At 62.7% G+C, this 105,281-nt stretch carries 94 protein-coding genes and 1 pseudogene; 49 read left to right on the top strand and 46 right to left on the bottom strand.

Annotation, left to right across the window (positions count from 1 at the left end):
• Nucleotides 1-17: 17 nt before the first annotated feature.
• A complete protein-coding gene (locus D3242_RS15510; protein WP_081295868.1) occupies nt 18-263 on the top strand; it encodes a helix-turn-helix domain-containing protein in 246 nt (81 codons plus the stop codon).
• 316 nt (nt 264-579) lie between these two features.
• Here D3242_RS15510 and D3242_RS15515 read toward each other — a convergent pair whose 3' ends face one another.
• The 3 genes from D3242_RS15515 to traA all read right to left on the bottom strand — a co-directional run bounded on the left by D3242_RS15515 (nt 580) and on the right by traA (nt 6,202).
• Nucleotides 580-2,238, bottom strand: coding sequence for a bifunctional AfsR/SARP family transcriptional regulator/alpha/beta hydrolase (locus tag D3242_RS15515; protein ID WP_081295869.1), 1,659 nt, complete (start codon nt 2,236-2,238; stop codon nt 580-582).
• 572 nt (nt 2,239-2,810) lie between these two features.
• On the bottom strand, nt 2,811-3,026 hold the full coding sequence (locus D3242_RS15520) for a helix-turn-helix transcriptional regulator (protein WP_064980648.1): 216 nt from the start codon (nt 3,024-3,026) through the stop codon (nt 2,811-2,813).
• Nucleotides 3,027-3,154: 128 nt separating this feature from the next.
• Nucleotides 3,155-6,202 (bottom strand): Ti-type conjugative transfer relaxase TraA, encoded by a 3,048-nt coding sequence (gene traA, locus D3242_RS15525; protein ID WP_064980649.1) that lies wholly within the window; start codon nt 6,200-6,202, stop codon nt 3,155-3,157.
• Nucleotides 6,203-6,374: 172 nt separating this feature from the next.
• On the opposite strand from traA, the gene D3242_RS15530 reads away from it, so the two are divergent.
• The 4 genes from D3242_RS15530 (at nt 6,375) to D3242_RS15545 (ending at nt 8,711) form a co-directional block, all read left to right on the top strand.
• Nucleotides 6,375-6,701: a conjugal transfer protein TraD gene (locus tag D3242_RS15530; protein WP_171880356.1), complete on the top strand. Its 327-nt coding sequence runs from the start codon at nt 6,375-6,377 to the stop codon at nt 6,699-6,701.
• A 1-nt stretch (nt 6,702) separates the two neighbouring features.
• Nucleotides 6,703-6,984 (top strand): conjugal transfer protein TraD, encoded by a 282-nt coding sequence (locus D3242_RS15535; RefSeq protein ID WP_064980652.1) that lies wholly within the window; start codon nt 6,703-6,705, stop codon nt 6,982-6,984.
• Between the two features lie 267 nt (nt 6,985-7,251).
• Complete coding sequence (locus tag D3242_RS15540; protein WP_196774164.1) at nt 7,252-8,121, top strand: hypothetical protein; 870 nt, start codon at nt 7,252-7,254, stop codon at nt 8,119-8,121.
• 50 nt (nt 8,122-8,171) lie between these two features.
• Nucleotides 8,172-8,711, top strand: coding sequence for a sigma-70 family RNA polymerase sigma factor (locus tag D3242_RS15545; protein WP_064981650.1), 540 nt, complete (start codon nt 8,172-8,174; stop codon nt 8,709-8,711).
• 58 nt (nt 8,712-8,769) lie between these two features.
• Here the strand turns inward: D3242_RS15545 and D3242_RS15550 are convergent, their stop codons facing one another.
• A complete protein-coding gene (locus tag D3242_RS15550) occupies nt 8,770-9,483 on the bottom strand; it encodes a FadR/GntR family transcriptional regulator (protein ID WP_064980656.1) in 714 nt (237 codons plus the stop codon).
• 183 nt (nt 9,484-9,666) lie between these two features.
• Here D3242_RS15550 and D3242_RS15555 point away from each other — a divergent pair, with 183 nt between their 5' ends.
• From D3242_RS15555 to D3242_RS33525, 4 genes are all read left to right on the top strand, one after another.
• Nucleotides 9,667-10,458 carry a transporter substrate-binding domain-containing protein gene (locus D3242_RS15555; RefSeq protein WP_064980658.1) on the top strand — a complete coding sequence of 264 codons (792 nt, stop codon included), beginning with the start codon at nt 9,667-9,669 and terminating at the stop codon, nt 10,456-10,458.
• A gap of 66 nt (nt 10,459-10,524) precedes the next feature.
• Nucleotides 10,525-11,196, top strand: coding sequence for an amino acid ABC transporter permease (locus D3242_RS15560; protein ID WP_064980659.1), 672 nt, complete (start codon nt 10,525-10,527; stop codon nt 11,194-11,196).
• Nucleotides 11,197-11,219: 23 nt separating this feature from the next.
• Entirely contained in the window at nt 11,220-12,428 is a 1,209-nt protein-coding gene (locus D3242_RS15565) for a cysteine desulfurase-like protein (protein WP_064980660.1), read from the top strand.
• Nucleotides 12,429-12,633: 205 nt separating this feature from the next.
• Nucleotides 12,634-13,020, top strand: a complete 387-nt coding sequence (locus D3242_RS33525; protein ID WP_155772675.1) for a hypothetical protein — start codon at nt 12,634-12,636, stop codon at nt 13,018-13,020.
• 152 nt (nt 13,021-13,172) lie between these two features.
• Here the strand turns inward: D3242_RS33525 and D3242_RS15575 are convergent, their stop codons facing one another.
• The 4 genes from D3242_RS15575 to D3242_RS15590 form a co-directional block, all read right to left on the bottom strand.
• A complete protein-coding gene (locus D3242_RS15575) occupies nt 13,173-13,373 on the bottom strand; it encodes a DUF768 domain-containing protein (protein ID WP_010915370.1) in 201 nt (66 codons plus the stop codon).
• On the bottom strand, nt 13,370-14,227 hold the full coding sequence (locus tag D3242_RS15580; protein ID WP_064980662.1) for an ATP-dependent DNA ligase: 858 nt from the start codon (nt 14,225-14,227) through the stop codon (nt 13,370-13,372). The genes D3242_RS15575 and D3242_RS15580 overlap by 4 nt, the downstream gene beginning before the upstream one ends.
• Nucleotides 14,228-15,238: 1,011 nt before the next feature.
• A complete protein-coding gene (locus D3242_RS15585; RefSeq protein WP_064980663.1) occupies nt 15,239-16,078 on the bottom strand; it encodes a hypothetical protein in 840 nt (279 codons plus the stop codon).
• A 233-nt stretch (nt 16,079-16,311) separates the two neighbouring features.
• On the bottom strand, nt 16,312-16,614 hold the full coding sequence (locus D3242_RS15590) for a DUF1330 domain-containing protein (RefSeq protein WP_064980664.1): 303 nt from the start codon (nt 16,612-16,614) through the stop codon (nt 16,312-16,314).
• Nucleotides 16,615-16,871: 257 nt separating this feature from the next.
• On the opposite strand from D3242_RS15590, the gene D3242_RS15595 reads away from it, so the two are divergent.
• Complete coding sequence (locus D3242_RS15595; RefSeq protein WP_064980665.1) at nt 16,872-17,177, top strand: hypothetical protein; 306 nt, start codon at nt 16,872-16,874, stop codon at nt 17,175-17,177.
• A 328-nt stretch (nt 17,178-17,505) separates the two neighbouring features.
• Entirely contained in the window at nt 17,506-18,015 is a 510-nt protein-coding gene (locus tag D3242_RS15605) for a hypothetical protein (protein WP_064980667.1), read from the top strand.
• Between the two features lie 383 nt (nt 18,016-18,398).
• Here D3242_RS15605 and D3242_RS15615 read toward each other — a convergent pair whose 3' ends face one another.
• Nucleotides 18,399-18,674: a hypothetical protein gene (locus D3242_RS15615; protein ID WP_064980669.1), complete on the bottom strand. Its 276-nt coding sequence runs from the start codon at nt 18,672-18,674 to the stop codon at nt 18,399-18,401.
• 386 nt (nt 18,675-19,060) lie between these two features.
• Between D3242_RS15615 and D3242_RS33295 the strand changes: the two genes are divergently transcribed.
• Nucleotides 19,061-19,435, top strand: coding sequence for a hypothetical protein (locus D3242_RS33295; protein WP_147377463.1), 375 nt, complete (start codon nt 19,061-19,063; stop codon nt 19,433-19,435).
• 264 nt (nt 19,436-19,699) lie between these two features.
• Here D3242_RS33295 and D3242_RS33530 read toward each other — a convergent pair whose 3' ends face one another.
• The 4 genes from D3242_RS33530 to D3242_RS15635 form a co-directional block, all read right to left on the bottom strand.
• Nucleotides 19,700-19,873, bottom strand: a complete 174-nt coding sequence (locus tag D3242_RS33530; RefSeq protein WP_167470428.1) for a hypothetical protein — start codon at nt 19,871-19,873, stop codon at nt 19,700-19,702.
• 737 nt (nt 19,874-20,610) lie between these two features.
• Nucleotides 20,611-20,775 carry a hypothetical protein gene (locus D3242_RS33535; RefSeq protein ID WP_167470429.1) on the bottom strand — a complete coding sequence of 55 codons (165 nt, stop codon included), beginning with the start codon at nt 20,773-20,775 and terminating at the stop codon, nt 20,611-20,613.
• A gap of 560 nt (nt 20,776-21,335) precedes the next feature.
• Nucleotides 21,336-21,587, bottom strand: a complete 252-nt coding sequence (locus D3242_RS15630) for a hypothetical protein (protein ID WP_064980671.1) — start codon at nt 21,585-21,587, stop codon at nt 21,336-21,338.
• Between the two features lie 26 nt (nt 21,588-21,613).
• Nucleotides 21,614-21,835, bottom strand: a complete 222-nt coding sequence (locus D3242_RS15635; RefSeq protein WP_064980672.1) for a DUF768 domain-containing protein — start codon at nt 21,833-21,835, stop codon at nt 21,614-21,616.
• 564 nt (nt 21,836-22,399) lie between these two features.
• Here D3242_RS15635 and D3242_RS15640 point away from each other — a divergent pair.
• Complete coding sequence (locus tag D3242_RS15640; protein ID WP_064981652.1) at nt 22,400-22,915, top strand: lipocalin family protein; 516 nt, start codon at nt 22,400-22,402, stop codon at nt 22,913-22,915.
• Nucleotides 22,916-23,320: 405 nt separating this feature from the next.
• Here the strand turns inward: D3242_RS15640 and D3242_RS15645 are convergent, their stop codons facing one another.
• A complete protein-coding gene (locus tag D3242_RS15645; RefSeq protein ID WP_147377464.1) occupies nt 23,321-23,509 on the bottom strand; it encodes a hypothetical protein in 189 nt (62 codons plus the stop codon).
• 696 nt (nt 23,510-24,205) lie between these two features.
• Here D3242_RS15645 and D3242_RS15650 point away from each other — a divergent pair.
• The 5 genes from D3242_RS15650 to D3242_RS15675 all read left to right on the top strand — a co-directional run bounded on the left by D3242_RS15650 (nt 24,206) and on the right by D3242_RS15675 (nt 27,921).
• Entirely contained in the window at nt 24,206-24,625 is a 420-nt protein-coding gene (locus D3242_RS15650) for an Hsp20/alpha crystallin family protein (RefSeq protein ID WP_064981654.1), read from the top strand.
• On the top strand, nt 24,618-25,082 hold the full coding sequence (locus D3242_RS15655; RefSeq protein WP_064980674.1) for an Hsp20/alpha crystallin family protein: 465 nt from the start codon (nt 24,618-24,620) through the stop codon (nt 25,080-25,082). Before D3242_RS15650 ends, D3242_RS15655 begins: the two co-directional genes overlap by 8 nt.
• A 114-nt stretch (nt 25,083-25,196) precedes the next feature.
• Nucleotides 25,197-25,724 (top strand): flavodoxin domain-containing protein, encoded by a 528-nt coding sequence (locus D3242_RS15660; protein ID WP_081295873.1) that lies wholly within the window; start codon nt 25,197-25,199, stop codon nt 25,722-25,724.
• A 341-nt stretch (nt 25,725-26,065) separates the two neighbouring features.
• Nucleotides 26,066-26,218 carry a hypothetical protein gene (locus D3242_RS33540; RefSeq protein WP_167470426.1) on the top strand — a complete coding sequence of 51 codons (153 nt, stop codon included), beginning with the start codon at nt 26,066-26,068 and terminating at the stop codon, nt 26,216-26,218.
• A gap of 1,511 nt (nt 26,219-27,729) precedes the next feature.
• Entirely contained in the window at nt 27,730-27,921 is a 192-nt protein-coding gene (locus tag D3242_RS15675; protein ID WP_064981656.1) for a hypothetical protein, read from the top strand.
• 602 nt (nt 27,922-28,523) lie between these two features.
• On the opposite strand, the gene D3242_RS15680 is transcribed toward D3242_RS15675, so the two are convergent.
• The 8 genes from D3242_RS15680 to D3242_RS15715 form a co-directional block, all read right to left on the bottom strand.
• Nucleotides 28,524-29,072 (bottom strand): invasion associated locus B family protein, encoded by a 549-nt coding sequence (locus D3242_RS15680; RefSeq protein WP_064980677.1) that lies wholly within the window; start codon nt 29,070-29,072, stop codon nt 28,524-28,526.
• On the bottom strand, nt 29,057-29,518 hold the full coding sequence (locus D3242_RS15685; RefSeq protein ID WP_064980679.1) for a DUF4189 domain-containing protein: 462 nt from the start codon (nt 29,516-29,518) through the stop codon (nt 29,057-29,059). The genes D3242_RS15680 and D3242_RS15685 overlap by 16 nt, the downstream gene beginning before the upstream one ends.
• Before the next feature lie 36 nt (nt 29,519-29,554).
• The gene (locus D3242_RS15690; RefSeq protein ID WP_064980681.1) at nt 29,555-30,223 is read right to left on the bottom strand and encodes a hypothetical protein; all 669 of its coding nucleotides are present in this window, start codon (nt 30,221-30,223) and stop codon (nt 29,555-29,557) included.
• A gap of 13 nt (nt 30,224-30,236) precedes the next feature.
• Complete coding sequence (locus D3242_RS15695) at nt 30,237-30,797, bottom strand: invasion associated locus B family protein (RefSeq protein ID WP_019860888.1); 561 nt, start codon at nt 30,795-30,797, stop codon at nt 30,237-30,239.
• A 7-nt stretch (nt 30,798-30,804) separates the two neighbouring features.
• The gene (locus D3242_RS15700; RefSeq protein WP_064980682.1) at nt 30,805-35,679 is read right to left on the bottom strand and encodes a beta strand repeat-containing protein; all 4,875 of its coding nucleotides are present in this window, start codon (nt 35,677-35,679) and stop codon (nt 30,805-30,807) included.
• Nucleotides 35,680-35,876: 197 nt separating this feature from the next.
• Nucleotides 35,877-36,395 (bottom strand): helix-turn-helix domain-containing protein, encoded by a 519-nt coding sequence (locus tag D3242_RS15705; RefSeq protein WP_064980684.1) that lies wholly within the window; start codon nt 36,393-36,395, stop codon nt 35,877-35,879.
• A gap of 194 nt (nt 36,396-36,589) precedes the next feature.
• Nucleotides 36,590-37,525 carry a helix-turn-helix domain-containing protein gene (locus D3242_RS15710; RefSeq protein WP_064980686.1) on the bottom strand — a complete coding sequence of 312 codons (936 nt, stop codon included), beginning with the start codon at nt 37,523-37,525 and terminating at the stop codon, nt 36,590-36,592.
• Between the two features lie 316 nt (nt 37,526-37,841).
• Nucleotides 37,842-38,036 (bottom strand): hypothetical protein, encoded by a 195-nt coding sequence (locus D3242_RS15715; protein ID WP_064980687.1) that lies wholly within the window; start codon nt 38,034-38,036, stop codon nt 37,842-37,844.
• A gap of 304 nt (nt 38,037-38,340) precedes the next feature.
• Here D3242_RS15715 and D3242_RS15720 point away from each other — a divergent pair, with 304 nt between their 5' ends.
• From D3242_RS15720 to D3242_RS15795, 16 genes and pseudogenes are all read left to right on the top strand, one after another.
• Nucleotides 38,341-39,804: a phospholipase D-like domain-containing protein gene (locus D3242_RS15720; protein ID WP_064980689.1), complete on the top strand. Its 1,464-nt coding sequence runs from the start codon at nt 38,341-38,343 to the stop codon at nt 39,802-39,804.
• A gap of 119 nt (nt 39,805-39,923) precedes the next feature.
• Nucleotides 39,924-40,724: an endonuclease/exonuclease/phosphatase family protein gene (locus tag D3242_RS15725; protein WP_027047350.1), complete on the top strand. Its 801-nt coding sequence runs from the start codon at nt 39,924-39,926 to the stop codon at nt 40,722-40,724.
• Between the two features lie 101 nt (nt 40,725-40,825).
• Nucleotides 40,826-41,155, top strand: coding sequence for a hypothetical protein (locus D3242_RS15730; RefSeq protein WP_038649225.1), 330 nt, complete (start codon nt 40,826-40,828; stop codon nt 41,153-41,155).
• A 137-nt stretch (nt 41,156-41,292) separates the two neighbouring features.
• A complete protein-coding gene (locus D3242_RS15735) occupies nt 41,293-41,895 on the top strand; it encodes an ANTAR domain-containing response regulator (RefSeq protein WP_027047351.1) in 603 nt (200 codons plus the stop codon).
• Nucleotides 41,892-43,130 (top strand): CmpA/NrtA family ABC transporter substrate-binding protein, encoded by a 1,239-nt coding sequence (locus tag D3242_RS15740; protein ID WP_064980691.1) that lies wholly within the window; start codon nt 41,892-41,894, stop codon nt 43,128-43,130. Before D3242_RS15735 ends, D3242_RS15740 begins: the two co-directional genes overlap by 4 nt.
• Nucleotides 43,131-43,449: 319 nt before the next feature.
• Nucleotides 43,450-44,777: pseudogene (locus tag D3242_RS15745) on the top strand (CmpA/NrtA family ABC transporter substrate-binding protein).
• 66 nt (nt 44,778-44,843) lie between these two features.
• Nucleotides 44,844-45,740, top strand: a complete 897-nt coding sequence (gene ntrB / locus D3242_RS15750) for a nitrate ABC transporter permease (RefSeq protein WP_010911232.1) — start codon at nt 44,844-44,846, stop codon at nt 45,738-45,740.
• A 10-nt stretch (nt 45,741-45,750) separates the two neighbouring features.
• Nucleotides 45,751-46,548, top strand: a complete 798-nt coding sequence (locus D3242_RS15755) for an ABC transporter ATP-binding protein (protein ID WP_064980693.1) — start codon at nt 45,751-45,753, stop codon at nt 46,546-46,548.
• A gap of 4 nt (nt 46,549-46,552) precedes the next feature.
• Nucleotides 46,553-49,003 (top strand): nitrite reductase large subunit NirB, encoded by a 2,451-nt coding sequence (gene nirB / locus D3242_RS15760; protein WP_064980696.1) that lies wholly within the window; start codon nt 46,553-46,555, stop codon nt 49,001-49,003.
• Between the two features lie 5 nt (nt 49,004-49,008).
• On the top strand, nt 49,009-49,338 hold the full coding sequence (gene nirD, locus D3242_RS15765) for a nitrite reductase small subunit NirD (protein ID WP_019860900.1): 330 nt from the start codon (nt 49,009-49,011) through the stop codon (nt 49,336-49,338).
• A 2-nt stretch (nt 49,339-49,340) separates the two neighbouring features.
• Nucleotides 49,341-52,019, top strand: coding sequence for a nitrate reductase (locus D3242_RS15770; protein WP_064980698.1), 2,679 nt, complete (start codon nt 49,341-49,343; stop codon nt 52,017-52,019).
• A gap of 115 nt (nt 52,020-52,134) precedes the next feature.
• On the top strand, nt 52,135-53,511 hold the full coding sequence (locus D3242_RS15775; protein WP_064980700.1) for an MdtA/MuxA family multidrug efflux RND transporter periplasmic adaptor subunit: 1,377 nt from the start codon (nt 52,135-52,137) through the stop codon (nt 53,509-53,511).
• Nucleotides 53,508-56,024, top strand: coding sequence for an efflux RND transporter permease subunit (locus D3242_RS15780; protein ID WP_425374458.1), 2,517 nt, complete (start codon nt 53,508-53,510; stop codon nt 56,022-56,024). The genes D3242_RS15775 and D3242_RS15780 overlap by 4 nt, the downstream gene beginning before the upstream one ends.
• A gap of 87 nt (nt 56,025-56,111) precedes the next feature.
• Nucleotides 56,112-59,396 (top strand): efflux RND transporter permease subunit, encoded by a 3,285-nt coding sequence (locus tag D3242_RS15785; protein WP_064980702.1) that lies wholly within the window; start codon nt 56,112-56,114, stop codon nt 59,394-59,396.
• A 194-nt stretch (nt 59,397-59,590) separates the two neighbouring features.
• The gene (locus D3242_RS15790; RefSeq protein WP_147377465.1) at nt 59,591-59,872 is read left to right on the top strand and encodes a hypothetical protein; all 282 of its coding nucleotides are present in this window, start codon (nt 59,591-59,593) and stop codon (nt 59,870-59,872) included.
• Between the two features lie 581 nt (nt 59,873-60,453).
• Nucleotides 60,454-61,341, top strand: coding sequence for a hypothetical protein (locus D3242_RS15795; RefSeq protein WP_019860906.1), 888 nt, complete (start codon nt 60,454-60,456; stop codon nt 61,339-61,341).
• A gap of 379 nt (nt 61,342-61,720) precedes the next feature.
• Here D3242_RS15795 and amaB read toward each other — a convergent pair whose 3' ends face one another.
• From amaB to D3242_RS15840, 9 genes are all read right to left on the bottom strand, one after another.
• A complete protein-coding gene (amaB, locus tag D3242_RS15800) occupies nt 61,721-63,235 on the bottom strand; it encodes an L-piperidine-6-carboxylate dehydrogenase (protein ID WP_064981659.1) in 1,515 nt (504 codons plus the stop codon).
• Nucleotides 63,236-63,422: 187 nt separating this feature from the next.
• A complete protein-coding gene (locus D3242_RS15805; protein WP_064980704.1) occupies nt 63,423-64,697 on the bottom strand; it encodes an RNA polymerase sigma factor in 1,275 nt (424 codons plus the stop codon).
• The gene (locus tag D3242_RS15810; RefSeq protein WP_064980706.1) at nt 64,694-65,068 is read right to left on the bottom strand and encodes a YciI family protein; all 375 of its coding nucleotides are present in this window, start codon (nt 65,066-65,068) and stop codon (nt 64,694-64,696) included. Before D3242_RS15810 ends, D3242_RS15805 begins: the two co-directional genes overlap by 4 nt.
• A 99-nt stretch (nt 65,069-65,167) precedes the next feature.
• The gene (locus D3242_RS15815; RefSeq protein ID WP_064980707.1) at nt 65,168-66,259 is read right to left on the bottom strand and encodes a DNA topoisomerase IB; all 1,092 of its coding nucleotides are present in this window, start codon (nt 66,257-66,259) and stop codon (nt 65,168-65,170) included.
• Between the two features lie 104 nt (nt 66,260-66,363).
• Nucleotides 66,364-67,302, bottom strand: a complete 939-nt coding sequence (locus D3242_RS15820) for a glycosyltransferase family A protein (protein ID WP_019860912.1) — start codon at nt 67,300-67,302, stop codon at nt 66,364-66,366.
• A gap of 110 nt (nt 67,303-67,412) precedes the next feature.
• The gene (locus D3242_RS15825; RefSeq protein WP_019860913.1) at nt 67,413-68,297 is read right to left on the bottom strand and encodes a transglutaminase family protein; all 885 of its coding nucleotides are present in this window, start codon (nt 68,295-68,297) and stop codon (nt 67,413-67,415) included.
• Nucleotides 68,298-68,364: 67 nt separating this feature from the next.
• Nucleotides 68,365-70,776 carry a circularly permuted type 2 ATP-grasp protein gene (locus D3242_RS15830; RefSeq protein ID WP_019860914.1) on the bottom strand — a complete coding sequence of 804 codons (2,412 nt, stop codon included), beginning with the start codon at nt 70,774-70,776 and terminating at the stop codon, nt 68,365-68,367.
• A 6-nt stretch (nt 70,777-70,782) separates the two neighbouring features.
• Nucleotides 70,783-74,142: a transglutaminase family protein gene (locus D3242_RS15835; RefSeq protein ID WP_064980708.1), complete on the bottom strand. Its 3,360-nt coding sequence runs from the start codon at nt 74,140-74,142 to the stop codon at nt 70,783-70,785.
• A 124-nt stretch (nt 74,143-74,266) separates the two neighbouring features.
• The gene (locus D3242_RS15840; protein ID WP_019860916.1) at nt 74,267-75,463 is read right to left on the bottom strand and encodes an acyl-CoA dehydrogenase; all 1,197 of its coding nucleotides are present in this window, start codon (nt 75,461-75,463) and stop codon (nt 74,267-74,269) included.
• 102 nt (nt 75,464-75,565) lie between these two features.
• Between D3242_RS15840 and D3242_RS15845 the strand changes: the two genes are divergently transcribed.
• Entirely contained in the window at nt 75,566-76,477 is a 912-nt protein-coding gene (locus tag D3242_RS15845) for a LysR family transcriptional regulator (RefSeq protein WP_019860917.1), read from the top strand.
• Here D3242_RS15845 and D3242_RS15850 read toward each other — a convergent pair whose 3' ends face one another.
• From D3242_RS15850 to D3242_RS15885, 8 genes are all read right to left on the bottom strand, one after another.
• The gene (locus D3242_RS15850) at nt 76,478-78,802 is read right to left on the bottom strand and encodes a Tex family protein (RefSeq protein ID WP_064981661.1); all 2,325 of its coding nucleotides are present in this window, start codon (nt 78,800-78,802) and stop codon (nt 76,478-76,480) included.
• A gap of 128 nt (nt 78,803-78,930) precedes the next feature.
• On the bottom strand, nt 78,931-80,112 hold the full coding sequence (locus D3242_RS15855; RefSeq protein WP_064980709.1) for a serine hydrolase domain-containing protein: 1,182 nt from the start codon (nt 80,110-80,112) through the stop codon (nt 78,931-78,933).
• A 34-nt stretch (nt 80,113-80,146) separates the two neighbouring features.
• Nucleotides 80,147-81,343 carry a serine hydrolase domain-containing protein gene (locus tag D3242_RS15860; RefSeq protein WP_064980710.1) on the bottom strand — a complete coding sequence of 399 codons (1,197 nt, stop codon included), beginning with the start codon at nt 81,341-81,343 and terminating at the stop codon, nt 80,147-80,149.
• 64 nt (nt 81,344-81,407) lie between these two features.
• Entirely contained in the window at nt 81,408-82,442 is a 1,035-nt protein-coding gene (locus D3242_RS15865) for an ABC transporter substrate-binding protein (RefSeq protein WP_019860923.1), read from the bottom strand.
• Nucleotides 82,443-82,465: 23 nt separating this feature from the next.
• Nucleotides 82,466-83,266 carry an ABC transporter permease gene (locus D3242_RS15870; RefSeq protein WP_019860924.1) on the bottom strand — a complete coding sequence of 267 codons (801 nt, stop codon included), beginning with the start codon at nt 83,264-83,266 and terminating at the stop codon, nt 82,466-82,468.
• Complete coding sequence (locus D3242_RS15875) at nt 83,259-84,179, bottom strand: ABC transporter permease (protein WP_019860925.1); 921 nt, start codon at nt 84,177-84,179, stop codon at nt 83,259-83,261. Before D3242_RS15875 ends, D3242_RS15870 begins: the two co-directional genes overlap by 8 nt.
• Complete coding sequence (locus tag D3242_RS15880) at nt 84,179-85,273, bottom strand: ABC transporter ATP-binding protein (RefSeq protein ID WP_019860926.1); 1,095 nt, start codon at nt 85,271-85,273, stop codon at nt 84,179-84,181. Before D3242_RS15880 ends, D3242_RS15875 begins: the two co-directional genes overlap by 1 nt.
• 139 nt (nt 85,274-85,412) lie before the next feature.
• Complete coding sequence (locus tag D3242_RS15885) at nt 85,413-87,092, bottom strand: amidohydrolase (protein ID WP_019860927.1); 1,680 nt, start codon at nt 87,090-87,092, stop codon at nt 85,413-85,415.
• Between the two features lie 259 nt (nt 87,093-87,351).
• On the opposite strand from D3242_RS15885, the gene D3242_RS15890 reads away from it, so the two are divergent.
• Nucleotides 87,352-88,005, top strand: coding sequence for a TetR/AcrR family transcriptional regulator (locus tag D3242_RS15890; RefSeq protein ID WP_064980711.1), 654 nt, complete (start codon nt 87,352-87,354; stop codon nt 88,003-88,005).
• A 23-nt stretch (nt 88,006-88,028) separates the two neighbouring features.
• Entirely contained in the window at nt 88,029-89,060 is a 1,032-nt protein-coding gene (locus tag D3242_RS15895; RefSeq protein WP_064980712.1) for a histone deacetylase family protein, read from the top strand.
• Nucleotides 89,061-89,134: 74 nt separating this feature from the next.
• On the opposite strand, the gene D3242_RS15900 is transcribed toward D3242_RS15895, so the two are convergent.
• Nucleotides 89,135-90,328, bottom strand: a complete 1,194-nt coding sequence (locus tag D3242_RS15900) for a TMEM43 family protein (protein ID WP_223217861.1) — start codon at nt 90,326-90,328, stop codon at nt 89,135-89,137.
• Between the two features lie 505 nt (nt 90,329-90,833).
• Here D3242_RS15900 and D3242_RS15905 point away from each other — a divergent pair.
• Together D3242_RS15905 and D3242_RS15910 are read left to right on the top strand one after the other, a co-directional pair.
• Entirely contained in the window at nt 90,834-91,544 is a 711-nt protein-coding gene (locus tag D3242_RS15905) for a helix-turn-helix transcriptional regulator (protein WP_027047354.1), read from the top strand.
• Entirely contained in the window at nt 91,541-92,311 is a 771-nt protein-coding gene (locus D3242_RS15910; protein WP_019860934.1) for a helix-turn-helix transcriptional regulator, read from the top strand. Before D3242_RS15905 ends, D3242_RS15910 begins: the two co-directional genes overlap by 4 nt.
• 131 nt (nt 92,312-92,442) lie before the next feature.
• Here the strand turns inward: D3242_RS15910 and D3242_RS15915 are convergent, their stop codons facing one another.
• The 6 genes from D3242_RS15915 to motA are packed head-to-tail and all read right to left on the bottom strand — an operon-like array spanning nt 92,443 to nt 97,276.
• A complete protein-coding gene (locus D3242_RS15915) occupies nt 92,443-92,877 on the bottom strand; it encodes a hypothetical protein (RefSeq protein WP_064980716.1) in 435 nt (144 codons plus the stop codon).
• A complete protein-coding gene (gene flhB / locus D3242_RS15920; RefSeq protein ID WP_064980718.1) occupies nt 92,874-93,956 on the bottom strand; it encodes a flagellar biosynthesis protein FlhB in 1,083 nt (360 codons plus the stop codon). The genes D3242_RS15915 and flhB overlap by 4 nt, the downstream gene beginning before the upstream one ends.
• Before the next feature lie 3 nt (nt 93,957-93,959).
• Complete coding sequence (locus D3242_RS15925) at nt 93,960-94,970, bottom strand: flagellar motor switch protein FliG (protein WP_064980720.1); 1,011 nt, start codon at nt 94,968-94,970, stop codon at nt 93,960-93,962.
• Nucleotides 94,971-95,016: 46 nt separating this feature from the next.
• Nucleotides 95,017-95,403 carry a flagellar motor switch protein FliN gene (fliN, locus tag D3242_RS15930; protein ID WP_019860938.1) on the bottom strand — a complete coding sequence of 129 codons (387 nt, stop codon included), beginning with the start codon at nt 95,401-95,403 and terminating at the stop codon, nt 95,017-95,019.
• Between the two features lie 17 nt (nt 95,404-95,420).
• A complete protein-coding gene (locus tag D3242_RS15935) occupies nt 95,421-96,368 on the bottom strand; it encodes a FliM/FliN family flagellar motor switch protein (protein ID WP_020629030.1) in 948 nt (315 codons plus the stop codon).
• A 32-nt stretch (nt 96,369-96,400) separates the two neighbouring features.
• The gene (gene motA, locus D3242_RS15940; protein ID WP_019860941.1) at nt 96,401-97,276 is read right to left on the bottom strand and encodes a flagellar motor stator protein MotA; all 876 of its coding nucleotides are present in this window, start codon (nt 97,274-97,276) and stop codon (nt 96,401-96,403) included.
• 162 nt (nt 97,277-97,438) lie between these two features.
• Here motA and D3242_RS15945 point away from each other — a divergent pair, with 162 nt between their 5' ends.
• From D3242_RS15945 to D3242_RS15990, 10 genes are all read left to right on the top strand, one after another.
• On the top strand, nt 97,439-98,560 hold the full coding sequence (locus tag D3242_RS15945) for a DUF1217 domain-containing protein (RefSeq protein ID WP_038653309.1): 1,122 nt from the start codon (nt 97,439-97,441) through the stop codon (nt 98,558-98,560).
• A 2-nt stretch (nt 98,561-98,562) separates the two neighbouring features.
• A complete protein-coding gene (gene flgF, locus D3242_RS15950) occupies nt 98,563-99,288 on the top strand; it encodes a flagellar basal-body rod protein FlgF (protein ID WP_019860945.1) in 726 nt (241 codons plus the stop codon).
• A gap of 1 nt (nt 99,289) precedes the next feature.
• Nucleotides 99,290-100,690 (top strand): flagellar protein export ATPase FliI, encoded by a 1,401-nt coding sequence (fliI, locus tag D3242_RS15955; RefSeq protein WP_064980723.1) that lies wholly within the window; start codon nt 99,290-99,292, stop codon nt 100,688-100,690.
• Nucleotides 100,671-101,504 carry a hypothetical protein gene (locus D3242_RS15960; protein ID WP_064980725.1) on the top strand — a complete coding sequence of 278 codons (834 nt, stop codon included), beginning with the start codon at nt 100,671-100,673 and terminating at the stop codon, nt 101,502-101,504. The genes fliI and D3242_RS15960 overlap by 20 nt, the downstream gene beginning before the upstream one ends.
• A gap of 65 nt (nt 101,505-101,569) precedes the next feature.
• Entirely contained in the window at nt 101,570-101,950 is a 381-nt protein-coding gene (gene flgB, locus D3242_RS15965) for a flagellar basal body rod protein FlgB (protein WP_019860948.1), read from the top strand.
• 2 nt (nt 101,951-101,952) lie between these two features.
• Nucleotides 101,953-102,369 carry a flagellar basal body rod protein FlgC gene (gene flgC / locus D3242_RS15970; RefSeq protein ID WP_010911274.1) on the top strand — a complete coding sequence of 139 codons (417 nt, stop codon included), beginning with the start codon at nt 101,953-101,955 and terminating at the stop codon, nt 102,367-102,369.
• Nucleotides 102,366-102,689, top strand: coding sequence for a flagellar hook-basal body complex protein FliE (gene fliE, locus D3242_RS15975; protein WP_019860949.1), 324 nt, complete (start codon nt 102,366-102,368; stop codon nt 102,687-102,689). The genes flgC and fliE overlap by 4 nt, the downstream gene beginning before the upstream one ends.
• Before the next feature lie 10 nt (nt 102,690-102,699).
• Complete coding sequence (gene flgG, locus D3242_RS15980) at nt 102,700-103,488, top strand: flagellar basal-body rod protein FlgG (RefSeq protein ID WP_019860950.1); 789 nt, start codon at nt 102,700-102,702, stop codon at nt 103,486-103,488.
• Nucleotides 103,489-103,493: 5 nt separating this feature from the next.
• Nucleotides 103,494-104,018 carry a flagellar basal body P-ring formation chaperone FlgA gene (gene flgA / locus D3242_RS15985; protein ID WP_167470430.1) on the top strand — a complete coding sequence of 175 codons (525 nt, stop codon included), beginning with the start codon at nt 103,494-103,496 and terminating at the stop codon, nt 104,016-104,018.
• The gene (locus D3242_RS15990) at nt 104,015-105,256 is read left to right on the top strand and encodes a flagellar basal body P-ring protein FlgI (RefSeq protein ID WP_019860952.1); all 1,242 of its coding nucleotides are present in this window, start codon (nt 104,015-104,017) and stop codon (nt 105,254-105,256) included. The genes flgA and D3242_RS15990 overlap by 4 nt, the downstream gene beginning before the upstream one ends.
• Nucleotides 105,257-105,281 lie beyond the last annotated feature (25 nt).

Below are 105,281 nucleotides of genomic sequence, written 5' to 3' on the forward strand. Positions count from 1 at the left end.
AACAGGGCATTTGAACAATGAAGGTAAGTGCGGCCCAAGTTCGCGCGGCCCGTGGGCTTCTCGACATTTCTCAACAGGGACTGGCGGATTTATCCAAGGTAAGTTTGAGGACAATCGTGCAGTTCGAACGTGGTTCGAAACCAGCATCTGAATCAATCCTGCAAGCGCTGAAGCTATCGCTCGAAGCAGCCGGAATAGAATTCATTCCAGAGAATGGCGGCGGTCCTGGTGTCCGCTTGTCACGCGGTAGCGCGAACACTTAGACGAAGGCGGCATCTATAGGCGCCTTTAAGACTATCTGTTTCCCGATCAATGCCAGCAACGCGCCTAATGTCGGCCGTAGAGATCAGCTTCGCCGCTGCCTCAGTGCTGACGTGGTCAGCAAACAGGGTTGGCCATTCACGGCCCACGACCGGTCATTTTTCTACCGTGGTGCGAGTGTTTTCTAAAGGCGGCCTGCGGTCCGCAGCACATCACTCAGCGCATTTCTTCGCTAAGGTCTGAGTGGTTGGTCGATGATCCTCCCGAAACTGAGCGTGACGATCCGTTTCAATGAGCGGGACGAAGACAATCCAACTTTCAGCTCCATCGGGCCTCCGCCGGAAATGTGAGGGTGAGATAGTGTTGGATCGCGTCGACTAGGCGGTCCGAATCGGCGCCCCAAATCAGGTGGTCATCGCCCGGCAGCTCGACAAGCGTGGCGCCAGCGATGCGCTCGGACAAGTAAAGCGCTTCTTCGGGCTTGATCCATCGATCGCCCTTCCTTTGGAGGATCAGAGTGGGCACATGGATCGCGTGCAGGATATTGCGGACATCGACTTCCGCGCCCCAGCGCCACAGCGCGATCGCATCGGAAGGTGACGCCGAACTCCTCAGATAGGCTGCGAACCATTGTTGTTCGTGCGTATCGTTCACTAGGCTCGGCGCCCCGCGCCCCAAGTCCCAAGGCTCTCCCCAATTTCGCCCGATCGCCGCCAATTCTTCTTCCATTTCCTCTCGGGTCTTCGCCCAGGGATATTCCGGTGACCACAGTCCCAGGGCGTATGCACCATGAAGAATGAGAGCTTTGGTTCGCTCGGGGTAGGTCGCAGCAAAGAGCATGCAAAGGACGCCGCCTTCGGAACTGCCGAACACCACTGTTCGCCGCGATCCGATTGCATCTAGTACCGCCCGAACATCGTCCACCCGCTCCAGCAACGTCGGAAACCCTACATTGCGGTCGGAAAGACCGGTGCCTCGCTTGTCGATGCGGACCAGCCGACAAAATGACCCAAGCCGGCGCAGCACATGCGTCAGCCGCGGAGATTCCCAAGCATAGTCGAGATTGGAAACCCAGCCCTGCACGTAGACGAGGTCGAACGGTCCCTCACCGGTAACCTGATAGGCAATGCTAACACCTCCCGACTTCACATAGCGCGTTTCGGGGCGTACCGAAGCCGGCACTGGGCTAGCGCCTGGGACCGCCCCCTCGGCCCTTACGCTCGGTGCTGTATTCTGTCTGGTCGGTCCGAAACGGCTGGCACGGAGCTTGTCATACAACTCACGCGTCTCGTTGTCCGGTTCCAGTTGCAAGTGCTTGCGCAGTGCCTCGCGGCATTGCGCAAACTGCTTCAATGCCATGTTCGCTCGGCCCTGGCGGGCATAGATTTGCATGAGGCCGCGGTGAATATCTTCCCGGAGAGGATCGGATGCGAGCAAACGCGTTGCTGCCTGGACATAGGCGGCCAGATTGTCCTTCATCGCATGCTGGTGGAGGAGTTTTTCTAGAACCCCGATCCAGATCGTCCTCAGCCTCTCACGTTCCAGCCTTAGCCAGTCGTCGAACGGTTCTTCCCTCAGGACGAAGCCATCGAGCAGATCACCGGCATAGAGGAGCGCGGCCTGCTCAAGCTGCTCGGGCGCGCTTCCTGATACCAGGCGCTCGAACTGTGCCACATCGATCTCGAGGTCGTCGAGATTGAGGGTGACAGTATCGCCGTCCGCCAGGAGCCGCCGGTCGCCGGCCGATGGCAACGCTTTCCTTATCGCCGATAGGCCCTGTCTGAGGTTCATCCGCGCCTGCGGCTCTCCGGTATCACCCCATAGAAGCGCGGCGAGTTTCTCACGCGAATGGGGTCGTCCAGGATTGAGGGCAAGATAGGTCACCAGACCGCGCGCTTTGCGGCTCAGCACCGCGGCGGCAGGTCCGCTTCCCGCAAGAGTAAAGCCTCCGAACAGCAGAAGTTGAAGTTGCGCCATCGCTCCGTAAGCCAGGTTCGACGTTCAATTGTTCTCCGGACCTGGCGCGACTTCAACCACGATTTAGGGGGGGCCGCATTTTTCACGAACCAATCACGGTTCCTAGTACGCATATCTCACGGCCACAGGAGAGAGTTCGTGGATCCACACTCCGCGGGAGGATGATATGCTTAGTCCCAGCCTTTCTGATTGGCCCATTCAGCCCAGGATATTGTCAACCAAAGCACAGCCGCCCGGTGGCTTTCGGCCGACACGTCATGAACTTGCACTGGCATTCTATCTGGAACGGCAAGACGCCCATCGAGCTGCGATCATCGCTTCTCGGCAGGCTGCGCAGATCCGACCTCATCCGTTCCAGCGTCTGACCGATCTTGGCCGCTTCTTGAAAAGGAAAGTTCTCGCGGCGCAATAGGCCTGTCGCTCTTCAGACCGCCTTCGGGGCTGAACTGAACGACTGCTTTGTGCCGCTTACATCGCAAAACAGACAGTCCGGTTGCGGCCCCTTCCCAGTCGTGGAATTTACGTCAGAGAGGACTGTTCAACGTTGACAGCAACGTGCCACTCCACCGCCACTAGTCGCTGTTTCTTCGTGATGCGCTGGTGTGCCATGCATCAGGATCGGCGATCCACCGATTAACATCGGATTCCCGCCAGCCCGCCCCGTTCACACTGATCTTGATCTGAGCCGGGAACGTGCCTTCGGCGATTTTGCGATAGATGGTTGAACGGGACAGGCCGGTCCGGTCAAGGACGGTTTTGAGGCGTATGATGCGATCCGGCTCGGGCATGGCTTGCCTGCACCTCACTGGTTCTTGCTGATGTCTGCTGGGACAGACAGGACGAACCGATCCTAAGCGCAATCAGGTTTGTCGCCTCAACCGCCTGCGGAGTGGAAACGGCGGCAAATCGGCATTCCTTAGATCCCAATGCCCCGCCCCTTTCCGATGCCATGGCTGAGGGCCACTTCCGCGCCCAAGCGGCGACCCGAATCCACGTTGATGCCAAGCTGGCGTTTGCGGTTGGCGAGCAGGGATTCTAGCTGCGGATCGCGTGCAAGGCTCTTGGCCATGTCGGACATGGCCGAGCGTGTTGACTTGTAGCCGGACATGTCGCCGGCCTGGTATTGCCGCTGGCTCGAGCGATCGAGTTTTTGCCAGCGTTCCACGAACCGGTCGGCGCGGCGGCTCGGATCGTCGTCCGGCCCGGTGCGGATTTCCGTTTCGAGCTGAAGAGCCAGCACGACGCGATTGACCCGGCCGGCCCCCGCCTCACGGACAAGCTCGGGATTTTTCACATAAGCCGCTTCGGCATCGCGCCAGCCATACGGCCGCACCTTCTCGAAGGCGCTACGGGCATCCGTCAACTCGCGCATCTGCTCGGGACTGCCCTGCCCGTCCGCATTTGCATTGTGCGACATCGCGTCGAGAGCGCGCGCGTGACGCACAAGCGCCTTTGTTCGAGCGCTGCGCAAAGCCGCTTCCGCATCCAATGGCGCAGTCGTGTCGGGCGGCACTCCGGTGGCAAGATTTTCTCTGCCGGGCGGCGGGCCTGCATCTCCGATTTGCGCCCCAACATCTTCCCTTCCCGGTCCAGGTCCACGTTCCTGCATGGGCTCGGCGTCTGCAGGCGAGCGCAACCCGTCGACCAGCCCGCCGATCCTGTCGCGCAGCTTCTCTGGAATGATCCGGCGCACGATGTCGACCACACGCTCGCGGAAGGTGATACCGCGCCGCTCGGCATAGCTCTGCGCTGGGTCGATCTGCTCATAATCTGACGCCATGTCCTTGGCGCGGTCGCGCGACAGCGTGCGGACGAGCCGGTCGCGTGTCGCGAAGTCGTCTTTGCCGTAATGCAGGTCCATTCCGTCTCGATGGCGCGACAGAGCCACATAGCTGCCATGTGCATCCATGCCCGGCGTGGCGAGCACATGGGTCCGGTCAACCGTCATCCCCTGTGCCTTGTGAATGGTCGCGGCATAGCCGTGGTCGATGTGCGCGTAGTCTTTCAGGTCGAAGCGGACGGACATGCCATCGTCGACGCGAACGGTCATGCCTTGTTTGCTGACTTCCTCTACGATGCCGAGCGTGCCGTTCTTGACGCCAAGCCCGCGCTCGTTGCGCAGGAACATGATGCGGTCGCCACCGGCGAAGTTTCTTGTGCCGCGTTCGACATTCACCTGAACCTCGTCGCCGAGATCGCCGGCAGCGCGCATGCGCTCGCGCGCTGCCTGGTTGAGTACGCGCACTTCGTCGTTTGTGTGGGTGAGGATTATCCGGCTTGCCTCTGGATGCGCCTGCCTGTCGCGATCCCAGCGCGCGACGAGTTCACCTCGCGCTTCGTCGCGCGTTGCAGCCTGATGCACCATGCCTTGCGCGTCGTAGGCGCTGATCGCAGCATTGATCCTGCCGGTTGCCAGATCGCGCGTGGCGTCACGCTGCCAGTCCTCGCGCTGCCGGCGCACCTGACCGATTTCGACGCCGCCATGTCGCTCGTGGATCGAGCGGAATGCAGCGCCGGCCTCGATGGCCTGCAGCTGCTGCGGATCGCCGACCAGCACGACCTTTGCACCGACGTCCGCCGCATGGGAGAGCACGCGCTCCAACTGGCGCGTGCCGACCATGCCGGCCTCGTCGGTCACCAGGACATCGCGCGAAGTGAGCAGATCCCTGCCCTGTCCCCAGCTGTGCTCCATACTGGCGATGGTGCGTGACGAGATGCCTGAGCCGCCCTCCAGATTCTCGGCGGCAATGCCCGAAAGCGCCGCGCCGCGAACCTCGTAGCCCGCCGCCGCCCATGCCTGGCGCGCAACGCCCAGCATGGCGCTCTTCCCCGTTCCGGCAAAACCAACCACGACGCCAAGACCGCGGCCGTCGGTAATGCGATTCAGCGCATCCGCTTGCTCGCCTGACAGGACAAGACTGCCCTGTTTCGCCTTCTCCAACGCTGCCTCGCGATGTGCTCCACTAACTGCGTGACGCTCACCTCTGGCCATGCGTTCCGTCGCGCGATACAGGCGCTGTTCGGTCTCGATCATCTGCCGGGTGGTGAAGCGGTCTTCGCCGCGTCCGTCCTTGCCGAGTTCAATCAGGTCGGGTGCATTGCTGATGGCTGACATGACCGCGCTGAACTGATCCACCCCGTCGCTGTGCCGATGCGCGAATTTCGCGATGTCCTTTCGTGTAAAGGTCGATTGCTGATGGGTGATGGCATCGAGCGCTACGGATGGATCGGCAATGATGCGGGCACCATTGTTGCGCGCGATCTGGCGATGCAGTTCCGCGCGATCTGCTTCAATGTCGCAAGTAGCAAGGCCACTGCCCTCAATGCGTTGGGCCGGCGCACCAATCTGGGTTTGCGGCTCCAGGGCAATGCCCTGCGCCTCCAGGCTGCGATGATCGATACGGGCGTCGATGTCGAGTTCGGAAAGGCGTTCATTGGCCAGCTCCGCCCACCGCTCGCGCCAGCGCTCGACCAGTTCGGTGCGGTTCCAGTCGCGAACCTTGGCACCGAAACCGTTCTCGTCTACGGACCGCATGGTGAGCATGACATGGGCATGCGGTTTTGGACTGCCATCCTCCGCCCTGTCCCAGTGCACGTTGAGATCGGCGACCATGCCCCGGCTGACAAATTCAGCCTGGACAAAGTCGCGCGCTAACTCGATGCCTTGCGCCTGGCTGAGTTCACGCGGCAGCGCAAACTCCACCTCGCGGGCAAGTTGGGCATCCTTGCGCACCTCGAACGCCTCGACATCGTTCCATAGCCGTTCGCGGTCACTCCAGGCGTCCGGTGCATCCTTCGGCAGCATCACCTCGGAATGAACGACACCGCGCTTGGCGGAGAAGTCGTGGCTGCGGTCGATGCGTTCATCGCGTAGCCGCGAAGCCGAGCGGTAGGCGGCCGACGCGACTGCGCTTGAACCTGCCTTGCGGCCAATGACCTTGACGTGAAGATGATAGATCGCCATCGCGACCAGATCATTTGCACGTCAAAGCGCACGTCGGCACGACGTATAAGCGCGCCCTCCCTCGAAAAAATCTCGGGATGGACCAGCCCGTCCCGGGCTGTCTCGGCAACCCTGAAGCCTTCCGGCAGGCGCTCCCCTATCATTGCCGCATCGACAACCGATGGAGACAGCCATGCGCAAACCGCGGGACTTCGACACCGAACTGAAGGCGCTGGAAGAAAAGGCGCGCGAGCTCAAAACGCGAAAGGTGCAGCAACTTGGCGAGCTGGTGATCGCCACCGGCGCCGATCAACTCAGCAGCGACGAACTGGCCGGCGCGCTGGTCGCCATCGTTGAAACGAAGGATACCGGAAAGCGTGAGGCATGGGCTAAGCGTGGGGTGACGTTTTTCGAGAGCCGGTCCCGGCGAGCTGCTTCGACATCTCAGCGCAACCCTCGTAGCGCTCCAGCACAACCGGGCGGCCCACAATCGCCGGCAGGCGGCACGGGCTCGCAATGATATGCGCACCTGGCAGGTCGAGCGTCGCAAGCGTACCCGACATCTGATCGAACTCGGCGGGCTCGTCGTCAAGGCAGGCATCGTCGAACTGACCAACGATGATCGCGCTATCATCTACGGCGCGCTGCTTTGGATCGCCGCCAAGCTGCAAAGCAACGAAGGCGAGCGAGCACAACGATCATGGGCTGCGAAGGGTAGGCAGGCGTTCGATGTTGAACAGCGTGAAGAGCCGACGGGACGGCAACTTAGCCGACGAAGAACCCCAGTCGATCCCCGATTGTAGAACTGTACCCTGACTGCTGTGGGGCCGACAGCTGAACGTCACAATCAATCTCAGCCCAAGGACACGAAAGGCATGCAATAAGACCAGGCGGTCTTTTGGATCACTGATTTGATCGACTTCTGAATTCCAGATAACTTTTGTCCGATCAGCCTATAAGTTTTTAGCGTGAGGGGTGATCCAGTTCGCGCCGGCAGCCGTATTGCAACAAACATGGTCAGAACCCGTTCGGCGCACGCTGATCCAAGGTAAAACAGGAAAGAGGCTGACATGCCAAACATTGTCTTGATCGTCGGCAGTGGCCCGGATGCGGTTCGATGCAGGGAATGGCCTCGAACGACGTTTTCCTCGATTGTCGTCATCAACAATGCCTGGAGAGTGCGGCCCGACTGGGATTATTTGATTCACCCCGATGATTTTCCTGGTGAACGCCTGCCGAGCGACCAGCGTTCCCGAGCCGCGTCGATCGTAAAATCGGATGCTTTTGTCCCTGCCCAAAACGCATTCGGTGGTTTTGTCTATGCGGGCGGCACAATGGCCTTCACCGCTGGCTATTGGGTTATGAAGGCCCTTCGACCTGATGTCGTAGCGTTCCTGGGCTGCGATATGATTTATCCCACCAACGCGCCGACGCATTTCTATGGCTTTGGAACTGCTGACCCGCTACGCGACGATTTGACGTTGAGGGACCTGGAAGCGAAGTCTGGAAGGCTGTTCGCCAAAGCCCTGCGTTACGGAACAGTCTGCCTGAACCTTTCAAATCTTCCTGACAGTCGCCTTGCCATACCGCGTGTGAACCTGCGGTTTATCGAACGCCTTACTCCGCTTCGGATCAAGGCACTCAGAGCGATGCTTGAGGGCGCCATCGATCCGATTTCCATCGAGACGGCCGACACGCTCGAGGCTGAGCTCGGCTATTTTGTCGAACATGGGAGGTACTGGGAACACGCGTCGGCTTTCGATGAAGCCGCGCTGGAGAAAATAGATCAACGCTGGCGTTCATCGGTAGACCGGCTACCAGCGTCGGTTCCTCCGAGCGATGGTTGCTGGGGACGCGGTCGGGCGCGCAAGGCCGATATTGTTCGACATGAGCCTCGAGTCAGTCGCGACGTCTCCTCCCATCTCGCAGAAGGCACGTAGGTCGAAGTGGCAGGCGGACGTGAGCCGCTTGGGGGAAGTGCTGCGTCATGCTGACTCGAGACGGCATAACAAAGCTCATCTTGCGAACAAGCATGCATGATCGGGCGGCGTTCGATCTGCTTTACAAGCATACATGCGCGAAATTGTTCGGTGTATGCCTGCGTATTTTGGGCGACAGTGGGGAGGCCGAGGAGGCGATGCAAGACGTCTATGTAAAGATATGGACCAAGGCAGATCGATATGCGACCTCGCAACTCAGCCCGATCTCCTGGCTTGTGGCGATTGCGCGCAATCATTCGATCGATCTTATCAGAGCGCGCCGCCCTCCAGATGTCGACCTGGCGGCCGCGGGCGATGTAGCCGACACGACGCCGTGGGCCGAGGAATTGCTGATTGAAAACGACCAGCAGGCCAGTCTTGCCCGAAGCATAGACAGTCTGAGCAAGGACAAAGCCGCAGCGATTAGGGGCGCGTATCAGGAGGGCGTCTCCTACGCAGAGCTTGCAAAGCGTCACAACGTGCCGCTCAACACAATGCGAACCTGGCTTCGGCGCAGCCTGATCCAACTACGGGCGAGCGTCGAGCAATGACGTATGTAAGACGTCTCTGGGGATGAAGATCATTAACAGCGGTCTATCTCGTTTATATTCAATCCGAATTGGGGACGCTTGAAGCGATTGAGATACCGGCGCACCGCGCTGTGTTGCTGATGTGATTTTGCATCTCACTCGTTGCCTTTGCGACATCGCGACTTCGCAAGGCACGGATGATGCGCCTGTGCTCCGCGATCGACGCTCGCATGCGAGCAGGGTCTGTGATTGGGATTGGTCGGATTTGTGTCTCGGTCAGCTTGTTACGGAGGGACTGGTAGAGATCGACGATCATTCTGTTTGGGCAGGCAGATGCAATGATTGCGTGAAATTCGAGATCAGCCTCAACGTTGGCCAACAGGTCGCCGCTTTCCCAATTGCGCTCCATCGTATCCGTTTCAGCCTCGAGAGCCTGAAACTCGATCTCTGTCAGCGTCTGCGATGACAGACCGGCGATCCGCCCCTCCAGCATGATGCGCGTTTCGAAGACATCGGCGACCGGATAGCTGTCGGCATAGCGCCAGCGCGCCATATTGCGTGAAGCCGAGGGCGTTCCCTGCGAAACAAAAGTCCCTCGCCCCGGCTCTGTCTTCAGCAAGCCCAGGGTCTCGAGCGTCAGAAGGGCTTCGCGCAATGAGGCGCGGCTGACGCCGAGACTGAGCGCGAACTCGCGCTGGGACGGCACCTTCTCACCTGACCTCAGCTCTCCACTCAGGATCATGCCCTGGATTTTCCTCGCGGCGGCGTGGGGTACTGGAACACGCGAAAGCATCGAATTTCTTCCATTCTGGGACGACAGCGCCGATCAGGCTGAACCTCTGGTCGCTTCAGAGGTAGCCGATCCTGCTGGCGGACGGAATGCCTTGCATTTTTCAGGGGCACATGATTGGTTGGTCGGACTGGTCAGACCGGTCTAACCACTTCAATAAAAAAAGTCATCAAAAAGGGGAATTCAATGAGAGTGTTTAAAGCAATTCTGATCTCGGGAGCGCTTGCCTTGGGGTCCTTAACTGCCGCCATTTCGCACGCTGCGGAGATCAATGTCGGCGCCAACATCGGCAATGTTCCCTGGGAGTTCCAGGACGCCAACGGCAAGATGGTGGGCTTTGAAATCGACCTGATGACAGAGGTCGGCAAGCGGCTCGGCATGGACGTCAAGTTCACGAACATCCCGTTTGCCGGTCTGTTCGCCGCCGTTCAGTCCGGTCAGATCGACGCCGCGGTCTCATCGATCACGATCACCAAGAAGCGGCTTGAATCGGTCAGCTTCGCCCAGCCCTATTACGACAGCGACCAGTCGCTGACCGTCAAGAGCGACAGCGGCATCACGGGCCTCGCCGGCATGGCTGGCAAGACCGTCGGCGTCGATACAGGTTCGACCGGTGATATCTGGACCACCGCGCATCAGGCCGAGACGAAAATCGCCACCATCAACAAATATGAGGGCTTGCAGCCGGCGATGCTGGATCTGCAGGCGGGGCGCATCGACGGCTACATCTCGGACATTCCGGCATTGCTCTATTATTCGAAGGACAAACCGCAGTTCAAGGTCGTCGAACGCATCAAGACCACGGAGCAATACTCCGTGATGTTTGCCAAGGATGCGCCGCTGGCCGCCAAGGTCAACGACGTCATCACGGCTCTGAAGAAAGACGGCACGCTGGCAAAGATTCACGAAACCTGGTTTGGCACCAAGCCCGATGAAGGGCTTGCCACGGCGACTGTCCTGGATATGCCGAAGCTCTGATCCCGGTCATTGTGTGGAAGGAGATCGCGTTGCGGCCTCCTTCTCCCGTGACGCAGAGGCTGGGACATGTCCATTTTCGATACGTTTTTGAACTACCGCGTCTTCGTGGAGACGCTGCCGCTCATCCTGAGTGGCCTTGCCACCACGCTGACACTTGGCGTCGTCTGCATCCTGGTCGGGTTCTTTGTCGGCATTGGTCTGGCGATGCTGCGACTTTATGGGCCCTCGCCTGTGCGGTTTGTGACAGTCGCCTACATCGACGTCTTCCGCTCTATACCTGTTCTGGTGCTGCTGTTCGTCGTCTACTACGCGCTGCCCTTTGCCGGCATCCGGTTCAGTTCGTTCACCGCCGCGTCAACCTCGATCTCGATGATATCGGCCGCCTATTCCGCCGAAATCATCCGCGCCGGCATCGTCGCTATTCCGAAAGGTCAATTCGAAGCCGCACGGGCGCTTGGGCTCCACTTCTATTCGACCATGCTCAAGGTGATCTTGCCGCAAGCGATCAGGATCGTCGTGCCGCCGCTGACCTCGAACGCCATAAACGTCATGAAGGACACTGCATTGGCTTCCGTGGTGGCAATGCCGGATCTGCTCAAACAGGCAAACCAGGCGCAGGCGCTGGCAGCCAATCCGACGCCGCTGATCGTAGCAGCCGCCATCTACCTCATCATCCTGCTTCCTCTGGTCCGGCTTGTCGGCATGCTGGAGAAGCGGCTCGCCAAATCTGAACGTTGAAGACTTTCCCCAAGAGGCCATCCATGTCGCTCGATATCGAATTTGTTCGTTCCCAATTTCCGGCGCTGGAAACAGGCTGGGCGTTCTTTGATAATGCTGGCGGTTCGCAAGTATTGCGCCCGGTGGCCGAGCGAGTCGCCGAATATATGCTAACGACCAGCGTTCAGACCGGCGCCTCTTACGGGCCGTCGGTCAAAGCCAGCGAACTGCTGGCGCAGGCACGCGACCGCATCGCCACATTCGTTGGCGCGGCGCGACCCGAGGAGGTTTTCTTCGGCCCTTCCACCACCGTGCTCGTGCGCTTTCTGGCAACCGCCATGGCAAGCCAGTTGACGGCGGGCGACGAGATTATCGTGACCAATTTCGATCACGAGTCGAACATTGGTCCCTGGTTGATCCTCAAGCAGCGCGGCATCGTCTTCAGGGTTTGGGAGATTGATCCCGAAACGCTTATGCCATCCCTCGACACGCTCAACGCGCTGATGAGCGTTCGCACGCGGCTGGTCTGCGTGACCCATGCCTCCAACCTGCTCGGCTCCATCAATCCGATCCGGCAAATCGCAGATTTCGTTCATGCGCGCGGGGCTCGCATCTGCGTCGACGGTGTCGCCTACGCCCCGCATCGCACCCTCGACGTCCAGGAACTCGACGTCGACTACTACGTATTCTCTTTCTACAAGACCTACGGGCCGCATTACGCGGTCATGTATGGGCGCCATGAACTGCTGCTCGAACTCGACGGGCTTTACCATTACTTCTACGGCAAGGACAAAGTGCCCGGAAAACTTGAGCCTGGAAATCCCTGCTACGAACTTGTCTGGGGCGCCGCCGGCATTGTCGACTATCTGGAGGCACTGGGCAGAGGCAAAGGCCGTCATGCGATCGAGAGCGCATTTGACCAGATCGCGGCGCACGAGGCGGAGATCGGCGAACGCCTGCTGTCGTGGTTGCGCGTGCGCAATGGCGTCCGGATCGTTGGCGACCAGAACTCGCAGGCGGCATTTCGGGTGCCGACGATCAGCTTTACGGTCGACGGCCACGCCCCTCAGGATATCGTCGCCCGAACCGATCAGGCCAAGATCGGCGTGCGTCACGGCGATTTCCATTCGCGCCGCCTGGCCGAAGCGCTTGGACTGTCGCCCAGCGGCGTCATTCGCGTTTCCATGGTGCACTACAACACGATTGTCGAAGTCGACCGGCTGATCGATGTGCTCGACCAATCGCTGAGCTAGACGTAATGTTCCAGGGCTGAGATTGATTGCGACGTTCAGCTGTCGGCCCCACAGCAGTCAGCGTAGGACGCCCATCGCCTGCAGTGCTGGGCGGCCCGCCTACGTAGTGAACCGTGTCGGGTAACCTTCGGTGACGGTGTCCAAGCTGAAGGCTGACAATTAGACATACCTAATATACTCTACCCCTCAAAAGCGAGGGGGTAACATGAAACAGCCACGGGGATGGATCGCGCTGGCAGGGCTTCTCTTTGCCGGCGACGCAGATGCCCACGATTGGTATACCGGCAAAAAAGACCCGGTGTTGCAGTATGATTGCTGCGGCAACAAAGATTGCCATCCGATAGACGCTCGCGCCGTGAGGGAGACCAAAGACGGCTATTACGTCCGCCTGCCCCGCCCTGCCTATCTCAATGAGCCACAAGAGCCGGAGTGGTTTATCCCCAGGGAACGCGCCCAAGCCTCCCTTGATGACCACTACCATCTCTGTGAGCGTTTGATGACGTTCTATCGAGCGATCATTCCCCATACGAAGTTCCAAGCCTACTATAGATTCAGATGGACGTGTTTCTTCGTTCCTAAGGGCACGAGTTAAACTCGAGCTGACGCCAACCAACCGTAGGTGGCCGCACCGATCCAATTTGGGCTCGGGCACGTTGTCGGCTATCCACTGATGCAGGAAGTTGATTCCGCGCTGCTCATGTGGCGATAGGTTCGCCCTGCCGCTTAGGCTCCGGCGAGCGGCGGTCAGCGCAGCGCATGCACGATGAATTCGTAGATAGTGCTAATTTCCTCGTCGATCTCGTGACCGGGAATGCCTTGGGCTTCAGCCGCGCGTTTCGCATCCACAGCCATTTCAATGATCAGCAGTACGTGGTCACTGATCGGATCGTCGGATAAGTGGTCCGATATCCAATGGTAGACAAAATCGCTGCCTCGCGTGCTCATTCCTCACGGAAATCCTGCAACGAAGCGTGGCGGAGGTCTTCCTCGCCCCGTAGGTGCTTCACACGGCCGATGATGCCGGGCTTGACCCATTGCGTCGCCGGCCGCTTCAGGCCCTTCGGGGCCGGCCCGGCATGCTCCTGGACACGCTTCCACAGCCGCTCGCGGATGGCCTGACTCGAATTGATGAAAGCCGAGCCGACATAGCGGCCGGTATTTCGATCCGCCATCAGTGCGAATGCCGGCTTGCCGGCCTCACACTCGACCCCGAGCAGTTCATATTCGTCGATGGTATATGCCTTGATCTTCAGCCAGGTCGTCGATTTCCCGCTCCGATACTTACTGTCTTTGCGCTTCGAGACCATGCCTTCAAGCCCGGCCTTGTCGACCAGTTCGAAGATCGCCTTGGCATCGCCGGGCAGCGCGTCGCTGAATTGGATGCGAAGGCCGGTCGGAATTATCGCGTAGAGCCCAGCCCGGCGGTCTTTCAGCGCCATATCGCGAAGATCGAATCCGTTGAGGTGCAACAGATCGAACGCCACGAAATAGAGGTGGTGCTGCCGGCTGGTGATCGCCTTGCGGAGTGGACGGAAGTCGGACAACCCATCTTCGTTCGTGACGATGATCTCGCCGTCGATGATGGCACTTTCGGCGCCGAGGCCCTTCGCCTCCTGCACCAGGTCGGAATATTTGGCTGTCCAGTCGTGACCATTGCGCGTGTAGATGCGCGTCCGGTCCTCATCGATGATCAACTGCGAACGGTAGCCGTCGAACTTGACTTCGTGAATCCAGGCGTCGCCCTCCGGAGGCTTCTCAACAAGGGTCGGCATTAGGGGAGCTACGAACTTCAAACGCATACACAGGACTCGCAAACCGCGATTCAATTAGTATGCGCTTAATTAGTTCCAAAAGATTTTAACGGTTAATTGACCGCGCTGTCCTAATTTGGAACAGCGCGGTCAAATCCAACCGGACTGCGCAGGCGGCTCCGACAACCCAGCACCCCCTGCCGCACCGTCGGGGCCGCCACCTAACTACGAGATAATACCAGCAATGGTTGAATCAACCGTTACCCAACGTGCTTTCCGTAGCGTTTCCCAGCCGAGAGACCTTGTTGGAGCGAGGGGATTCACAGGTTCCGGCTTTCGATCTAAGAATCTGGCCATAGACACGATCTTTGATGATCTCTCACAAGCCCTCGGAGCGCCAGGTGGCGCCCTTCCGCGCCATTGAAATAGCTTTGCCGGCAAGCTGTTCATGGGCCTTGCACTCGGCCTTGGCGTGGGCATTGGGATGCCGTTGGCCGGCTGAGCCAATTTCCGCTTTAGCTGGCGCTTGGGCACTTAGTCTCTCTTGCGACAGGACTAATTTGCGATAGGCTGTGCTTAGAGCGGTTCTCATGGCCCGCTTTTAGCCGGTGCAGTTGCACGGGTTGGGGTTAAACAACTGCGCCGGCCCCGTTTTGTTCTGGGTCCTTACAACTATCCGCAATCGCCGGGTAGCTGCCCGCCGCAAAGCCCATGCTGGTTTTCACCTTACGTTCTCATCCACATGCGCTACAAGGCGCATGAGTTTATCCAGCCCTAGACGCATCGGCTGGCCTTCCGCATAGGCCAAGGGGTAGGATTCCAGTTCGAACGCCAGGGTCCTGTTTTGATCGCCATCGACGACGCGATCGTGCCATTCGCCGCAGGCTTCGACCACTTCAACGCAAGGGTAGCGAAGGCGGCCCCGGCGTCGTTCAGTCGCAACTGCGCTGTGGCGATCTGGATCACGCGCTCCGGTATTCGAACGACGGTATCCTCAATGAACCGCATCGCGGGGGCGCAAGCCAGATACTCGCCTCGCACGGCCAGTTCATCGCGGATTTATGGGGTCGTGGTCGTGAACCCGCACTGCTTCTGTTCCATCTCGATCTGCTTGGTGATGCGGATGGCGTTCTGTGCGTAGGCCTCCGTCACGGTACCGCTGTTCACGGTCTTGTCCTTCAGCGGACTGACGGCTGCGCAGAGGTGGAAGACATGCTCTGTCCCGGACTTGGCGGCGCCGTTTTCCGGCGCGATCCAATAGACGATATCCTGGCCATTGGGGTGTGCCGAGTCCTTCGTCGCAGCAGCCACCGTGGTGGAGTCGGTGGCGATCGCCTGCGCCTGGGCGGCGACCTCGGGCGAACAGGCTGTGGTCGGCTGCCCCGACTTGATCTGCGAAGCGCACGCGTTCATGTCCTGCGTGTACTGCTCCACCGACGGGGGTTGGTAGCTGACCCCGATCAGCGTCGCCAGCACGGCGAGCACCGCGCCGACGCCGCCGGCAATTTTCTTGCTCTTCGGGTCCATGTTCTTGTCGTTGAGGATCAGCAGAACCAGCGGCAAGAAGGCAATAAGCGTGATGATCGCGCCGAGCTGGTTCTGGACGAAGAACCTGAATGGCTCGGATTCGCGAGCCGGGTCCTGCCTGTTGGCCGCCTTCCAAAGCAGGCTGCCGGCGATGGCAAAAATCGCGATCCCGATCAGAATGCCGATCAGTAGCGGCAGGTTGTCCTGGTTGAATTTGTGCCGGTAGAGCAAAACAATGCCGGCGATCTCGCCGCCAATGGCAACAACCCACGACAGCATTGCGAAAAGGCGAAGGCGCGTGGCACCGGACTTCTGGCCCTGCGATGCTTGCCAGTCCTTGGTAACGTCTACAGTCGGCTTATTGTCGCTCATGACTAGGTTCCCCGGTATCGACACTTTACAGGACGGCGTCAGATCGAAAGGTCAATCCGGCCGGCACAGCGTCATTGATCGAACGTCATCGTAGCCTGCCTTGGCGACGAAAGCGCCATAACAGACCATATCTCTATCCCTATTGCCATGATTGGATTCCATAGGCATATCTCCGGCCAATTTTGAGACTGAGATCCTTGTTTTGCCGGCCCAAAGGCCCGCTTCGCAGATTGTCACGCAGTGGGTGGTGTGATCCCTTCCAGCGCAATGATCCTGGTGCTGGCGCAACGTTTTCGAATTTCGATCAGGCGGGCGTACTCCGGCGAATTGTACCAACCCATCAATGAAGCCATGTCGGGGAATTCGACGATAACCAAGCGGTGTGGCTCCCAATCACCTTCGAGAACCTTGGTCGCACCGGCACGACCCAGATATCGCCCACCATAGCGCTCCTCCGTGGCTGGAACATCCCGCCGGTATTCCTCAAACGCGGCAGCGTCTTCTATATCTACATCCGCGATAAGATGGGCGGCCATTTGCGCTCCTTCCCTCTGTCGCCGACCCCCCATTTCTTTGGCGTTGGTTCTTTTTGGGCTCACGTATATTGATAAAATGCTTTTATATTAGCAGAAGCGTATGTATTCGCCAACCGGCGCGACCGCAGGTAGTGTCTCAGTCCTAGGCTTGGTGTAGGCATTGGGAATGGCGATCGAGGGCTGACCGGGTCAAGCAAGTTTCCATTCGCATATTAGAGATCGCTTGACGAAGCCGCCCACGGCATCAGAATGATGGCATGGCGAAGGGCATCACGGTCGGCGACGAGGTTGCGATCACAGCGATCGTGCGGAAGCGCGTGACCGAAGATCGGGTCAGCGTCTCGATCCCGCACTATGGGTTTCCACACTCGATAGTGGACCGGACATCGGCTCTGAAGAAAGGCCAGCCGATAGAACTCACCGGCAATGTCCTCCGGGTCGACGAGAATACAGTTACTGTGAATCTGTCCCCGCCGGTGACGGTCGACATTGCAGCCGTGAAGCTGGTGACAAGCTATGTGCCGCCGACGAGAAAGAAGCCACTCGTCGACAAGCCGATCTGAACGGAACGTGCAGATTGCCCTTCCATTAGCCTTTGTGCATACTTGACGGGCTGGGTATCTCCATTCCCCGGAAGGCCCGGTTGCCGTCCCCCTTTGTCACCCAGAGCTGTGCGGCGGCCGGGCCGTCTACAGCGGCGACCACGCCAGCACGCCCGCGAATTTGGGCGAACCACCACCGGTTGATTTCCAAGAGTTTCCTGCGACTATCGGCAGGTCCGTGCGACATGGACGCGACATGGAGGGGGTTATGGGAGGGCGATTCTCGGGCGGGTCTCCCCCGTCTGGGGGAATCAAGCGGGAAGCGGTAGATCCTAGATATAGTAAAGCAATGGCTGAACTGACGGCCATGCGCGCAAGGGGCGACGTTGACCAGAGCGACTTTGAGGCTGCTCGTGACATTTTGAGAAAGCGATATGGGGTCGCGGCTCAGTCACCCCCGCCCAAGCCGCAAGCGCAGCCAGCAGCTAGTGCGACTTCAGTCAGCGACGTGGGCCGGAACAAAAGGGTTGGTGTCACCTTGGCGATTTTGTTTGCGGTGTTTGCCGCGTCGAAGGCTTGCTCGGGGGGTGATCACGCCAGCATTGAAGCTGGAAAATGCTTCAGCGTCTGGGACGGATCGAGCAGCGATCTAGTCGCGAAGGTCAAGGACAGATTGAGAGATCCGGATTCGTTTGAGCACGTAAGGACCAAGTCAACACCAAATGCAAACGGCTACCGGACTGTGCTCATGGAATATCGCGCAAAGAATGGGTTTGGCGGCTATAATACCGCCATCGCGGTAGGCTCTCTGAATACCGCTAACTGCACAATTGTCGATTCCAGTTTCGTCGCACAGTGAAAGAGGCCCGCCACCGTGAGGCAGCGGGAGGGCGACAATATCGAGTTAGATGGAACCGGCGCGTGGCATCCGCATTAATTGCGTATGCTTGAAAAGATCGCTTTCGTAGCCCTTATGGTCCAGGTCGCAGTCTTGGCAACCCTGGTAACTAAAACCGTTTTCATGATGTCGTATGCTTCTGAGGAGACCCAACCCGCCGGGGCGGCTGTGGTCAAGGAAATAGAGTGCGCTAACGCGACGTGGCCAAACATTCCGAATCATTGCCTGGAGCGGGGCGGCGGCTCAACTAAATCCGTCAAAACGCTCGTCCTTACGGCACAAAACTAAAGGCCCGCCACGATGAGGCAGCGGGCCTTGCTTGGCGGAAAACATTTCCGCGACGTTCAATAGTAGTCGGGCTGCTCGGGCGCATCGCCGCCGTCCTGCTCACCATCAAAGAAACAGACATCGCGCGCGGTGCCGAAGTCGGCCAACGCTAGGTTCTGGTCGGTCGCGCTGGACCAGCCAAGCGACGGCTCATGCTCGTCGCCGCTTTCCTCTCGGTCGGAGTCGTCCATTTCGCAATCCTCGTTGAGTCCGCCAGCTTGCGGGCCTCGATCCGTCCAGCCGATCGACGGCTCGTCGTCGGCCGTTTCCTCCAGATCGCAATCGGCCTCCATGAGATGCGGTAATCAGGCTCATAGCGCGGTCTAGGAGGTCGTTCAGGCGCTTCTCGACTCCCTGGCGCCATATTGCGCGGGTTCATGCCCTTTGGCATTGCGTAGGGCTTCAGGGCGCGGACATGAGTGTTCATCGATCCTTCCCCTCATAGCTCTTGATGAGCAGCATGGTCGGAAAGCTGGTTGGCAGTGCGCAGCATGAGAAGCGCTAGGCGAAGGCGGCAGATAGCGGGCATAGCTCCGCCAGGTGCCGGAACATGGGTGTTCGGCATCGCAATTCTCCATAACTTGTACGTCGTGTACGGACACCAAGTAATATGGCTATGGCTAATGTGTCAACGGGTTTGTACGTACTTGCCGGAATGCACGTAAACGGCTATATCGCAATGATGAAGACTGAACGTTTTGAAATGCGCGCGAATCCGGAGTTCCTGAAGCTTGTCGACGAATGGCGACGCAGCCAACCTGATTTGCCGCCGAGGGCAGAAGCAGTCCGTCGGATTGTCGAAACCGCACTCTCTTCATCTGAACCACCGACCTTGTCTGTGCTTCTCCGTGAATGGTTTACAGCGAATCCGGAGCGGCATCCTGAGTTTGGTTTCGATGGGTCAATTTCAGTCGAGCAATGTGTGGCCGCCTTGCTCAACGATAGATATCAATCGCCTGTGGTACCGGCTAAGCAAATGATTGAATTGTTTAACAATGAAGCTGATCCAATCGCCAAGCAAATCGTTGCTTTGCTCGAACGCGTTGCCCGATAATTCGCGCAGTGGAATGGCGCGGTTTTAGGTAAGAACCAGAGATCGCGTGATCGAAGCGCTGCCGGGCCTTGGAGATGGAATGCGGTTGCGCCGTCCACCGCTTTGACCTGCAACGGTTTATTCAGAATTTCTAATTTAATATTGGACCGTCAGCGCCAAAATCACGTAGGCGCCACTGTCGTGCATCTAAGGAAAAGCCCGGTTGCGCCCCCGCACTGGGCTTTTTCTCTGCTGCCCCAGCGGTTGCGGTGCAAGTGAGCCGACTTACCGCTTCTTTGGCTTCGGCCTGATCTCCTCGACGCGCGTCTTCGCGCCAACCTGAAACATCGCCTGCTCCAGCGCCAGGGCTTCAGCTTCATCCTTTGTGGTGAGGATCGTGCGCCAGTTTGGCTTGTCGAAGACGCTGACGATGTACGTTGTGCCCGACTTGTCTGCCATTGCTATTCCCATATTTCTTAAAGCCCGCACCCCCTAATCGGCGGAGGGAGCGCGGGCCGATCGGAGACCGATCTTCGGCAGGAGATGGAGGGCACCACCTGCCGCTCGGCTCAACCATTAGAGGCAGCTAATGTTCCCGGGAGCGATAATGTAACATTGTCCGCGTCGGCCGCTGTTGGGCTTTCAAAGATTTGCGTAAAATCAAAGCCGGCGGAGACGACAGAGCGCATCGTTTTTGCATGGCAGACCATACTCAATGCCCCCTTCTTTCATAGCCTGGAACTGGCCGTTCTGGACGAGGATGGTATGCACGCGCTCGTGTTCCCTTGCAGACGCGCTGTCGACGGATGGAAAGACGCCATAACCGGCCATTTAGTAGATGTGGTGCCCACTCACTGGCGACATTGGGGTGAAGAGGATGAGGAAGCCTAGTTCGGGTGAGCCCCTTCCGCGATCACACCATAACCCAAGGCTGACAAATCGGGCATATATTCTGCGCGGCGGACAAATTTCCGCCTGGCCGGCGCCTTTACCCCAACGCCCCCGCCCAACAAGGTGTCGGCCATCTTTCAAGGGAACCTCCCGACATCAGGGCCGTTTTCACGGATGGCTCTCGTTACCGGCTTCGCGTCAGCAGTGGTGGTTCTCTTTATCGTGTTGCTGCTTACGCACGCAGCCCGAGACCTGCAAAGCTCGCCGATCTATCACAGGATATGTCGCCGACTTCGCCGAGCGCTTTAGCGCTTAATTGGCTTCGGAGTGATCTCCTCGACGCGCACGTTGTCGCCGATCTCTCTCGCCCAGGCGAGTGCTTTGGCCTTATCGTTGGTCGTTAGCACTGTGCGCCAATTCGGCGCCTCGTAGACGCTCACCACGTAGGTCGTTTCCGGCTGTTCAGACATCGCTACCCCCTGGCACTCAAGACGGCGCATTTGCCTTAACGCTTATTCAATTTGTCCTATATTAGAATACGCTAATGCGACTCTCCATTCTGCTTTTTTGCCTCGGGGCCTTCTTCTGCTGGGATTTCGCCGCCAAAAATGGCGAGTTTACCGCTAGGCTCGGCATGCGAGTTGCCAACCTGATGCAGAAGTCAGGCATTTGAAGGCTTGGAAACTCGCCTCGTAGGGAGCCGCAGGGCCCTACTTATTCGCTGGAATCGTCAAGCCCGCCCTTGCGGGGGCCCGATCTGCGCCAGTGCGGCTTCTCAAAGACGCTTTGGTGAACGGGGAGTGCGACAAAATTCCCAGCACAACTGTGACGCCACGACCTGATGGTTACGTCATCATCTTGAGGCCTGGCGATCACCGTAGTGTCACTCACCAACAACATATTTCGTCCCCTATGATGTCGTAATTCCTTCCGGCGATGACAATTTGCATATCTGCCTGCACCCGACCGAAGAGCACGAAAACTGCTTCTTCGCGCCCGCTGAAACAATGTTGCTTGAGCCCTCACTCCTTTATCCACCCCTGGCCTTGCCGTAGCCGGTCGGGCTGGTGTCGGGGGTGTAGACCAAATCGACTCCGTCGCACTTGGCGCATCGAAGCTTGGGCCGAAGATCCCATTCCATTGCCGGCGCATCCGGGCCGAAGCGGTCGCGGATCTTCACTAGGTCGAGCTCTTGCTTATGATGGCAGGCCGGGTTGTTGCAGAACGCCGTCACCGTCATCCTGGCGTCGATCAGTTCTTGGAATGTCCAACTCTTTGTCATTGAGGGCTATCATAGCCGCGCACAAGTCAGTCATCCACACCAGCATCGTGGTGCACTATGGCATCAAGGATCGCCTCGTAGACGCTGCCAGTGTCTTCCTCGATCTCGTTGCTGCTAATGCCTGCGGCCTTGGCGTCCGCGAATAGCTGCTCGGTAAGGTCGGCGACCGAGATGACATCGGCGACAGCCGTTTTAGGGACGTGCTTTGATATCCACTTGTAAAGGAAGTCTGTGCCGCGCGCGCTCATTACCCAAACCAACCGTACGTAAGGGGAACCATCGCCACCGCGATCAGGATCGAGATTGGCACCGCGGCTATCAGCGCCGCTTCTAGAGCTCGTGTTTCTTTGTCTCGGAACATTAGGCGCGCCTCATGTAAGCTTCGTTGAAAGCTAACAAGCCGCATGCCCCTGATTCGGTTCCAATGCCTCGACTCATGGGCCTTGCTATCGGCCTTGGCGTTGGCATTGGAATGACGATCGCTCGGCCGCTGTGAACTTCAGCCGGACTCCGATGCCGCCGCCGTTCTCCTCGATGAAGACGGCACCAAGTTGTTCAAGGGCAGCCCGCTGTGCCTCGATCGTCGCATCGTCCGGCTTGTCAATCTTGCGCACGAAGTCGTGGATTTCGGCTCTGCCTTTGGTTTATGCCACACGGGTTCTCCAAGCCAAAATGCTCTGGCGACAAACGACCGGTCGGACAACTCTTAGGATCTGTCGACTCGAACGAAGAAAGGAGATTGACATCGCAAGATTTGGCCTCTGGGAGCCCTACGCGTGTTCAGGGGTTGGATCGATGGCAAGGAGACCTTCATGACAGACACTTCGGCCGTCACGGCCATTACCTCAATCAACCTCAGCCAATATCTTGGTAAATGGTATGAACTGTGCCGGCTCCCGATTAAATATGAAGATGAAACGGCGACGGACATCACGGCCAACTATTCACTGAACGACAGTGTCAAGGTTCGCGTCGACAACCGCTGTTTCGACAAGCACGGCAAACCATCGCGGGCAATCGGCGAGGCCACTCCGGTCGACGACGCCCGATCCAGGTTGAAAGTAACCTTCTTGCCGAAATACATTCGCTGGATACCGTTCACTAGCGGTGACTACTGGGTCCTAAAGCTCGATCCCGAATACAAGGTGTCTCTCGTTGGTTCGCCCGACAGGCAATATCTCTGGCTGCTCGCACGCAGCCCAGACCTGGCGCAGGATACCCGCGAACGATATCTTGCCGAAGCGAAGCGCCAGGGATTCGATCTCACGAACCTGATCGTCCCTCGCCATACTGGCCGCGAAGTCACCGATGATATGCTGGCCGGCTAATTCCGGAGATTGTCGTCGCCGGAAAGTTCCGCCGTTGGTGCAGCGCTCGCCGACCGGTTGGGCGAGGAACATAGCTGTATGCATTTGGATCTGATCAAGGTGTTATTGTGCCGGCCATGCCTCGGCCGGGCTAGCGGCGCTGTAGGCCCCGGCGCCAGGGTGAATGCGCCAGGGCCATTGTGGCATGTACGAAGTACCTAGCATGTCCGCTTATTATCATCGGCTAATATGATCAACAAACTATGAAGGACCAATAATCGGCACGAACGTAGTCGTCAGCGTGTTCGAACAGCCGGGGTTGGCGAGCAGCACTGAAAATCAGGACAAGCATAGGAAGCTGGATAAAGAGATCGGCGACAAAGGTGAGGGGCGAGGAGATCGGCCTAAGCCCAAAGCGCTGAGATTTTAGCTGCCCCCTGCTTTGCTGAATACAACTGTGCCGCCCTCCTTGCGAACTTCCACCGCCACGATACCGTCAACCTCCCTGCGAGCGGGAAAAGTCGCGAGGGCATGATGCCGCGCGGCTTTCTCGGCATCGAAGGGCACCTTTTCAACTATGCCCTGTTTGCCGTACCAAATCACCGTGTAGGCCATCGCTGCGACCCTCGCTTTGTCATGAAGAGCGATTATGACCCGCACGCGCCCATCGCGGTACAAATTCGCATTGATATTCCCCCGCTTGGCTCCGAGCTGCGGACTTTTTTGTTTGCGCTCAGAATTTCGCTCGCGACGGCATGTTGAGCCTGCGGAAGCTGGTCCTTGAAACCTTTCGGCTGCTGTCGCGGCCGCGCCACGAGTTGACTTCCGTGAGACAGGAAGCATTTCGCGTCACCGCGTTACACGACGCTGTACGGCCCGAGAACCTAAATCGACATGATCCGGATCGGCAATGGTTTGTACAGAGGCGGCGAGTTACGGGTTGTCAATCAGCTTTAGCCAAAACAGGATCAGAGTGGAACCATCCAATGTGCTGCTCGAATTGATTCAGGTCAAGGCGACAAAGTCCTAGCGGAGCATTCTCTTGATCGTCATGCGGAGACAACCTGGCCATACACATGGAGAACCGTTCAAGCGAACGGGAATCCAGGCAGGTAAACCAGATTGCCAGTGAAACATGATGGACGAACCTGCGGCACCACCTGGGCGACTCTGGGGTTAAGAGCTGCAAGGTGGGAGCCGTAGGTTCGGTACTTGGCTCACAGCGCTCCGCCGATGGGCGATGAAGAGCGGCGATTGCCCTGCCCCAGAAAATCTGAGGGCGTTGCAGGGCGGCTTTCCGAGGAGGAGACAATGATTGCACGGACGCTATTCGGCGCAGATCCTTTCCGCAACATACGCCGCCTCCAAGACGAAGTGAGCCGACTGGAATTCCCTGCGGTCAATGCCTTCGTAAACCAGGACGGCGTCATCATCACCGCTGAACTGCCTGGGGTAAGATCAGAAGACTTGGACATCTTGATCCACCGAGATTCCGTTACGCTCAGCGGAGAGCGGCAAACCGAAGCTGACGATGCCCGGCGGGCATACCACCGGCGCGAGCGTCGTCAAGGCCGGTTTGCGCGGACTGTGTCATTGCCGTTTGTGGTGGACCCGAACAAGGTTGGAGCAGATCTCCTCAATGGCCTACTGACTCTGGATCTTCCTCGGGCCGAAGAGGACAAGCCAAAGCGCATTCATGTGAAGGCGAGCAAGGAGGCGGGTCATGGCTAAGAGAGAGGCCCCGGGAGCGGGAACGAAGGGAAGCAAGCAGTCTCAGGCCACGCCGGCTAGCGAACCGGAATTGGAAGGCAAGCTGCCCGCGGAGCAGGACGCGGGCGAGCGGACCCATGAGAAGTTAGTCTTCGTGCCACGAGTTGACATCTACGAAACTGAAACGGGCCTTGTCGTCGTTGCGGATCTGCCCGGCGTTGGCCCCGAGGGTTTGGAGGTCACGGTGGAGCAGCGGGTGCTGTCGATCTATGGCCGCGTCAAAGAGGATACGCCAGAGGGCTACAGCCAGGCCTATCGCGAGTATGATGTCGGCGATTTCGAGCGGCAGTTCACTCTCTCCGGGGATTTCGACATCAATGGAATTGAGGCGAACATGAAGGACGGTGTGCTTCACCTCGCCATCCCGAGAGCTCCGGAGGCAGCGGCAAAGCGGATCGAGGTTAGATCGGTTTCCTGACGGTTGAATTGCGCAGACGCCGCGCTCGCCAGCGGTTAGCAGAGCCTATTCCCTGGCTCGCGCCCCGGGTCCTCTCGGTAAACAAGACATGGGCGCTGTTGTCGGAGGAATATCGTGAACATCCTGATTGTCTATGGAACGACCGAAGGTCAGACGGGGAAAATTGCTGCACGGACGGCAACGCGTATTCGCGAGCGCGGGCACCAGGTGGAGTTGCGTGACAGCGCAGCGCCCGCATCCGATTTGAAGCTCGGACACTTCGACGCGTTCATCATCGCTGCGTCGGTCCACCAAGAGCACCACCAGGAAACCGTCACGAACTTCGTATTTGCGCATCACGACGCGCTGAGCAACAAGCCTTCGGCCTTCATATCCGTCAGTCTTTCGGCGGCGCTGGGAGACCAAAAGACGCAAGCTCAAAAATACGTGGATCAATTCGTCTCCGTGACAGAGTGGCAACCATCCATGACCCTCCTTCTCGGGGGTGCTTTGCGCTTCAACAAATACGATTACTTTCAGGAGCAGTTCGTCAAATTCGTCGTTATGAAGAGCGGCGATCCAAGCCCGGAGCGCGATCACGAATTCACTGACTGGAACGCACTCGCTGACTTCGCTGATCGATTTCTTGAGACAGCCGGTTAGATGATCAGCCCACGATAAACAGTGGTACTTCCTTCACTGTGTTAGCCGCTGTCGTGCAAGAAACATGACGTATAGCAGCCTTGTCCGCGGGCGGTCGCGACCCCAGTGCGTCTGTTTGGCGGCCCCGCAATAGTCTTATCCGACTCTGCGCGGCATCTCGGCACCATCACAAACCTGTACACAGGCGAAGGGCGATGGCTACCGCTTGGCAATAGGGAAGTAGCGAATCCAAAAGTCTTTCGAGAGAAGCGTCGTTCATTTCAGAAACTTGGGAGTTCATGTCTTAATGCACTCGACAAGGGTAGCCAGCAGTTCCGCAGGATCTCTTCGCGAATCGTGGCATGGCGAAGGGCATCAAGGCCGGCGACGAGGTTGCGATCACAGCGATCGTGCGGAAGCGCGTGACCGAAGATCGTGTCAGCGTCTCGATCCCACACCGTGGGGTTTCCGCACTCGATAGTGGGCAGGGCATCGACGCAGAGCGGGCTAGTTGAACTAGACCAAGCGGCCCTTGCTGAGGCCGCGAAGATATCCCGACGTCCTTTCATTCGAAAAGGGGCAACGCGTTCCAGGGGCAACCTGGACGCCATCCGAAGCGGCCGGCGTCGAGTTCATCCCCGAGAATGGCGGCGGCGCCAGGGTGAGGCTGCGGAAGGGCGAACCGGAGTAGCCTCGTCTATGTGCTCTTGCTTCATGTCTCGCCGCCGCCCATAGACCAGCCTGAACACAAGCGCGAAGTACCCGACCTGCAACAAAACCGCAGCGATAATGGACCAGGCAACAGCCTTCCAGACAGATCCTGTGGCCACATAGACCCAAGCCCCGACGACGCCAGACGACGTCAGCATTCCCACCAGAAACTGCGGAAAATACATCGCCTGGCCAATCCCGAGAACAGGTATATAAGTTGTAACTAATTTAGTTAAATTACAAGTACCGGGCCATGTAGGTTGTGGCAGGCTGGGGTCGGGCATCTTTTCCCCTTGGGCAGTCGAAAGCCCGCGCCACTCGGGGATGCGCGGGCCGATCGGAGACCGATCTTCGGCAAGGGGACGCGGGCACCCACCCTATCGCTCGGATCAACCTTTAGGAATGACTAATGTTCCGTCAAGCGGAGGGTCAGGCGCGGAAGTAGGCACGTTAGGTGCGACTAACTTATCTCTTTCGCCGTTGCTGGCACCGTAAGTGTGTTAGCCGGGGCTGGTAGTCTGTGACGGACTTCAGACGGTTTCGATGCCCTCGCTGTGAGGGTACAGGTAAAATCTTTGATTGCAGCGAACGGGTAGCCTCGGACGGCAAATGCTGCCCGCCAGGCACACACCGAACAGGCTGTCCCGGCAAGACCGTCACTTGCCCACCTGTCTTGGGACAGGGTTGCGGCGCCGGCAGATTTGACCTGCAACGGTTTATTCAGACTTTCTAATTTAGCATTGGGACCGTTGGCGCCAAAATCACTAGGCGCGGCCGTTGTCGTCTAAAAGGAAGAACCCGGTCGCGCCCCCCGCACCGGGCTTTTTCTCTATTAGATCCTGGTAGTGTAGCCGGTCGGGCTGGTATCGGCGGTATAGACCAAGCCAACGTCGTTCCCGTTGACCGGTCTTTTGCGCCACCTAGACAGAGGCGCATCACGCCCGACATTGTAGAAAATATCGCGGGGTTTCCGAGCGGGGGGAAAGGCGGTAGCGCTCTCCCGCTACCAAATTCTTCAAATAAGAATCAGCTACCTGGATCCCCTCAACTGCATCCGGGTGGATGATTTCAAGTCGCGTCCGGAGCCAACGCCTCCTGATGTCGCTGAAGAGGCGGTTTAAAGCCCGCGCTCTCAGACAGAGGCGTGCGTGCCGATCGGGGGGCCTGATCTTCGGCTGAGGATGGAGGGCACCGTCCTGCCGCGCGGATAAATTCCTAGAGACAACGAATGTCCCGATACACATTTGATATTGAAAACGGATTCGGACGACCGTTATAAAATCGACGTTCACCATTGCTTTCTAAGGAGCTTGCGATGGATAGCGTGGCGCGTGACGGCGAGGTCAATCCTTGCGTTGAAGTGATCGAAGCCTGCGGGGAGTGGTTCGTCCGTGTGGTCGATGGCGACGAGGAACTAACCCGAGCATTCGAACTGGAGTCGTTTGCCCTGGCATATGCAGAGGGTCAGCGACGACGTCTCGGGCTCGCTGATTTCGATCGGCTGTAGGCTAACCGTGGGGAATGGCCGGTGCGGGTGGGCTTTGGGGCGCGACGGACGCCGCACCGGCCATTGCGGTGAGTTTTCGGGTTCCTCCCCGCTCCAATGAGTTTGTCCGTATATTAGCAAATTTGCAACTAAGCCTGTTGGGCTACCCAGCAGTAGGAGGCTGTACCGGCCGCGGGGCGCTTCATCCGATAAACTCGACTTCCTTGCCGGTGACATGTCGCACGGCCTTCGGCCGGCTTTGACTTCCTTCATTCGCATGTTTCGCGGATATCAATAGGAGTGCATATTTCCCGCCAGCCGGCGCCGCCCGTCCTCAAGGCCCCTGTCGGTCAGGCCCAGCGGCCTTCCGCTGCCAGTCCCCCTAGCAACCCCAGGCGCTGGGCCGTTGCCGACGATCACGGCCTGCGGCCTTTGAGTCCAAGCACCCGAGGATCCTCGAAGATCCTGATGCATCGGAGTGTGCTCAAAGGCTCTCGCCGCGACGGAGATTCCGACCTGCTGCCATGCGGACGCCCGTGTGGCACCGGGGACGGCCTCGGCACGCCAACGTTCCACGGAACCCGGCGAAGGCCAGTTGGCATCACAGGCCGCCGCCCTTGTCCCTACCGTGCGCTCAACGCGACCATGCGGTCGAGCGCCGCGGTCAGGCCGTGCAGCGACACCGGGAAAGTCAAAGGCGTCTCTGCATCTGTCGTGACATTGAGCTTCAGAACCTCGCCTACCCTCAGCTTTCCGAGCACGGATCGGTCGATGGAAAACACCGCGATGCAGCCTGTCGGCAAGCAGGTCCTGAAGCGCTGCGGGGACAATGGCGGCTGATCGTCCATCTGGGGCGTCACCCCCGGATCGAGCAAGATGCCGAAGGGCAGAAGCAGGGTGGCCATCGTCGACCCGTCCGCGCGCCTTTGTATCTCCATGGCAAGCAGCCTTTGGCCGTTCTGCTGGACCTGGTCCTGCGAAACCGTACAGACCCTCGCATTCTCCTGGACAGAGCAAGCCACGCTCCAGTCCTGATAGACTTCGCGCAGCGATGACGGCCCATTTGGAGCAGTCGCAGTCTGCTGTTCAGCCGACGCTGGCGGCATCAACGAGAATGCGATTGCCCCGTATGCGCAGGCGGCCTTGAGGCCACGCTTCATGTGCAGACCCATTCACGGATCTTGCATTTGGCCCCTGACGCCTCGCAGGCCTGCAAGGCGAGGTCTTCGGCCTCCCGGCGGGTCTCTGCCGAGTTCACGCCCCAGGGCGTGAAACGGTTCTCGACCTTGTCGGCCATGGCCAGCGCGCCGCAGTGCTTGTAGGGAAAGCCGGTTTCGTCGTCGTCAGTCCAATGGCGATGGTTGCGGAAGATGGAGACGACGTTGCACGCCTTGCCGCCGGCGTTCTCGCAATGTTTCTGCGCGATGTCCTTCGCCTCCTGCCGCTTGTCCGCCCCCCAGAAGAAGCCGTATTTGCTGTCGGACTGCGAATAGGCGATGGCCGCCCAGATGCCTTTTTCCTCCTGCTGCGGCTCCGAAGGCGCCACCAGGTCGGCCGAGACGACGTGTCCGCTCCACAACAAGGTCAAGCCCAAAACTGCCAAAGCCCGCAATCTCATGGTCGGCACCCCTTTCCTTGATCCTGGTCGCTTCGCCTACTTCGCCGCTGAGGCGACGGAAATCACCACGCAGCTTTTGCCCGTCGGCAAGAGAAGGGCCTCACCGGCATTGCCGCCGAGCTCGTACACCTCGACCTGCCCGAGATGGTCGGTGATCTTGCTGCCTTGCGGAAGAATGGACGGGATGTCGGCGCACGGGCTGGCGAACGGCGCCACCCGCACCATCGTCCCTTCGCAACCCGAAGCGGTGGGCGATGCGAAAACGACGCCGGCGGCAGGCCCGCTATAGCGTTCCGTCGCATAGTCCATGCCGACGAAGGCCTGGACCGCATGCTTGTCGGCGGCCTGGTCGTTCCACAACGATTTGACCCTGTATTTCGTGCCTGTCGTCAAGATCTGCCCGAGCACCGGATAGATGGTCGAACAGGCCTGGACCCCGGCCTGCTTGACATGCTCGAGAAAGGGCGTGTCCGGAAGCGCCGGGTTGGCCGTCTCGGGCTGTGCGGCCGTCGCGCTGCCGACCAGATTGGCGATCGCGGCATAGTTCCCGGCGGCGAAGCCAAGGCCCGCCACGACGAGCCCCAACAATGAAAATCCGACGACGCGCGGCCATCGCCGCCGCCTGGGTTCGACGATCCGCTGCCGATCCGCCTCGACGGCCGGGCTGCTGCGTTTTGCGGACATGAACTGGTCCTGCTGGCTCATTGTGCTGCCCCGGTCATTTGAGTGGCGAAAGGGCTGCCGTCAGCCCCTTGAGTGTTGCTGCGGTCACGGTGATCGTCTTGCCGTCGACGGTCGGATAGGAAATCGCCGGCGTGGCGTTCTGCGAGATCTGCTGGCGCATGACGGGGCCGACCGGCAGCATGCCGACGCAGACCACTTCATTGCAGCCGTTCAGGTGGACGTCGATCGCCTGGTCCCGCCCGTCGAACTTCAGCGACACCAGGCCGTCGCTCCTGGCGTTCGGCGCGGTGCGGACGATCATGTAGGGCTTGCCGTCCTGCGTAGCGGCCAGCGACCAGCTGAAGGCCATGTTGCCCGAGGAGTCCTCGATCACCTGCGAGACATTGCAGACCTTCTTGCGCGCCTTGAGGTTCTCGTCGCAGATCAGCGTCCAGTTTTCGAAGGGACGGATCGTGCGCTGATAGGTTCCCAGTTTCACGTCGGGCGGCAGCACCACATCCGAAGGCTTGATCCTGTAGGGCGACGCAACCTGCCCCGCGGCCGGCGCGAGGCCGCCGCAGAGCGCCAGGCAAGTCAGTACGACAAGTCCTTTCATTCCTGCCTCAGTTCAAGGTGAAGCTGATGCCGGCGCCGACGCCGACATGACCGCCAGCGGCCGTGCCCGACACGTTGCCGCGGATGCGGCCGTCCTCGCTCGTGTAGCCCGCACCGAAGGCCAAGGCGCTCGAATCCCGCCAGAAGCCGCCGCCGGCCGCGACGCTCAGCTTGCCGGGACGGTCGTCGTAGCGCAGCGAGGCAGCCGCAAGGCCGATCGCCGCCGCCTGGCGGGCTTCGTCGCGTATGCCGCCCAAGTCGCTGTTGAGCTGGCTGAGCTTCTGGTCGGTATAGTTGTTGGCCTGCTGCAAGGTCATGGCGGCCACCTTGTCTGTGTAGCTGTTGGACGTGTTGATGGCGTAATCGACACGGTTGTTCATCTGGGTGACGTTGACCGCATCGGTGCCGGCAACACCCGGGCCGACATTGGAGATGACCACCGGCGCGTTGACGTCGCCACCCTGCAGCGTGATGCTGTTCTTCTTGCTGCCGTCCGGATTGGTGTCATAGGTGACGGCATTCTGGGTGAGCGATCCAAGGCCCGATTTCAAATCCTCGACCGCCGTGTTGGTGGCGTAGAGCTGCGAGCCGTTTATCGCGTCGGTGCTGCCGGCGTTGACCCGTCCGGCGGCGACATTGGTGATCGTGCGCTCGGCGCCTGCGTCGCCGACGCTGACGGTCCCGATCGGGGTGGTGCCAGCGAAGGCGTAGGTCTTGCCGTTGATGACGGTGCTGGAGGTGCCGACCGCGGTCTGCGTCACCGAGCCCGAACCCAACGCCACGTCATTGGCGTTGTTGGCTTTGGCGCCCTGGCCGAGCGCCACCGCGCCTTGGCCCGTGGCCGTCGAGCCATTGCCGGCGGCAAGGCTGTTGGTGCCGCTGGCCACGCTGGCCGGCCCTATCGCCACGCTGTCTGTGCCGCTGGCGGTGGAGTCGGCCAGCGTCGAATTGGCGTGGAAATACTTGATGCCGCCGCCATTGCTGATGTTGGTCAGCGCGTTGTTGACGGCCGTGAACCCGTCATAGACGGTCGAGTAAGTGTTGCCCTGGATGGTATAGGTCGGTCCGGTGATAGACCCGTCGGGATTGACCGTGGTGCTGCCGCCGAACAGATTGGCGACGTTTTGCGACACGCCCTTAAGCTGGGAGACGTTGACCGCATCGGTATTGGCCGAGCCCGCCGCGACATTGGTGAGCTTGCGTTCGGCTCCCGCGGCGCCGATCGACACTTCGCCGAACGAGGTCTGTGGGGCGGTGAGTGCAAAGGCCGTGTAGCCGGCCTGGGCGCCGACCGTGGTGATGGACTGCGAGCCCAGCGCGACGCTGTTGATGAAGGTGCTTTGGGCGCCGGCGCCAAGCGCCGCCGACTGGATGCCGGACGCCAGCGAATTGGTGCCGAGGGCCAGTCCGTCGGCCAGCATGACATGGGCGTTCTGGCCGATGGCCGTGCCGCCCGGAGCGGTCTGGTCGACAATGGCGCCGTTGCCGATGCCGACGCCATTGTCGCCGTTGACGACCGTCGTCGGGCCGACAGCGACCGACTCTGCACCCACCGCGAGCGAGTCGCCGGCCGCCGAATTGGCGTGGAAATACTTGGTCGACGTCGCCGAGACAGAGGCGATCACACCCTGCAGCTGGCGCACGGTGACGGCATCCTGCGCCTGCGTGCCGTCAGCCACATTGGTGATCTGGCGGTAGGACGTGGCGGTGCCGACCGACACGGCGCCGAGCAGCGTCTTGTCGGTGGTGTTGTACTGGATGAAGTTGGAAGGACCGGCCGCGATCTGGCCGGTTGCGGGCGCCACGGCCCGGTCGGACACGGAACCCGAACCAAGCGCCACGCTGCCGTCAATGCTGGCCAGTGTGTCGCGGCCGAGCGCCAGCCCGCTGACGCCGGTCGCGGTCGCCTGGTAGCCGACGGCAGTGGAGCCTACCCCTTGCGCGAAGGAATCGGTTTGCGCCAGCCCGGCCTCGTTGGTGCGGGCGTAGCGGATGCCTATGCCATTGGCGTCGGTATAGGCGGTCGAGGTGTCGCCGGCGATGTTGTTGATCGTGTTGCCAAGATTGGTGACACCACTGCCGATATTGGCGATGGCTGTGGTGTTGGCGGTCACCTGCTGGTTTGTGGCGAAGAGCTGCGAGCCGTTGACCGCGTCGGTCGAGCCGCCATTCAACTGTCCGGCCGCGACGTTCTGGATCTGACGCTCGGCGCCGGCCGACCCGACCGAGAAGGCGCCCGCCGGCGTGCCGCCGGCGAAGGCGTAGTTCACGCCGCCGATCGTGGCTCCGCCGACATTGGTCGTTGCTCCCGACGTCGAATTCAGGCCGATGGCGACGTCACCAGCATTGTTGGCCACGGCGTTGGGTCCGACAGCGACGGAATTCGTTCCAAGGGCCTGGGAATCCGGCAGGGCCGAATTGGCGTGGAAATACTTGATGCCGCCGCCGACATTGATGTTGTTGAGCGTGGTGCCGATGGCATCGACCGCCTGGTTGGTGGCGAAGAGCTGCGAGCCGTTGACCGCATCGGTCGAGGACCCGCTGATCCGCCCCGCCGCCAGATTGGTGAGCGTGCGCTCCGCACCCGGCGCGCCGATGCTGACCGTCGAGGTCGGATTGATACCCTGGAAGGCATAGGTCGTGCCGTTGATCACGGCATTGGGCGTGCCCACCGCTGCGACGGTCACCGAGCCAGAGCCAAGCGCCACATCGCCGGAGCTCGCAGCCGCCGTCGCGCCATTGCCCAGCGCGACATTGCCCGCAAGGCCGGCAGCACCAGCAGTCGAGCCATTGCCCAGGGCAACGGAGCCCTGCCCGATCGCCTTGTTGTTGTTGCCGATGGCGACAGCGCCCGCCGCCATATTGGCCGCGGTGGCGCTCGCCGTGCCATCGCTGTTGGCGATGTTGTTGGCGCCGCCGGTAAAGGCGCCGGTACCGCTGGCATAACTCGGATCGCCGATTGCGACTGCGCCGTCGCCAAAGGCTGTGTTGCCGGCGCCGATGGCCACGGCCTTGCCGCCATCGGTAGTCGCGCCCGTGCCGATGGCGACGGAGTCGGCGGAGAGCGCGGCGGACTGTAGACCGACAGCGATGGCGTTGGTTGCCGTCGCCTGGCTGTCGCGCCCCATTGCAATGGCGTCGTCCTCAGACGCCGTCACGTCCGTGCCGATGCCGATGGCGTTGTCTCCACTGGCGCTCGTTGCAAAAGTGCTTGAGCCGACATAGACGGCGCCTATCCCGGTCGCCCTCGTCCCAGCGCCGAGAGAGATGGAGTTCACGGCGCTGCTTTGGGCGCCGCGGCCGAGTGCGGTACTGTTGAGTCCGGTGGCGCGGGCTTCACGTCCGACGGCAGTGGAATTGTCGGCGCTGGCTACGGTTCCGATGCCGAGAGCGGTGCTGTCGAGTCCGCCGGCGTTGGCGCTGACGCCGGCAGCGAGGGAATTGTCTCCTGTGGCATTCGCGCCGGACCCGAACGAGGAGGCGTTCGCGCCGCTGGCGACGGCGACGTTGCCAACCGCTGTGCTGGCGGTGCCACTCGCAATTGAGGTGGTGCCCATGGCGATGGCGTCTTGCGCGCTCGCATTGGCCTGCTTGCCGATCGCCGTGCCGTCTACACCGCCCGCAGTGGCGCCCAATCCCAGCGCACTTGCGTTCGCAGCGGTCGCCGCGGCGTTGTTGCCGAGTGCGGTGGCGGACACGCCCGTGGCCTGGGCTCCTGAGCCCGCCGCGACGGAGCCTACTCCGCTCGACACGGCCGAATTGCCGAGCGCCAGCGCGAAGTTGCCCGAAGCATTGGCGACGTTGCCGAGAGCTTGCGAGTTCAACCCTCCGGCGCTGGCCTGGTTGCCAACCGAAACGGCATTCGTCCCGGCGGCTTTGGCCAGGTAACCCATCGCCGTGGTCCCGACACCGGAGGCGGCCGCCCCGTTACCGATTGCCGTGGACTGGTTCGCCGACGCTGTGGCGGAGGTTCCGAACGCGCTGGACCCGGTCCCGGTCGCGGATGCGCTCGAGCCTACCGCGGCCGACCATGCCCCCGTTGCGGTTGAAGCTGTGCCGAGCGCGACGGCCTCGAACGTGAAGCCGGCAGGAGCGGTGCCGCTTGCATTGGCATTCGTGCCGATGGAAACGGGAGAACCGCCGCCCGCTCCAGCGTTTGCCTTGGCGCCGACGCCCATGGCTATGGCTGAACCGTTTGCCGATGAGGCGTTGGAGGACAATCCAATCGCCACCGAGGCGCCACCCGAAGCGCTGGCCGTTGAGCCGAGGGCGACGGCGTTCGCCCCATTTGCGGTGCTGTTGACGCCAAAGGCTGATGCTCCATCCACGAGTGCGCGGGCGTTCCCGCCTACGGCAAGAGCATTGACGCCGGTCGCGTTCGCGAAGACACCTATGCCTATGGCGTTGAGGCCATTGGCACCCATCGCATAGCCAATGGCGATCGAAGCATCGCCTGTAGCGGTGATACCGGTGCCCAACGCCACGCCGTTATTGCCATTCACGTGGGCGTTATTGCCAACGGCGGTTGAGGCGGCGCCGGGGGCGGTGTTGCCACAACCGATCGCTATGCTTTGCACCCCTGCGGAGGGGTTCGTGCAGTTCGCGGCGTTTGTCAGAACCCCGTTGCCAATGACAACTTGCGCGAGCGCCGCCTGCGGGATCATGATCCCCACCACAGCCCCGAGCGCCCCACCGGCGCCCAGCGCTCCCAGGCCCAGGCGCTTGCGGCGCATGCCGAGCACGCTATGCGCCATGCGCAGGACCGCCATCAGCCGGCGGCGAACCGAGCGAGAGCGGGGATCAGCCCCGGCAATCCAATGCCTGGCGAAATGCGCCGCGCGATGCTGAACAAACGAGCCACTCGAAATCTGATTGTCGGTCATGGTCCTCTCCGTTCGCCAGCCGCCAGGAAATGTCTGACAAATTCCAGCACTCGCAGAAAGCCACGATTCTGGTTTGCCGTATTTCAGGAAATTGCTGTTTTGTCAGAAAAACTGCGGCAACTTCGCGGGAGTTAACGGATAGTTACTTTAGTTCGTGCTTTAATAAGGCAAAGTAAAACAATCAAGCGATCAATATATCACCTAAGCTTCGAATTAAGCTTGCCGAAGCGGGCCTGCGATGGCGTCAATCGCCGGTATTTCTTCATTACGGTAGTAAAATGGCTCTGGCTCGAAAAGCCGCTCAAATGCGCGATATCGGCGATCGTCATGCCGCTTTCGGCAAGCAGCCGCTCGGCGAAGTCCAGCCGCAGATCAAGCACATATTGATGCGGCGGCACCCGGAACGTCCGGGAGAAAGCCCGCACGAAATGATAGGATGAAAGCCCGCAAACCGCCGCCATCTCTGCAAGCGCTATCTTGCGCGTAAAATTCTGATCCAGGAATTCCTGCACCTTGCGCGCGCTGTGGGCGGAAAGGCCGCCTTTCACGTTCAGCGCCGGCAGTCGCGCGGGACCGGGTCCGGACGCCGATCCCGGAGGGCCATCTTCAGACCGCATCTTTCGGTCCCTTGATATTTCGCAGATGCACTTCAACCCGAGACCGCCCTCCCCGTTCCCCCCAAAAACAATTCGTGATTGATCGAGCTGTTGCTGCATTGTCGCTCCGGTTCATTCGATCAGTCCGGCCAGATGGCGAATAATGCACAGGCTCCATGCTATTTCGAATGACTCCGGTAATGCCTGGGGCATAGTGGTGACGGACGTATTTTGGAAAACTCCGGAAGCCTTGTAGGAAATTCCGGTCTTGGATTATCGGACGGCAGGTGTTGCCACTTTGCCATCCCAGGCTTTCAGTTTCTGCCCGGCGCATATCCGGTCATGGTCGGTGTTCTGCCCCTGTATTTCTTCATGGTTGCGGCCAGATGACTCTGATCCGAAAACCCGGCGAGGTAGGCGATTTCGACGATTGCTAGCTCGCCGTCAACGAGTAACTTTTCGGCGAAGTCCAGGCGCAGGTTGATCAGGTAGCGATGCGGCGGTATGCCGAACGTGCTGGCGAACCTTGCTATGAAATGATTGGAGGAAACCCCGGCGACCGACGCCAGTTCGGCGACCATGACCTTTCGCACGAAATTCTCGTCGAGGTACTCGCGCACGCGCCGAGCACCAGCGGGGGAGAGCCCGCCTTTGGCCGACGCCGCCGGCCGGCTGCGGCCGGTGTAGGTGCGCAGCAGATGGACGCCGAACACGGTGAGCAGCGAGTCCAGATAGAGATCGTTCGGCGGCAGCTTGCCGGTCAGCTCGGCGGTGATCATCTGGGGAATGGTGATCATCTGGGGAATATTGAGCGCCTTCAGGTCGACCTTGCCGAACGCAGGCGGTTCAAGTTCCACATCGGAACGATCGAATTCGTGCGCAGCCAACTCCGACAGTGCTTCGGGAGAGATGGAAACGACGGCGTTTTCCCTGGTCTGCGACAAGGTGAGGCTGCTGTCGACTCCAGCGGGATTGATGACAAGGCATCCGACCGGCGCATCGTATTCCGTGATCTTGTCGCTGCCGAGCGAGGCTCTGAATTTGCGTCCGGGCTTCAGCACGATGCCCGTGGAATGTTCCTTGGCCAGGAACGTCTGCGACCCGGGACCGCGGACGGAATGGATGACGCTGCCACGTGCGGTGGCTCTTCTGGGACCGGCACTTTCTGGAATGATGTCCAGGACATATCGGGCTACCCGATCGACGCCTCGGGAAACGCCGCTTTCCCGAGCTTCGCCCGCATTTTTCATTCGCGTCGCCTCAGCCGCCTTGCCGCCGCCTGAAATCCCCTTTGCCCGAACCCGGAACCAACGTAACGCAGGCGTCCCGGCTAGGGAAGAACTCCCATGCGCAAAGAAAAATTCTTATTCGCGAAAAGACAGAAAAAATGACCGACCGAAGAAGTTGACGAGCATTCCATTCCACGGGAACGGCAGGTGTTCGCCATGCCCGAGTTTCGTTTATCAGCCGTGGCGAGGCTTCCGAGAATCCATTGCTTCGTTTTTTGGCACCGAAATCGGCGGCTAGGCAAGATGGGGCGCCGAGCCAACAGGTCACGAGCGGCGGCTACGGATCACCGCGACGCTTCTCGTACAGATCCCAGGTGAGTTCGACAAAGGCCAGGAGGACATCGTCCCGATTCCAGCCGGCCGCGACCGCCGCCTGGACGATTTCCTGGACGAAAGGCAGCAACTGGCCCTGGCACTGGACCGACATGTCGGCATCCCCCACGGGAGGCCCCTTGAAGTTGAATCTCATCATTCGGCGCTCCCCTCGCCTCCAATTAAAGTGTTATACCGCTAATTTCGTTCCCCCTGATATACAACAGATGTGGTACCAAAGTACAGGAAGCCCTGGACGACCAGGACGATGCCGGACCAAGCCATCTCTATGCTTTCCCTAGCGTTAAGTTGGTTTTCCCAGGCGGGAGTTCAGAGGAACTTCATCGGTTCAAACTCTGCCTGGGACTAGATCTCCCCACCCAGGTCGCGACCGCCACCCGGCGAATGCGCGGCATGAACCGGCCGCATTGCCTTCTGCAACCGCTCGCTGGATAGTCCCGGCAATGTTCGAGACCATTGCGACTCATTGGACCCAAATCCTGGCGATCATCTCGGTGGTCATGGCGACCGTCGGCATTGCCCATGCCGTCATGACCAAGGAGGATGTGCGCGCAGCCACCGGCTGGGTCGGCGTGATGGTGCTGTCACCGATCCTCGGCGTGCTGATCTATGCCGTCGCCGGCATCAACCGCATCCGTCGCGCCACGATCACCGCGCAGCGCCCGCTTGCCGGCGACGCGGTATCCTCCAAGCATGAGCGCGACATCGCCGCAGAAGAAGCCCTGATCGTCGAGCGCTACGGTCAGCGCTTCACCGGCCTGCGGACGCTGGGCGACAGGGTGGCGCGGCGCGCGCTCAACCCGGGCAACGCCATCGACGTGCTGGAGACCGGCGACGAGGCCTATGCCGCCATGTGCGCGGCGATCGATGGCGCCGAGCACAGCGTCCTGCTCGAGACCTATATTTTCGACAATGACGCCGTCGGCCTGCTTTTCGTCGAATCGCTGGCCGGTGCCGTCGTGCGCGGCGTTACCGTTCGCGTGCTGATCGACGCCGTCGGTGCCCGTTACTCCGTTCCCAGCATCCTCGGCCATCTGCGCCGCGCCAACATCCCCGCCGATGTCTTCAACGGCAATATCGTCATGGGCCTGCGCCTGCCCTACGCCAATCTCAGAACCCATCGGAAGATCCTGGTGGTCGACGGCACGGTTGTCTTCACCGGCGGCATGAACATCCGCAAGGGATTTTCGGCTGAGTTCGCAGGCTCCAACAGCGCCAGGGACACGCATTTCAAGGTCACCGGACCTGTCGTCGCCGACCTGTTCTCGGTCGCTGCCGAAGACTGGCGCTTCGCCACCAACGAAGCGTTGAAGGGCGATGCCTGGCGAATTGCCCCGCTGTCGCCGGCCCCCGGCCAGCCGATGCTGGTGCGGGCGGTCGCATCCGGGCCGGATGCCAGCAACGAGACCAATCACAAGCTGCTGATCGGCGCCTTCTCGGTGGCGCGCAAGTCGATCCGTTTGATGTCGCCCTATTTCCTGCCTGACCGCGAACTGATCAGCGCCTTGATCACCGCCGCCCGGCGCGGCGTCGAGATCGATGTAGTGGTGCCGGCGGTCAACAATCTCTTCCTCGTCGACCGCGCCATGACCGCGCAATTCGACCAGATCCTGAAGAATTATTGCCGCATATGGCGCACGGAAGGCCCATTCGACCATTCCAAGCTGCTTTCGATCGACGGCGTGTGGGCCTATGTCGGCTCGTCCAACCTCGATGCCCGGTCGCTGCGGTTGAACTTCGAGATCGATCTGGAGGTCCTCGACGCAGGCTTTGCCCGCGAGATCGAAGCCCGGATCGGATCGGCGATCGAAGCGGCCGTTCCCGTCACGCTGGACTCCTTGCGGGCTCGGCCATTCATCATCCGGCTGTTCGATCGTATTCTGTGGCTGGGATCGCCCTATCTCTAGAACCCCTGGCTTTAATAGAAAGACGTGTTTGCCGAATAGTTTGACGTCGGTCATGGAACATAGACGCAAAGGCTCTATTTGAGGTGTGTGGTGAGAGCGGCTGAAATGGCGAACATGTGATGCGGATGAGCGGGCGTAGCCTCCCGGCGAGCATGCTTTTGACCATTCGCGACAGGCGGATGCGCAAGGCAAACGCGGCTGCGCACAAGGCGACCGCCGCCACTGGAACGCTGGTCGCCTCCTACAACGTCCACAAATGCATCGGCGTCGATCGCAAGTTCGATCCAGAGCGCACCAGCCGCGTCATTCGCGAAATCGACCCCGACGTGATCGCGCTACAAGAGGCGGACAACCGTTTCGGCGACCGTGATGGCCTGCTGGATCTGCCTCGCCTCGAGCGGGAAACCGGCCTGGTGCCGGTGCCGATTTCGGCCACCGGCAAGGGCCATGGCTGGCACGGCAATGTCCTCCTGTTCAAGAAGGGCGTCGTCCGCGACGTGCATCAGATCAGGCTTCCGGGCCTGGAGCCGCGCGGTGCGGTGGTGGCGGAGATCGAATTGAACGGGAGCGAGACGCTGCGCATTATCGCCGCCCATCTCGGCCTGCTGCGCCATTCGCGCTCGCAGCAGGCCCGTGTCGTGCTCGATCTCATGAGCAGCCCGGACGAAAAGCCGACCTTGCTGCTTGGCGACCTCAATGAATGGCGGCTCGGCAACCGCTCGGCGCTCAACACGCTGCACGCGACGTTCGGGCCGCAGCCACCGGCGGTTCCCACCTTCCCCTCGAACCTGCCGCTTTTGGCGCTCGACAGGATCATGACCAACCGGCACGGGATGATCGCAGCCGTGGAAGCGCACGACACGCCGCTTTCGCGCGTCGCCTCCGACCATCTCCCGCTCACGGCCTTCGTTCGCCTGTAGAACCGACTTTGTCGTCCCGGCTTCGAAAAGCGCCGCGATTCATTTTGGAACGCTAATTCTCTCCGCGAGTTGATACGCATTGAACCACAGGAGGACGAGACGTGAAAAAGCTATTTCTGGCTTCCATGGTGGCATTGGCCGCCACAGCCGCAGTCATTGCGCCGACGCAAGCCGCAAGCGTGATTATCCAATCCGACGATGGCAACCAATATTCATCGGACGATCAGTCCGACAACGGCCAGATTGTCGTTCGCCGCCATCACCGGCAGAATTACGACAACCAGTATGGCGACGACCAGAACGTGCAGTATGATGGCAACTACAATGGCGACTATCGACGCCACCACCGCCATCACCGCTGCCATATCGAACTGGTCAAGCACTGGCGCCACCACCACAAGGTGATCGAGCAGGTCCGCGTCTGCGGCTGATCTACCCATGAAATAAAAGCGCCGCGCCGTTTTCACAGGCGATCCAGCGGCAAGCGATAGTGCGGCACAGCCACGCTCCTTCAACCGACGTGCTATGCCGCATTGCACAATTTCTCGGCCTTGCCCACAATGCAGGCATGGTCCGATCCTCCCTAGCCGTCCTGGTGATCGATGAAAATCGCATCCGCGCCTCGATCATCGAGGCCGGCCTGCGCGAGGCCGGCCATCAGCTTGTCACTGTCATCCATGACGTGACCGGCATTGCCCGGCGGATTGCCGAGATCGAACCCGACGTCATCGTCATCGATCTCGAAAACCCCAACCGCGATATGCTCGAAAACATGTTCCAGCTGTCGCGCGCCGTGAAGCGCCCGATCGCCATGTTCGTCGACCGCTCCGACCAGGCCTCGATCGAGGCCGCGGTCGATGCCGGCGTGTCCGCCTATGTCGTTGACGGTCTGCGGCAAGAGCGCGTCAAGCCGATCCTCGACATGGCGGTGAGCCGCTTCAATGCCTTCTCGCGCATGGCGCGCGAACTGGAAGAGGCGCGCAGTGAACTTGAGGGCCGCAAGGTCATCGATCGCGCCAAGGGCATTCTGATGAAGTCGCGCGGCCTCTCCGAAGAGGCCGCCTACACGCTGCTGCGCAAGACGGCGATGAACCAGAACCGCAAGATCAGCGACATCGCCCAGAGCCTGGTGACGGCGGCCGGGCTGCTGGGGCCGGCGGAGGACGAATGAGCATGAGGCACCAGATCACCGCCGGCTTCATGCCGCTTTTCGACAGCGCCGTGCTGGTCGCCGCCAGCGAGCTTGGTTTCGCCGCCCGCGAAGGCATTGGGCTGACGCTGCACCGCGAAACCTCCTGGGCCAACATCCGCGACCGCATCGCCATCGGCCACTTCGATCTCGCACATATGCTGGGGCCCATGCCGCTCGCCTGCAATCTCGGGCTGACGCCGCTCGCTTCCGAGACCATCGTGCCGTTCTCGCTCGGGCTCGGCGGCAATTGCGTCACCGTCTCCAACGCTGTCTGGGCCGGCATGGCGGCGCATGGTGCCGAAGCCGATCTCGATCCCGCGCGCGCGGGCGCGGCACTGCGCGCATTTATTCGCGATCGGGCGGTCGCGGGCCGCGAACCGCTGCGCTTTGCCGTCGTGCATCCGCATTCCGGGCACAATTACGAACTGCGCTACTGGCTGGCCGCTTGCGGCATCGACCCAGACCGCGAAATCGAGATCGTCATTGTGCCGCCGCCCTTCATGGCCGATGCGCTGGCCACCGGGCGCATCGACGGCTACTGCGTCGGCGAGCCCTGGAACAGCGCCGCGGTCGCCGCCGGCACCGGCCATATCGTCACCGTCAAGGCGCAGATATGGCGCAACAGCCCGGAGAAGGTGATCGGCGTGCGCAAGGCCTGGGCCGACGAGAATCTCGAGGCGCTGGCGGCGCTGCTGCGCGCGCTGCACCATTCGGCGCGCTGGTGCCAGGATCCGGCCAACCACGCCGAATTGGCCGCGGTGATGGCGCAGCCCGGCTTCCTCGGCCAGCCGCCGGCGGTGCAGATGCCGATCCTGACCGGCCATCTGCAATTGGGCGGCGGGGCGGAGCGAGATATCGACGACTTCTTCCTGCCTTTCGACAAGGCGGCGAACTTTCCGTGGAAGAGCCATGCGCTGTGGTTCTACACGCAGATGGTGCGCTGGGGACATGTCGCCCACACGCCCGGCAATCTCGCCATAGCGCGCGACTGCTACCGGCCCGATCTCTACCGCTCGGCGCTGAAGCCGCTCGGTGTCGCGCTTCCCGGCGCCAACGCCAAGGTCGAGGGCGCGCTCAAGGCCGCAACCGCCGTCGGCGCGACCGGCGCCGGCCTGGTGCTCGGCCCGGACGGTTTCTTCGACGGCCAGATCTTCGATCCCGACGAGATCGACACCTACATAGCGAGCCAGAAATCGGTCCGCACGGAAGCCTGATCATTTCGGCGCCCTTCTTGTGCATTGCACAAAAAATGTGCGCGCAATGGTCCTCATGAACAATCTTTGGCCTGCTCGCCATATTGCCCGGCAGGCCGTCGACGGACATGAATCGCTGATTTCATTGATGTTTTTCCTTTCATCCGAAACTGGCACGGTTCCTGCATTGAAATAACCAGGCCTTCATGGGTCAGGCGTCCAATGGCGGGCGCCACAGGCAAAGCTGCCGCTCAGGTCAAAACGCGCTCCCGGTCTCTCGGGCGCGAAGACTTGGCCGGCGGCTTTTTTGTTTTGGAATCGCGTTCAACCGGAGACGACGATGAAGAAGACGATGAAGAACTGGATCGGGACGGGAACATCGCCAAAGGATGTGACGCGTCGCGATTTTCTGGTCAGCAGCGCCATGACGGTCGGCCTGTTCATGGCGGCCCGCAAGCTCTTTCCATCCGGCGCCTATGCCGCCACCGCCGCGCCGGAAGTCACCGGCGCCAAGCTCGGCTTCATCGCGCTGACCGATGCCGCACCCCTGATGATCGCCAAGGAGAAGGGCCTGTCGCCAAATTCGGCATGCCCGATGTCGAGGTGCTGAAGCAGGCTTCCTGGGGCGCGACGCGCGACAATCTGATGCTTGGCGGTGCCGCAAACGGCATCGACGGCGCCCACATACTGACGCCGCTGCCTTATCTCATGCACACCGGCAAGGTGACGCAGAACAACCAGCCGCTGCCGATGGCGATCGTGGCGCGGCTCAACTACGACTGCCAGGGCATTTCGGTCGCCCAGGAATATGCCGGCACCGGCGTCGGTCTCGACGCCTCCAAGCTGAAGGACGCCTTCGCCGCCAAGAAGGCAGCCGGCAAGGAGGTCAAGGCCGCCATGACCTTCCCGGGCGGCACGCATGACCTCTGGCTGCGCTACTGGCTGGCCGCCGGCGGCATCGATCCCGACAAGGACGTCTCGACCATCGTCGTGCCGCCGCCGCAGATGGTGGCCAACATGAAGGTCGGCAACATGGACGTCTTCTGCGTCGGCGAGCCGTGGAACGAGCAGCTCGTCCACCAGGGCGTCGGCTTCACCGCCGCCACCACGGGCGAATTGTGGAAGGGTCATCCGGAAAAGGCGCTCGGTCTGCGCGCCGAATTCATCGAGAAGAACCCGAACGCCACCAAGGCGATCCTGATGGCCGTCATGGAAGCCCAGCAGTGGTGCGAGGCCAAGGAGAACAAGGACGAGATGGCCGCCATCATCGGCAAGCGGCAATGGATGAACGTGCCGGTCGCCGACATCATCGGCCGCCTTAAGGGCGACATCAACTACGGCAATGGCCGCGTCGCCAACGGCACCGATTTCTACATGAAGTTCTGGAAGGGCGGCGTTTCCTACCCCTTCAAGAGCCATGATGCCTGGTTCCTCGCCGAGAACATCCGCTGGGGCAAATTCGCGCCGACCACGGACGTCAAGGCGCTGGTCGACCAGGTCAACCGCGAGGATCTGTGGCGCGAGGCGGCGAAGGATCTCGGGGTGGCGGCGGCCGACATTCCGGCCTCCACGTCGCGAGGCGTCGAGACCTTCTTCGACGGCAAGACCTTCGATCCGGCCAACCCGTCCGCCTATCTCGACAGCCTGAAGATCAAGGCGTCGGCTTGACCCAAGCGCAATGGCGCCTCTTGCGCCGTTGTCGCCCCTACCTGCCCCCAAGGAGCTTTCCAAAAGATGTCCATCCAAGCCATCGAGGACACCAAGGTGAAGGCGTTTCCCGCGCCGGCCAAACCGGCCGAGGTGATCGCCTTCGCCGCCAAGGCGCGGCGCCGCTTCGACCCGCTCGCCATCGCCGGCAAGCTGGCGAGCACGCTGGTGCCGCCCGTCATCGTCATCGCTCTGATGCTCGTCGTCTGGCAGGTCGCCTGCTCGTCGCCCACATCGAGCCTGCCGCCGCCGAGCCAGGTGTGGAACGAGGCCTACGATCTCATCGCGCATCCGTTCTTCGACAATGGCCCGCAGGACATCGGGCTGGCCTGGCGGGTGCTGATCTCGTTGCAGCGCGTCGCCATCGGCTTTGGCCTGGCGGCGATCGTCGGCGTCGCGCTCGGCGCGCTGGTCGGCCAGTCGATCTGGGCGATGCGCGGCCTCGATCCGGTGTTCCAGATCCTGCGCACCGTGCCGCCGCTCGCATGGCTGCCGCTGTCGCTGGCGGCGTTCCGCGATTCCAGCCCGTCGGCGCTGTTCGTCATCTTCATCACCTCAATCTGGCCGATCATCATCAACACCGCCGTCGGCGTGCGCAACATCCCGCAGGATTACCGCAACGTCGCGCGCATCCTGCGGCTCAACCCGTTCGAGTTCTTCGTCAAGATCATGGTGCCGGCCGCCGCGCCCTACATCTTCACCGGTCTGCGCATCGGCATCGGCCTGTCCTGGCTCGCCATCGTCGCCGCCGAAATGCTGACCGGCGGCGTCGGCATCGGCTTCTTCATCTGGGACGCGTGGAACTCATCGCGGCTGCCCGACATCATCGTCGCGCTCGCCTATATCGGCGTCACCGGCTTCTGCCTCGACCGCCTGGTCGCCGGCGTCGGCGTCTTCGTCACCCGCGGCACAACGGCAAAGTGAGGACAGTGCGATGACCGCCTATCTGAAACTCGACCATATCGACAAATCCTTCGTCCGCGGCGGCCAGGTCAGCGAGGTTCTGAGGGATATCAGGCTGACCATCGACAAGGGCGAATTCGTCTCCATCATCGGCCACTCCGGCTGCGGCAAGTCGACCTTGCTCAACCTGATCGCCGGCCTGACCAAGGTTTCCGCCGGGGCGGTGCTGCTCGAGAACAGGGAAGTCGACAGCCCCGGTCCCGAACGCGCCGTGGTGTTCCAGAACCACTCGCTGCTGCCCTGGCTAACCGTCTACGAAAACATCAACCTGGCGGTCTCAAAAGTCTTCGGCCGTTCGAAGAGCAAGGCCGAGCGGCATGACTGGATCATGCGCAATCTCGACCTCGTGCAGATGGCGCATGCCAGGGACAAGCGCCCGGCCGAGATCTCGGGCGGCATGAAACAGCGCGTCGGCATTGCCCGCGCGCTCGCCATGGAGCCGAAGATCCTGCTGCTCGACGAGCCTTTCGGCGCGCTCGACGCGCTGACGCGCGCACATCTGCAGGATGCGGTGATGGACATCCATTCCAGGCTCGGCTCGACGACGATCATGATCACCCATGATGTCGACGAGGCGGTGCTCTTGTCCGACCGCATCGTCATGATGACCAACGGTCCTGCAGCGACCATCGGCGAGGTGCTGCCCGTGCCGCTGGCAAGGCCGCGCCGGCGCATCGAACTCGCCTCCGACCGCACCTTCCTGCGCTGCCGCGAGGCCGTGCTGAAATTCCTCTACGAACGCCACCGCTTCGTCGAAGCCGCGGAGTAGCATCATGACAGAAAGATTAGTCATCATCGGCAACGGCATGGCCCCCGGGCGCATGCTGGAGCACCTGCTGGAACAGGCGCCGGGCCGCTACAGCGTCACCATCTTCAACGCCGAACCGCGCGTCAATTACGACCGCATCATGCTGTCGCCGGTGCTGTCGGGCGAAAAGGCCTATGAGGAAATCATCATCCATGGCGACGGCTGGTACATCGCCAACAACATCACCCTCTACAAGGGCCACAAGATCGTCGCCATCGACCGGGCAGCGAAGACCGTCACCTCCGATCATGGGGTCGCCGAGCCCTACGACAAGCTGGTCATCGCCACCGGCTCGGTGCCGTTCATCATTCCTGTACCCGGCCACAACCTGCCCGGCGTGCTGACCTATCGCGACCTGGACGACGTACAGGCGATGATGCTGGCCGCCCAGTCGCGCGCCAAGGCCGTGGTGATCGGTGGCGGCCTGCTCGGGCTGGAAGCGGCGGCGGGTCTCAACGCGCAAGGCATGGACGTCACCGTGCTGCATGTCATGCCGACACTGATGGAGCGCCAGCTCGATCCGGCCGCCGGCTACCTGCTGCAGCGCGCCGTCGAACAACGCGGCATCAAGGTCATCACCAAGGCCAACACGCAAGCAATCACGGGCAATGGCAAGGTCGAGCAGGTGGAACTCGCGGACGGAACCGTTATCCCGGCGACGCTGGTGGTCATGGCCGTCGGCATAAGGCCGAATGCGGCGCTGGCGAAAGAGGCGGGCATCGCCGTCAACAGAGGCATCGTCGTCGATGCCGGCATGCGCAGCAACGACCCCGACATCTACGCGCTCGGCGAATGCGCCGAGGTCAACGGCATGGTCTACGGGCTGGTCGCACCGCTCTACGAAATGGCGCGCGTTGCGGCGAGCCAGCTTGCCGGCGACGAGACAGCTGCCTTCGTCCATTCGGACACGCCGACCAAGCTCAAGGTCACCGGCATCGAGCTGTTCTCGCTCGGCGACTTCGCCGATGGCGACGACCGCCAGGAGATCGTGCTGCGCGACGCCTCGGCCGGCGTCTACAAGCGGCTGGTGCTCAAGGACGACCGCATCATCGGCACCGTGCTCTATGGCGAGACGGCCGATGGCGCCTGGTTCAACGATCTCAAGAAGAAGCAGACCGATATTTCGCAAATGCGCGATACGTTGATCTTCGGCCAGTCATACCAGGGGGGTGCCCCGCTGGACCCTATGGCGGCCGTTGCAGCCTTGCCGGATGATGCGGAAATCTGCGGCTGCAACGGCGTTTGCAAGGGAAAGATCACCGGCGCGATCACGGCCAAGGGCCTGACCTCGCTCGACGATGTGCGCGCCCACACCAAGGCATCGGCCTCCTGCGGCTCCTGCACCGGGCTGGTCGAGAAGCTGATGGTGCTGACCCTCGGCGACACCTACAACCCTGCGGCCGTGCAACCGATGTGCGGCTGCACCACGCTCGGCCACGACGAGGTGCGCCGGCTGATCAAGGCCAAGCGCCTGAAGACCATTCCCGCCGTCATGCAGGAGCTGGAATGGAAGACCTCCTGCGGCTGCGCCAAATGCCGGCCGGCGCTCAACTACTACCTGGTCTGCGACTGGCCGGACGACTATGCCGACGACTACCAGTCACGCTTCATCAATGAGCGGGTGCACGCCAACATCCAGAAGGACGGCACCTATTCGGTGGTGCCGCGCATGTGGGGCGGCGTCACCAATGCCGCCGAACTGCGCGCCATCGCCGATGTCGTTGACAAGTTCGAGATCCCGATGGTCAAGGTCACCGGCGGCCAGCGCATCGACATGCTGGGCATCCGCAAGGAGGACCTGCCGGCGGTGTGGGCCGATCTCGGCCAGGCCGGCTTCGTCTCCGGCCATGCCTATGCCAAGGGCCTGCGCACGGTGAAGACCTGCGTCGGCTCCGACTGGTGCCGCTTCGGCACGCAGGATTCGACGGGGCTGGGCATTCGCATCGAGAAATTCATGTGGGGGTCGTGGACCCCGGCCAAGGTCAAGATGGCGGTGTCCGGTTGTCCGAGGAACTGCGCCGAGGCGACTTGCAAGGATGTCGGCGTCATATGCGTCGACTCAGGCTACGAGATTCATTTCGCCGGTGCCGCCGGCCTCGACATCAAGGGCACCGAAGTGCTCGGCCTTGTGAAGACAGAAGACGAGGCGCTGGAGCACATCGTGGCGCTGACGCAGATGTACCGTGAGCAGGGCCGCTATCTCGAACGCATCTACAAATGGGCCAAGCGCATCGGCATCCCCGAGATCAAGCGCCAGATCATGGACGATGGCGAGAAGCGCAAGGCCTACTACGACCGCTTCGTCTTTTCCCAGAAATTCGCCCAGGTCGATCCATGGTCGGAACGCGTCTCCGGCAAGGACAAGCACGAATTCCGGCCGATGGCTTCGGTCGGGTTTGCGCAGGCGGCGGAGTGAGCCCAATGAACTGGATCGCCATCGGCTCCCTCTCCGACATCCCCCGCCGTGGTGCGCGCTGTGTCGCCACCCCGCAAGGCAAGGTCGCGGTCTTCCGCACCCAGGACGATCAGGTCTATGCCATCGACGACCATTGCCCGCACAAGGGCGGGCCGCTGAGCCAAGGCATCGTCCATGGCGCGGCGGTAACCTGCCCCTTGCACAATTGGGTGATCTCGCTGGAGACAGGCAAGGCGCTCGGCGCCGATGAGGGCGCGGTGCGCACCATCCCAGTCAAGGTCGAGGGCGAGCGCCTGTTCCTGGCGCTGGAAGCGCTGGCGAGCTGCGCCGCCTGACCATGGAGATCGACGCAGCACGCGAGGTGAGGACCACCTGCCCCTATTGCGGGGTGGGCTGCGGCGTGCTGGCGAAGGTCGCCGCGGACGGGCAAGTGTCCGTCCGCGGCGACCCCGATCATCCCGCGAATTTCGGCCGGCTCTGCTCCAAGGGCTCGGCACTGGCCGAGACCATCGGCCTCGACGGCAGGCTGCTTCATCCCGAAATCCACGGCCGCCGGACAGGCTGGAACGAGGCGCTCGACCACGTCGCTTCGACCTTCTCGCAAACCATCGCCGAGCACGGACCGGATGCGGTCGCCTTCTATGTCTCGGGTCAGCTGCTGACCGAGGATTACTACCTCGCCAACAAGCTGATGAAGGGTTTCGTCGGCTCGGCAAACATCGACACCAATTCGCGGCTGTGCATGGCCTCGTCCGTCGCCGGCCACCGCCGCGCCTTCGGCTCCGACACGGTGCCGGGAACCTATGAGGATCTGGAACGCGCCGACCTCATCGTGCTGGTCGGCTCCAACCTCGCCTGGTGCCACCCCGTGCTCTACCAGCGCATCGCCGCTGCCCGAGAAAAGCGGCCGGAGATGAAGATCGTGCTGGTCGATCCGCGCCGCACCATGACATCTGATATCGCCGACATGCATTTGGCGATCGCGCCCGATGGCGATGTCGCTCTGTTCACCGGCCTGCTCGCCTGGCTCGGCCAGCACAATGCACTCGACCGCGCCTATATCACGGCGCACACGACCGGCTTCGGGCAAGCTCTTTTCGCCGCATCGGCGCTCGATCTCACCAGTGTTGCCACAGCAACAGGCCTGAGCGAAGACGAACTTGGCCGTTTCTACAGCCTGTTCGCCGCGACCGCGAAGACGGTGACCGTCTACAGCCAGGGCGTGAACCAGTCGTCGTCCGGCACCGACAAGGTCAACGCCATCATCAACTGCCATCTCGCCACCGGCCGCATAGGCAAACCGGGAGCCGGCCCGTTCTCGGTGACCGGCCAGCCCAACGCCATGGGCGGCCGCGAGGTCGGTGGCATGGCCAACATGCTCGCCGCCCATATGGAGATCGAAAATCCCGAACACCGCGACCGCGTCCAGCGCTTCTGGAATGCGCCCGGCATCGCGCAAAAGCCCGGGCTGAAGGCCGTCGAGATGTTTCAGGGCGTGGCCGACGGGCGCATCAAGGCGCTGTGGGTCATGGCCACCAACCCGGTCGATTCGATGCCGGACGCGGACGCCGTCGAAGCAGCAATCAAGGCTTGCCCGTTCGTCGTGGTTTCGGATGTCCTGGCCAGCACCGACACAGTGCGTCACGCCCATGTCCGGCTGCCCGCCGCCGCCTGGGGCGAAAAGGACGGCACCGTCACCAACTCCGAGCGCCGCATCTCGCGCCAGCGGTCGTTTCTGTCGGCGCCCGGCGAGCCGAGGCCCGACTGGTGGATCATCGCGGAGGTGGCGCGGCGGATGGGTTTTGGCGAGGCGTTCGCGCACGAGACGCCGGCGGAGATCTTTGGCGAGCACGCCGCGCTGTCGGGGTTCGAGAATGATGGTGGGCGGGACTTCGATATTGGGGCTTATGCCGGAATTGATGCTGAGGGCTATGCAAGGCTGGCGCCGTTCCAATGGCCAGCGCCGAGCCCAGGAGGCGGCACGACAGAGCAGCACCCCACCCGTTTCTTCGCCAACGGCCATTTCTACACAGCCGACCGCAAAGCCCGCTTCATCGCCATCCGTCCCACCACGGAAACCCGCACCACCCCCGACTTCCCGCTCATCCTCAACACCGGCCGCATCCGCGACCATTGGCACACGATGACGCGCACCGGCAAAAGCCCGCGCCTGTCCCAGCACATCGCCGAGCCCTTTGTCGAAATCCATCCCCTGGACGCGCAGCACCACGGCATCGGCGACGCCGACATCGTGCGTATCTCCAGCCCGCGCGGCGACGTGCTGGTCCGCGCCCTGATCACGCCACGCCAGCGCCAAGGCAGCGTCTTCGCGCCGATGCACTGGACCGATCAGTTCGCGGCAAAAGGCCGGCTCGACGCATTGACCGCACCGCTCATCGATCCGGTCTCAGGCCAGCCGGCCCTGAAACATGTCGCGGCCCGCATCGAGAAATTTGCCGCAAAGGCCTTTGCGTTCGCCGTGATGCGCCGCCGTCCCGAGGCGATTGCCGCTGACTACTGGGCGGTTGCCAGGTGCCGGGGCGGATGGCGGGTTGAACTTGCCTTTGCCAACGACGACGCCGACTGGACAGCCTTCGCCGGCTCGCTCTTCGAGGCCCCCTCGGCCGAAATGCTCGCCTATCACGACCGCGACGCCGGCCAGCACCGCATCGCCGCCTTCGACGGTGAGCACCTCACGGGTGCTTTGTTCGTCGCCCGGGGCCCGGTCGCGGTATCGCGCGGCTGGGCGGCCGAACAGCTCGAAGAGGTCCACGCCAGCCAGCGCGAGCGCTTCAGGATCGTCGCCGGTCGTGCCGGTGCCGAACGGCCGGACGCGGGCGCGACCGTCTGCTCCTGTTTCAGCGTCGGAGCCAACCAGATCGTGGCGGCAGTGGCAGCCGGCTGCACCACCGTCGAAGCCATCGGCGGCGCGCTGAAGGCCGGCACCAATTGCGGCTCCTGCAGGTCGGAGATCCGCGCCCTCATCCAGGCGAGCCGCATTCAAGCGGCCGAGTGAGCCGCAATCCCGTGTGATTGAGCGGTCCGCGAGGCCGCGCCAAACCTGTCCAACTGTTAATTCGACTTCGTCAGGCTTCGGCCATATTGGTGGATGGGGGTGAAAGAATGCCGCCATGGACCAGCAATTGGAAATGCCCCTGCAGACGACCGTCGCGCCACGCCGATCGCGTCGCTGGATCCCGTGGCTGATCTTCATTGCCATTGTCGCCGCAACCGCCGCCTATCTCTATCAGCGTCCGCATGTCGAGGCGAGGCAACCCGGCGGCAGACGAGGCGCGCAGCCGACGACGATCGGCTCCGCCGCCGTCGAAAAGGGCACGATAGACGTCACCCTCAATGCGCTCGGCACGGTGACCTCGCTCTCCACCGTCACCGTCAAGCCGCAGGTCACCGGCCCGCTCATCCAGGTGAATTTCAAGGAGGGCCAGGACGTCAAGAAGGGCGACCTGCTGGCCGAGATCGATCCCCGCCCCTATCAGGCGGCGCTCGCCCAGGCCCAGGGCCAGGTGGTGCGCGACCAGGCCATGCTCAGGGATGCCCAGCTCGACCTCGTCCGCGACCAGAAACTGGTGGCGCAGGGGACGGCGACACCGCAGACCCTCGACGCGCAGGTCGCCCTTGTCGCGCAGGACCAGGGTTCCGTCCAGGTCGACCAGGCGATGATACAGACCGCCACCCTCAATCTGGATTATTGCCGCATCCTGGCTCCCGTCGACGGACGGGCAGGGCTGCGCCAGGTCGATCAGGGCAACTACGTCACCCCTGGCGATGCCAACGGCATCGTCATCATCACGCAAGTCCAGCCGATCAGTGTGTTGTTCACCGTGCCCGAGGATGAATTGCCCGCGATCGCGCAGCGCATGCAGCAGGGAGCCACTTTGCCCACATCGGCTTTCGACCGCGCCGGAGCCAAGAAGCTCGCCGACGGCCAGCTCGAAACCTTCGACAGCCAGATAGACCCGAGCACCGGCACCATCAAGCTGCGGGCGGGCTTCGCCAACGAGACGCGCGTCCTCTACCCGAACCAGTTCGTCAACGTCGCGCTTCTCGTCGACGAGCACAAGGACGTGGCGATCGCCCCGATCGCGGCGATCCAGCGCGGCTTGCCCGGCACCTTCGTCTATCTGGTTAACCCCGACAGCACGGTCGCCGTGCGCAAGGTCACGCTTGGCGTCACCAATGGCGAACACGTCGAGATCCTCGCCGGCCTGAACCCCGGCGACCGTGTCGTCGTCGACGGCGCCGACAAGCTCCGCGACGGCGCCCATGTCAACCTTCAGCAGGATGCGCCGGCCCCGGCACAGCCCTCGGCACCGGTCTCGGCGCAGTCACCTCCGGCATCGGCTGCCACGCCCGCCGGGACAGCGCCTCAGTCACAGGCGTCGGCGCCGGACCAGCCCGCATCGGATGCGCCAAAGCCGGATGACACGGGCAAGCGCAAGGGCCAGGGCCGCAAGCATCGTCACGCGGAGTCCGGGCAGCAGCAATGAGCCCGTCGCGCGCCTTCATCCTGCGGCCGGTGGCGACATCGCTGTTCATGGTCGCCATCATGCTGTCGGGCCTGCTGGCCTATCGCTATCTGCCCGTCTCGGCCCTGCCCGAGGTCGACTACCCCACCATCCAGGTGCAGACCTTCTATCCCGGCGCCAGCCCTGACGTCATGACGTCCTCGGTCACGGCACCGCTGGAAGTCCAGCTCGGCCAGATCGCCAACCTCAACCAGATGAACTCCGTCAGTTCGGCCGGATCCTCGGTCATCACGCTGCAGTTCAGCCTGGCGATATCGCTCGATGTCGCCGAGCAGGAGGTTCAGGCGGCCATAAACGCGGCCGGTAATCTTTTGCCGGCAGACCTGCCGGCGCCGCCCATCTACGCCAAGGTCAATCCGGCCGACGCGCCGGTGCTCACCCTCGGCCTGACCTCGGCCACCATGCCGCTGCGCGACGTGCAGCAGCTTGCCGACACCAGGCTGGCGCAGAAGATATCGCAGCTGCCGGGCGTCGGCCTGGTCAGCCTCAGCGGCGGCCAGCGGCCGGCGGTGCGTGTCCAGGCCGATCCGCGCAAGCTCGCCGCCTATGGCCTCAACCTCGACGATTTGCGCACCACTTTGGGCAGCGCCAACGTCAACACGCCGAAGGGCAATTTCGACGGGCCGTCGCGCGCCTACACCATCAATGCCAACGACCAGCTGAAGAGCGCCGACGAATACCGTTCGCTGATCGTCGCCTACAAGGACGGCGCACCGGTGCGGCTAAGCGATGTGGCCGACGTGGTCGACGCCACCGAGAACAACCGACTTGCCGCCTGGATGAACAGCACGCCGGCGATCATCCTCAACATCCAGCGCCAGCCCGGCGCCAATGTCATCGACGTGGTCGACCGCATCAAGGCGCTGCTGCCGCAGCTCCAGGCCTCGCTGCCGAACGCCGTCGACGTGAAGGTGCTGACCGACCGCACCACGACCATCCGCGCCTCCGTGCGCGACGTCGAATACGAGCTGACGCTCTCGATCATCCTCGTCGTGCTGGTCATTTTCGTCTTCCTGCGCAGCGCGCGCGCCACGCTGATCCCGAGCCTGTCGGTTCCCCTGTCGTTGGTCGGCACACTGGGCGTCATGTACCTGTTCGGCTTCAGCCTCGACAATCTTTCGCTGATGGCGCTGACCATCGCCACCGGCTTCGTCGTCGACGACGCCATCGTCGTCATCGAGAACGTCGCCCGCTATGTCGAGGAGGGCGCTACGCCGCTGCAGGCGGCGCTGAAAGGGTCGCAGCAGATCGGCTTCACCATCATCTCGCTGACCGTTTCGCTGATCGCGGTGCTGATCCCGCTTCTGTTCATGGGCGATGTCGTCGGCCGGCTGTTTCGCGAATTCTCCATCACGCTTGCCACCACCATCCTGATCTCGGCGGTGGTGTCGCTGACACTGGTGCCGATGGCCTGCGCCAAGCTGCTCAAACCGGTGGCGGCGGTGCGCGAAAACGCCCTGCAGCGCGCCAGCCGCGACTTCTTCGACTGGGTGATCCGCGGCTACGGCCGGGCGCTGACCTGGGTACTCGACCGGCAGACGCTGATGCTCGTGGTGGCGGCGGCCACCCTGGTGCTGACGGCGGCCCTCTACGTGGTCATCCCCAAGGGGTTCTTCCCCGTGCAGGACACCGGCGTCATCCAGGCCATATCAGAGGCGCCACAGTCGATCTCCTATGCCGCCATGGCCGACCGGCAGCAGCAGCTGGCCGCCATCATCCTTAGGGATCCCGATGTCGACAGCCTATCGTCCTTCATCGGCGTCGACGGCACCAACACGACGATGAATGTCGGCCGCATCCTGATCAACCTCAAGCCGCATGAAGCGCGCACCGCTGATATCACGCAGGTCATCGCGCGGCTGAAACAGGAAGCCGGCGCCGTGCCCGGTGTCATGCTCTATATGCAGCCGGTTCAGGACCTGACCATCGACGGCCAGGTCAGCCGCACCCAGTACCAATTCGTGCTCCAGGACGCCAATGCCGATGAGCTGGGAGAATGGACGCCGAAGCTGCTTGCCAGGCTGAACACGCTGCCGCAGCTCGCCGACGTCGCCAGCGACCTATCGAACAGCGGCCTTGCCGTCTTTGTCGATATCGACCGCGACCAGGCCGCGCGCTTCGGCATCACGCCGGCGACCGTCGACAATGCGCTCTACGATGCTTTCGGCCAGCGTATGGTGTCGACCATCTACACCACGTCAAGCCAGTCCCGGGTCATTCTCGAGGCCGCCCCTTCAGAGCAGGATTCGCTCAAGGCGCTCTCTTCCGTCTACCTGCCCTCCTCGACTGGCGGCGCCCCGGTGCCGCTATCGGTGGTGGCAGCCACCCATATCGCCACCACGCTTGCCGCTTATGCTCGGCACCGGCGTCGGCTCGGAACTGCGCCATCCCCTGGGCGTCTCCATCGTCGGCGGCCTGCTGCTCAGCCAGTTGCTGACGCTGTTCACCACGCCGGTGATCTATCTCTGGTTTGATCGTCTCTCGGCTCGTCTCAGAGGCATCGAACCCAACCTTGCCCGTGCCCCCAATCTTCCTCGCACCAATGGTGCGGACGCCGGGCCATGAACCTGTCGGTTCCCTTCATTCGGCGGCCGGTGGCGACGACGCTGCTGACTTTCGGCCTGCTGGCGGCCGGGCTGGTGGCGTTTCCGCAATTGCCGGTGGCGCCGCTGCCGGCGGTCGACTACCCCGTCATCTCGGTGACGGCCTCGCTGCCCGGCGCCAGCCCCCAGGTGGTGGCCAACACCGTCGCCAGCCCACTCGAGCGGCATCTCGGCGAAATCGCCGACGTCAACGAAATGACCTCGTCGAGCAGCGTCGGCAGCGCGCGCATCACCTTGCAGTTCGGGCTGGACCGCGACATTGACGGCGCCGCGCGTGACGTCCAGGCGGCGATCAACGCCGCGCGCGCCGACCTGCCGTCCAGCCTGCGTTCCAACCCGACCTATCGCAAGGTCAATCCCGCCGACGCCCCGATCCTCGTCCTGTCGATGACATCGGACACTCTGTCCAAGGGTCAGCTCTTCGATGCCGCCAGCACCGTGCTGGCGCAGAAACTCTCGCAGGTCGACGGCATCGGCGAGGTGTCGGTCGGCGGCAGCTCGCTGCCGGCGGTGCGCGTCGAGCTCAACCCGCAGGTGCTCTACGATTACGGCATCGGGCTGGAGGATGTGCGCGCCGCACTCGCCTCGGCCAACGCCCACAGCCCCAAGGGCGCCGTCGATGTCGGCGGCCGGCGCTACCAGATCTACGCCAATGACCAGGCCAACCAGGCCGAAGCCTACCGTTCCCTCATCGTCGCTTACCGCAATGGCGCGCCGGTCAGGCTTTCCGACGTCGGCCAGGTCAATGATTCCGTCGAGAACATTCGCAATGCCGGTCTTGCCAACGGCAAGCCGGGCGTGCTGATCATCCTCAACCGCTCGCCCAACGCCAACATCATCGCGACGGTGGACCGGGTAAAGGCGTTGCTGCCGGCGCTGCGCGCCTCGATCTCGCCGGCCATCGACCTGTCGCTGGCGGTCGATCGCTCGACAACCATCCGCGCTTCGCTGAGCGAGGTCGCGCAGACGCTGATGATCGCCATCGGCCTGGTGATCCTCGTCGTCTTCGCCTTCCTGCGCGACGTGCGTTCGGCGCTGGTGCCGATCGTGGCCGTGCCGGTGTCCCTCGTCGGTACACTGGGTGTCATGTATCTGCTCGGCTTCAGCATCGACAATCTGTCGCTGATGGCGATGACGGTGGCCACCGGCTTCGTCGTCGACGACGCCATCGTCGTGCTGGAGAACATCGCCCGCCACACCGCTTCCGGCATGGGCCGCATGGAAGCAGCGATCAAGGGCTCCCAGGAGGTCGGCTTCACCGTGCTGTCGATGAGCCTGTCGCTGATCGCCGTCTTCATCCCGATCCTGCTGATGGGCGGCATCGTCGGCCGGCTGTTCCGCGAATTCGCCGTCACGCTGTCGGCGGCGATCCTGGTCTCGCTCGCAATATCGCTCACCACCACGCCGATGATGTGCTCGATCCTGCTGCGCCCCGAGGGAGAACGCGAACACGGCCGGCTCTACCGCTTCAGCGAGCGCATCTTCGAGGCCATGCTGAGCTTCTATCGCCGGTCGTTGTCCTGGGCACTCGACAATCCGCTGCTGATCATGGCGGTGCTCGCGGCCACACTGTGCCTGAATGGCTATCTCTATGTCACCATTCCCAAGGGCTTCTTCCCGCAGCAGGACACCGGACGGCTGACCGGCTCGATCCAGGCCGACCAGGCGACCTCCTTCCAGTCGATGTCGCAAAAGCTCAGCCAGTTCGCCGGCATCGTCAGCAAGGATCCGGCGGTCGACGCCGCGGTCGGCTTCACCGGCGGCGGTCAGACCAATTCCGGCTTCATGTTCGTGTCGCTGAAGCCGTTGGCCGAGCGCAAGATCTCGGCCGACCAGGTCATCGCCCGGCTGCGGCCCAAACTGGCTGGTGTGCCTGGCGCCACGCTTTTCCTGCAGGCGGTGCAGGATATACGCGTCGGCGGGCGGCAATCGAACGCGCAGTACCAGTACACCTTGCAAGGCGACAGTTTCGATGAGCTGGCGGAATGGGCGCCGAAGCTCGCCGCCGCGCTGCAGACGGAACCCAGGCTCACCGACGTCAACTCCGACCAGCAGAACAAGGGCCTGGAAGCCGACGTCACCATCGACCGCGACACGGCAAAGCGCCTCGGCATATCGGCCAGCGAGATCGACAACACGCTCTACGACGCCTTCGGCCAGCGCCAGGTGTCCACCATCTATGTCCAGCGCAACCAGTACCACGTGATCATGGAAGTGGCGCCGCAATACTGGCAAAACCCGGATGCGCTGAAAAAAGTCTATGTCAGCACATCGGGCGGTTCGGTTGGAGGATCGCAGGCGAGCAATGCGGTTGCCGGCACATTCGTCGCACCAGGCCGGTCCACCAGCGCCCAGACGGTCGCCGCCGACGCGGCGCGCAACCAGGCCAACAATTCCATCACAAGCACCGGCAGGACGGCCGCCTCGACCGGCTCGGCGGTCAGCACCGGAGCCGAGATCATGGTGCCGCTGTCGGCCGTCGCGCATTATGGCCCCGGCAGCACGCCGCTGTCGGTCAACCACCAGGGCCTCTTCGTCGCCACCACCCTGTCGTTCAACCTGGCGCCGGGCGTCGCGCTCAGCGAAGGCGTCGCGGCCATCAACGCGGCGGCCGACCGCATCGGCATGCCGGCCACCATCCATGGCAGTTTCCAGGGCACGGCGCGCGTCTTCCAGGACTCCCTCTCCGACCAGCCGCTGCTGATCCTCGCCGCGCTGATCGCCGTCTATGTCGTGCTCGGCATTCTCTACGAAAGCTACGCGCACCCGCTGACCATTCTGTCGACCTTGCCCTCGGCCGGCGTCGGCGCCTTGCTGGCGCTGACCCTGTTCAAAATCGAGTTCTCGATCATGGCGCTGATCGGCATCATCCTCTTGATCGGCATCGTCAAGAAGAACGCGATCATGATGATCGACTTCGCACTGGCCGCGGAGCGCAACGAGAACAAATCGGCGCATGACGCCATCTACCAGGCATGCCTGCTGCGCTTCCGCCCGATCATGATGACGACCATGGCAGCACTGTTCGGCGCCGTGCCGCTGGCGATCGGCCTTGGCGAGGGCGCGGAACTGCGCCAGCCGCTCGGCATCGCCATCGTCGGCGGCCTGATCCTGAGCCAGATCCTGACCCTCTACACGACGCCGGTCATCTACATCTATATCGACCGTTTTGGTCGCTGGTGCCGGCGATTGCCGTCGCGGACCCGGTACTCCTGGCAGGCAGGCATACAACCGGGAGAGTGAGCCGGCTCTCCGCCGATCACAAACTGTCAACTTTGCGTTCCTTGCCGTCCAGCGGTTTGGAACGCCCCTATATCGATGGGTACGGGCCACGAACCGCCGGCGATGAGAGGATCATCGCGACGCGACGGGAGCAGATTGCCCGCGATCGGAAAGCGATAGCCTTACCGCTTTTCCCGTTGAAGGGAGGCGCAACCATGCGCAATTTTACACCGAAGGTCATAGCAATCGCATCGCTTCTGGCGGCGGTGCCACTATCGAGCGCCTACGCGGTGCATCGCCATCGGGTCGAACCGGGCGGCATGTCCGTCGAGGCAAGTGCGGTCCTGGACCAGTTGCAGGGCGTCAGGCAGGGGATCGTCGAGGCCATGGATGCAAGGGCGATCACCCCTCAGCAGGAGCACGATCTGATGATGCAGGCCGACAGCATTCACCGCTCGGCCACGGGTGGCGGCGCATATCGAGCTTTGCTCGGCTAGATAGAGAAGCTGGACCAGCAACTGCAGGTCGATACGAGCGGCGGCACATACATGGGCGACGGCTCCGATGGCGGCTATTACCCGAATGGCTGACGCGGACCGCTTATGATCGCTCGGCGCCCCAGACAGATTTCGGGGACGCCGGTTTTTCACTCGGCCCTCGCACAGTGGTGCAAGCAAGGCGGGAAGCCTACTAGACCGAGGCGATGGTGCAGATGGAAGCGTCGCCAAGGCCCTGGCAGTGGCGGGAATTGCGATACTCTTTCGATAATCCACTCAGCCACTCGCATTTCGAAGTAGAACGCGGCAAAGCTTCGCCGCCGCGCGATGTATTATCGCTCGTCAAAACCACGGCTGGTCTGCATTCATGTCCGAAAGGCGTGCGCCCCGCCGCTCGGATGAGACGGAAACTATGCCTGGCCTGATGAAGGTCAATTCAACGGGCAGCCGTTCGGCTGTTATCCAAGCCATAACCCGTCACTGTCGATCCATGCCTCGGCTGGCCCTGTTGTCCGCAAATGGTACGTCTGGACACAGGTGTTGAAGGCTGAAAAATAGAGAACGTAACTTCGCTATCCCAGTTGATTCAAGAGATCGGGAGATCCGCGCTGAATCTGGAAGACATAGCCGCCCATCCGGCCTTGCACCGCTACGTACAGGAACAGTCGCAGTCCCTGATCCGAATCTATGAGGAAACCCCGCGACTGGCTTCAATCTTTGCCACGCAGCAGCGCTGGCTGATGGCCCATGTCGGCCTTGCCATGCACTTCCGGCGGGACCCGAACGACCGCCGCAAGGAACTGACCGTATCGCGTTTTATCGAGGTCGTGCACAAGAACGCCGTGGCCAGCCGCAATACGGCGGATGCATTCATCAAGGAGATGCTGCACTACAACATCGCCGAGTATGTGGCTGGCGGGGACGGCCGCACGCATCCCCTGCAACCGACGGCCGCCACCATCGAGAGGTTCACCGGCTGGGTGACCGCCCATCTGCGCACGCTTGACCATATCGATGGCGGCGACCGGCTGGGCAGATATCTGGAACGGCCCGACATGCTTGCCACACTGCAGCCGCTGATCGCTGACGGCCTGCTGACCTCAAAGCCGGTGCGCGAACCCAACCAGACCTTTTCCCTTTTCATCTGGCTCAACAATGGCGGCATCGTCATGGACTGGCTGATGTCCGGCATCGATCCGGACCACGCCGGCCTGGAGCGGATTCCGACCAGTGTGGTTTCGATCGGCGATTTCGCCAAATGGCTCAAGCTGTCGCGGACCCATCTCGGCCGCAAACTGCGCACCGCCGAGGAACTCGGCAGCATTGGCTGGCTGGGCCAACGCGGCCATTCGGTGATGTGGGTGTCGCACGGGTTCTACGAGGAATACATGACCGTGCAGGCCGCCAAGCTGGCTGTCGTCGACAATGCCTTCAAGGCTTGTTTCCCGCCATCGCAAGGCGGTGACTGAGCAGCGCCCTGCACAAGGGCTGACTTTGGGGAAAGCGTAAGGCGGATTTCCGTCCGCAATCAGGTCGGACAAGATGAGATACCGATTTTGCGCTTCCGCGTAGCAATGAAGCTGCGTCCGTGATTGTGCCCACTGTACACATTCACCCACTATTGATGGCCAGCGTTGCCGCTCATCCGGCATTGCATCGCTGTGCCCGCGCCCAAGCTTCGCCGAAGCCTTTGGTCCTACGGCCGGCCCGCTGACCGGAGCGGCATCCGAAGGGCCGATGCTGGACAAGCGTCAGAAGCTGTCCAGCATTACAGCGACGTGTACGCCCTGTGTCGATTGATGCTCGCCGAGCATCACCGACACTGATCTTGGGCAGACCTCGGCGTTCTCAATCGATGTCGAAGGACACGCCCTGGGCAAGCGGCAGCGCCTTGGAATAGTTCACCGTGTTGGTGGCGCGCCGCATATAGGCCTTCCACGCATCGGAGCCGCTCTCGCGGCCGCCGCCGGTTTCCTTTTCGCCGCCGAAAGCACCGCCGATCTCGGCACCCGACGTGCCAATGTTGACATTGGCGATGCCGCAATCCGAACCGTCTACACCTAGGAAACGCTCGGATTCCTGCAGATCGCGCGTGAAGATCGACGATGACAGGCCCGCACCCACCGCATTGTGCTCGTCAAGCACGGCGTCGAAATCGGAATATTTCATCACGTAGAGGATGGGCGCGAAGGTTTCTTCCGTCACCGGCGAGACTTGGCTTTGCATCTCGACCAGCGCCGGATGCACATAATAGGCATCCGGGTGGCCATTTTCGACGCGCGTACCGCCGGTCACCTTGCCGCCATGGGCCGTGGCTTCCGTCAATGCCCTCTGCATGGCGTCAAAGGCCGCCTTGTCGATCAGCGGCCCGACCAGCGAAGAGGTCTCCAGCGGATTGCCGACAGACACGCTCTGATAGGCCTTCTTCAGCCGCGGCACCAAGGCATCGTAGACGCTCTCATGCACGAACAGGCGCCGCAGCGTCGTGCAGCGCTGGCCGGCGGTGCCCATGGCGCCGAAGGCAATCGCCCGCAGCGCCATGTCGAGATCGGCGGTCGGGCAGACGATGCCGGCATTGTTGCCGCCGAGCTCCAGCACCGCGCGGGCAAAGCGCTTGGCCAGACGCGGGCCGACGTCCCGGCCCATGCGGGTCGAGCCGGTGGCCGAGACCAGCGGCACCTTGGGATGGTCGACCAGGATTTCGCCGACGGCGCGGTCGCCGATCAGCACCGGCGCCAGCCCCTGCGGCGCGTCGGCGCCGAAACGCTTGACCGCGCGCTTGAAGATCGCCTCGCAGGCAAGCGCGGTCAGCGGCGTCTTCTCCGACGGCTTCCACACCACCGCGTCACCGCAGACCAGGGCCAGTGCCGCATTCCACGACCATACCGCGACCGGGAAGTTGAAGGCGGAAATGACGCCGACCACGCCGAGCGGATGCCAGGTTTCCATCATGCGATGGCCCGGACGCTCGGTGGCGATGGTCAGGCCGTACAATTGCCGGGACAGGCCGACGGCGAAATCGCAGATGTCGATCATCTCCTGCACCTCGCCGAGCCCCTCGGACGGGATCTTGCCGACCTCGATCGACACCAGCCGGCCAAGCTCGGCCTTGTGCGCACGCAATTCCTCACCGAGCAGCCGCACCAGTTCGCCGCGCTTCGGGCCGGGCACCAGCCGCCAGGACTGGAACGCCTTGTGGGCAGCATCGATGGTCTTGGCCGCATCGGCCGGCGAGATGGTCTTCAGGGCCGCGATCTGTTCGCCCGTCACCGGGCTGTGCACGATAAGGTCGCCGCCGACTAGCGCGTCCTTGGCCACACCCAGTTTCGCCAGAAGCTCAGCCGTTTCCTTCGCTATGGTCATTTTTGTCCCTTTCAGATCCGTCGTCATCATATGGCGTCGGGTCAAAGCCTCGCGCCATCTCGCCCGCGTACCGAAAAGGCACTTCAGGCACAGTCATGGCGTGGCCTTACTCGTTTCGAGGGAAAATCGCCACCCCGGCATGGTCTAAGCCCGGGCGACACGATTGAGCCAGATGGGCAAACGCGGCTCAGTTGGCCTTTTTCGCCGGCACGCGCACGGCGCCGTCCTTCATCAAACGGTCGATATGCATGCGGATATGGGCTGCTTCCGCCGCCGTGTTGGCCAGCGCGATGGCGCGGTCGAAGGCGACCCGCGCCTCCTCACCCCGGTCGAGCTGCATCAGCAGCCCGCCCTTGAGGCCGAAGAAGTGGAAATAGCCGGAAAGCCTTTCTTCCAGCGGCTCAATCATCGCAAGGGCGGCTTCCGGGCCGCGTATTTTCGAGACCGCCACCGCGCGGTTGAGCGTGATGACGGGCGACGGCTGCATCTGCTCGAGCAGGCCGTAGAGCAGGTCGATCTCCACCCAGTCGGTGTCCTCGGCCTTCTCTGCCCGGGCATGCAAAGCGGCGATCGCGGCCTGCACCTGGTAGGGACCGGGCTTGCGATGGCGCAACGCCTTGTCGACCAGCGCCAGCCCCTCGTCGATCATCTTGCGGCTCCACAGGCTGCGATCCTGGTCCTCGAGCAGCACGATCTCGCCGTCCGCGTCGAAGCGGGCCGGCGCGCGCGCATGCTGCAGCAAAAGCAGCGCCGTCAGCCCCATGATCTCCGGCTCGGTCTGGAACAGCCGCAGCAACAGCCGGGCGAGCCGGATCGCCTCCTCGCACAGCGGCGCGCGGGCCGGCGCCTCGCCGCTGTTGGTCGAATAGCCTTCGTTGAAGATCAGGTAGACCATCGCCGCCACCGCGGCGAGCCGCTCGGAGCGCTCGGCAGCGCCCGGCGTCTCGAACGGCACGCCTGCGTCGGCGATGCGCGCCTTGGCGCGGGTGATGCGCTGCTCCATGGCGCTCTCGCCGACCAGGAAGGCGCGAGCGATCTGCTTGACGGTGAGACCGGAGACGATACGCAGTGCGACCGCGATCTGCTGCGTTGCCGGAAGGTCAGGATGGCAGCAGATGAAGAGCAGCCGCAATATGTCGTCGCGATAGTGCGCGCCGTCCAGCCGCTCGGCGATGTCGCTCTCGGCGTCCTCCAGATCGGAGATCTGGTCCTCTTCCGGCATCGGCGCCTGCTTGGCGCGCTTGCGCACCGCGTCGATACCACTGTTGCGGCCGACGAAGATCAGCCAGGCCGCCGGGTCGCGCGGCGGCCCGTTCTGCGGCCAGTTCTTCAACGCCCGGAGACAGGCATCCTGGAAAGCTTCCTCCGCCGTATCGAGATCGCGGAAATAGCGCAGCAGCGCGCCCATTGCCTGCGGGCGAGCAGCGCTGATCGCGGAGCTGATCCAGGCAAGTTCGGTCATACGACTACCTTAGTGGGATTGAACACCGAGACCGGCCGGATCTCATAGGATCCGCCGCTCGGGTTGACCTCGGAGAGCTCACGGGCGAATTCGACGGCCTCGTCGAGATCGGCGCATTCGAGCGTGTAGAAACCGAGGAACTGCTCCTTGGTCTCGGCGAACGGCCCATCGATGACGACCGATTCGCCTTTCACTTTCCGCAGCGTCGTCGCCGCTGTCGTCGGCAAAAGCCGCGCCACCGGGCCAAGCCGGCCAGCCTTGGCGTACTTGTCCTGAACGTTGATGAGATTGGCCATGACTTCGTCGTCCTGCGCCTTGCTCCAGGAGCTGACGACGTCTTCGGAGGCATAGCAGAGTATGGCGTAGAGCATGGTCGGTCCTTTTCTGTATCAAAGGACGAAACAGTATGACCGATCCCGACACGACGTCGATAAAAAAAGACGGATAGAGCGACCGTCAATTGCCGCCAGTCACCGTTCGTGCGTCTTCAACCATCTCAGCACGAGCGCTTCCTCGTCATCGAGACCCTCCATGGGCCGCTTGCGCTTGTTGGCTTCCGCCATTTCTGCCAGCAGCCGTCCCTGCGACCAGGCTTCGAAAACCTGCGGATGAATATAGCACTTGCGGCAGACAGCGCGCGTGTTGCCCAGCCGCTCGGCCACCTTGTCGATGACGCTGTTCATCACCCGCTTTTGCTGGGCCTTGGCTTCGGGCAGCTCCGTCTGCGCAAACAGCGACGCGGCATGGATGGTGCCGCCCCAGGTGCGAAAATGCTTGGAGCTGAACGCATCGCCGGCGGCGTCCCTGATGTAGCGGTTGACGTCGTCGGAGCGGACCGGGCGCCTGTTGCCTTCCTCGTCGAGATACTGGAACAGTTTCTGGCCCGGCAGGTCCTGCGCACCCCGCACGATGCCGGCGATACGGCGATCGACCAGCTTCAGTTTCCATTCCTTGCCGGACTTGCCCTTGAAGGCGAAGCGCAGGCTCGATCCCTTGATATCGACATGGCGGTCGCGCAACGTCGTAAGGCCGAAGCTCTTGTTGTCGCGCGCATAGGCGGCATTGCCGACGCGGATCATCGTATTGTCGAGCAGCCAGACGACCGCGGCGACGACGCGCTCGAACGGCAGGCCGTGGCGGCGCAAATCACCGTCGATCGTGCGCCTCAGCTTGGCCAGGCTTTCGGCGAAGGCAACGAGGCTCGAATATTTGGCGCCGTCGCGTTCTTCGGCCCATTGCGGATGATAGCGATACTGCTTGCGCCCCCGCTGATCCCTGCCGGTCGCCTGGATGTGCCCGTCGGCATCCGGCGATATCCACACATCCGTCCATGCCGGCGGAATAACGATCGCCTCGATACGCGCCCTGGCGGCATCCGAGACCGCTTTCCCGTCCGGTCCCTTGTAGGTAAATCCCTTGCCGGTCTTCAGCCGGCGGATGCCGGGCTCGGCATCGCTGACATAGGTCAGCGCGGCGTGCTCAGCCGCGCTTTGCGCCCCGTTCTTCGGGGCAACGGCGCCGTCGGTTGGCCGGCCGTGCGGCAATCCGGATGTCTGCAGCATGTAAGCTCCACGCAAATATGCGTAGATAAGCTGTTGGCCGACAGCTGGTTCCACGCCGCGCGAAAGTCGGCTGGCCGCGATAAGCGAATGGCGGAACCTTACGACTACAAGACGCCCTGCAGTTCTACCCGCGGCGCCGACAGCCGGCGTCGCACCGCGAGCTTGAGCCTGTAACGCAGGCAGCGCCAGGCTTCTGACCGCCGCTTTGGCGCGGCCGCGGCCACTGCCAGGAAGCGCGCGGCGACGTCGAGGTCGCCACGTGCGTAGTGGACGCGGGCGATCTTGAGGGCGACAAGCCCTTCCCTGGTCTTGAGCGCCGAGACCGGGATGCCGCAATCGGTGAGCGTACGCAATTCCCGGCGCCACTCCAGGAAGCGCCGCACCGGGTTGATTGCGAAGCGGTCGTCGGAACGAGCCGGCGAAACCTCATAGACCATGACGGGTTGCGGAATCATGGCCAGCGAAGCCTTGCTCATCAGCCGCGCCCAGAACAGCGTGTCCTCGTCATAGGCAAGGCCCACCGGAAACCGTGTATCGCCGATCAGTTGCCGGGACGCCAGCACGCTGCCCACGGCGACGGAGCGTATGTCGCCTTTCACATAGGCCGAAGCATTTGCCAGGCACGCAGCCTGATAGCCGTTCGGCACCTTGATCTGCCGATCCTGCCCGTTCACCCGCCGCCGGTAGGCGCCGACGATCATGCCGGCTTTCGGCTGGTTCTCCGCCTGCCGCAGCAGCGCGCGCAATCCGCCCTGAAGATGCAAATCGTCGGCGTCGATCAGATACACCCAGGGATGGAGCGCCTGCGCCAGCGCCACGTTACGGGCGCCGCCGGCGTCGCGGCATTCAGCCGGCAGCACACGCAGCGGCAAAGACAATTGCGCCGCTGCCTGCCGTGCCACATCAGCCGTGTTGTCAGTCGATGCATCGTCGACCAGCAGGATCTCGCCGATGACCTCGGCCTCACTGCCAAGCGACGCCAGCGTTGTCGCGATCGTGGCCGCCGCATTGTAAGCAGGGATGACGACGCTGACCGCTTTCAATTACAAGACCCCGCGCCCGCGCCGAAACGAACAGAGATTAGCGGCCCCTTGGATGTTTGAGAAGTCGCTTCGTCCACGCAGCGGAACGCTTCGCGCTTCTCAGCGCGCTTTCATACCTTCTCGAGCGCAACCGGAATAACGTCGACGGCCTGCTCGCCGACCTGTCCGCCAGTGGTCTTCAGCACGCCGACGATCGGCGCGACGTCGGAATAGTCGCGGCCGTAGCCGACGGTGATATGGTCGTTGCTGGCCCGCATGCCGTTGGTCGGGTCGAACTCCTGCCAGCCGGCGTCACGCCCGCACCAGACCTTGACCCAGGCATGCATGGCGTCGGCGCCTTCCAGCCGCGGCTTGCCCTTGGGCGGGATGGTGCGCAGGAAGCCGCTGACATAACCGGCCGGAATGCCGAGGCCGCGCAAGCCCGCGATCATGATGTGCGAAAAATCCTGGCAGACGCCGCGCTTCAGCCTGAAGGCATCGCTGGCGCGGGTCCGCACCGTGGTCGCCTCGCCGTCATAGGTGAAATCCCGATGGATGCGGTTGCACAGATCCATTGCCGTGCCGGCGGCCGAGGTGCCGACGCTGTCCTGCGCATAGGAAGTGATCGCCGCATCGATGCCGGAGTGAGCGCTTCCCGCCAGAAAATGGTGCGGCGAGTCAGACGCCAGCGACCGCACCGCGGCCAGTTCCTGCCGCAGCCGCCCGATATCGGGCGACACGTCGAGCCCCGGCTCCGGCCGCGACACCGAAACGCGTGCACTCATCCTGATGTCGAGCGCGTCATGCGCGTCGCGAAAGGCAATCGAAGTGACGTTGTTGCCGAAGAAATCCGAGAAATCCGACCGTTCATTGGGCGCCGGGGCAAAAGACAGGGAAGCGGCAATGACGCGCTGCACGCCCGATATCGTCGATGGCAGCACGCGGATCTGGTGGCGACCGCCGCCCGCCGCCGCTGCATAGTCGTAATGGAGATGAAGCCTGATGTCGTAAAGCATGGACTACTTTTCTTGTTTTGCCGCAGGTTCTTGCCGCAAAACCGTGAGACACTTTTGCGGAACCTGCTTAGCCGAAATAGGCTTTGGCGAGGCTGTTGTAGAGACCGCCGATTTCATAGGCGAGTTCGTCCAGCGCCTTTGCCGTCATGTCCGAAGGCTCCTTGATGGCTATGGCCGTGTTGAGCTGCAGGATCTCCTTCGCCGCCGGCGACATGTGCCCCTCGCCGCCGACCGACGGCAACAGGCCGATCTCGGCCTTCAGCCTTTCCAACTGGAACAGGATCGAGCGGGGATTGAGCGGGTCGAGCGCCAGAAGATCGATCACCGTGCGCCGGCCGGCCTGCACCGGATATTGCCGGCGATGGGTCATGACGCTGTCGCCGATCTCCAGCATCATGTCGAGCGCGCCGTCCGGCGCCTTGGGGCTGGTCAGCCGGGACAGCGTGCGGGCGATCTGGATGCCGCGTTCCAGCCGCCGGCCGATCTCAAGGAACCGCCAACCGGCGAAGCGGTACATGTTCTCATGCAGCAGGCCGGAGAAACCGGCGAGCTTGCGCAGGATCACCGTCATGGCCCGCGTCGCGTCATCGCCCGGCGCCACCGTCGTCGCGAACTGGTGGATGGTCTTCGACAGGTCCTTGAGCGCCAGCCAGCCGTCGGGGGAAAACCGGTCGCGGATCTGGCCCGCGCTATAGACGGCGCTGTCGAGCGTGCCGATCAGCCCTGACGGGATCGCCGTCTCGACGTCGATGCCGAACGGTTCGAGATAGTCCCTGACGTCGGCCAGCAACGGCATGTCTGGATCGGAGGTCTCGGCCAGCCGCACGTGATAGGCGCGCAGGATGCGCACCGTGTCTTCCGAACGCTCGATATAGCGGCCGAGCCAGGTGAGGTTTTCCGCAGCGCGGCTGGGCAGGCTGCCCGGCCTGGTGCGCGTGAAGCTGTCGCCCTCTTGCGGCAGCAGCGTCTCGCGCTCGACGGGCCTGTCGCTGACCACCCAGACGTCGGCCGCCTGGCCGCCGCGCTGCATGGCGATCGCCGTCGGATCGAGCGACAGCCCGACGCGGGCGAACCCGCCTGGCATGACCGTCCAGCCCTCGGGCGTGCGCGCCAGATAAACGCGCAGGCTCGCCGGCCGCGGCTCCAGCCAGCCGCCGACAAAGACCGGTGTCGTCGACAGCGTCACCGCTTCCTGGCCGACAAAGGCGCCGCCATCGCGTTCGATGCGCGCCACCAGCTCGGCCCGCTCCCCGGCCGACAGCGTCGAGCCGAGCGTGGTCTGGCCATCATCCTCGAAGGCGAGTCTCGTCGACAGCGCCGGGCCGACCACCATGCGGTCGATATTGGCAAGCACATGGGCGCGTTCGGTCGCCTGCCCGCACCACCATGTCGCGACGCTCGGCAAGAGCAGCTCCTCGCCACGCAATTCGCGCGCGATCTTGGGCAGGAAGGCGAGCAGCGCCCGTGTTTCCATCAGCCCTGAGCCGAGCGCATTGACGGTCGCAACCGCGCCCCGGCGGATGGCTTCCACCAGCCCCGGCGTGCCGATCTGCGAATCCGACCGCAATTCGAGCGGATCGGCGAAGGCGGCATCGAGGCGTCGCCACAACACGCTGATCGGCATCAGGCCTGAAACGGTGCGCACCATCAGCCTGCCGCCGGAGACGGTCAGGTCCTCGCCTTCGAGCAGCATGATGCCGAGATAGCGGGCGATATAGGCGTGTTCGTAGTAGGTTTCGTTGAGCGGCCCCGGCGTCAATATGGCGACGCGGCCTTCGCTTTCCCTGGCCATGCCGATCAGCGCATCGCGGAAACGGCGGAAGAAGCCGGCCAGGCGATGCACATGCATCTCGCCATAGATATCGGACAGCGCGCGCGTCGTGGCGACGCGGTTCTCCAGGGCAAAGCCGGCGCCCGACGGCGCCTGCGTACGGTCGCCCAGCACCCACCACTGGCCGTCAGGCCCACGGCCGAGCTCGAAGGCGCAGAAATGCAGGTAATGGCCGCCGGCCGGCGTGGTACCCACGACAGGCCGCAAATATTCGGGGCTGGCCGCGATCAATCCCGCCGGCAGGATGCCTTTTTCGATCAGCCGGTTGCGTCCATAGATATCGGCGATGGTTTCCTCGAACAACTCGGCGCGCTGCACGAGACCGGCGCTGATCGCGGCCCATTCGCTGTCCTCGATAAGCAGCGGCACATGCGCCAGCGGCCATTCGCGCTCATTGGCGCCGGCCTTGTCGTAGACGCGGTAATAGACGCCGGCATCGCGCAGATACTGGTCGGCACGGGCGAAACGCTGGCCGAGCTTCTCGGCACCGAGATCGTCGAGCGCCTCGATGAAATGCTTCCAGACCGGACGGGGATTGCCTGCGGCGTCGACCATCTCGTCGACGACGCCGTCGATGGGCTGGTAGTGCTCCAGCAGGCTATGGATCTGCGGCTTGCCGCGTATCCTCTTGTGATTCCCCTTTGCCATCGCTGATCAGAGTCTTGCCGGTCGCCTGAGGTCAAGGGTCATCGGGAAATCTTCCGCCGGTTGTTCCTCGCGCAGCACATAGGCCGATGGTGTATGGCCGCGCGGTTCGAAGCGGGCGAGCCGCCGCGCCTCCGCCTCGTTGCCGTTGACCGGGAAGGTGTCGTAATTGCGGCCGCCGGGATGCGCGACATGGTAGACGCAGCCGCCGATCGCCCTTCCCGACCAGCGGTCATAGATGTCGAACACCAGCGGCGTGTTGACCGGCAGCGCCGGATGCAGCCCCGAAGCCGGCTGCCAGGCTTTGAAGCGCACGCCGGCGACCGCGACCTCGCGGTTATCGGTCACCTTCATCGGCACGATACGGCCGTTGCAGACGATGGCATGGCGTTCCGGGTTGAGGCCTTCGGTCTTGACCTGCAGCCGCTCGACCGAGGAATCGACGAAGCGCACGGTGCCGCCGATCGCGCCCTGTTCGCCCATGACATGCCATGGCTCCAGCGCCTGCCGCAGCTCGAGCTTGATGCCGGCATGCTGGACCTCGCCGCAGAACGGGAACCGGAATTCGAGCTGCGCATCGAACCATTCGGGACGGAACTCGAAGCCGTTGAGCTTGAGGTCGTCGAGCACATCGAGGAAGTCAGCCCAGACATGATGCGGCAGCATGAAACGGTCGTGCAGAGAAGTGCCCCAGCGTACGAAGCGGCCGTCGAGCGGGTTTTTCCACGCACGTGCGATAATGGCGCGAACCAGAAGCTGCTGCGCGAGGCTCATGCGCGCATTGGGCGGCATCTCGAAGCCGCGGAACTCGACCAGTCCCAGCCGGCCGGTCGGGCCATCCGGCGAGAACAGCTTGTCGATGCAGATTTCCGAGCGGTGGGTATTGCCGGTGACGTCGGTCAGCAAATTGCGGAACAGCCGGTCGACCAGCCATGGCAAGGGGGCCGCGCCCTGGTTCGGATGCGGCACCTGCGCCATGGCGATTTCGAGTTCGTAAAGCGAATCGTGGCGCGCTTCGTCGAAACGCGGCGCCTGGCTGGTCGGGCCGATGAACAGGCCGGAGAACAGATAGGACAGCGACGGATGCCGCTGCCATTGCAGCACCAGGCTCTTCAACAGATCAGGCCGGCGTAGGAACGGGCTGTCATTGGGCGTCGCACCGCCGACCACGACATGGTTGCCGCCGCCTGTGCCGGTGTGGCGGCCATCGATCATGAACTTGTCGGCGCCAAGCCGCGTCAGCCGCGCCTCCTCATAGATCGCCGTGGTCGTCGCCACGCAATCCTGCCAGTTGTAAGCCGGATGGATGTTGACCTCGATGACGCCGGGGTCGGGCGCCACACGGATGACGTTGAGACGCGGATCGTGCGGCGGCCCATAGCCCTCGATATGCACGGGAAGACCGATGGCACGCGCCGCGTTCTCGGCGGCAGCGACCAGTTCGAGATAATCCTCCAGCGCCTCGACTGGTGGCATGAACACACACAGCCGGCCGTCGCGCGGCTCGACGGAGAGCGCGGTGCGCACCGCGCCGCCGATCTCGGTGATCTCCTGTTCGACCCGGTCCTGCTGGCCGGTCGCGGCGGTGAACGACGCCGCCTGCTGGCGGCGCGCCATCTCGTCGGCGCCTTCCAGTTCGGCCGGCGCCGCAGCGGGCAGGATCGCCTCGCGCGCCGGCAATGGGCCGCGCGGCAGCGACGGGTCGACCGGCACGATGTAGGGGAATTGCGCCGGCGGCACATAGGGCAGTGTGCCCAAGGGCAAGCGGTAGCCGACCGGTGAATCACCGGGCACCAGGAACAGCCGCCCGCGTCGCGTCTTCCATTTCTCCGAACGCCAGCGCGGTCCCGACGCCTGGCTGTTCCAGCGCTGCACGGGCAGCACATAGCCCGACGGTTTGGTCAGCCCGCGCTCGAACACTCTTGCCATGCGGCTGCGCTCTTCCGGGTCCTCGAGCTTCGAATTTGACGGATCGACATTTTCGGGCAGCTTGCCTTCCTTGAGCAGCCACTCGGCCGGATCCTCATAGGCTTCGCTGACCATGGCCTTGTCGATGCCGAGCTCGCCGGCAATCGCAGTCAGCAGGCTTTCGGCCTGTTTCGGGCCGACATCCGCCGAACTCTTCTCCCGCGCGATCAGCGACGGATCGCTCCACACCGGCTGACCGTCGGCACGCCAGTAGAGCGAGAAAGTCCAGCGCGGCAGGCTCTCACCAGGATACCATTTGCCTTGTCCGTAGTGGAGGAAGCCGCCCGGCGCGAAGCGTTCGCGCAGCCTGCGGATCAGCGCATCGGCTTTTTCGCGCTTGGTCGGACCGACAGCGGCGGTGTTCCATTCGGCGGACTCGAAATCGTCGATCGACACGAAGGTCGGCTCGCCCCCCATCGTCAGCCGCACATCGCCTTCGCCAAGTGCCGCATCGACCTTGTTGCCGAGTGCGTCGAGCGCCTGCCAGCTTTCGTCGGAGAATGGCTTGGTGATGCGCGGATGCTCGGCGATGCGGTCGACCCGCATGTCGAAGCCGAACTCGACATTGGCAAAGCTCGCCATGCCGGAAATCGGTGCAGCGTTGCGGAAATGCGGGGTTGCGGCAAGCGGCACATGGCTTTCGCCGGTGAGCAGGCCCGAGGTCGGGTCGAAGCCGATCCAGCCGGCACCTGGAAGATAGACCTCGCACCAGGCATGCAGATCGGTGAAATCGACCGATGTGCCGGCCGGACCGTCCAGCGCGATGAGATCGGGCTTCAGCTGGATCAGGTAGCCGGAGACGAAACGCGCGGCGATGCCGAAATTGCGCAGGATCTGCACCAGCAGCCAGCTCGAATCCCGGCACGAGCCCTTGCCGGCGGCCAGCGTTTCCTCCGGCGAGAACACGCCGGTCTCCATGCGCACGATATAGGCGATCTCGCGCTGCAGGCGCGCATTGAGGTCGACGAGAAAATTGACGGTGTTTTTCGCGCTGGTGTCGATGGTTCTCAGGAAGGCCGAAAGCAGCGGCCCTGCCGGCTCAGGCGTCCGGTAGATCGCGAGATCGTCCCTGATCTCTTCCGGATATTCGAACGGGAACGTCTCGGCCGACGGCTCGACGAAGAAATCGAACGGATTGTAGACCGTCATGTCGGCGACGAGATCGACCTCGATCTTCAATTCCGTCACCGGCTCGGGGAAGACGAAGCGGGCAAGGAAGTTGCCGTAAGGATCCTGCTGCAGATTGACGAAATGGTTCGCCGGCTCGACCTTGAGCGAATGGCTCAACACCTTTGTCCGGGAATGCGGCGCCGGCTGCAGCCTGATGATCTGAGGCCCGAGAACCACCGGCCGGTCGTATTTGTAATGGGTCAGATGGTAGACGGCTGCCAGAATTGCCATGGGGCCCCGGAGATCGGCGTTTCAAACGAATTCGCCGAACCCTGACACATCTGCTGGCCATTCTCCAAGCACAGATGTTGCGGTGCACCTAATTTAAGCAGCTGAAACCAGCTTGAGGCATGACTTAGAAGAACGCCTGAATGCCCGTCTGCGCCCTTCCCAGGATCAAGGCATGCACGTCATGCGTGCCCTCATAGGTGTTGACCGTCTCCAAATTCTGCGCGTGGCGCATGACGTGGTACCCGATCTGGATGCCGTTGCCGCCATGCATGTCGCGGGCCTGGCGGGCGATGTCGAGCGCCTTGCCGCAATTGTTGCGCTTGACGATCGAGATCATTTCCGGCGCCATCTTGCCTGCATCGAGCAGCCGCCCGACGCGCAAGGATGCCTGCAATCCCAGCGCGATCTCGGTCTGCATGTCGGCGAGCTTCTTCTGGTAAAGCTGCGTGCCGGCCAGCGGCTTGCCGAACTGCTTGCGGTCGAGACCATATTGGCGGGCGCGGTGCCAGCAATCTTCCGCCGCACCCATCGAGCCCCAGGAGATGCCGTAGCGAGCCCGGTTGAGACAGCCGAACGGGCCGCCAAGGCCCTTGGCGTTCGGCAGCAGCGCGTCCTCGCCGACCTCGACGCCTTCCATCACCACTTCACCGGTGATCGACGCGCGCAGCGACAGCTTGCCGCCGATCTTCGGCGCCGACAGCCCCTTCATGCCCTTTTCCAGCACGAAGCCGCGGATCTCGTCCTTGCCGTTCTCGCCCTTCAACTTCGCCCAGACGACGAACACGTCTGCGATCGGCGCGTTGGAAATCCACATCTTCGAGCCGCTGAGCTTGTAGCCGTTCGCCGTCTTCTCGGCGCGCGTCTTCATGCCGCCCGGGTCGGAGCCGGCATCCGGCTCGGTCAGGCCGAAACAGCCGATCCACTCACCGCTGGCAAGCTTGGGCAAGTACTTCTTGCGCTGCTCTTCCGAGCCATAGGTGTGGATCGGATACATTACCAGCGACGATTGCACCGACATCATCGAGCGGTAGCCGGAATCGACGCGTTCGACTTCCCGCGCGACCAGCCCGTAGGTCACATAATTGGCGCCGAGGCCGCCATACTCTTCCGGGATGGTAATGCCGAGCAAGCCGGCCTCGCCCATCTCGCGAAAGATGCCGGCATCCGTCTTTTCATTGAGATAGGCATCCTCGATGCGCGGCGCGAGCTTGTCGGCGGCGAAGGCCGCCGCGCCGTCGCGCACCATGCGCTCTTCTTCCGAAAGCTGGTCCTCGATCAGGAAAGGGTCTTCCCAGACGAATGCATTCTTGTCGGCGGCCATGGCTTGTCGATCCTCAAACGGGTGAAGCCCGGCTTATCGGCCCGCAGCCTTAAAAAATCAAACGAAATTGATTCACGGATCAATGAGCGTTAGGAATAGATCATGAGTGTCCAGCGCCGCCTCCTGCCCAAAATCAGTGCCCTCGCCGCCTTCGAGGCGGTGGCCAGGCTTGGGTCTTTTACTGCCGCTGCTCAAGAGCTGGATCTGACCCAGGGCGCGGTCAGCCGGCAGATCAGGTTGCTCGAAGACCAGTTCGGCCGCCGCCTGTTCGAGCGCGACAGCCGCAATGTCCGGCTGTCGACGGCTGGGGAAATCTACGCCGAAGCAGTGCGTTCGGCGCTTGGCCAATTGCGCGACGCGGCCCTTGGATTGATGAGCAATCGGCATAGTGGCATCCTGAACCTTGCCATTTTGCCGACCTTCGGCACGCGCTGGCTGATGCCGATGATCCCCGATTTCGTCGAGAGCAATCCCGACATCACCATCAACTTCGTCACCCGCGTCGGCCGCTTCGACTTCGCCAGGGAAAGGCTGGACGCTGCCATCCATTACGGCCTGCCGGACTGGCCGGAGGCCGATTCGACACTGCTGGTGCGTGAAACCGTCGCGCCGGTGGCGTCGCCCGAATTCCTCGCCGGCCGCGCCATCGCCACGCCGGCCGATATTGGCCGCCTGCCGCTGTTGCATATGGCGACGCGACCCGGCGCCTGGACCGAATGGTTCGAGCATCAGGGCCTGAGCGCGCCGGCCGGACCAGGCATGCAGTTCGAACAATTCGGCACCGCCGCCCAGGCCTGCACGGCGGGGCTTGGCATCGCGCTGCTGCCGCTGCTCCTGATCGCGGGCGAATTGCAGCGCGGCCAGTTGGTGCCGGCGCCCGGCCAGCCCATGCAAAGCCGTAGCGCCTATTACCTCGTCGTCCCGCACGACAAGCGCGACCATCCCCCCGTCGCCAGCTTTCGCGACTGGCTGCTGGAGCAGGTTGAGAAGGAGCCGGCTGTCCTGGCCTGGTAGCTACTTGCGCTTCAGCGCATCCGCCAGCGCCGCACCGAAGGCCCCTTGCTGGGCCGGCCGTTCCGGTTGGCGTTGCGGCGCTGGCGTGCGCGGCGTCGGCCTACCGCCACCATTGTCGCGCGGCCCACCACGCGACGCACCACCCTCGCCGCCATCCTTGCGCATGGAGAGCGCGATGCGCTTGCGCTTGATGTCGACGTCGACGACGCGCACCTTGACCACATCGCCGGCCTTGACCACTTCATGCGCGTCCTTGATGAAGCGGTCGGCCAGTTGGGAGACATGCACCAGCCCGTCCTGATGGACACCGATATCGACAAAGGCGCCGAAGGCCGCGACATTGGTCACGGTGCCTTCCAGCAGCATGCCGGGTTTGAGGTCCTTGATGTCATCGACGCCGTCGGCGAAGGTCGCCGTCTTGAAGCCGGGGCGCGGGTCGCGGCCGGGCTTTTCGAGTTCGGCCAGAATGTCGCGCACCGTCGGCAGGCCGAAACGCTCGTCGACGAAGACACGCGGATCGAGCGCCTTGAGCGCGGCACTGTCGCCCATCAGCGAGCGCACGTCGCGGCCGCAGGCGGCGACGATCTTCTTGGCCACGCCATAGGCTTCCGGATGCACCGATGAGGCATCGAGCGGCTCGCTGCCATTGGCGATGCGCAGGAAGCCGGCGGATTGTTCGAACGCGCGCGGTCCCAGCCGCGGCACCTTCAGAAGGTCCTTGCGGCTGGCGAAGGGGCCGGTCGCATCGCGATGCGCGACGATGGCGTCGGCGAGCGATGCGCCAAGGCCCGAAACCCGCGCCAAGAGCGGCGCCGAGGCGGTGTTGAGATCGACGCCGACCGCGTTGACCGCGTCCTCGACCACCGCTTCCAGCGAGCGGCCGAGCCGGTACTGGTCGACATCGTGCTGGTACTGGCCGACGCCGATCGATTTGGGTTCGATCTTGACCAGTTCGGCCAGCGGATCCTGCAGGCGGCGCGCAATCGACACCGCGCCGCGCAGTGACACGTCGAGGCCGGGGAATTCGGCCGCCGCCGTCGCCGACGCCGAATAGACCGAGGCGCCTGCCTCGCTGACGATCACCTTGAGCGGCTTCGGTCCGCCGTCGGGAGGCATGTCGGAGAGCATGTCCGCCACCAGCTTCTCCGTCTCGCGGCTGCCGGTGCCGTTGCCGATCGAAATCAGCTCGACCCTGTGCAGGCGGATGAGCTTGGCGAGTTCGGCCTGCGTGCCGCGCACATCGTTCTTGGGCGGAAAGGGATAGACCGTCGTCGTCGCCACCAGCTTGCCGGTGCCGTCGACCACGGCCACCTTGACGCCGGTGCGGATGCCGGGATCGAGCCCCATCGTCGGCCGCGATCCGGCCGGCGCGGCCAGCAGCAAATCCTTCAGATTGCGGGCGAAGACATGGATCGCCTCTTCCTCGGCCCGCTCGCGCAGGTCGCGCATCAGATCGAGCGTCAGGTGCAGCGAAAGCTTGATGCGCCAGGTCCAGCCGGCGACCTCCATCAGCCAGCGGTCGCCGGGCAGGCTGGCGCCGATCGCATAGGCGTTGGCGATCATCCGTTCGACCGGTTTCACCGGCGACGCATCGTCGGCATCGACCTCGATGTCGAGCGACAGCACCTCTTCGTTGCGGCCGCGCAGCATGGCCAGCGCGCGATGGCTCGGCACGTTTGCCCAGCGCTCGACATGGTCGAAATAGTCGGAGAATTTGGCGCCGGCCTCCTGCTTGCCGTCGACCACCCGGGCGCGCATGAAGGCACGGTCCTTCATGTAGGTGCGCAGTTTGCCGACCAGATCGGCATTCTCGGCGAACTGCTCCGACAGGATGTCGCGCGCGCCTTCAAGTGCAGCTTTGACGTCGGCCACCTCCTCGGTGACATAGGCCAGCGCTGCCTCGGCAGGCACGAGCGAACGGTTGGCAAGGATGGCCTCGGCCAGCGGCCCCAGCCCACGCTCTCTGGCGATCTCGGCCTTGGTGCGGCGTTTCGGCTTGTAGGGGAGATAGATGTCTTCGAGTTCCGCCTTGGTGGCGGCGGCAGCGATCTTGGTTTCCAGGTCCTCGGTCAGCTTGCCCTGCTCACGGATCGAGCCGAGGATGGTGTCGCGGCGGGCGTCGAGCTCGCGCAGATAGGCGAGCCGCTCGGCAAGGTCGCGCAACTGCGTGTCATCGAGCCCGCCGGTCACCTCCTTGCGGTAGCGCGCCACGAACGGCACCGTCGCGCCCTCGTCGAGCAATTCGATCGCCGCCGCCGCCTGTTCGGGCCGCGCCTTGATCTCTGCCGCGATAATGGCTGCGATGCGCTTGATGTCGGATGCCATGTCGTTCCTGCTCTCATCAAAAGAGCGGCGACCATAGGCGCAGACGCCTGTCTCGCCAACCGCGACGTTTTCAACCGTCGCGGGCGGTCCACAGGAAAGCATGCGGCAACGAAGCCGCGCCCGACGGGTCAGACCAGTTGGGTCAGCGCTTCGAAGAACGCTACAATCTCGGCATCGAGCGGATCGTCGACCGGCACTGGCTGCGACGACATCTTGGCGATGACCACCTCCGCCTTCGGATCGACATAGAGCCATTGGCCATGAATGCCGATGCCACAATAGGCACCGCTCGGCTTGCCTGTCTGGTACCATTTGTTGCGATAGCGGCCGTGGGGGAACAGGAAAGCCATCGTGCCACGCTGCCAGGCCTCCGCACTGCCGCCGGTGCTGACGGTATCGCGCACCCAGGCCTCCGGCACGATGCGGCGGCCATTGGCGGTACCGCCTTGCCGCATCATCTCGCCGATGCGCGCCAGGTCGCGCGGCGTCACCGAAATGCCGCCGGCGGTGCGCGCCGTGCCTTCCATGTCGACGCCGATCGAGGCCTCGCTGACAGCGCCAAGCGGCAGCCACAGCTTCTCGCGCATCAGGTCGCTGAAGCGCTGGCAGGACGCGCGCTCCAGCAGCAGGCCGAGCAGGTCGGAATTGGGCGAGCGGTAGCGAAAAGTCTGGCCGTGCGGCTCGGCAAGTCGCTGCAAGGACAGGATGAATTCGCGCAGGCTTTCCGTGCCGCCACCCGGGTTCCATAGCGTGGCGCGGCGATAGCGGGCAAAGGCGCTTTCCGGATCGAGATAGGCCTCCTCGAAATCAAGGCTGACGCTCATGTCGAGCACATGGCGCGTGCTCGCATCGCCATGGGCCGAGCCGGCGGCTTCGGGAATGTAGGTCGTCACCGGCGCTTCCGGATCGAACGCCCCCTCGCCTTCCAATATGCCGGCTATAATCGCGGTCACCGACTTGCTGATCGAGAAGATGATGTGGCGGGCGCCGAAATCCATGTGCGGCGCGAACCAGTCGCCGATCACCTTGCCGCCTTTCATCACCGTCAGCGCGTCGGTGCTGGAGCGTATGAGGAATTCGGCGACCGTCTCCGGCGCGCTGGCGACCGAAACCTTTTCGCCGAGCAAACCACCGAAATCCATCGCTTGTGCCTCGGCACCAGCCGACGCCGCGGCCACGCGTGCCGTCGGCACCAGTTCGCCAAGGTTCTGGAACGACCATCGGTTGAACGGGCTTTCGCGCCAGTTGGAAAGCAGCACCTCGTTGCGGCGGAAGCCGTGGCGAATCTCGAACGCGGTCTTGCCGGTCATGGCGTTTCCTTTAAGGTCGTTTCTTGTGGGGGGCCTAGAGCAGCGCGGCGGCGATGGCGTGCACGGCCTTCAGCGTCGCCGTGGAGTAGGCGAGATTGCTGAAATCCGGCCAGGTCGAAAGCTTCACCACGACCATTCCCGTGTTCCAGTCGATATGGATCATCTGCCCGAACACGCCCCGGCACATCAGCGCGCGCGAGGCGGGATTCTCAATCCAGAACTGGTTGCGGTAGCTGCCCTGCGGCAGGCTGGCGGAGAAATCAGGCCCATGCCTGCCATTGCGTGTCGCCTCGATCCATTCGGCCGGCACGATGCCGCCGCCATTGTCGAGGATCATCTGGCCGAAGCGGCCATAGTCGCGCAGCGTCGCGTTGAAGCCGCCATCGGCCAGCGCATAGCCGGCGCTATCGACGGTGAAGCAGGCGCTTTCGTCGGCGCCGAGCTTTTGCCAGAGTTCCTCCGACACCAGCTGCGCCAGCCGCTTGCCCGTCACCCGCTCCATGATGAAGGCGAGCACGTCGGTCTCGATCGAGCGGTATTCGAACGCCGCGCCGTGCGGCCGGACCGTGTCCCTCAAGCCCAGGATCAGCTCGAACATATGCGAGGGCCAGCGGAAGTCCGGATCGCTGCCCGGCGGCACCGGCTTCCAGCCGGTGGCGACATCGACCTGGCCGATATCGGAATAGCGGTCGGCATACTCTTCGGAAAAACGCACGCCCGTCGTCATGTCGAGCACATGCTGAACGCTGGCGCCGGCCCAGCCTGTGGCGCCGAGTTCCGGCAAATAGTCGGTCACCGGCCTGGCCGGATCGATCAGGCCTCGCCCGGCCAATATGCCGAACACCGAGCCGGTGATGGACTTGGCCATCGACTGCGACAGATGCAGCGTGCGCACGTCCATGCCGTTGAAATAGCGCTCATAGGCGATCCTGCCGTGCTTGAGCACGAGGAAACCATCCGTATAGGTCTCGTCCAGCAACCCGGAGAGCGTCGAGGGCCTGCCCTCGCTGTCCTCGACCGGCAGCCCGTCGAGATCGACCTCGGCGCGTTCGAGCCGATGGCGATGGCCATTGCCGCGCCAGACTTCGGCGGTGGGCAGAATTTCCCTGATGTGCTGGAACGCCCAGCGGTTCCACGGCGGCCGGTCCCAGTCGAGCTTTGGCGGCACCATGACTGGCGGCGAGCCCTGCATGATCGGCGGCCGCGGATCGCTGTTGCGATAGGAGTCCATGAAAGGCCATTCCCGGAAAAGAAAAGACCCGGCGGTGTTTGCCGCCGGGTCTGGCATGCAGCGATTATTTCTGCAGTTCGGTCCAGATCTTGGTGTAGAGTTCCTGCGTTTCCGGCGCGCACATCTTCTGGAATTCGCCTTTCGGCTTGGCGTCGGCCGGAATGACGACTTCCGGCGCGTCCTTCATGTCGGCCGGCATGTATTTGTCCGAGCCGGTGATGGCGTTGGCGTAACGGTGGAAGGCCGAGAGGCCAGCCGCGTTTTCCGGATCCATGATGAAGTTCTGGAACAGCTTGGCGTTCTCGACGTTCTTGGCTTCCTTCAGGACGACGACATTGTCGCTCCACAGGCCAAAGCCTTCCTTCGGATAGTTGTAATGGATGGCCGCATTGGCCAGACGCTGGCGCAGCGCCGAGCCGTTCCAGTCGCTGGTTGCCTTGAAGTCGCCGGCACCCATCTTTTCGATGGTGTTGTATTCCATCGCGATCCAGTTCGGCTTGGCCGCCACCAAAAGGTCGCGCACCTTCTTCAGCACCGCCTTGTCGTCGGTGCATTGCTGGCCGCCGACATATTTGATCGCCGCAAAGATGACGTCATTCATCTCGGGAACGACGTTGACCTTGCCCTTCAGCTCGTCGGGCGTGTTGAAGACGATGCCCCACGTATCGGCCGGCCCCTTGTAGGCATCGGTGTTGACGACGACGCCGATCGTGCCCCAGGCCCACGGCACCGAATATTTGCGGCCCGGATCGAATTCGGGATTGGCCCATTCCGGCGCAACATTCTTGAAGTTCTCCATCTTGCCCGGATCGGTCTCGAGCAGGAGGCCTTCCTTGATCCAGATCGGCACGTAGGTCTGCGACGGCACGGCGATGTCGAAGCCGGTGCCGCCCTGCCGGATCTTGGCAAGCGCGGTGTCGTTGGAATCGTAGTCGGTGATGGTCACCTTGATCTTGTATTTGTCTTCGAACTTCTTGATCACGTCGGGGCTGGTGTAGTTGCCCCAATTGTAGATGTTGAGCACGCCCTCGGCGCGGGCGAGGCCCGTCGAAGCGAGCAGCGCCAACCCCATGGCGGTCGCCGTTGTCTTCCAGTTCATCGTTCTAACTCCCATTTTCAGGTTCAGTCTCGTTTCCTGCTGACGAAGAAAAACAACGTGACGATCGCGACCGAAAGCAGCAGGAAGGCGGTCGATATCGCGTTGATCTCGGGTGTGACGCCACGGCGGATCTGGCCGAGCATGTAGGTGGGCAGCGTGTCCTGGCCGCCCGATTTGACGAACTCGGTGATGACGACGTCATCGAGCGAGATGACGAAGGCCAGCATCAGGCCGGCAAGGATACCGGGCCACAAAAGCGGCAGCGTGATACGGCGGAAGGTCTTCCACGGGGTCGCGTAGAGATCGGCCGCGGCGCGCTCGAGCGTCAGGTCCATATTCTCCAGCCGCGCCCGGATCGGCAGATAGGCGAACGGAATGCAGAACGCCGTATGCGCGGCGATCAGGTAACCGAGGCCGGAATAGCCGGTGAAGATCTTGATGCGCGAGAAGAAGATCAGCAGCGCCACGCCGGTGACGATCTCGGGCACCATCAGCGGCTGGTTGATTGCCGCATATTTGAAGGTGAGTCCGGGATAGGGGGCGGTGCGCGTGGTGGCGAGTGCCGCCATCGTGGCGAAGATGGTCGACAGCACCGCCGCGATGGCACCGATCTGGAACGAGCGCAGCGTTGCGTCGATGACCTGCGTGTTCTGGTAGGCCGACTGGAACCATCTCAGCGAAAAGCCGCCCCATTCGGATGTCGAGCTCGCCGCGTTGAAGGCGTAGAGGACCAGCACGATGATCGGCAAATAGAGCACGACGAAGCAGGTCGCCGCGATCGCCGTGAAGCCCGGCTGGTGCTTGATGGAGAAGTTGCTAGCCATGACGCACCCCTGACTTGCCGGCGTTGCGCACATAGGCAAGCAACGCCAGCATGACGATGACCATCACCGTGATCGACAGCGCCGAGCCAAGCGGCCAGTTGCGTCCTTGTCCAAACTGCAATTCGATCAGGTTGGACAGCATCATGTTCTTGCCGCCGCCCAGCACGACCGGCGTCACATAGGCGCCGAGTGCCGGAATGAAGACCAGGATCGAGCCGGCAATGACGCCGGGCTTGACCAGCGGGAAAATGATCTTCCGCAGCACTTTGAAGCGTGTCGCGTAGAGATCATAGCCGGCCTCGACCAGGCGGAAATCGAGCTTCTCCATGCTGGCGTAGATCGGCAGCACCATCAGCGGCAGGTAGACATAGGCCATGCCGATCAGGATCGCGGTGTCGGTGTAGAGGATCTGGATCGGCGCCGAGATGATGCCGAGCTTGAGCAGGATCGTGTTGATGATGCCTTCGTTGCGGATGATCTGCAGCACCGCGAAAGTCCGGATCAGGAGGTTGGTCCAGAACGGGATGGTGATCAGGAACAGCCAGAGATCCCTGGTCTTCTCGCTGCGCGTCGCCATGAAATAGGCGGTCGGGAAACCGAGCGCCAAGGTCGCCAGCGTCGTCACCACCGCAAGCTTGATCGAGCGCCAGAAGATGGTGACATGCGCCGCCGCAAGCGAAAGCGTGTCGTCGAAAATGTCACGTTCCATGAACACCGACACCCAGGCATCGGGTGAAAACTGCCATTTCACGTCGCCATAGGCGCCGGGCGTCAGGAACGAGTAGACGAGCACGATCAGCAACGGGCCGGTCGCGGCGAGCAGGATGACCAGCAGCGCCGGTGCTGACAAAAGCCAGCGGTCACGGACATCACGCCGTTCCGCTGCCTTGGCGACTTCTTCCGCGGTGGCCATCAGTCCCTCAGCACTTGCGCGGCGTCGTTGCCGATCAGGATGCCGACCTTGTCGCCGCGCTCGAAACCGCAGCCTGCGCTGCGTGTGTTCTGCTGGCGCACGGTGAAGGCCTCGCCGCTGTCGAGCTGGACATGGATATGCGTGTCGGTGCCGAAATAGACGATGTTCTCGACCGTGCCAGACAGGTCTCCCTTGTCCTTGGTCAGCTTGGCATGCTCGGGCCGCACTACCACCGTGGCGTTGTCCTTCGGCTGGAACCCTTCGGCAACGGTCGCCTCGATGGTCGTCCCGGATTTGAGCGTCGCGCGTGTCTTGCCGTTGCCGGTGCCCGATATGGCGGCGGTGAGGAAGTTGGTCTCGCCGATGAAGTCGGCGACGAAGCGCTCCGCCGGCTTGTCGTATATATCCCAGGGCGAGCCAACCTGCAGGATCTTGCCCGACGACATCACCGCGATGCGGTCCGACATGGTCAGCGCTTCTTCCTGATCATGGGTGACGAAGATGAAGGTGATGCCGGTCTCGTGCTGCAGCCGCTTCAACTCGATCTGCATCTCCTTGCGCAGCTTGTAGTCGAGTGCCGAGAGCGGTTCGTCGAGCAACAGCACTTTCGGCTGCGGCGCGAGCGCCCGGGCCAGCGCCACGCGCTGCTGCTGGCCACCGGAAATCTGGGCCGTGCGGCGGCCGGCCAGCGCTTCCATCTTGACCAGCTTGAGCATCTCGGCGATGCGCGCCTTGATCTCGCCCTTCGGCTTGCCGAGCATCTCCAGGCCGAAGCCGATATTGTCGGCAACCGTCATATGCGGGAACAGCGCGTAGGACTGGAAGACGGTGTTGACCGGCCGCTTGAAGGGCGGCAGCGGCGCGATGTCCTGACCGTAGAGCAGGATTTCACCGGCGGTTGGAAAGTCGAAGCCGGCGATCAGTCGCAGAAGGGTCGTCTTGCCGCAGCCGGACGGTCCCAGCAGCGTGAAGAACTCGTTCTCGCGAATGGATACCGACACCTTGTCGAGGGCGGCGACCTGCCCCTCACCCGATCCGAAAATTTTACTGACGTTTACTACTTCAATCGCATTCCGATCCGGTTTGTCCGGCACGATTACGCCTCACTGTTGACCCCGCTCTTGCTGGCGGAGCTGTTCCCCTGTTCGATGTGACCACACGCCCGGTAGGTTGGCAAGCCCGGCATTGAATCACAGTTCAGTCCGTCTTTAGCCAGCAAGCCTCATGCCATTGTCAGGCCTGATAGGTCACCTTGCCGCCGCAAATCGTCGTCACCGGGCGCACCTTGTGCAGATCGGCCGGCGCCGTCTTTTCCATATCGGCCGACAGCACCACCAGGTCGGCCATATAGCCTGATTTCAGCGTGCCTTTGCGGTGTTCGGCGAATTCGGCATAGGCGCCCTCGACCGTGTAGGCGGCGAGCGATTCCTGCAGCGAAAAACTCTGGTCCGGGTCGCTGTCTGCCCATGGTTTGCGCATCACTGCCGCCTGAATGCCCAGGATCGGGTCGATCGGCGACACCGGCCAATCCGAGGCGAAGACGATATGCGCGCCGGCATTCTTCAGGGTTCGCCAGGCATAGCTCAATGGCCAGCGGGCCGGCCCGATGCGCGACACGGTCGGCTCGAGCGGGAAATCCATGGCGCCGGGCGGGTGCGGCGGCTGCATCGAGGCGATGACGCCGAGTTCGGCGAAGCGCGGCACGTCCGCCGTGGTGGTGACCTCGATGTGTTCGATGCGATGGCGACTGTCGCGCTTGCCATTGGCCTTTTGCGCCGCCTCGTAGCCGTCGAGCACCGCGCGCACTGCGCCATCACCGATCGAGTGCACCGCGATCTGCAGTCCACGCCGGTCGACGGCAACGGCGAGATCGATGAATTGCTGCGGTGTGAAAAGCGGCTCGCCCACCCAGTCGGGACGGTCGGCATACGGCTCGACCATGACAGCCGTCCAGGAATCGAGCACACCGTCATAGAACACCTTGACCATGCCCGACGACAGCCACTCGCTGTTGTAGCGCTCGGTCATGACGGATGCCTTGTCGAGCATGTCGAGCGTCATGAAATTCTTGTAGTGGAAGGGTATCTGCACACGGCAGGGCAACCCCTCCTCGGCCTCGATTTCGGCCAGCAGCTCGAGCTGGTAGAGATTGCCGTCCATGTTCTGGATGGAGGTGATGCCGTGACGCGCGCACCAGGCCAGGCCGCGCCGCATGATGTCGCGGTCGGCGGCGCGTTCGGCCGCGGATGGCATTGGATCCGGCTCGCCGCCGGTCGCCAGCCCCAGCCGCACCCGGCCCTCGCCGGCAAGATCGAGCACCGGGCCGAAGGCCTCGCCCTCGCGCAGTTCGCCGGCTGCCAGGCCATCCTCGCCCATGACGATTTCATTGCCCGGACCAAGCGCGCGACCCTGCAGGATGCCGGCCATCTCCAGCGCCTTGGTGTTGGCCCACATCGTGTGATGATCGGGCGCCGCCATGCAGAACGGGCGATCCGGCAGGATCGCATCGAGATGGTGGCGCGTCACCCGCTCGTCGCCGAGCACCGTGTAGTCGACGCCCTGCCCGACCAGCATTTTTGCGTCGGGCTTGGTCGATGCATAGTCGCGGATCGCCTTTTGCAGCGCTTCGAAGCCATGGACACCGCCAAGCTGAAGATGCGCGAGCTCAGCCCCTCCCGAGAACAGATGCATATGGGCTTCGATGAAGCCGGGCAGGACCGAACCGCCCTTGGCGTCGATCACCTGCGTGGCCGTTCCCTTGAGTTCTTCGATGGCGACCCGGCTGCCAACGGCGATGATGGCGCCATCCTTGACGGCAACGGCCTCGGCTACGGGATTGCCACCGTCCATGGTCAGCACACGACCATTGATGACGATCAGATCCGCATTGTGACCCGTACCCGTAGCAGACATCGCGACTCCGCGCTTTTGATGACCGACTGAGACCGACAGCCCTGCGCTCAACGACCTGCCACTACACCGGAGCGGCGCCACGGAACAAAAAACGATGCCAGTCCGCTGCCTTCGAAATTCCCCTTGTTATCCCTAGGGACAGCGTGGATAAAGAATGCGACTGATTATTCGCGTTTGTCAACATGCGGAATTTAGAATGTATTGTGGACAGCACCCTGCGCTCGTGTTGGGACCAGGCGGGGAACGAGGACATAGAGCAGTGAAGCGCAGTCTCGACCGCAAAACCAGGATAGCGCTCGAGCCGCGCAAGCAGCCTCGGCAGCAACGGTCGAGCAAGGTGGTCGACCGCATTCTCGACGCGGCGCTGATCTTGACGCGGGAGCAAGGAACCAGGACGCCGACGACGCTCGCCATTGCGCAGCGCGCGGGCCTGTCGGTCGGCTCGGTCTATCAATACTTTCCCAACAAGGAAGCCATTCTTCTGGACCTCGCCCGGCGCTGGCTGTCCTCCTTTCCCGAAGTGATCGAGAAGCGCATCAAGGTCCCCCGGCCCACCAGCCGCGACGAATTTCGGCGCGAAGTGCGCAAGCTCTTCATCGACACGTCCAGTATCTATCTCGAAAACGCGACCCTGATGCCGGTGATCGAGGCCATATCCGGCAACGCCGATCTCAGGCCTATCCAGGACGAATATGATCAGCAGATCATCGCGCTTTACGCCGCCTGGCTGCGGCATGTGAATCCGGCTCTCGAAGACAAGATCGCCAAACGGCTTGGCCTGGTGATGATGGAGGTCGGGCACGCCTGCCGGCTGGTCGGACTGAAGAGAGATCGCAGGACATACGACCTCATCGAGGACGATGTGGAAACCATGTGGCTCGCTCTGGTGAGCCCCTATCTCAACCTTGACTGATTTCGCATTTCGAGAGGAATTTCATGAAGACTGTCTATTCGCCGCTTCATGCTGGCCATGCCGGCCAGATGGAACTGGTCACCTCGGCGATCGTGCCGGGTTTTGAAAAACCCTCGCGGGCGGAATTCATCAAGGCACGGGTCGAAAGCGAGAAGCTCGGTCCGATCGTCCTGCCGCTCGAGCACGATCTTGCCGCCGCCAAGCGCATCCACAAATCAGACTATATCGACTTCCTGCCGACGGTCTGGCCGCAATGGGTAGCCTCCGGCCACGAGGGCACGGCCATGCCCTTCACCTGGCCGACGCGCGGCCTGCGTGGCGACGTGCCGCCGAAGCGTGTCGATGCCCTGCTCGGCTACTATTCCTTCGATGCCGGCGCCACCTTCGTCGAAGGCACCTGGGCCGCGATCAAATCGTCCTATGACGTGGCGCTGACCGCGGCCGGCCTGGTCAAGGGCGGCGAGAGGTCGGCCTTCGCGCTCTGCCGCCCGCCAGGCCACCATGCCGGCGCCGGCTTCATGGGCGGCTATTGCTACATCAACAACGCCGCGGTCGCCGCGCAGTGGTTCCTCGACCAGGGCGCCAAACGCATCTCCATCCTCGACGTCGACTACCACCATGGCAACGGCACGCAGGAAATCTTCTACGACCGCGCCGACGTGCAGGTCCTCAACCTGCATGGCGATCCGATGGTCGAATACCCGTTCTTCCTCGGCCATGCCGATGAACGCGGCGCAGGCGCCGGCGAAGGCTTCAACATCAACTATCCCATGCCGTTCGGCACCGGCTGGGACGCCTGGAACGCCTCGCTTGAGGATGCCTGCGCCAAGCTCGCCGCCTATGCGCCCGACATCGTCATCATTTCGCTCGGCGTCGACACTTTCGAGAAGGACCCGATCAGCCAGTTCAAGCTGACAAGCCCCGACTATCCCAAGATCGGTCGCCGCATCGCCAGGCTCGGCCTTCCCACCTTGTTCGTCATGGAAGGCGGCTATGCCGTCGAGGAGATCGGCATCAACGCCGTCGGCGTGCTGACCGGTTTCGAGGACCGCTAAGCCTGCCCACAAACCCGGAGCGGACAATAAGAGGTACGACGAAAAAGGGCGGCATATCAGCCCTTTTTTGCAAGCTACGTTGCGGTACCTGTGCTCGGCGTGGCCATTGGCGCGGCAACCTTGCGTGAGCGGCCGAGATAATAGACCGCCGCCGCCGCGATGACGCCGGCCGCCAGTATGCCTGCCGCCAGAACCGGCCGATACCAGAACCAGGCAATCGCGATCGTCGTCGTGCCGACCAGGATCGCCAGGAAGAAGGCGATGATGCCGGTTCCCATCCGCGCCATGCTGCCGAGGAACGGGATGACGTCGAGGATCACGCCGATCGGGCCGAGGAACAGGGCAAAGCCGATGGTCAGCAGCAAAAGACCGGCGGCGCGCAGCAGCCAGGTGATCAGCGTGTTGGCGCTCACCGCCTCGGCGAACATCTTGTCGGCCGGCACGTTGCCGGTATCGACCATCAGCAGCGCATCGCCCGCTTGCGTCTGGTACGGCTCCAAGCGGCTGCCGACCTGCCGCGCCACAATGCTGACCACGCCGAGCGGCGCCAGTTCGTAGCCGATGCGGTAGTCGCCCAATGCGGGCGTCGTGTTGTCGCTGCCGAGATAGATCTTGCCATCAACGACGCTGAGCGGCTTCGTGCCGGAATAGGCGGCCTTGATCGCCGCCGACTGGCTGGCCGACAGCGAGTACGCCTTGTCGCCGTCGATGCGGTCGAGCACCGGCGTGTCCAGATCGAAGGCGACGAGCTTGCCTTCAGGGATCTGGAAGGCGCGGCTGTGGATCGCCATTGGCGGGTTCTGATGGCCGTCCTGCTTCTTGAAGTCCGAAGAGTCGATCTGGCTGTCGTCCCACACTTTCGAATAGCTGGAGGTGGTCTCCGTCTCCTCGCCGCCGCCAAGCTTCTTGGTGGTCTCGGATTTGGTCTCTTCCTTCCACTGATACATCTCGACGCTGCGCGACAGCCGCAGTCCTTGCGCGGCGATGCCGAAATCCGGATCCGACAGGCCGCTATCGGCCGTCACCGGCCCGCTGACATGCACCAGTCTGCCGTCATTGCCGGCATCGACCCTGTCGGCGCCAATCGAGACCACGGCGCCGGCGCCTTCGGCCAGCGAGCGCGCCGTCTGCACCGCGCGGCCCTCGTTCCAGAACAGCCCGATCACCATCAGCACGATCAAGAGCAGGCCGAAGATAACCCCACCGACCGCGCGCTTGATCCGTCCGAACCACGAGACGGAAGTAACTTCCCGAAATGAATCGCTCATCGTTTCCCCCGAAACAAAAGATGCCGGGAGCCCGCATGGCACCGCTGCCAACGACCGCGGCCGTAACGCAGCTACGAACTCCATTGCCGAAGGTGCCCACCCCTTCGGCGTTTGCGAATCTATCGCATCGGACGGAGCGCGGATATGGCCGGCTTGCGCAGTCCCGGCATTTTCGCACGCTCGAAGGCCGCGAAAGTCGACCTCTGAGTCGCATGTGAGTCCGTCGGATTCGATTTTGTCAAATCGCGTTTGATGTCGGATTCATCTGCGGGTAGATTAGACCCGAATCAGCCGGTCCTTGGGGGGCGCGGCGACCACCCAAAGTCTCACGTTCCGGAATCTTCCGGCGCCAGACGCGGATGTCTTCGCGTTCCCTGAATGGATTCCGTCTGGTTGGGCGCGGCCCCGCGCCTCGTGTGTGTCTCGTAAAAGTAACGCGTTTTCGGGTTCGGCGGCTGGCCTCCAGCATCCGGACGGCAGAAACGATTCCGGCCAAAAGCAACAAATGAGCAGTCCCGCCGCGCTTCTTCAATCCGACACATTGGGCTCGCGCCTGACGTCGCGCGGTGATCTGACCAGCTTTTTCATGGAGCTGATCGCCGAGATCGGCGCCGACAGCTACATGCTGGTCGCCATCGTCCATGACCAGGACCGCAACGACGCGCGCATCGTCTCCTCGAACTGGATCTTCGACGCCATCGAACTGATCGGCAAGCGGCTGATCGCCAGCCTTGCCCAAGGGGCCCTCACGGTCGCGCCCGGCATCCGGCCTAGACCGCTGGTGGCCGCCGAGGCGCCCGATGCCGACGGGCTGGTCTCCGGCGAAGAGGCCCGCCTTCTCGACGTGCTCGGCCATGCCGAGATCTACTCGCTGCGGCTGAATGTCGGCCGCCAGCGTCTGTTCGCCCTGTTCTCGGCGGCGACATCAGGCCATATCGACCAGCCGGCGCTGATGAAGGCGCAGTTGAAATGCTGCTACGCGCTCTCGCATATCCCGCAGCTGATCGCCGCCGCCGCCATGCAGGATCCGCTCTCCGATCGCGAGCGCGAATGCCTGTTCTGGGTCTCGGAGGGCAAGACCACCGATGAGGTGGCGGTCATCCTTGGCGTCTCCTCCAACACCGTCAACAGCTACATCACCCACGCCATCCAGAAATTCGCGGCCTCGAACCGTGCGATGGCCATCGCCACGGCGATCAGGAGTGGCATCATTTGAAACACGCCGACATCAAGGACGCCGCGGAGGCCCTTTTCAACGAGCAGCGCAGCCCCTTCGGCGCCTTCTCGCTCAGCTCCGAGACACATCACGCCGTCACCATTCCCGATGCCGTGCGCCGCTGTCGCTGGATATCGGTCGACATCAACGCCTCGGCCTTCGGCCTGTACTTCGTCAGCCCGTCGCCGGAACGGGCGCGGCTGGTGCCGTGCTTCGATTCCGACTATCCCGGCATTGCCGTGGCGACGAAGTTCATCTCGGGCGCCAATGGCGAGGAGATCGTGCGCCACACCCACAACTCGACGGAGCCACGCTGGTGGACGGATGACGGCGTCGCGGCCATGGCCGAAATGTTCGGCAACCTTGCCTGGACCGCGCAGATATCTCCCCTGGCGCCCGGCACCAGCGGCATTGCCTTTCCCGTCCACGCCGATCGCGGTCAGTGCGGCCTTGTCGTCTTCCTGGGATCGGAGATCGCGCTACCGCAGGATGCGCTCTACGAAATCCACGCCCGCTGTTTTTCCCTCTTCGCCGCTGTCGCGCGTATCCGTCCGAGCGATGCCGGCAGGATGCGAGCCATCTCCAAGCGCGAACTGGAATGCCTGAAGCTGACCGCCAACGGCAACACCAGCGAGGAGATCGCGCGGCTCCTGAAGCTGTCGGTGCATACCGCCAACCAGTACCTGACCCAGTCGACCCAGAAGCTCAACGCCGTCAACCGCAACCAGGCGGTCGCCAAGGCGCTGCGGTTGGGCCTGATCGAGTAATCGCTGATAAGGCGCTCAGGTCTGTTGAGATTCAGGTCAGGCTGAGCCGAAAATGGTTGATACCGAGAACCGGAGCGGAGCGTACTTTTGGGTACGTGAGCTACGTAGCCTCACCTGAATATCAACAGACCTCAGAAGGCCAGCGGCTCGACCCTGCGGATCCGGGCCTGTTCGATCACCGCCTCCAGCAGCGCCGTATTGTGCTCGGGGTCCTCGCCGGGCTTTTCGAACGACACGTAATTGACCGCGACCGAATTGCCGGCCTCGCTCAGCGTCAGCTGGAAATAGACGGTCACACCGGGTGGCCTGAGTTCCAGGTCGAGCACGATGCGCGGACTGCCGCTCCAGTCGACATGCGCCTCGCCGCCATGACCCAGTTTGAGCGTGCCCGGCATGAAGAACAGCTCCACTGCTGAATCGACCAGATCCGAAAGGCAGGCGAAATGCTCCAGCCGGATGAAGGCGATGTAGTCGGCGACATCGATCAATCTCAGTTCGCCGACCACCTGCTCGATGGCGCTGGCGACGATGATCTCGCGGGATTTTGCGTGTGGTTGGCGGTTCATGAAATCTGTCTGCGCTCAGCCTTTTTCGAGTAGACGATCCGCACCAGTTCGGCGACGGCCTGGTAGAATTGCGACGGGATCACATTATCGACCGAAACTTGCTTGTACATGGAGCGGGCGAGCGTCACGTCCTCGAAGATCGGAATGTTGTGCTCCTTCGCGATCTCGCGGATTTTCAACGCCACCAGATCCTGCCCCTTGGCCACCACGAGCGGCGCCGAATCCTCGTCGCGCACATATTTCAACGCAATCGAGAAGTGGGTCGGGTTGGCGATGATCAGCGTCGCGCGCGGCACCGCCGTCATCATCCGCTTGCGCGCGCGGTCACGTGCCAGCGAGCGCAGCCGCGACTTGACGATCGGGTCGCCTTCGGACTGCTTGAACTCGTCCTTCACCTCCTGCTTGGTCATGCGCAGGTCCTGCTTCCAGTGGAAGCGCGACCAGACGATATCGATCGCCGCGATCAGCCCCATGACGAAGACGATCGCCACCAATATGTCGACCGCGATGCCGCGGATGACGAGGCCGAAAGCGACCGGATTGGTGATCATCCCGGCAAGCAGCTTGCGGTGATCCTCCGACAGCGTGAAGGTGAGCACGGCAATGGCGAAGCCGACCTTTGCCAGGGATTTCAGGAACTCGACCCAGCCCTGGGCACCGAACATCCGGTTCCAGCCCTTGGTGATCGAAATGCGCGACAGCTGCGGCCTGATCCGCTCGCCGACGAATTGCGGCATGTTCTGGAGCACCGAGGCGCCGATGCCGGCGACGGTCAAAAGCACCAGCAGGCTGACGACGGCGCGGCTCACTTCCAGCATGACGATCTTGTAGAGATCGATGACATCGGTCTCGGTGTTCATCGGCCAGGCCTCGGGCTTCTCGAGGAACATCGACAGGAACATGCCGAGGTTGATGACCGCGTCCTTGGCATAGAAGACGGTGAACACCAGTATGGCGACGAAGGAGGCGAGGATCGCGGTTTCCCTCGAATGGGGCAGCTTGCCCTGTTCGATGGTGTCGCGGACTTTCTTTTCCGTCGCCTCTTCGGTTTTGGAGTCCTTGTCGGCGGCGTCGGACATGCCTTAGGCGGCGTTCTGCGTCGCGGGAAGTTCGAATGCGCCCTCGCGCGACAGCCGGATGGTCGTCGTCACGATGGTCTTGCGCGCCGACAGTATGTCGGCAGCCGGAACTCCCTCCGACCCTTGTCCAAGTTCGGCTTCGATCATGCGCCGTGACCGTGCGCCGATTGCCGAGAGTACTGCTTCGGCGAGTGCCGCCGATGTACCGCGCAGCGCCAGCGTGACAAGCTCGGTCGACAGTCCGTCGAACAGAAGCACGCGCGCCTTCTGGGTGAGCAGCGGCAGGTCGTCGAAGGCAAAGAGCCTTGCCCTCACACCATCGAGGTCGGGCGTGCCGGCGGCTTCCAGGTCCTGCATGACCTCCTCGAGCAGCGGCTTGTCCAGCTCGTTGAGCACGCTGGCGACGCGCGCCTGTCCGGCCGAAGTGTCCTTGGTCGAGGTTTCCGACAGCACGCTGGTGCGCAACCGGTTTTCGACGATCCTGGTGGCGGCCGCCGGAACATTGGCCATCGTCACCATGCGCTTGATGATTTCGCCGCGCATCTCCTTCGTCAGCGTCAAAAGCACGCTCGCCGCCGCCTGCGGCGCCAGCTTCGACAGCACCATGGCCGCCGTCTGCGGATGTTCGCCGGCCAGGAAGGTGCCCAGCCGCGAAGGTTCGAGTTTTTCGAGATCGGGCCAGATCGGTGGCGGCCCTTCGGGCGCCGCCTCCGGCTTCTTGTTGCCCATGATGGCGTTCATTTCTTCGGGCGACAGCGATTCGTTGAGGATGGTGTCCATCCTGTCGGCGGAATCGAGCAGGCCGGCACCCTCGGTGAATTCGGCCTCGAACTCGGCGACGATGCGCTCGAGATCGCTCTGCGGAATGGTCCTGAGCAGCCGCGCGCCCTCGATCAGCGCCTTGAGCTCTTCCTGCTTGAAGAATTTCAACAGGCGGCTCGCGGACGGCTTGCCCATCGCCACCAATATGGCGGCCGCCTTCTGCGCGCGCGTCAAGGTCGTCAGCGGCGTCATGCTGCCTCTCGCCTCCGCTGCAACCGGCAAGCCCCACCAGCCATGTCTAGGCGCCCTTCGTGCCGGCGATGATTTCGGTCAGCCTGATGCCGAAGCGCGAGGGATCGCTTTCGAGCACCGTGATCTCGCCGCGGGCGATCTTGCGGCCGTTGACCACGACGTCGACCGGTTCGCCGATGCGGCGGTTGAGCGCCACCGTCGAGCCCTTCTGCAGCGCCATCAGGTCGGCCACCGCCATCTCGGTGCTGCCGAGGATGATCTGGACATCGACGGGGATGTTCATGATGACGTTCGAATTGGCGCCCGCGGCGGCCCTGAAAGCCGCATCTGGGCGTTGCTCCTCTTCATGCAGGACCCCGCGCAATTCCTCGATGGCGCGGTCTAGCTGCTCGTCCGGCTGGTCGAGTTCTGCTTCCACTTTGGTCTTGGCCATGCGTTGTCTCCAAAAGCTCAGGCGCGCCCGGCACCGGCCGGCATGAGCCCATCGATGAAATCCTGCCCGGCATCGAAGGGATGCTTGATTCGGACGGTGTAATTCTGCCCCAGTTTGCCGAACTCGCATACGAACAGCGTCTGGCCGCGCGCGCTGAGGCGAGCTCGTGATTGCGCCGTTTCGTCGAAGTCGATGACCTGGCCCACTTGGAGATTGGCGAGGTCGCCAAGCGTCAGCCGCGTCAGCGGCATGGTGGCTTCGAGCGCCACCGTCGAGCGCATCACCTCTTCCGAAAAGCGTGCGCGCCAACTGCTGCCATGATCGTCTTCGCTGAGGCCGGCGGTGCCGTCGCGGCCGGCAAGGACGACACGCTGCGGCATGGTCACCGTGATGGAGCCGCTGTCGACCGGCGTCGAGATGCCAAGGACGATGCGGATGGCAGCGCCGTCGCGCAGCACATGCCGTTTCGCCTCGGTACCCGACATCGCCCGCGGCACGGGCAGACGCAGGTCGAGCGAGCGCCGCCCGGATCCGTTCAGCGCCTGCGCCACCTCCTGGAACACCATGGTCGAGACATCGGCCTCGATCGGCGACAGATCGCGCTCGATCGGCGACGCCGGCATATCCGGATCGCCGCCAAACAGCGTCGAGACCATGATCGCGATCGCGGCAGCGTCGATGACGAGCGTCATCGCATCAGAGGATGCCGGCGAACCGACGACTGTCATGGCGAAATTGTCGCCGGCGCGCGAGCGCGCCTCGGGGACGCGGCTGACCTCGACGGCCTTGAGGTCGACGATGACGGGAACGCCGAGCTCGTCCGAAAGGCCCTTCTGCAGCAGCGGCACGGCGCGTTCGGCCATGGCGCGGCCGGCGTCGATGACCTGATCGGCCTCGCCGCTGTCGCCGACCAGGCGCTCGATGATCAACGAACGCGCTTGCGCGGGGCTGCCTGGGCTGGTCATGACCGTGTCGGCACCGATCTGTCGTGCATTGCTCAAGCGGCCTTCTTCTCGGCGCCGCCGGTGTTCATCGTGCTCTGCTCGACGGCGTCGATGGTCGGCCGCTCATAGGACGAGATCGTCTTGCGGCCGAATTCGATCGCCACCTGCGGCAGCGCGCCGTTCATGTAAGCGAGCAGCGTCTGCTTGACGATGATGTAGAGGCGGTTCTTCTTCTCGCGCACCGTCTTGATCTTGGTGGCGACGGGCCCGACCACGGCATAGGACAGGAAGATGCCGAGGAATGTGCCGACAAGCGCGGCGCCGATCAGGCCGCCGAGGATTTCCGGCGACTGGTCGAGTGCGCCCATCGCCTTGACCACGCCAAGCACGGCGGCGACGATGCCCAGCGCCGGCAGGCCGTCGCCGACAGCGACCAGCGCGTGATAGGCCTTCATCTTGTCGGACTTGATGGTCTGGATCTCCTCGTCCATCAGCGCCTCGATCTCGTGCGAGCGGGCATTGCCGATGATGATGATGCGGCAGTAGTCGCAGATGAAATTCATCAGATCGTGATTCTTGAGCACCGTCGGAAAGGCCTGGAAGATCGCTGATTCTTCCGGATTGTCGATATGCGCCTCGACCTCGCTGCGCGACTTCGAGCGCAATTCGCGCATCAGGCTGTGCAGCACGCCGAGCGTTTCCAGATAGTCCTGTTCTTTCGGCACCGCCTGCTTGAACGCCTCGAGAATGCCCCTGCCGGTATCCTTGACCGTCTTCATTGGGTTGGCGACGAGGAACGTCCCCAGTGCGGCGCCACAGATGACCACGGCTTCCCACGGCTGGACCAGCACGTGCAGATGCCCGCCCATGGCCATGAAGCCGCCAAGGACGCAGCCGAGCGTCACCACAAGTCCAATCAGAATGCCCACGACAGGTCCTTCCGCATTTCACAACAGGTCCAAGGGATAGTCCCCGTGCCTTGTGTGAGGCTTGAATCCGGGCTGCCACGGAACCGAATGTTGGGCGATTCAGTTTCGCGCAAGGAAGTGAGGTTATTGTCGCGACATTAAGCTTCGGCCGGAGGCATGACGTTGCTCAATACCTTTACCAGCTACCAGTTGATCACCAAGGACATAAACAAGTCGATCGACCGCATCGAGCAGCAGCCGACTGTCGACCGCGATACCAAATATTACCTGGCCAACATAACCAAGGTAAAATCGATCGATGATTTCGTCAACAATGACCGGCTCTTCAAATTTGCCATGAAGGCCTACGGGCTGGAGGACATGGACTACGCCAAGGCCTTCATGGTCAAGGCGCTCAAGGAAGGCGTCACCGACCCTAACAGTTTCGCCAACAAGCTGACCGACAAGCGCTATGCCCAATTCGTCAGCGCCTTCAACTTCGCCGCCAATGGCGCCGACGCCACCATCTACAACAAGGCGCAGCAGCTGGTGACGAAGAATTACGCCACGCAGGCGCAGATCGCCGGCCTGGATCCGAATTCGGACTATGTGAAGGGCGAGACGACCTACTATCTCGCCAACATCACCAAGGTGAAATCGGTCGACGACCTGATGTCGAACAGCCGGCTCTACACTTACGCGCTGGCCGCGTTCGGTCTCGATTCGGCGACGGAGAACAAGGACCTCATCAAACAGGTCCTGCAGGGTGGCGTGCGCGACCCCAACAGCGTCGCCAACAAACAGAAAAACCCGGCCTACGCGGCATTGGCCTCGGCCTTCAACTTCGAGCAGTACGGCGAAGCCGCCACCACCATCAATCCGGCGCAGCAGCCGACTGTCGACAAGTATATGCGCCAGACGCTCGAGGAGGATGCCGGCAAGACCAATGAGGGCGTGCGGCTGGCGCTTTATTTCCAGCGCAAGGCGCCCGACATCACCAGCTGGTACGATGTGCTCGCCGACACCGCCCTTGCAAGCGTCGTGCGCACTGCGCTGGGGCTCCCCGATTCCTTCGCCACTGCCGACATCGACAAGCAGGCGCAGCTCTTCGAACAGAAGCTCGACATCTCGGATTTCACCGACCCCGTGAAACTCGGCAAGTTCCTGACCCGCTTCACCAGCATGTACGAGATCAACAATCCGACCTCGACGGCCGTGACGTCAGTCAGCGTGCTCTTTGCCCAGCCGGTCACGGCGGGCATCTCCACCGACCTGATGATGGCCATGCAGAAGTTGAAGTTCTGATCATGCAGGATAGTCTCTACGTCGCCCTTTCCGCGCAGATGGCGCTCGAGCGCCGGCTCGACACCATCGCCGACAATGTCGCCAACGCCAACACTGTCGGCTTTCGCGCCACCGGCGTGAAATTCGAGGACATGGTGTCGGGCACTGGGCAGAAATCAGTGTCCTTCGCCTCGTCGGGCAAGACCTATCTTTCGGGCGCCCACGGTTCGCTGACCGAGACCGGCAATCCGTTCGATTTCGCCATCCAGGGCGACGCCTGGTTCGCCATCGACACACCGGCCGGCACCGTCATGACCCGCGACGGCCGCTTCTCGATGAACGAGAATGGCGAGCTGATGTCGATCGAAGGCCATCCGGTGCTCGACGCCGGCGGCGCGCCGATCCAGCTCGACCCCCGCAACGGTCCGCCCAAGGCCGGCGCCGACGGCTCGCTGCGCCAGAACGACCAGCTTGTCGGCTCGATCGGCCTCTACAATTTCGACCCGGGCGAGAATTTCGTGCGCTACGGCAATTCCGGCATCGTGCCGGCGCGCACCCCCGAGCCGGTCACCGACCGCTCCGATGTCGGCATCGCCCAGGGCTTCGTCGAAGAATCCAACGTCAATCCGGTGCTGGAGATGACCCGCCTGATCATGGTCCAGCGCGCCTTCGAGAACACTGCCGCCCTGATGCGGCAGACGGATTCTTCCACTGACGAGGCGATCAAGACGCTCGGCTCGAAGTCATAGTATGTCGCTCGACCGGTCCTCCATCCGCGCACCCGAAAGGCAGTTGCAGCCGGCGCCCGAAGATCGGCTCGCCGCACTGGAACGGGTTATCAGGCGTTTCGGCAACGCCGACGGGCTGGTCAAGCGTGGCGGTCTCGTCACCGAAGTCACGTCCACGCACTACAAGGTGCGCGGCCTTTCCGATTTCGCCAGGCTGGGCGACATCGTCGAGCAGCGCGGCCAGTCCGGCGCGCGCCGCGGCGAGATCGTCAAGATCAGCCGCGACGAAGTCGTCGTCGCTCCCTTCGAACGCAGCGCCGATGCCGGTATCGGCGATGCGGTGTTCCGCAGGGGTCCGCTGGCGGTGGCGCCGCATGATTCATGGCGCGGCCGCACCATCGACGCGCTTACCCGGGCCATCGATGGCGGTCCGCCGCTGATCAGGGGCGAAGACCTGTCGGGCGGCGCCACGACGCCAGGCGCAATGGCGCGGCAGCGCGTCGGTACCGCCTTCATGACCGGCGTCAAGGTCATCGACATCTTCACGCCGCTGTGCTTCGGCCAGCGCATGGGCGTCTTCGCTGGTTCGGGCGTCGGCAAGTCGACGCTGCTCGCGATGCTCGCCGGCGCCGACGCGTTCGACACCGTCGTCGTGGCGCTGATCGGCGAACGCGGCCGCGAGGTTCGCGAATTCCTCGAGGACACGATCGGCGACAGCATGGCCAAGACCGTGGCCGTCGTCGCCACAAGCGACGAGAGCGCCATGATGCGCCGGCGCGCGCCCGACACCGCCATGCGCGTCGCCGAGCACTTTCGCGACCAGGGCCAGCGTGTGCTCCTGGTGCTGGATTCGATCACCCGCTTCGCCCATGCGTTGCGCGAGGTGGCGACGGCAACCGGCGAGCCGCCGGTCGCCCGCGGTTATCCCGCCTCGGTTTTCACCGAACTTCCCAAATTGCTCGAGCGCGCCGGACCGGGGGCCGAAGGCAAGGGGTCGATTACCGCCATCATTTCCGTGCTGGTCGACGGCGACGACCACAATGATCCGGTCGCCGATTCCGTGCGCGGCATCCTCGACGGCCATGTCGTGCTCGACCGCGCGATCGCCGAACAGGGTCGCTATCCGCCGGTCAATCCGCTGTCGTCCATATCGCGCCTGGCCGGCAAGGCCTGGAGCGTCGAACAGCGCGCTTTGGTGACGCGGCTGAAGTCGATGATCGCCCGCTTCGAGGACACGCGCGACATCCGCCTGCTCGGCGCCTATCAGGGTGGCGCCGACGCCGAGCTCGACATCGCCGTGCGCCAGGTGCCGCTGATCTACGAGGCGCTGACGCAATCGCCCAGGGACCGCCCGTCCGCCGATCCGTTCTCCGATCTCGCCCGCCATCTCAAGGGAAAGCTGAATGCCGAATCAGGAGACTGAACGCCAGTACACCGAGCGCATCCTGAATGAGATGATCGCCGCGGCGAACGCCGCCGAGGAAGCTCGAGCCGAGGAGGAGAGGAGGGCCAAGGCAAAAGCCGCCAGCGCCATCGCGGCCAAGACCGCGGCTGTTCTGGCCAGAGCCGTCAAGCCGATCCTACCCCGATCCGAACCTGTGGCTCGGGCTGCCGCGCCCGTCGCGCCTGTGGTCCCCCGCGTCGAGCCTGCCGAGATGGCGCAGGCTAGCCGCGAATCGCTGATCGACGGCCTGTTTCCCGTCACCGAATGGCCGCAGCCGCCAAAGGCGCAATTTCCAAAATTGAGCAAGAAGGCGGACCGGCGCAGCGACTTCGTCATCGCCGCGCTCGGCGTCACGCTCGGCCTGATCTGCGCCCTGTTTCCCTGGTATATCTTCTTCAACCAGGAACAGTTCGGCGTTCAGGCGATCAAGTTTGGCGGCACCGGCACCAATTCGGGACGCGAGGGTGGCGGCGTGGTGACCTCGCGCAGCGCGCCGCTGACGGCCAAGGACCTTCCCAACACCAGCATCGACCTGCTCGCCACCGGGACGGTGCAGGATGAGGCCACCCCGGCGCAGCCGCCCGGCGACCAGCCCTTCCCGGCCGATGTCGCGAAATTCCGCATGGTTCATGTCGCCAACGGCCGCGCCATGATCGAGGACGACACCGGCCTGTGGATCGTCCAGCGCGGCTCGATACTGCCGGACTCCAGCACGGTCTCGTCGATCGAGCAGCGCAACGGCAAATGGGTCATGCTGACCAGCACCAACCAGTTGATCCAGCTTTCCAGGTAGCGGCTGCCCGCAAGGTCCGCGCAAGACTGGCGGCCTAGTCTTTGGGCACATGCCCGGAGATTCCCATGGAGCCCGTTTCCCTTTTCGATCTCGCCGCCAAGCAAGCGCAGTGGCTTTCCGTGCGCCAGTCGGCGATCGCCGGCAACATCGCCAACGCCAACACGCCGGGCTACACGGCAAACGATGTCGAGCCCTTCGAGAAGGTGCTCGACCGCACGGCTGTGTCGTTGCAGACCACCGAGGCCGGCCATCTCGGCAGCGCGGCGACCAATGCCGGCTTCACCATCAAGCCGCAGGAAGATGACGGCGTGGTCATGCCGTCCAAGAACACCGTCGTGCTTGAGGACCAACTCCTCAAGGCCGGCGAGGTGCGCCGTTCCTTCGAGCTCAACACGGCGATCGTCAAGGCTTTCCACTCGATGATGATGATGGCGGTGAAGAGCTGACCATGGACGCACTGACCGCAGCCCTGAAAGTCGCAGCATCCGGCCTCGGCGCCCAGTCCGAGCGCCTGCGCGTGGTTTCTGAAAACCTCGCCAATGCCCAGTCGACCGGCACCACGCCCGGCGCCGACCCCTATCGCCGCAAGACCATCAGCTTCGTCTCCGAGCTTGACCGGGCTTCCGGCGCCTCGACGGTTGAAGTGAACTCGATCGACCGCGATCCGAGTGTCTTCCCCGTTGAATTCCAGCCCGGCAACGAGGCCGCCGACGAGAAGGGCTACGTCAAGATGCCCAATGTCAACGTGCTGATCGAAATGGCCGACATGACGGAGGCCAACCGCTCCTACGAGGCCAACCTGCAAGTCGTGAAGCAGGCGCGCGACCTCATTTCAATGACCATCGACCTGATGAGGAACCAATGATCGTGAACGGCATCGGCGCGCTCAACCTGAAGCCCGGGCTGGGCGATACGGCGACCGACCTGCTTCAGGGCGGTGTCGCGCCGGCGACATCGGGCAACCTTGGCACCTCCTTTGCCGAAGCTGTGAGCCAGGCAGCCTCCAAGACCGTCAACACGCTGCAGAATGCCGAACAGGTGTCGCTCCAGGCGCTCAAGGGCGATGCCGACACCCGCCAGGTCGTCGATGCCGTGATGAGCGCGCAGCAGGCGCTTCAGACCGCCGTCGCCATCCGCGACAAGGTCGTTTCGGCCTACCTCGAAGTCAGTCGCATGGGTATCTGAGGAGCAGGTCATGAAAGCACTTTCCATCGCCGCCACCGGCATGAATGCCCAGCAGACAAATCTGGAAGTCATCGCCAACAACATCGCCAACATCAACACCACCGGCTACAAGCGGGCGCGCGCCGAATTCTCCGACCTGCTCTACCAGGTCGACCGCACGCAAGGCGTACCCAATCGCTCCAACGCCTCGCTGGTGCCGGAAGGCGTTTCGATCGGTCTCGGCGTCAAGACGACGGCCGTGCGCAACGTGCACACCCAGGGCGAACTGACCAGCACCGGCAACAGTTTCGACATGGCGCTGACCGGCAGGGGCTGGTTCCAGATCGAGGGCGCCGATGGCGGCACGCTCTACACCCGCGCCGGCGCCTTCAACACCAACGCCACCGGCCAGTTGGTGACGGTGGATGGCGCCAATGTCATTCCGGCCATCACCGTGCCGACCGATGCGGTCGAGGTGATCGTCAACAAGACCGGTCAGGTCTTTGCCCGCATCGACGGCCAGACCGACCTGCAGAATCTCGGCCAGCTCCAGATCGTCAACTTCGCCAACGAGGCGGGCCTCGCGCCGCTCGGCGACAATCTGTTCCAGGAAACGACGGCCTCCGGCCCGGCCAATGCCGGCGTGCCCGGCGATCCCGGCTTCGCCACCATCCAGCAGGGCTATCTCGAGGCCTCCAACGTCGACCCGGTCAAGGAAATCACCGAGCTGATCTCGGCGCAGCGCGCCTATGAGATGAATTCCAAGGTGATCCAGGCCGCCGACGACATGGCCTCGGTCGTCTCCAAGAACATCAGGTAGGGATGATGGCCATGCCGATCTCCTGCTCCGCATTCCGCCGCACCGCGCTGGTCCTTGCGCTGGTGGCCGCCGGCTTGCCGGCTTTCGCCCAGGAATCGACAAATCAATCGGCAACGCAGATCGCCAGCAATCAGCCTGCCGGCGAGGTCGTGCTGATCCCCAGCCGCGTCATCTACCCCGGCGAGACCATCGAACTCGCCGCCCTGAAACAGGTGACCCTCATCCCCGGCAAGCACAAGCCCGATGCGATGGCGACCCGCGCCGAGGAGCTTCAAGGCAAGATCGCCAAGCGCACGCTGCTGCCCGGTCGCTACATCCCGACCGCCGCCATCCGCGAGGCCTGGCTGGTCGAACAGGGTGCTGCCGTGCAGGTCTTCTTCATCGCCGGCGGACTGACGATATCGGCCACCGCGGTAACCTTGCAACCAGGTTCGGCCGGCGACCTCATCAAGGTTCGCAACAGCGATAGCGGCAAGATCCTCTCCGGCACGGTGATGGCCGACGGGACCATCCAGGTCAGCGCTTCATGATGCGCCCGTTTGCCCTTCTGCTCGCTGCCACGCTAGGCCTGCAGCCTGCACTGGCCGACGGCCTGACGCCCAAGGCCAAGCGCGAACTCGCCGCCAAGAACGGCGGCGTCTACGACGATCCGGAATATGATCCGGCGACCACCACTCGCATGTTCCGCGTTTCGCCCGGGCCAAGCTCGCTGCCGCCCGGCCAGGTCGCCTCGCGCATCAAGGACATCGCCCAGTTGCAGAGTTCGCGCGACAACCAGCTGGTCGGCTACGGCCTGGTCATCGGCCTCGCCGGCTCGGGCGACAGCCTGCGCAATTCGCCGTTCACCGAGCAGTCGATCCGCGCCATGCTGGAAAATCTCGGCATCGCCACCGAAGGCGGCAGCGCGCGCGCCAAGAACGTCGCCGCCGTCATCGTCACCGCCAACATGCCCCCCTATGTGCAATCGGGCGCCCGCATCGACATCGACGTCTCCTCGATGGGTGACGCCACCTCGCTGGCCGGCGGCACGCTGATCATGACGCCCCTGAAGGCGGCGGATGGCGAGATCTACGCCGTTGGCCAGGGCGCGGTCATCGTTTCGGGCTTCACCGCCCAGGGCCAGGCCGAACAATTGACGCAAGGCGTGCCGACCGCCGGCCGGGTGCCGAACGGCGCCATCGTCGAGCGTTCGGTGAAGGCCGAATTCGACGACCAGTCGACGCTGACGCTGCAATTGCGCAATCCCGATTTCTCGACCGCGATCCGCATCGCCGACGCGATCAACGACTATACCAGCCAGCGCTTCGGCATGCGCGTCGCGGGTGAGCGCGATTCCCGCACCGTGCAGATCAGAAGGCCAAAGGGCGTTTCGGCCGCGCGCTTCTATGCCGAGATCGAAAACCTCGTGGTCGAATCCGATACCCCGGCCCGCGTCGTCATCGACGAGCGCACCGGCACCATCGTCATTGGCAACGACGTCAAGATCTCGCGCGTCGCCATCAGCCACGGCACGCTGACGGTGCGCATCACCGAAGCGCCGCGCGTCGTGCAGCCCGAACCCTTCTCCAAGGGCGAAACCGCTGTCGAGCCGTTCACCGCCATCGACGCCAGCCGGCCCGATGCCCGCGTCGCGGTGCTCGATGGACCCGACCTGCAAACCCTCGTTTCCGGCCTCAACCGCCTCGGCGTCAAGCCGGACGGCATCATTGCCATCCTGCAAGGCATCAAGTCGGCCGGCGCCCTGCAAGCCGATCTGGTTCTTCAATAGGCGATGCCGATGATCCCCTCCCTCC

The organism is Mesorhizobium jarvisii, from assembly GCF_003601985.1.
GTDB lineage: Bacteria > Pseudomonadota > Alphaproteobacteria > Rhizobiales > Rhizobiaceae > Mesorhizobium > Mesorhizobium jarvisii.

Bases quoted from the DNA above. Each gene is read 5' to 3' on its own strand.
- D3242_RS15905 (WP_027047354.1), top strand. From the start codon at position 90,834: ATGAGCAGTCCCGCCGCGCTTCTTCAATCCGACACATTGGGCTCGCGC.
- D3242_RS15615 (WP_064980669.1), bottom strand. From the start codon at position 18,674: ATGGAGGCCGATTGCGATCTGGAGGAAACGGCCGACGACGAGCCGTCG.
- D3242_RS15785 (WP_064980702.1), top strand. From the start codon at position 56,112: ATGAACCTGTCGGTTCCCTTCATTCGGCGGCCGGTGGCGACGACGCTG.
- D3242_RS15540 (WP_196774164.1), top strand. From the start codon at position 7,252: ATGCCAAACATTGTCTTGATCGTCGGCAGTGGCCCGGATGCGGTTCGA.
- D3242_RS15605 (WP_064980667.1), top strand. From the start codon at position 17,506: ATGGCTGAACTGACGGCCATGCGCGCAAGGGGCGACGTTGACCAGAGC.
- D3242_RS15590 (WP_064980664.1), bottom strand. From the start codon at position 16,614: ATGGCCGCCCATCTTATCGCGGATGTAGATATAGAAGACGCTGCCGCG.
- amaB (WP_064981659.1), bottom strand. From the start codon at position 63,235: ATGACCATAGCGAAGGAAACGGCTGAGCTTCTGGCGAAACTGGGTGTG.
- D3242_RS15900 (WP_223217861.1), bottom strand. From the start codon at position 90,328: ATGAGCGATTCATTTCGGGAAGTTACTTCCGTCTCGTGGTTCGGACGG.
- fliI (WP_064980723.1), top strand. From the start codon at position 99,290: ATGTCGCTCGACCGGTCCTCCATCCGCGCACCCGAAAGGCAGTTGCAG.
- D3242_RS15520 (WP_064980648.1), bottom strand. From the start codon at position 3,026: ATGCCCGAGCCGGATCGCATCATACGCCTCAAAACCGTCCTTGACCGG.
- D3242_RS33540 (WP_167470426.1), top strand. From the start codon at position 26,066: ATGGCGAAGGGCATCAAGGCCGGCGACGAGGTTGCGATCACAGCGATC.
- D3242_RS15830 (WP_019860914.1), bottom strand. From the start codon at position 70,776: ATGGCAAAGGGGAATCACAAGAGGATACGCGGCAAGCCGCAGATCCAT.
- D3242_RS15810 (WP_064980706.1), bottom strand. From the start codon at position 65,068: ATGCTCTACGCCATACTCTGCTATGCCTCCGAAGACGTCGTCAGCTCC.
- D3242_RS15850 (WP_064981661.1), bottom strand. From the start codon at position 78,802: ATGGCATCCGACATCAAGCGCATCGCAGCCATTATCGCGGCAGAGATC.
- D3242_RS15580 (WP_064980662.1), bottom strand. From the start codon at position 14,227: ATGCGTTTGAAGTTCGTAGCTCCCCTAATGCCGACCCTTGTTGAGAAG.
- D3242_RS33535 (WP_167470429.1), bottom strand. From the start codon at position 20,775: ATGTCTGAACAGCCGGAAACGACCTACGTGGTGAGCGTCTACGAGGCG.
- D3242_RS15915 (WP_064980716.1), bottom strand. From the start codon at position 92,877: ATGAACCGCCAACCACACGCAAAATCCCGCGAGATCATCGTCGCCAGC.
- D3242_RS15535 (WP_064980652.1), top strand. From the start codon at position 6,703: ATGCGCACCTGGCAGGTCGAGCGTCGCAAGCGTACCCGACATCTGATC.
- fliE (WP_019860949.1), top strand. From the start codon at position 102,366: ATGATCGTGAACGGCATCGGCGCGCTCAACCTGAAGCCCGGGCTGGGC.
- flgF (WP_019860945.1), top strand. From the start codon at position 98,563: ATGCAGGATAGTCTCTACGTCGCCCTTTCCGCGCAGATGGCGCTCGAG.
- D3242_RS15690 (WP_064980681.1), bottom strand. From the start codon at position 30,223: ATGAGCCAGCAGGACCAGTTCATGTCCGCAAAACGCAGCAGCCCGGCC.
- D3242_RS15685 (WP_064980679.1), bottom strand. From the start codon at position 29,518: ATGAGATTGCGGGCTTTGGCAGTTTTGGGCTTGACCTTGTTGTGGAGC.
- D3242_RS15815 (WP_064980707.1), bottom strand. From the start codon at position 66,259: ATGCTGCAGACATCCGGATTGCCGCACGGCCGGCCAACCGACGGCGCC.
- D3242_RS15640 (WP_064981652.1), top strand. From the start codon at position 22,400: ATGACAGACACTTCGGCCGTCACGGCCATTACCTCAATCAACCTCAGC.
- D3242_RS15650 (WP_064981654.1), top strand. From the start codon at position 24,206: ATGATTGCACGGACGCTATTCGGCGCAGATCCTTTCCGCAACATACGC.
- D3242_RS15515 (WP_081295869.1), bottom strand. From the start codon at position 2,238: ATGGCGCAACTTCAACTTCTGCTGTTCGGAGGCTTTACTCTTGCGGGA.
- D3242_RS15705 (WP_064980684.1), bottom strand. From the start codon at position 36,395: ATGCAGCAACAGCTCGATCAATCACGAATTGTTTTTGGGGGGAACGGG.
- D3242_RS15680 (WP_064980677.1), bottom strand. From the start codon at position 29,072: ATGGGTCTGCACATGAAGCGTGGCCTCAAGGCCGCCTGCGCATACGGG.
- flgB (WP_019860948.1), top strand. From the start codon at position 101,570: ATGGAGCCCGTTTCCCTTTTCGATCTCGCCGCCAAGCAAGCGCAGTGG.
- D3242_RS15585 (WP_064980663.1), bottom strand. From the start codon at position 16,078: ATGAGCGACAATAAGCCGACTGTAGACGTTACCAAGGACTGGCAAGCA.
- flhB (WP_064980718.1), bottom strand. From the start codon at position 93,956: ATGTCCGACGCCGCCGACAAGGACTCCAAAACCGAAGAGGCGACGGAA.
- D3242_RS15870 (WP_019860924.1), bottom strand. From the start codon at position 83,266: ATGGCTAGCAACTTCTCCATCAAGCACCAGCCGGGCTTCACGGCGATC.
- D3242_RS15925 (WP_064980720.1), bottom strand. From the start codon at position 94,970: ATGACGCCGCTGACGACCTTGACGCGCGCGCAGAAGGCGGCCGCCATA.
- D3242_RS15885 (WP_019860927.1), bottom strand. From the start codon at position 87,092: ATGTCTGCTACGGGTACGGGTCACAATGCGGATCTGATCGTCATCAAT.
- D3242_RS15710 (WP_064980686.1), bottom strand. From the start codon at position 37,525: ATGAAAAATGCGGGCGAAGCTCGGGAAAGCGGCGTTTCCCGAGGCGTC.
- D3242_RS15675 (WP_064981656.1), top strand. From the start codon at position 27,730: ATGGATAGCGTGGCGCGTGACGGCGAGGTCAATCCTTGCGTTGAAGTG.
- D3242_RS15835 (WP_064980708.1), bottom strand. From the start codon at position 74,142: ATGGCAATTCTGGCAGCCGTCTACCATCTGACCCATTACAAATACGAC.
- D3242_RS15560 (WP_064980659.1), top strand. From the start codon at position 10,525: ATGTCCATTTTCGATACGTTTTTGAACTACCGCGTCTTCGTGGAGACG.
- D3242_RS15860 (WP_064980710.1), bottom strand. From the start codon at position 81,343: ATGGACTCCTATCGCAACAGCGATCCGCGGCCGCCGATCATGCAGGGC.
- D3242_RS15575 (WP_010915370.1), bottom strand. From the start codon at position 13,373: ATGAGCACGCGAGGCAGCGATTTTGTCTACCATTGGATATCGGACCAC.
- D3242_RS15550 (WP_064980656.1), bottom strand. From the start codon at position 9,483: ATGCTTTCGCGTGTTCCAGTACCCCACGCCGCCGCGAGGAAAATCCAG.
- D3242_RS15630 (WP_064980671.1), bottom strand. From the start codon at position 21,587: ATGACAAAGAGTTGGACATTCCAAGAACTGATCGACGCCAGGATGACG.
- ntrB (WP_010911232.1), top strand. From the start codon at position 44,844: ATGTCCATCCAAGCCATCGAGGACACCAAGGTGAAGGCGTTTCCCGCG.
- D3242_RS15805 (WP_064980704.1), bottom strand. From the start codon at position 64,697: ATGACCGAACTTGCCTGGATCAGCTCCGCGATCAGCGCTGCTCGCCCG.
- D3242_RS15825 (WP_019860913.1), bottom strand. From the start codon at position 68,297: ATGCTTTACGACATCAGGCTTCATCTCCATTACGACTATGCAGCGGCG.
- D3242_RS15775 (WP_064980700.1), top strand. From the start codon at position 52,135: ATGGACCAGCAATTGGAAATGCCCCTGCAGACGACCGTCGCGCCACGC.
- D3242_RS15715 (WP_064980687.1), bottom strand. From the start codon at position 38,036: ATGATGAGATTCAACTTCAAGGGGCCTCCCGTGGGGGATGCCGACATG.
- D3242_RS15960 (WP_064980725.1), top strand. From the start codon at position 100,671: ATGCCGAATCAGGAGACTGAACGCCAGTACACCGAGCGCATCCTGAAT.
- D3242_RS15565 (WP_064980660.1), top strand. From the start codon at position 11,220: ATGTCGCTCGATATCGAATTTGTTCGTTCCCAATTTCCGGCGCTGGAA.
- flgA (WP_167470430.1), top strand. From the start codon at position 103,494: ATGGCCATGCCGATCTCCTGCTCCGCATTCCGCCGCACCGCGCTGGTC.
- D3242_RS15895 (WP_064980712.1), top strand. From the start codon at position 88,029: ATGAAGACTGTCTATTCGCCGCTTCATGCTGGCCATGCCGGCCAGATG.
- D3242_RS33525 (WP_155772675.1), top strand. From the start codon at position 12,634: ATGAAACAGCCACGGGGATGGATCGCGCTGGCAGGGCTTCTCTTTGCC.
- D3242_RS15595 (WP_064980665.1), top strand. From the start codon at position 16,872: ATGGCGAAGGGCATCACGGTCGGCGACGAGGTTGCGATCACAGCGATC.
- D3242_RS15635 (WP_064980672.1), bottom strand. From the start codon at position 21,835: ATGAGCGCGCGCGGCACAGACTTCCTTTACAAGTGGATATCAAAGCAC.
- D3242_RS15700 (WP_064980682.1), bottom strand. From the start codon at position 35,679: ATGACCGACAATCAGATTTCGAGTGGCTCGTTTGTTCAGCATCGCGCG.
- D3242_RS15855 (WP_064980709.1), bottom strand. From the start codon at position 80,112: ATGACCGGCAAGACCGCGTTCGAGATTCGCCACGGCTTCCGCCGCAAC.
- D3242_RS15990 (WP_019860952.1), top strand. From the start codon at position 104,015: ATGATGCGCCCGTTTGCCCTTCTGCTCGCTGCCACGCTAGGCCTGCAG.
- D3242_RS15655 (WP_064980674.1), top strand. From the start codon at position 24,618: ATGGCTAAGAGAGAGGCCCCGGGAGCGGGAACGAAGGGAAGCAAGCAG.
- D3242_RS33530 (WP_167470428.1), bottom strand. From the start codon at position 19,873: ATGGCAGACAAGTCGGGCACAACGTACATCGTCAGCGTCTTCGACAAG.
- D3242_RS15780 (WP_425374458.1), top strand. From the start codon at position 53,508: ATGAGCCCGTCGCGCGCCTTCATCCTGCGGCCGGTGGCGACATCGCTG.
- D3242_RS33295 (WP_147377463.1), top strand. From the start codon at position 19,061: ATGATGAAGACTGAACGTTTTGAAATGCGCGCGAATCCGGAGTTCCTG.
- fliN (WP_019860938.1), bottom strand. From the start codon at position 95,403: ATGGCCAAGACCAAAGTGGAAGCAGAACTCGACCAGCCGGACGAGCAG.
- D3242_RS15720 (WP_064980689.1), top strand. From the start codon at position 38,341: ATGTTCGAGACCATTGCGACTCATTGGACCCAAATCCTGGCGATCATC.
- D3242_RS15845 (WP_019860917.1), top strand. From the start codon at position 75,566: ATGAGTGTCCAGCGCCGCCTCCTGCCCAAAATCAGTGCCCTCGCCGCC.
- D3242_RS15740 (WP_064980691.1), top strand. From the start codon at position 41,892: ATGAGCATGAGGCACCAGATCACCGCCGGCTTCATGCCGCTTTTCGAC.
- D3242_RS15735 (WP_027047351.1), top strand. From the start codon at position 41,293: ATGGTCCGATCCTCCCTAGCCGTCCTGGTGATCGATGAAAATCGCATC.
- D3242_RS15840 (WP_019860916.1), bottom strand. From the start codon at position 75,463: ATGGCCGCCGACAAGAATGCATTCGTCTGGGAAGACCCTTTCCTGATC.
- D3242_RS15645 (WP_147377464.1), bottom strand. From the start codon at position 23,509: ATGGCCTACACGGTGATTTGGTACGGCAAACAGGGCATAGTTGAAAAG.
- nirB (WP_064980696.1), top strand. From the start codon at position 46,553: ATGACAGAAAGATTAGTCATCATCGGCAACGGCATGGCCCCCGGGCGC.
- D3242_RS15790 (WP_147377465.1), top strand. From the start codon at position 59,591: ATGCGCAATTTTACACCGAAGGTCATAGCAATCGCATCGCTTCTGGCG.
- traA (WP_064980649.1), bottom strand. From the start codon at position 6,202: ATGGCGATCTATCATCTTCACGTCAAGGTCATTGGCCGCAAGGCAGGT.
- D3242_RS15875 (WP_019860925.1), bottom strand. From the start codon at position 84,179: ATGGCCACCGCGGAAGAAGTCGCCAAGGCAGCGGAACGGCGTGATGTC.
- D3242_RS15935 (WP_020629030.1), bottom strand. From the start codon at position 96,368: ATGACCAGCCCAGGCAGCCCCGCGCAAGCGCGTTCGTTGATCATCGAG.
- D3242_RS15755 (WP_064980693.1), top strand. From the start codon at position 45,751: ATGACCGCCTATCTGAAACTCGACCATATCGACAAATCCTTCGTCCGC.
- D3242_RS15865 (WP_019860923.1), bottom strand. From the start codon at position 82,442: ATGAACTGGAAGACAACGGCGACCGCCATGGGGTTGGCGCTGCTCGCT.
- D3242_RS15725 (WP_027047350.1), top strand. From the start codon at position 39,924: ATGCGGATGAGCGGGCGTAGCCTCCCGGCGAGCATGCTTTTGACCATT.
- D3242_RS15695 (WP_019860888.1), bottom strand. From the start codon at position 30,797: ATGAAAGGACTTGTCGTACTGACTTGCCTGGCGCTCTGCGGCGGCCTC.
- nirD (WP_019860900.1), top strand. From the start codon at position 49,009: ATGAACTGGATCGCCATCGGCTCCCTCTCCGACATCCCCCGCCGTGGT.
- D3242_RS15555 (WP_064980658.1), top strand. From the start codon at position 9,667: ATGAGAGTGTTTAAAGCAATTCTGATCTCGGGAGCGCTTGCCTTGGGG.
- flgC (WP_010911274.1), top strand. From the start codon at position 101,953: ATGGACGCACTGACCGCAGCCCTGAAAGTCGCAGCATCCGGCCTCGGC.
- flgG (WP_019860950.1), top strand. From the start codon at position 102,700: ATGAAAGCACTTTCCATCGCCGCCACCGGCATGAATGCCCAGCAGACA.
- D3242_RS15770 (WP_064980698.1), top strand. From the start codon at position 49,341: ATGGAGATCGACGCAGCACGCGAGGTGAGGACCACCTGCCCCTATTGC.
- D3242_RS15530 (WP_171880356.1), top strand. From the start codon at position 6,375: ATGCGCAAACCGCGGGACTTCGACACCGAACTGAAGGCGCTGGAAGAA.
- D3242_RS15510 (WP_081295868.1), top strand. From the start codon at position 18: ATGAAGGTAAGTGCGGCCCAAGTTCGCGCGGCCCGTGGGCTTCTCGAC.